The sequence below is a fragment of the Actinomadura pelletieri DSM 43383 genome (genome assembly GCF_003634705.1).
GTDB classification, from domain to species: domain Bacteria; phylum Actinomycetota; class Actinomycetes; order Streptosporangiales; family Streptosporangiaceae; genus Spirillospora; species Spirillospora pelletieri.
Genome location: NZ_RBWU01000005.1, coordinates 283,425 through 398,767 on the forward strand (window position 1 = coordinate 283,425; position 115,343 = coordinate 398,767).

At 70.9% G+C, this 115,343-nt stretch carries 102 protein-coding genes and 1 pseudogene (2 of these 103 cut by a window edge); 48 read left to right on the plus strand and 55 right to left on the minus strand.

The window, feature by feature from the left end; all coding sequences use genetic code 11:
• The 5 genes from BZB76_RS23140 to BZB76_RS23160 all read right to left on the minus strand — a co-directional run.
• On the minus strand, window positions 1-534 hold the beginning of the coding sequence (locus BZB76_RS23140) for an ABC transporter permease (RefSeq protein ID WP_121436509.1). Its footprint begins 1,122 nt before the window's first position; the window shows 534 of its 1,656 coding nt (coding positions 1-534); it begins with the start codon at window positions 532-534; its stop codon lies beyond the left edge, outside the window.
• Window positions 531-1,439 (minus strand): ABC transporter ATP-binding protein, encoded by a 909-nt coding sequence (locus tag BZB76_RS23145; RefSeq protein ID WP_121436510.1) that lies wholly within the window; start codon window positions 1,437-1,439, stop codon window positions 531-533. Before BZB76_RS23145 ends, BZB76_RS23140 begins: the two co-directional genes overlap by 4 nt.
• On the minus strand, window positions 1,436-2,119 hold the full coding sequence (locus tag BZB76_RS23150) for a TetR/AcrR family transcriptional regulator (RefSeq protein ID WP_121436511.1): 684 nt from the start codon (window positions 2,117-2,119) through the stop codon (window positions 1,436-1,438). The genes BZB76_RS23145 and BZB76_RS23150 overlap by 4 nt, the downstream gene beginning before the upstream one ends.
• Window positions 2,120-2,200: 81 nt before the next feature.
• Window positions 2,201-3,295, minus strand: a complete 1,095-nt coding sequence (locus tag BZB76_RS23155) for a S1C family serine protease (protein WP_211343147.1) — start codon at window positions 3,293-3,295, stop codon at window positions 2,201-2,203.
• Window positions 3,296-3,337: 42 nt separating this feature from the next.
• Window positions 3,338-3,928 (minus strand): TetR/AcrR family transcriptional regulator, encoded by a 591-nt coding sequence (locus BZB76_RS23160; RefSeq protein WP_121436512.1) that lies wholly within the window; start codon window positions 3,926-3,928, stop codon window positions 3,338-3,340.
• A 95-nt stretch (window positions 3,929-4,023) separates the two neighbouring features.
• Here BZB76_RS23160 and BZB76_RS23165 point away from each other — a divergent pair, with 95 nt between their 5' ends.
• Window positions 4,024-4,956: an NAD(P)-dependent oxidoreductase gene (locus BZB76_RS23165; RefSeq protein ID WP_121436513.1), complete on the plus strand. Its 933-nt coding sequence runs from the start codon at window positions 4,024-4,026 to the stop codon at window positions 4,954-4,956.
• Window positions 4,957-5,108: 152 nt separating this feature from the next.
• Here BZB76_RS23165 and BZB76_RS23170 read toward each other — a convergent pair whose 3' ends face one another.
• Together BZB76_RS23170 and dapE are read right to left on the minus strand one after the other, a co-directional pair.
• On the minus strand, window positions 5,109-5,909 hold the full coding sequence (locus BZB76_RS23170; RefSeq protein WP_121436514.1) for an LOG family protein: 801 nt from the start codon (window positions 5,907-5,909) through the stop codon (window positions 5,109-5,111).
• Window positions 5,906-6,982 carry a succinyl-diaminopimelate desuccinylase gene (gene dapE / locus BZB76_RS23175; protein WP_121436515.1) on the minus strand — a complete coding sequence of 359 codons (1,077 nt, stop codon included), beginning with the start codon at window positions 6,980-6,982 and terminating at the stop codon, window positions 5,906-5,908. The genes BZB76_RS23170 and dapE overlap by 4 nt, the downstream gene beginning before the upstream one ends.
• Before the next feature lie 23 nt (window positions 6,983-7,005).
• On the opposite strand from dapE, the gene BZB76_RS23180 reads away from it, so the two are divergent.
• The gene (locus BZB76_RS23180) at window positions 7,006-7,689 is read left to right on the plus strand and encodes a 4'-phosphopantetheinyl transferase family protein (RefSeq protein WP_147449502.1); all 684 of its coding nucleotides are present in this window, start codon (window positions 7,006-7,008) and stop codon (window positions 7,687-7,689) included.
• On the opposite strand, the gene BZB76_RS23185 is transcribed toward BZB76_RS23180, so the two are convergent.
• Complete coding sequence (locus BZB76_RS23185; protein WP_121436517.1) at window positions 7,679-8,515, minus strand: 2,3,4,5-tetrahydropyridine-2,6-dicarboxylate N-succinyltransferase; 837 nt, start codon at window positions 8,513-8,515, stop codon at window positions 7,679-7,681. The two genes, BZB76_RS23180 and BZB76_RS23185, sit on opposite strands and share 11 nt — an antisense overlap.
• Window positions 8,516-8,559: 44 nt before the next feature.
• Here BZB76_RS23185 and BZB76_RS23190 point away from each other — a divergent pair, with 44 nt between their 5' ends.
• Both BZB76_RS23190 and BZB76_RS23195 read left to right on the plus strand, forming a co-directional pair.
• The gene (locus BZB76_RS23190) at window positions 8,560-9,474 is read left to right on the plus strand and encodes a hypothetical protein (protein ID WP_246007132.1); all 915 of its coding nucleotides are present in this window, start codon (window positions 8,560-8,562) and stop codon (window positions 9,472-9,474) included.
• A 62-nt stretch (window positions 9,475-9,536) separates the two neighbouring features.
• Window positions 9,537-9,935 carry a hypothetical protein gene (locus BZB76_RS23195; protein ID WP_147449503.1) on the plus strand — a complete coding sequence of 133 codons (399 nt, stop codon included), beginning with the start codon at window positions 9,537-9,539 and terminating at the stop codon, window positions 9,933-9,935.
• Here the strand turns inward: BZB76_RS23195 and BZB76_RS23200 are convergent.
• Window positions 9,885-11,423, minus strand: a complete 1,539-nt coding sequence (locus BZB76_RS23200; protein WP_121436519.1) for an MFS transporter — start codon at window positions 11,421-11,423, stop codon at window positions 9,885-9,887. The two genes, BZB76_RS23195 and BZB76_RS23200, sit on opposite strands and share 51 nt — an antisense overlap.
• A gap of 160 nt (window positions 11,424-11,583) precedes the next feature.
• Between BZB76_RS23200 and sigJ the strand changes: the two genes are divergently transcribed.
• From sigJ to BZB76_RS23220, 4 genes are all read left to right on the plus strand, one after another.
• Window positions 11,584-12,483 carry an RNA polymerase sigma factor SigJ gene (gene sigJ, locus BZB76_RS23205; RefSeq protein ID WP_121436520.1) on the plus strand — a complete coding sequence of 300 codons (900 nt, stop codon included), beginning with the start codon at window positions 11,584-11,586 and terminating at the stop codon, window positions 12,481-12,483.
• Between the two features lie 190 nt (window positions 12,484-12,673).
• Complete coding sequence (locus tag BZB76_RS23210; protein ID WP_246007133.1) at window positions 12,674-13,810, plus strand: glycosyltransferase family 4 protein; 1,137 nt, start codon at window positions 12,674-12,676, stop codon at window positions 13,808-13,810.
• A complete protein-coding gene (locus tag BZB76_RS23215) occupies window positions 13,789-15,084 on the plus strand; it encodes an MFS transporter (RefSeq protein ID WP_170180712.1) in 1,296 nt (431 codons plus the stop codon). The genes BZB76_RS23210 and BZB76_RS23215 overlap by 22 nt, the downstream gene beginning before the upstream one ends.
• A 43-nt stretch (window positions 15,085-15,127) precedes the next feature.
• The gene (locus tag BZB76_RS23220) at window positions 15,128-15,502 is read left to right on the plus strand and encodes a VOC family protein (RefSeq protein WP_121436522.1); all 375 of its coding nucleotides are present in this window, start codon (window positions 15,128-15,130) and stop codon (window positions 15,500-15,502) included.
• A gap of 33 nt (window positions 15,503-15,535) precedes the next feature.
• Here the strand turns inward: BZB76_RS23220 and BZB76_RS23225 are convergent, their stop codons facing one another.
• The 3 genes from BZB76_RS23225 to thyA are packed head-to-tail and all read right to left on the minus strand — an operon-like array spanning window position 15,536 to window position 17,381.
• Window positions 15,536-15,979 (minus strand): HIT family protein, encoded by a 444-nt coding sequence (locus tag BZB76_RS23225; RefSeq protein WP_121436523.1) that lies wholly within the window; start codon window positions 15,977-15,979, stop codon window positions 15,536-15,538.
• Entirely contained in the window at window positions 15,976-16,488 is a 513-nt protein-coding gene (locus BZB76_RS23230) for a dihydrofolate reductase (RefSeq protein WP_121436524.1), read from the minus strand. Before BZB76_RS23230 ends, BZB76_RS23225 begins: the two co-directional genes overlap by 4 nt.
• Window positions 16,485-17,381, minus strand: a complete 897-nt coding sequence (thyA, locus tag BZB76_RS23235; protein ID WP_121436525.1) for a thymidylate synthase — start codon at window positions 17,379-17,381, stop codon at window positions 16,485-16,487. Before thyA ends, BZB76_RS23230 begins: the two co-directional genes overlap by 4 nt.
• A gap of 179 nt (window positions 17,382-17,560) precedes the next feature.
• On the opposite strand from thyA, the gene BZB76_RS23240 reads away from it, so the two are divergent.
• Window positions 17,561-18,970: an adenylyltransferase/cytidyltransferase family protein gene (locus tag BZB76_RS23240; protein WP_121436526.1), complete on the plus strand. Its 1,410-nt coding sequence runs from the start codon at window positions 17,561-17,563 to the stop codon at window positions 18,968-18,970.
• A gap of 13 nt (window positions 18,971-18,983) precedes the next feature.
• Here the strand turns inward: BZB76_RS23240 and BZB76_RS23245 are convergent, their stop codons facing one another.
• The 8 genes from BZB76_RS23245 to fdxA form a co-directional block, all read right to left on the minus strand.
• Window positions 18,984-20,126 carry an acyl-CoA dehydrogenase family protein gene (locus tag BZB76_RS23245; RefSeq protein ID WP_121436527.1) on the minus strand — a complete coding sequence of 381 codons (1,143 nt, stop codon included), beginning with the start codon at window positions 20,124-20,126 and terminating at the stop codon, window positions 18,984-18,986.
• 50 nt (window positions 20,127-20,176) lie between these two features.
• Window positions 20,177-21,688: a polyamine aminopropyltransferase gene (locus tag BZB76_RS23250; RefSeq protein ID WP_246007191.1), complete on the minus strand. Its 1,512-nt coding sequence runs from the start codon at window positions 21,686-21,688 to the stop codon at window positions 20,177-20,179.
• 179 nt (window positions 21,689-21,867) lie between these two features.
• Window positions 21,868-22,305, minus strand: coding sequence for a DUF350 domain-containing protein (locus BZB76_RS23255; RefSeq protein WP_121436528.1), 438 nt, complete (start codon window positions 22,303-22,305; stop codon window positions 21,868-21,870).
• Between the two features lie 10 nt (window positions 22,306-22,315).
• Window positions 22,316-22,753 (minus strand): DUF4247 domain-containing protein, encoded by a 438-nt coding sequence (locus tag BZB76_RS23260; protein ID WP_246007134.1) that lies wholly within the window; start codon window positions 22,751-22,753, stop codon window positions 22,316-22,318.
• Complete coding sequence (locus tag BZB76_RS23265; protein ID WP_121436529.1) at window positions 22,750-23,316, minus strand: DUF2617 family protein; 567 nt, start codon at window positions 23,314-23,316, stop codon at window positions 22,750-22,752. The genes BZB76_RS23260 and BZB76_RS23265 overlap by 4 nt, the downstream gene beginning before the upstream one ends.
• Before the next feature lie 3 nt (window positions 23,317-23,319).
• Window positions 23,320-23,946, minus strand: a complete 627-nt coding sequence (locus BZB76_RS23270; protein ID WP_121436884.1) for a DUF4178 domain-containing protein — start codon at window positions 23,944-23,946, stop codon at window positions 23,320-23,322.
• A gap of 164 nt (window positions 23,947-24,110) precedes the next feature.
• Window positions 24,111-25,196: a succinyldiaminopimelate transaminase gene (gene dapC, locus BZB76_RS23275; protein WP_121436530.1), complete on the minus strand. Its 1,086-nt coding sequence runs from the start codon at window positions 25,194-25,196 to the stop codon at window positions 24,111-24,113.
• Between the two features lie 122 nt (window positions 25,197-25,318).
• Window positions 25,319-25,645, minus strand: coding sequence for a ferredoxin (gene fdxA, locus BZB76_RS23280; protein WP_117400147.1), 327 nt, complete (start codon window positions 25,643-25,645; stop codon window positions 25,319-25,321).
• A gap of 113 nt (window positions 25,646-25,758) precedes the next feature.
• On the opposite strand from fdxA, the gene BZB76_RS23285 reads away from it, so the two are divergent.
• On the plus strand, window positions 25,759-26,016 hold the full coding sequence (locus tag BZB76_RS23285; RefSeq protein WP_121436531.1) for a putative acetyltransferase: 258 nt from the start codon (window positions 25,759-25,761) through the stop codon (window positions 26,014-26,016).
• A gap of 46 nt (window positions 26,017-26,062) precedes the next feature.
• Here BZB76_RS23285 and BZB76_RS23290 read toward each other — a convergent pair whose 3' ends face one another.
• A complete protein-coding gene (locus tag BZB76_RS23290) occupies window positions 26,063-27,631 on the minus strand; it encodes a hypothetical protein (RefSeq protein ID WP_121436532.1) in 1,569 nt (522 codons plus the stop codon).
• A 148-nt stretch (window positions 27,632-27,779) separates the two neighbouring features.
• Here BZB76_RS23290 and BZB76_RS23295 point away from each other — a divergent pair, with 148 nt between their 5' ends.
• Together BZB76_RS23295 and BZB76_RS23300 are read left to right on the plus strand one after the other, a co-directional pair.
• Window positions 27,780-28,586 (plus strand): class I SAM-dependent methyltransferase, encoded by an 807-nt coding sequence (locus BZB76_RS23295; RefSeq protein WP_246007135.1) that lies wholly within the window; start codon window positions 27,780-27,782, stop codon window positions 28,584-28,586.
• Window positions 28,587-28,629: 43 nt separating this feature from the next.
• Complete coding sequence (locus BZB76_RS23300) at window positions 28,630-29,289, plus strand: hypothetical protein (protein ID WP_121436534.1); 660 nt, start codon at window positions 28,630-28,632, stop codon at window positions 29,287-29,289.
• 86 nt (window positions 29,290-29,375) lie between these two features.
• On the opposite strand, the gene BZB76_RS23305 is transcribed toward BZB76_RS23300, so the two are convergent.
• The gene (locus BZB76_RS23305) at window positions 29,376-31,289 is read right to left on the minus strand and encodes a TNT domain-containing protein (RefSeq protein ID WP_246007136.1); all 1,914 of its coding nucleotides are present in this window, start codon (window positions 31,287-31,289) and stop codon (window positions 29,376-29,378) included.
• 119 nt (window positions 31,290-31,408) lie between these two features.
• Between BZB76_RS23305 and BZB76_RS23310 the strand changes: the two genes are divergently transcribed.
• The gene (locus BZB76_RS23310) at window positions 31,409-32,584 is read left to right on the plus strand and encodes an alpha/beta hydrolase family protein (RefSeq protein WP_147449504.1); all 1,176 of its coding nucleotides are present in this window, start codon (window positions 31,409-31,411) and stop codon (window positions 32,582-32,584) included.
• Here BZB76_RS23310 and BZB76_RS23315 read toward each other — a convergent pair.
• Window positions 32,568-33,524, minus strand: a complete 957-nt coding sequence (locus BZB76_RS23315) for a zinc-binding dehydrogenase (protein ID WP_121436536.1) — start codon at window positions 33,522-33,524, stop codon at window positions 32,568-32,570. The two genes, BZB76_RS23310 and BZB76_RS23315, sit on opposite strands and share 17 nt — an antisense overlap.
• Window positions 33,525-33,673: 149 nt before the next feature.
• Between BZB76_RS23315 and BZB76_RS23320 the strand changes: the two genes are divergently transcribed.
• From BZB76_RS23320 to BZB76_RS23340, 5 genes are all read left to right on the plus strand, one after another.
• Window positions 33,674-34,255, plus strand: a complete 582-nt coding sequence (locus tag BZB76_RS23320) for a hypothetical protein (RefSeq protein WP_121436537.1) — start codon at window positions 33,674-33,676, stop codon at window positions 34,253-34,255.
• Window positions 34,256-34,278: 23 nt separating this feature from the next.
• Window positions 34,279-35,019 carry a hypothetical protein gene (locus BZB76_RS23325; protein ID WP_121436538.1) on the plus strand — a complete coding sequence of 247 codons (741 nt, stop codon included), beginning with the start codon at window positions 34,279-34,281 and terminating at the stop codon, window positions 35,017-35,019.
• Window positions 35,016-36,671 (plus strand): serine/threonine-protein kinase, encoded by a 1,656-nt coding sequence (locus BZB76_RS23330; protein WP_121436539.1) that lies wholly within the window; start codon window positions 35,016-35,018, stop codon window positions 36,669-36,671. Before BZB76_RS23325 ends, BZB76_RS23330 begins: the two co-directional genes overlap by 4 nt.
• A gap of 223 nt (window positions 36,672-36,894) precedes the next feature.
• Entirely contained in the window at window positions 36,895-38,343 is a 1,449-nt protein-coding gene (locus BZB76_RS23335; protein WP_121436540.1) for a hypothetical protein, read from the plus strand.
• A gap of 49 nt (window positions 38,344-38,392) precedes the next feature.
• Entirely contained in the window at window positions 38,393-39,133 is a 741-nt protein-coding gene (locus BZB76_RS23340) for a GIY-YIG nuclease family protein (protein WP_121436541.1), read from the plus strand.
• On the opposite strand, the gene BZB76_RS23345 is transcribed toward BZB76_RS23340, so the two are convergent.
• Window positions 39,130-39,471, minus strand: coding sequence for an MmcQ/YjbR family DNA-binding protein (locus BZB76_RS23345; protein ID WP_121436542.1), 342 nt, complete (start codon window positions 39,469-39,471; stop codon window positions 39,130-39,132). The two genes, BZB76_RS23340 and BZB76_RS23345, sit on opposite strands and share 4 nt — an antisense overlap.
• 99 nt (window positions 39,472-39,570) lie before the next feature.
• On the opposite strand from BZB76_RS23345, the gene BZB76_RS23350 reads away from it, so the two are divergent.
• From BZB76_RS23350 to BZB76_RS23370, 5 genes are read left to right on the plus strand one after another with little or no spacing between them, the layout of a single operon-like run.
• Window positions 39,571-39,912 carry a CU044_2847 family protein gene (locus tag BZB76_RS23350; RefSeq protein WP_121436886.1) on the plus strand — a complete coding sequence of 114 codons (342 nt, stop codon included), beginning with the start codon at window positions 39,571-39,573 and terminating at the stop codon, window positions 39,910-39,912.
• Between the two features lie 5 nt (window positions 39,913-39,917).
• Entirely contained in the window at window positions 39,918-41,591 is a 1,674-nt protein-coding gene (locus BZB76_RS23355; protein ID WP_170180713.1) for a VMAP-C domain-containing protein, read from the plus strand.
• On the plus strand, window positions 41,592-42,566 hold the full coding sequence (locus BZB76_RS23360; RefSeq protein ID WP_121436544.1) for an AAA family ATPase: 975 nt from the start codon (window positions 41,592-41,594) through the stop codon (window positions 42,564-42,566).
• Window positions 42,556-45,648 carry an SAV_2336 N-terminal domain-related protein gene (locus tag BZB76_RS23365; RefSeq protein WP_147449506.1) on the plus strand — a complete coding sequence of 1,031 codons (3,093 nt, stop codon included), beginning with the start codon at window positions 42,556-42,558 and terminating at the stop codon, window positions 45,646-45,648. The genes BZB76_RS23360 and BZB76_RS23365 overlap by 11 nt, the downstream gene beginning before the upstream one ends.
• Before the next feature lie 46 nt (window positions 45,649-45,694).
• Window positions 45,695-46,270, plus strand: a complete 576-nt coding sequence (locus BZB76_RS23370; protein WP_121436546.1) for a TetR/AcrR family transcriptional regulator — start codon at window positions 45,695-45,697, stop codon at window positions 46,268-46,270.
• 2 nt (window positions 46,271-46,272) lie between these two features.
• Here the strand turns inward: BZB76_RS23370 and BZB76_RS23375 are convergent, their stop codons facing one another.
• The 3 genes from BZB76_RS23375 to BZB76_RS23385 form a co-directional block, all read right to left on the minus strand.
• On the minus strand, window positions 46,273-47,481 hold the full coding sequence (locus BZB76_RS23375; protein ID WP_121436547.1) for a hypothetical protein: 1,209 nt from the start codon (window positions 47,479-47,481) through the stop codon (window positions 46,273-46,275).
• A 173-nt stretch (window positions 47,482-47,654) separates the two neighbouring features.
• The gene (locus tag BZB76_RS23380; RefSeq protein WP_246007137.1) at window positions 47,655-49,721 is read right to left on the minus strand and encodes a M6 family metalloprotease domain-containing protein; all 2,067 of its coding nucleotides are present in this window, start codon (window positions 49,719-49,721) and stop codon (window positions 47,655-47,657) included.
• 58 nt (window positions 49,722-49,779) lie between these two features.
• Entirely contained in the window at window positions 49,780-50,304 is a 525-nt protein-coding gene (locus BZB76_RS23385; protein ID WP_121436548.1) for an Lrp/AsnC family transcriptional regulator, read from the minus strand.
• Window positions 50,305-50,485: 181 nt separating this feature from the next.
• Here BZB76_RS23385 and rocD point away from each other — a divergent pair, with 181 nt between their 5' ends.
• The 4 genes from rocD to BZB76_RS23405 all read left to right on the plus strand — a co-directional run bounded on the left by rocD (window position 50,486) and on the right by BZB76_RS23405 (window position 55,160).
• Window positions 50,486-51,679 (plus strand): ornithine--oxo-acid transaminase, encoded by a 1,194-nt coding sequence (gene rocD / locus BZB76_RS23390; RefSeq protein ID WP_121436549.1) that lies wholly within the window; start codon window positions 50,486-50,488, stop codon window positions 51,677-51,679.
• A gap of 124 nt (window positions 51,680-51,803) precedes the next feature.
• Complete coding sequence (locus BZB76_RS23395) at window positions 51,804-52,772, plus strand: LCP family protein (protein ID WP_121436550.1); 969 nt, start codon at window positions 51,804-51,806, stop codon at window positions 52,770-52,772.
• Between the two features lie 115 nt (window positions 52,773-52,887).
• Window positions 52,888-53,550 (plus strand): PadR family transcriptional regulator, encoded by a 663-nt coding sequence (locus tag BZB76_RS23400; RefSeq protein WP_121436551.1) that lies wholly within the window; start codon window positions 52,888-52,890, stop codon window positions 53,548-53,550.
• The gene (locus BZB76_RS23405; RefSeq protein WP_121436552.1) at window positions 53,547-55,160 is read left to right on the plus strand and encodes a DHA2 family efflux MFS transporter permease subunit; all 1,614 of its coding nucleotides are present in this window, start codon (window positions 53,547-53,549) and stop codon (window positions 55,158-55,160) included. Before BZB76_RS23400 ends, BZB76_RS23405 begins: the two co-directional genes overlap by 4 nt.
• Before the next feature lie 16 nt (window positions 55,161-55,176).
• On the opposite strand, the gene BZB76_RS23410 is transcribed toward BZB76_RS23405, so the two are convergent.
• From BZB76_RS23410 to BZB76_RS23420, 3 genes are all read right to left on the minus strand, one after another.
• Window positions 55,177-55,698, minus strand: a complete 522-nt coding sequence (locus tag BZB76_RS23410) for a DUF6113 family protein (protein WP_121436553.1) — start codon at window positions 55,696-55,698, stop codon at window positions 55,177-55,179.
• A 10-nt stretch (window positions 55,699-55,708) separates the two neighbouring features.
• The gene (mshB, locus tag BZB76_RS23415) at window positions 55,709-56,638 is read right to left on the minus strand and encodes an N-acetyl-1-D-myo-inositol-2-amino-2-deoxy-alpha-D-glucopyranoside deacetylase (RefSeq protein WP_121436554.1); all 930 of its coding nucleotides are present in this window, start codon (window positions 56,636-56,638) and stop codon (window positions 55,709-55,711) included.
• Between the two features lie 68 nt (window positions 56,639-56,706).
• The gene (locus BZB76_RS23420; protein WP_121436555.1) at window positions 56,707-58,119 is read right to left on the minus strand and encodes a serine/threonine-protein kinase; all 1,413 of its coding nucleotides are present in this window, start codon (window positions 58,117-58,119) and stop codon (window positions 56,707-56,709) included.
• A gap of 193 nt (window positions 58,120-58,312) precedes the next feature.
• On the opposite strand from BZB76_RS23420, the gene BZB76_RS23425 reads away from it, so the two are divergent.
• Window positions 58,313-60,406: a S9 family peptidase gene (locus BZB76_RS23425; RefSeq protein ID WP_121436556.1), complete on the plus strand. Its 2,094-nt coding sequence runs from the start codon at window positions 58,313-58,315 to the stop codon at window positions 60,404-60,406.
• A gap of 30 nt (window positions 60,407-60,436) precedes the next feature.
• Here the strand turns inward: BZB76_RS23425 and BZB76_RS23430 are convergent, their stop codons facing one another.
• The gene (locus BZB76_RS23430) at window positions 60,437-61,312 is read right to left on the minus strand and encodes a TetR family transcriptional regulator (RefSeq protein ID WP_121436888.1); all 876 of its coding nucleotides are present in this window, start codon (window positions 61,310-61,312) and stop codon (window positions 60,437-60,439) included.
• Window positions 61,313-61,452: 140 nt separating this feature from the next.
• On the opposite strand from BZB76_RS23430, the gene BZB76_RS23435 reads away from it, so the two are divergent.
• The 3 genes from BZB76_RS23435 to BZB76_RS23445 are packed head-to-tail and all read left to right on the plus strand — an operon-like array spanning window position 61,453 to window position 64,297.
• Entirely contained in the window at window positions 61,453-62,517 is a 1,065-nt protein-coding gene (locus BZB76_RS23435; protein ID WP_121436557.1) for an ABC transporter permease, read from the plus strand.
• Window positions 62,514-63,374, plus strand: coding sequence for an ABC transporter ATP-binding protein (locus BZB76_RS23440; protein WP_121436558.1), 861 nt, complete (start codon window positions 62,514-62,516; stop codon window positions 63,372-63,374). Before BZB76_RS23435 ends, BZB76_RS23440 begins: the two co-directional genes overlap by 4 nt.
• Window positions 63,371-64,297, plus strand: coding sequence for an ABC transporter ATP-binding protein (locus BZB76_RS23445; RefSeq protein WP_211343148.1), 927 nt, complete (start codon window positions 63,371-63,373; stop codon window positions 64,295-64,297). The genes BZB76_RS23440 and BZB76_RS23445 overlap by 4 nt, the downstream gene beginning before the upstream one ends.
• A gap of 49 nt (window positions 64,298-64,346) precedes the next feature.
• On the opposite strand, the gene BZB76_RS23450 is transcribed toward BZB76_RS23445, so the two are convergent.
• Window positions 64,347-66,089, minus strand: a complete 1,743-nt coding sequence (locus BZB76_RS23450; RefSeq protein ID WP_121436559.1) for an ABC transporter ATP-binding protein — start codon at window positions 66,087-66,089, stop codon at window positions 64,347-64,349.
• Complete coding sequence (locus BZB76_RS23455; protein WP_246007138.1) at window positions 66,086-67,789, minus strand: ABC transporter transmembrane domain-containing protein; 1,704 nt, start codon at window positions 67,787-67,789, stop codon at window positions 66,086-66,088. The genes BZB76_RS23450 and BZB76_RS23455 overlap by 4 nt, the downstream gene beginning before the upstream one ends.
• A gap of 389 nt (window positions 67,790-68,178) precedes the next feature.
• On the opposite strand from BZB76_RS23455, the gene BZB76_RS23460 reads away from it, so the two are divergent.
• The 5 genes from BZB76_RS23460 (at window position 68,179) to BZB76_RS23480 (ending at window position 73,857) form a co-directional block, all read left to right on the plus strand.
• The gene (locus BZB76_RS23460; protein WP_121436561.1) at window positions 68,179-69,444 is read left to right on the plus strand and encodes a PP2C family protein-serine/threonine phosphatase; all 1,266 of its coding nucleotides are present in this window, start codon (window positions 68,179-68,181) and stop codon (window positions 69,442-69,444) included.
• 321 nt (window positions 69,445-69,765) lie between these two features.
• Window positions 69,766-70,401, plus strand: coding sequence for a succinate dehydrogenase cytochrome b subunit (locus BZB76_RS23465; RefSeq protein ID WP_211343177.1), 636 nt, complete (start codon window positions 69,766-69,768; stop codon window positions 70,399-70,401).
• 2 nt (window positions 70,402-70,403) lie between these two features.
• Window positions 70,404-72,338, plus strand: a complete 1,935-nt coding sequence (locus BZB76_RS23470; protein WP_121436563.1) for a fumarate reductase/succinate dehydrogenase flavoprotein subunit — start codon at window positions 70,404-70,406, stop codon at window positions 72,336-72,338.
• Window positions 72,335-73,087: a succinate dehydrogenase/fumarate reductase iron-sulfur subunit gene (locus BZB76_RS23475; RefSeq protein ID WP_121436564.1), complete on the plus strand. Its 753-nt coding sequence runs from the start codon at window positions 72,335-72,337 to the stop codon at window positions 73,085-73,087. Before BZB76_RS23470 ends, BZB76_RS23475 begins: the two co-directional genes overlap by 4 nt.
• Window positions 73,088-73,110: 23 nt before the next feature.
• Complete coding sequence (locus tag BZB76_RS23480; protein WP_121436565.1) at window positions 73,111-73,857, plus strand: arginase family protein; 747 nt, start codon at window positions 73,111-73,113, stop codon at window positions 73,855-73,857.
• Between the two features lie 18 nt (window positions 73,858-73,875).
• Here the strand turns inward: BZB76_RS23480 and BZB76_RS23485 are convergent, their stop codons facing one another.
• The 5 genes from BZB76_RS23485 to BZB76_RS23505 form a co-directional block, all read right to left on the minus strand.
• Window positions 73,876-74,886, minus strand: coding sequence for a LysR family transcriptional regulator (locus BZB76_RS23485; RefSeq protein ID WP_121436566.1), 1,011 nt, complete (start codon window positions 74,884-74,886; stop codon window positions 73,876-73,878).
• Window positions 74,887-74,964: 78 nt separating this feature from the next.
• Entirely contained in the window at window positions 74,965-75,663 is a 699-nt protein-coding gene (locus BZB76_RS23490) for a Crp/Fnr family transcriptional regulator (RefSeq protein WP_121436567.1), read from the minus strand.
• Window positions 75,664-76,036: 373 nt separating this feature from the next.
• A complete protein-coding gene (locus tag BZB76_RS23495) occupies window positions 76,037-76,807 on the minus strand; it encodes a succinate dehydrogenase/fumarate reductase iron-sulfur subunit (protein WP_121436568.1) in 771 nt (256 codons plus the stop codon).
• Window positions 76,804-78,819: a fumarate reductase/succinate dehydrogenase flavoprotein subunit gene (locus tag BZB76_RS23500; protein ID WP_121436569.1), complete on the minus strand. Its 2,016-nt coding sequence runs from the start codon at window positions 78,817-78,819 to the stop codon at window positions 76,804-76,806. The genes BZB76_RS23495 and BZB76_RS23500 overlap by 4 nt, the downstream gene beginning before the upstream one ends.
• 12 nt (window positions 78,820-78,831) lie before the next feature.
• Window positions 78,832-79,662: a hypothetical protein gene (locus BZB76_RS23505; RefSeq protein ID WP_121436570.1), complete on the minus strand. Its 831-nt coding sequence runs from the start codon at window positions 79,660-79,662 to the stop codon at window positions 78,832-78,834.
• 651 nt (window positions 79,663-80,313) lie between these two features.
• Between BZB76_RS23505 and BZB76_RS23510 the strand changes: the two genes are divergently transcribed.
• Window positions 80,314-82,077 carry an LCP family protein gene (locus BZB76_RS23510; protein ID WP_170180714.1) on the plus strand — a complete coding sequence of 588 codons (1,764 nt, stop codon included), beginning with the start codon at window positions 80,314-80,316 and terminating at the stop codon, window positions 82,075-82,077.
• Window positions 82,078-82,079: 2 nt separating this feature from the next.
• Here BZB76_RS23510 and BZB76_RS23515 read toward each other — a convergent pair whose 3' ends face one another.
• Window positions 82,080-82,724 carry a prepilin peptidase gene (locus tag BZB76_RS23515; protein ID WP_246007139.1) on the minus strand — a complete coding sequence of 215 codons (645 nt, stop codon included), beginning with the start codon at window positions 82,722-82,724 and terminating at the stop codon, window positions 82,080-82,082.
• 144 nt (window positions 82,725-82,868) lie between these two features.
• On the opposite strand from BZB76_RS23515, the gene BZB76_RS34285 reads away from it, so the two are divergent.
• From BZB76_RS34285 to BZB76_RS23540, 5 genes are all read left to right on the plus strand, one after another.
• On the plus strand, window positions 82,869-83,402 hold the full coding sequence (locus BZB76_RS34285; protein WP_147449507.1) for a DUF4282 domain-containing protein: 534 nt from the start codon (window positions 82,869-82,871) through the stop codon (window positions 83,400-83,402).
• Window positions 83,403-83,413: 11 nt separating this feature from the next.
• On the plus strand, window positions 83,414-85,786 hold the full coding sequence (locus BZB76_RS23525; RefSeq protein WP_246007140.1) for a serine/threonine-protein kinase: 2,373 nt from the start codon (window positions 83,414-83,416) through the stop codon (window positions 85,784-85,786).
• Window positions 85,783-86,931 carry a response regulator receiver protein gene (locus BZB76_RS23530; protein ID WP_121436574.1) on the plus strand — a complete coding sequence of 383 codons (1,149 nt, stop codon included), beginning with the start codon at window positions 85,783-85,785 and terminating at the stop codon, window positions 86,929-86,931. Before BZB76_RS23525 ends, BZB76_RS23530 begins: the two co-directional genes overlap by 4 nt.
• Window positions 86,932-87,074: 143 nt before the next feature.
• Window positions 87,075-89,003, plus strand: coding sequence for an AAA family ATPase (locus tag BZB76_RS23535; RefSeq protein ID WP_121436575.1), 1,929 nt, complete (start codon window positions 87,075-87,077; stop codon window positions 89,001-89,003).
• Window positions 89,000-89,719 carry a 4Fe-4S single cluster domain-containing protein gene (locus BZB76_RS23540; protein ID WP_121436576.1) on the plus strand — a complete coding sequence of 240 codons (720 nt, stop codon included), beginning with the start codon at window positions 89,000-89,002 and terminating at the stop codon, window positions 89,717-89,719. The genes BZB76_RS23535 and BZB76_RS23540 overlap by 4 nt, the downstream gene beginning before the upstream one ends.
• Here the strand turns inward: BZB76_RS23540 and BZB76_RS34905 are convergent.
• Window positions 89,623-90,603: a hypothetical protein gene (locus BZB76_RS34905; RefSeq protein WP_170180715.1), complete on the minus strand. Its 981-nt coding sequence runs from the start codon at window positions 90,601-90,603 to the stop codon at window positions 89,623-89,625. The two genes, BZB76_RS23540 and BZB76_RS34905, sit on opposite strands and share 97 nt — an antisense overlap.
• Here BZB76_RS34905 and BZB76_RS36415 point away from each other — a divergent pair.
• A complete protein-coding gene (locus BZB76_RS36415) occupies window positions 90,592-91,062 on the plus strand; it encodes an FHA domain-containing protein (protein ID WP_170180716.1) in 471 nt (156 codons plus the stop codon). The two genes, BZB76_RS34905 and BZB76_RS36415, sit on opposite strands and share 12 nt — an antisense overlap.
• Window positions 91,063-91,255: 193 nt before the next feature.
• Here the strand turns inward: BZB76_RS36415 and typA are convergent, their stop codons facing one another.
• The 12 genes and pseudogenes from typA to BZB76_RS23595 form a co-directional block, all read right to left on the minus strand.
• Window positions 91,256-93,109, minus strand: a complete 1,854-nt coding sequence (gene typA / locus BZB76_RS23550; RefSeq protein ID WP_121436578.1) for a translational GTPase TypA — start codon at window positions 93,107-93,109, stop codon at window positions 91,256-91,258.
• Window positions 93,110-93,649: 540 nt separating this feature from the next.
• Window positions 93,650-94,039 carry a (deoxy)nucleoside triphosphate pyrophosphohydrolase gene (locus BZB76_RS23555; RefSeq protein ID WP_420534809.1) on the minus strand — a complete coding sequence of 130 codons (390 nt, stop codon included), beginning with the start codon at window positions 94,037-94,039 and terminating at the stop codon, window positions 93,650-93,652.
• 5 nt (window positions 94,040-94,044) lie between these two features.
• Entirely contained in the window at window positions 94,045-94,782 is a 738-nt protein-coding gene (locus tag BZB76_RS23560; RefSeq protein ID WP_281273899.1) for a Mut7-C RNAse domain-containing protein, read from the minus strand.
• 108 nt (window positions 94,783-94,890) lie between these two features.
• A complete protein-coding gene (locus tag BZB76_RS23565; protein WP_121436580.1) occupies window positions 94,891-95,940 on the minus strand; it encodes a C40 family peptidase in 1,050 nt (349 codons plus the stop codon).
• Window positions 95,937-96,578: a hypothetical protein gene (locus BZB76_RS23570; protein WP_121436581.1), complete on the minus strand. Its 642-nt coding sequence runs from the start codon at window positions 96,576-96,578 to the stop codon at window positions 95,937-95,939. Before BZB76_RS23570 ends, BZB76_RS23565 begins: the two co-directional genes overlap by 4 nt.
• A 9-nt stretch (window positions 96,579-96,587) precedes the next feature.
• Complete coding sequence (locus BZB76_RS36420) at window positions 96,588-99,068, minus strand: type IV secretion system protein (RefSeq protein WP_121436582.1); 2,481 nt, start codon at window positions 99,066-99,068, stop codon at window positions 96,588-96,590.
• Complete coding sequence (locus tag BZB76_RS23580; RefSeq protein WP_420534810.1) at window positions 99,065-101,554, minus strand: ATP-binding protein; 2,490 nt, start codon at window positions 101,552-101,554, stop codon at window positions 99,065-99,067. Before BZB76_RS23580 ends, BZB76_RS36420 begins: the two co-directional genes overlap by 4 nt.
• A gap of 148 nt (window positions 101,555-101,702) precedes the next feature.
• Entirely contained in the window at window positions 101,703-102,818 is a 1,116-nt protein-coding gene (locus BZB76_RS36000) for a MinD/ParA family ATP-binding protein (RefSeq protein ID WP_246007141.1), read from the minus strand.
• A 398-nt stretch (window positions 102,819-103,216) separates the two neighbouring features.
• Entirely contained in the window at window positions 103,217-104,062 is an 846-nt protein-coding gene (locus BZB76_RS36005) for a hypothetical protein (RefSeq protein ID WP_246007142.1), read from the minus strand.
• Between the two features lie 925 nt (window positions 104,063-104,987).
• Window positions 104,988-105,281: pseudogene (locus BZB76_RS36745) on the minus strand (conjugal transfer protein); the annotation flags it as partial.
• A 56-nt stretch (window positions 105,282-105,337) separates the two neighbouring features.
• Window positions 105,338-105,622, minus strand: coding sequence for a hypothetical protein (locus tag BZB76_RS23590; protein ID WP_121436585.1), 285 nt, complete (start codon window positions 105,620-105,622; stop codon window positions 105,338-105,340).
• A gap of 63 nt (window positions 105,623-105,685) precedes the next feature.
• Window positions 105,686-106,723 carry a conjugal transfer protein gene (locus tag BZB76_RS23595; RefSeq protein WP_121436586.1) on the minus strand — a complete coding sequence of 346 codons (1,038 nt, stop codon included), beginning with the start codon at window positions 106,721-106,723 and terminating at the stop codon, window positions 105,686-105,688.
• A gap of 642 nt (window positions 106,724-107,365) precedes the next feature.
• Here BZB76_RS23595 and BZB76_RS23600 point away from each other — a divergent pair.
• A complete protein-coding gene (locus tag BZB76_RS23600; protein ID WP_211343149.1) occupies window positions 107,366-108,565 on the plus strand; it encodes an FAD-dependent oxidoreductase in 1,200 nt (399 codons plus the stop codon).
• 69 nt (window positions 108,566-108,634) lie between these two features.
• Here the strand turns inward: BZB76_RS23600 and BZB76_RS23605 are convergent, their stop codons facing one another.
• The gene (locus BZB76_RS23605) at window positions 108,635-109,153 is read right to left on the minus strand and encodes a TetR/AcrR family transcriptional regulator (RefSeq protein WP_121436587.1); all 519 of its coding nucleotides are present in this window, start codon (window positions 109,151-109,153) and stop codon (window positions 108,635-108,637) included.
• A gap of 231 nt (window positions 109,154-109,384) precedes the next feature.
• Complete coding sequence (ychF, locus tag BZB76_RS23610; protein ID WP_121436588.1) at window positions 109,385-110,476, minus strand: redox-regulated ATPase YchF; 1,092 nt, start codon at window positions 110,474-110,476, stop codon at window positions 109,385-109,387.
• 144 nt (window positions 110,477-110,620) lie between these two features.
• Between ychF and BZB76_RS23615 the strand changes: the two genes are divergently transcribed.
• A complete protein-coding gene (locus BZB76_RS23615) occupies window positions 110,621-111,976 on the plus strand; it encodes a DNA recombination protein RmuC (RefSeq protein ID WP_121436589.1) in 1,356 nt (451 codons plus the stop codon).
• A gap of 80 nt (window positions 111,977-112,056) precedes the next feature.
• On the plus strand, window positions 112,057-112,620 hold the full coding sequence (locus tag BZB76_RS23620) for a DUF6542 domain-containing protein (RefSeq protein ID WP_121436590.1): 564 nt from the start codon (window positions 112,057-112,059) through the stop codon (window positions 112,618-112,620).
• Between the two features lie 4 nt (window positions 112,621-112,624).
• Here the strand turns inward: BZB76_RS23620 and BZB76_RS23625 are convergent, their stop codons facing one another.
• Window positions 112,625-113,590 carry a 4-hydroxy-3-methylbut-2-enyl diphosphate reductase gene (locus BZB76_RS23625; protein WP_121436591.1) on the minus strand — a complete coding sequence of 322 codons (966 nt, stop codon included), beginning with the start codon at window positions 113,588-113,590 and terminating at the stop codon, window positions 112,625-112,627.
• A 251-nt stretch (window positions 113,591-113,841) separates the two neighbouring features.
• Between BZB76_RS23625 and BZB76_RS23630 the strand changes: the two genes are divergently transcribed.
• Both BZB76_RS23630 and xseA read left to right on the plus strand, forming a co-directional pair.
• The gene (locus tag BZB76_RS23630; protein ID WP_121436592.1) at window positions 113,842-114,597 is read left to right on the plus strand and encodes a DUF8129 domain-containing protein; all 756 of its coding nucleotides are present in this window, start codon (window positions 113,842-113,844) and stop codon (window positions 114,595-114,597) included.
• Window positions 114,598-114,983: 386 nt separating this feature from the next.
• Window positions 114,984-115,343 carry the start of an exodeoxyribonuclease VII large subunit gene (gene xseA / locus BZB76_RS23635; RefSeq protein ID WP_121436593.1) on the plus strand. It continues 855 nt past the right edge of the window, so 360 of the gene's 1,215 nt are visible here — the first part of the coding sequence; its start codon is at window positions 114,984-114,986; its stop codon lies beyond the right edge, outside the window.

Sequence of the window (115,343 nt, forward strand, 5' to 3'; positions counted from 1 at the left end):
GGCGACGCCCGCGACCGCCGCGAAGAGGCATCCGGCGGAGGCCAGTTGCAGGCCCAGGGCCAGCGACCCGGCGAGCGGCAGACCCTGAGCGGTCAGCCCGGCGGTGAGCAGCGCGGCGAGCACGAGGTTCGCCGCCGTCGTCACCAGGAGCGCGGCGGCCAGTCCGGCGCCACGGCCCGTCACGGTGGCGCCGAGCAGTTCGCGGCGGCCCGCCTCCTCCTCGGTCCGGGTGTGCCGGACGACCGTCAGCGCGCTGATGATCGCGATCACGACCGGGATGAACCCGGAGCGCTGCGCGATGATGGCGCCGAGGCTCGTGTCGTACAGCGGCCCGTACAGCGCGAGGAACGTCGGGTTCGTCCCGGTCGTCCGCGCGTACTCCAGCCGGTCGGCGGCCTCCGGGTAGAGGCTGTCGGTGGCGCCGACGAACCCCATCGGGACGACCGCGAGCACGATCACCCAGAGAGGCAACAGGTACCGGTCGCGGCGCAGGATCAGGCGGACCAGTCCGCCGGTGCCGACGAGCCCCCTCATCGGGAGGTTTCCTGGAGTTCGTCCTGGTAGTGCCGCAGGAACAGTTCCTCCAGCGTCGGCGGACGGCTCGTCAGGCTCCGCACGCCGACCTCGGTGAGCCGCTTGAGGACCTCGTCGAGCCGGGGCGTGTCCACCTCGAACCTGATGGTGGTGCCGTCGATCCGAACGTCGTGGGCGCCGGGCAGCGGGAGGCCGTCCGGCGGGGCCGCGAGTTCGGCGTGGATGGAGGTCCGGGTCAGGTGCCGCAGCTCGTCCAGGGTGCCGGACTCCACCGCGACGCCGTTCCGGATGATCGTCACCCGGTCGCACAGCGCCTCGACCTCGGACAGGATGTGGCTGGACAGCAGGACCGTCCGCCCGTTCTGCCGTTCCGCACGGATGCAGTCCTGGAAGACCTCCTCCATGAGGGGGTCCAGGCCGGAGGTCGGTTCGTCCAGCAGCAGCAGTTCGGCGTCGGACGCCAGCGCGGCGACGAGCCCGACCTTCTGCCGGTTGCCCTTGGAGTAGGCGCGGCCCTTCTTGCGCGGGTCCAGCTCGAACAGGTCGAGCAGCTCCGCCCTGCGGCGCGGGTTCGTTCCGCCGCGCATCCGGCCGAGCAGGTCGATGACCTCGCCGCCGGTCAGGTTCGGCCACAGCGTGACGTCGCCGGGGACGTAGGCGAGACGGCGGTGCAGGTCCGTCGCGTCCCGCCAGGGGTCGCCGCCGAGCAGCCGGGCCGTGCCCGCGTCCGCGCGCAGCAGGCCGAGCAGGATTCTGATGGTGGTCGACTTTCCCGCGCCGTTCGGGCCCAGGAAGCCGTGCACCTCTCCCTGCCGGACGGTCAGGTCGAGGCCGTCCAGCGCACGGGTCCGGCCGAAGGTCTTGACCAGGCCGGAGATCTCGATGGGGGGCGTGTTCTCGGTCACCGGTTCTCCTCGTTCGGGGGGCGCCCGCCCGCGGCGAGCATCTGCTTCAGACCCGCACGCGCCTGGGCGACCAACTCCGGCTCCAGCAGCCGGTCGTCGTAGACGTCGATCAGCGCAAGCGCCATCCGGGCGTAGCCCTCGCCGGTCAGGATGTCGACGCCCAGTGCCCTGGACATGTGGTGGTGCAGGACGTACAGGCCGAGGCTCATCCCGGTCAGGACGGTCGCGTAGGCGTGCACGTCGTCGGTGTCGGGCCTGCGCACCCCGGGCCTGCCGGTCTCCAGGACCTCTTCGCTGTAGACGACCATCTCGTCGAACAGCACGGCCGCGGCGTCCGAACCGTCGGTCATCGCGCGGGCGAGGTAGCGCTGGACGGGCAGGGCCGTCCGCACGGCGATCGCCATGAAGCCGGGGCTGGCCATTCCACCGCGCAACGCCTCGTCCTTGACCCGGCGGATGGACTCGACGGTGTACCGGTCACACGCCTCTTGGAGCGCCTCCTTGGTGCCGTAGTGGTGCTGCACCAGGGCGGGAGAGACACCGGCGGCCTTCGCGATGCCCCGGATCGTCGCGCCCTTCACCCCGTGTTCGGCGAACTCCAGAAGCGCGGCGTCCCTGATCCGGGCCTTGGCGGTCAGATCCTTCGCGGTCAGATCCTCGGCCCGTTCCCCGCCCGACATGTCGTCACCGCCTGTACATCAGTTCAGCAAGCTGTACAGCGGTACACTATACCGCTGTACAGGCGCCCGAGTACAGACGGGTCAGGGGCCCCCGGGAAGTTCGCTGAGCGTCACCTGGACGCGACGTTTCGTCCCGTCCGGCTTCTGGATCTCGACCTGCGCGGTGTTACCGGGTTTGAGGGTCGCGAGCACCGACGACAACGCCGTCTGGTCGGGCGTGGGCGTCCCGTTGACCGACAGGATCAGGTCGCCCTCCTCGATGCCCGCCTTCGCCGCGCCGCCGTCCCGCTGGACCTCCACGACCGCGACCGCGGACCGCTGCCCGCCCTGCGAGCCGACGATCGTGCGGACCACCACGCCGAGCGCCGCCCGGCCGGAGTCCGACACCCGTCCGGACGCGATGAGTTGCGGCACGATCCGTTTGACGGTGTTGCTCGGCGTCGCGAAGCCGATGCCCGCCGCCGGACCGCCGATCGACGGATCCGAGGCGGCCGCGGTGGGCACGCCGATGACCTGGCCGTTCAGCGTGACCAGGGCGCCGCCGCTGTTGCCCGGATTGATCGCCGCGCTGGTCTGGATGGCGTCGGCGATCGTCGATCCCTGGAAGTCGCCCTCGCCCTGCGACGACACCGTCCGGTGCAGCGCGGAGACGATCCCGTTCGTCACGCTCCCGGCGAGGCCCAGCGGATTGCCCATCGCCAGGACGATCTGCCCCACCTCCGCCTTGCTGGAGTCACCCCACGACGCGGGCTTCAGGGACGCGCCGTCCACCCTGACCACGGCCAGGTCGTCCGCCGCGAACGCGCCCACCAGGTCGGCGTTCAGCGGCGTGCCGCCGCTGGAGGACGCCACCTGGATGCGGTTCGCACCGGCGACCACATGCGCGTTGGTGACCACATGGCCCCGGGCGTCGTAGACGACCCCCGACCCCTCCCCCTGGTCGGTCTGGATCTTCACGACCGAGGGCAGCACGACGTCCACGACCTTCTCGTACTGCTGTTGAAGGTCCGACGCCGGTCCGCTCACCGGGGCGGACGTCCGCGCCTGCGTCGAACCCCCGGCGTCGTCGTCGCCGCCACTGCATCCCGCGAGGGCCAGCGCCCCCGCCGCCACCACCGCGCACGCCCTGACCTTCGCGTCGGCGAGCGTCGGGTTCCTGTTCGCTCTCCCCTTCACGCTCCCACCTCCCCCGACGCTCTCATTCCCGCCTCCCGCGGATCAGACCTCCACGCAGGAGTCGAGGTAGGGGGCGAGTTCTCGCGCGACGGTGCGGAGCGGGCGGACGCTCCGCTCGGCCCGCGCCAGCAGGATCGCGCCCTCCAACGAGCTGATCATCAGCGTGGCGAGCGCGTCGGCCTTCCGGGACGGCACGCCCATCGCGGCCAGCTCACGCGCGACCGGACGGCGCCACGCGGCGAACGCGGCGGCGGACGCGGCCCGCGTCGACTCGACGGTGTCGGCGCAGTCGACCGTCGCCGCCGCGACCGGGCACCCCGTCACGAACCCCTTCGCCTGGAACTCGTCGGTCCACTGGCGCACCATCGCCGCGAACAGCCTGCCCGGCGTCGGGCTGGACATCGCGGACACGAACCGGGCGACGCGCTTGCTCGCGTACCGTCCGGCCCATTCCACGGCCTCGTTCACCAGCTGTTCCTTGCCGCCCGGGAAGTAGTGCTGGAGGGAGCCGCGCGGCGCCCCCGCGTGCTCGGCGACGTCCCGCAGCCCGGTCGCGGTGACCCCGTCGCGGCGGATCAGCTGCGCCGCGCTGAACACCATCCGCTCCCGCGGCCCCCGCTCGGCCGCCGCCATTACCGAACTCCGGCTATTGCATCTCTCACCTGGTTCATTATCATGACCGTTGTCATAACTCGCAAGATCGGACGACGGCTCTGCCGGAGGCGACGATGGGCGCGGACCTCGGCTTTCTCGGCCTCGGTGTGATGGGCGGACCCATGGCGCTCAACCTGGCCCGCGCCGGGTCGGACCTCGTCGTCTGGAACCGCACCACCGCCAAGACCGAGGCGCTGCGGGCCGCCGGGGCGGCGGTCGCGGCGAGTCCCGCCGACGTGTGCCGCCGGACGCGTGTCGTGTTCCTCATGCTGGCCGACGGCCCCGCGATCGACGCGGTCCTGGAGCGCGGCTCACCCGGCTTCGCCGCGAACGTCGCCGGGCGCGTGATCGTCCACATGGGCACGACCTCGCCGGGCTACTCCCGTGGCCTCGAAGCCGACGTGCGCGCCGCCGGCGGCCGGTACGTCGAGGCCCCGGTCTCCGGGTCCCGCGGGCCCGCCGAGGAGGGCCGCCTGGTGGGGCTGCTCGCGGGCGACGCGGCGGCCGTGGACGTCGTCCGGCCCCTGCTGGGCCCGATGTGCGCCGAGTCGTTCGAGTGCGGGCCCGTCCCGAACGCCCTACTGATGAAGCTGGCGGTCAACCTGTACCTGATCACGATGGTGACCGGCCTGGCGGAGGCGTTCCACTTCGCCGCCGAGCACGGTCTGGACGAGCGGCGGCTCCGGGACGTCCTCGACGCGGGCCCGATGGCGAGCACCGTGTCCCGTGCCAAGGGCGCCAAGCTCGTCGCCCGCGACTTCACCGTCCAGGCGTCGATCACGAACGTCCTCGACAACAACCGTCTCGTCGCCGAGGCCGCCCGTGACTCCGGCATCGCGTCCCCGCTCCTGGACGTCTGCCACGCCCTCTACCGCGAGACCCTGGCCCTCGGCCACGGCGAGGCGGACATGGCGGCGGTGGTACACGCGATCGAGACACGAACCGCCGCCCCGGCGACCACTCCCCGACACCCTCCACCCCCGCGACCAACGCACGAGCCCCGCTGATCTCCTGCTCGAACGGCCTCGATTCGGCCTGTACGACTCGGTACAGAGCGCGAATAAATAGTTCTCAACTCAAAAGTCTCGAACCAGCATGTTCTTCTAGGGCCTCTGGCCGAATGGCCACCCCTCCGTGTTCAAGGGGTGGCCAGGGGTATTCAGGTTCCGGCGGCCTCTGCAGTTGACGATTGCGCCTCCTTCTCCACATACTCCCGGGCTGCCGTCTCGTGAGCTTCCAGGATGTGCCGCACGGCATCCCCGGGGTCGTCCGTGAGGTACAGCAGATCCGGGTCCTCCGGCGAGATCATGCCCTTGGCCAGGAGAGTTCCCTTGATCCAGTCGAGAAGACCACCCCAGAACTCGGTGCCCACGAGGACGATCGGGAACTTGGTGATCTTCTTGGTCTGTACCAGGGTGACGGCCTCGAACAGCTCGTCCAGGGTGCCGAACCCACCGGGCAGCCCGATGAAGGCCTGGGAGTACTTGACGAACATCGTCTTCCGGACGAAGAAGTAACGGAACTCGAGCCCGATGTCGAGGTAGTCGTTGAGCTTCTGCTCGAACGGCAGCTCGATACCGAGCCCGACGGAGAGACCGCCGTTCTCGTCGCAGCCCTTGTTGGCGGCCTCCATGATTCCGGGGCCGCCGCCGGTGATGACGGCGTAGCCGGCGTCGTGGAGGCGCGCGCCGATGTCGACGGCGAGTTCGTACTCCTCGGTGCCCGGCTTCGTCCGGGCGCTGCCGAAGACGCTGACGGCCTTCGGCAGCTCGGCCAGCAGGCCGAAGCCCTCGACGAACTCCGCCTGGATGCGCAGCACCCGCCACGGGTCGGCGTGCACCCACTCCGCGGGGCCGCGACTGTCGAGGAGGCGTTGGTCGGTGGTGGTCTGCGGGACGGCCCGCCCCCGCAGCACGGCCGGTCCCTGCCGGCGCGAGCGGGAGTTCACTTCCGATGTCATGGGGCCACGGTAGCCGGAGCCTCCAGCCACGTGCGCAGGCGTTGCTCACACTCGGCTATGAGAGGAATCTCGACGTGTTCGTCCTTCGTGTGCGCGAGGGTGGGTTCGCCGGGGCCGTAGTTGACGGCGGGGACACCGATCTCCGCGAAGCGGGCCACGTCCGTCCAGCCGAGTTTCGCGCGGACGTCGGCGCCGCTCGCCGCGACGAACGCCGCCGCCGCCGGGTGCGTCAGCCCGGGTCGCGCCGCGGCGGCGCGGTCGGTGATCGTCACCTGGAAGTCGGCGAAGATTCCACGAACGTACGCCTCGGCCTCCTCCACGGACTTGTCGGGAGCGAACCGGTAGTTCACGGTCACGACGCATTCGTCGGGGATGACGTTCCCCGCGACGCCGCCGCTGATGAACACGGCGTTCAGGCCCTCGTGGTACTCCAGGCCGTCCACGACCGGACGGGACGGCTCGTACGCGCGCAGCACGTCCAGGATCCGCCCGGCGGTGTGGATCGCGTTGGAGCCCATCCAGGCCCGCGCGCTGTGCGCCCGCTCCCCCGTCGCCGTGACCTCGGCGCGCAACGTGCCCTGGCAGCCGCCCTCGATCAGCCCGCCGGTCGGCTCCATCAGCACCGCGAAGTCGCCCGCGATCAGGTCGGGACGGGACGCCGCGAGCCGCCGCAGCCCGTTCCGCTCGGCCTCGATCTCCTCGCAGTCGTAGAACACGTACGTGAGATCGCGGGTCGGCTCGGGGACGGTGGCGGCCAGGCGCAGCGCGACGGCGACGCCGCTCTTCATGTCCGTCGTCCCGCATCCGTAGAGCCGGTCGCCGACCACCCGCGACGGCAGGTTCCCGTTCAACGGAACCGTGTCGAGATGTCCGGCGAGGACGACCCGTTCGGACCGTCCGAGGTCGGTGCGCGCGACCACGCTGTTCCCGACGCGTTCCACCGTGAGGTGCGGCAACGCGCGCAGGGCCTCCTCGACGGCGTCGGCGAGGGCCTCCTCCGCGCCGCTCACCGACTCCATGTCGACGATGGCCGCCGTGAGGTCCACCACGTCCGAGTTCAGATCCAGGCCCATGCTCAAGTCCTATCATCGCGAGCGTGGACCTGCCTGTGCTGGAGTGCGCCGTCCACTGGGCGCGCCCCACCGACACCCCCGACATGCGCGCCCTGCTGACCACCGAGGAGCGCGACCGCTACGACCGTTTCCTCCGCCCCGCCGACAAGGCCCGTTTCGTCACCGGACGGTTCCTGGCCCGTACCGCCCTCGCCGCGGCCACCGGACTCGACCCGGCGACCATCCGGTTCACCACCGACTGCCCGCACTGCGGCGGCACGCACGGCAAGCCCCGCGTGCCCGGCTCCGGCGTGGACTTCTCGCTCTCCCACTCCGGCGAGCGCGTCGTCGTCGTCCTCGCCGAGGGCGTCGAGGTCGGGGTGGACGTGGAGCAGGAGAACGACCGCGACGTCGACCGGCTCGCCGAGGCGGTCCTCGCCGCGCCGGAACGCGCGGCGCTCGCCGCCATGGCCGACCGCGGCCGCGGTTTCCACTGCTACTGGACCCGCAAGGAGGCCCTGCTGAAGGCGACGGGCCACGGTCTGGCCGCGCCCATGACCGAGATCCACGTGTCGGCGCCCGACGAGCCCGCCGAGGTCGTCGCCTGGGACGGCGAGGCGGCGGTCTCGCCCGTCCGCCTCGCCGATCTGGACCCCGGGCCCGGCTACGCCGCCGCGGTCGCCGCGCTCACCGACCGGCCCCTCAAGATCACCGAACTCAGGTGTTGACGCCGTGGTCCCGCAGGATCTCGTTGAGGGACGCCTTGTCGTGCCGCCGCCCCTCGTCCAGCCGCTTGAGGATCAGCACCGCCGGTAGCCCGAAGGTGCCGCCCGCGAACTCCTTCTGCCGGGTGCCGCCGACCGCAACGCACCAGTCGGGGATGCGGCCCCGGCTGATCTCCTCGCCCGTCTCGACATCGATGACCGGCATGGACGCCGACAGGTTCGTGCCGGACCCGACCACCGCGCCGCGCCCCACCCGGGCGCCCTCCACGATCATCGACCGGCTGCCGATCATCGCCTCGTCCTCGATGATCACCGGCTTGGCGTTGGGCGGCTCCAGCACGCCGCCGATCCCGACACCGCCGGACAGGTGCACGTTCTTGCCGATCTGCGCGCACGACCCCACGGTCGCCCACGTGTCGACCATCGTCCCCGAGTCGACATAGGCGCCGATGTTGGTGAACGACGGCATCAGCACCACGCCGGGCGCGAGATGCGCGCCCCACCGGGCGATCGCGCCGGGGACGACGCGCACGCCGTCCAGCCGCGTCTTCAACGGGATGCGGTCGTGGTACTGGAAGTCGCCGACCTGGGAGCGCACCATGCCGAGCACCTTGAAGCTCAACAGGATCGCCCGCTTGGCCCGCTCGTCGACGACGACCTCGTCGGTGCCGGGGTCGATCTGGGCGACCCGGGCCTCCCCCGAGTCGAGCTGGTCGACGGCGGCGACGATGGCGGCCTTGGCGTCGCCGTCCTCGGGGGTCAGCTCGGCGCGCCGCTCCCACAGCTCGTCGATGACGCCGGAGATCGGGCTGGTGAACGTATCGGTCATGGCCACTGAGCTTACTGGTGGCCCGTTCCCGGTACCGTCTTCGCGTGGCTGTTTGGGCGAGGATGAAGACGCCGCCGCACGAGGGACCGGACGGCGGCGGCCACCGGGGGCGGCGCTGGGCGGCGGGCGTGTCCATCGTGGTGGTGCTGATCGGCGTGGCCGCATACGCGCTGTTCCACAAGGCCCGCCCCTACCTGCACGGCACCGGCTGCGAGGTGACCACCAGCGCCGGCAAGATGCCCCTCGATCTGGAGCAGGCCGCCAACGCCGCCACGATCGCGGCGGTCGCCCTCCGCAAACGGCTTCCCGAGCGGGCCGCGGTGATCGCCTACGCGACCGCGATCCAGGAGTCCCACATCCGCAACCTGCCGGGCGGCGACCGCGACTCGGTCGGCATGTTCCAGCAGCGCCCCTCCCAGGGCTGGGGCGAACCGCATGTGCTCCGCGACCCCGTCGCGTCCACCACCAAGTTCTTCAACGCGCTGGTCAAGGTGAAGGGCTACCTCGACCGTGACCTGCACGACGCGGCGCAGCGCGTGCAGCGCAGCGCCGACGGCCGCGCCTACGCCCGCCACGAGGACGACGGCACGGTCCTCGCCGCCGCGTTCACCGGACGCGAGGCCGCCGCGGCCCGCTGCTGGTACCCGCCCGGCAAGCGGACCGCGTCCCGCCGCCCGGAGGCGCTGCGGGAGATGCGCCGCGCGTTCGGCGACGACCTCCGCGTCGGCGGCCCCGGCCCGATCAAGGCCGGCGCCGCCCCCCGCCCCGAGTCCTGGAACGCGGTGAAGGTCGCCAACCCCCGGGAGGGCTGGACGGTCGCCGCGTGGGCGGTGACGCACGCCCAGCCCTACGGCCTCACCGAGGTCCGCTACGCCGGCCGCCACTGGCGCGCCGACGCCGGCCACGACGGCTGGACCAAGGACCCCGCCGCCCCCACCCACACAGTGATCATCAAGTGACATATTGAGTTTTGCTCTGATTTGGTGAGTTTGTTTACTTTGTCGCCATTAAAGGTGATCATGTGGGCGACCGCACCAACGAAGAGGAGTACATCATGAGGCGACTCTTAGCGCGTGTCTCACTTGTGACGGCGGTGGCGGCGGCTTCGACGATGGGGCCGGTGTCCCTCGCGTCCGCGTCGACCGGCGCCACCTTCCACGGCTGCCCCGAACGCTCGCTGTGCGGCTGGTCGGAGCCCTACTTCCAGGGCGAGATGACGACGTGGGAGGCAGGCCGCGGATGTTTCAACACGCCGTTCCCGATCCGCTCCGCCGCCAACACCTGGAAGGGCGGTATCGACGTCGTCCTGTACCTGCTCCCAGGTAAGGATTGCGAGGGCGAATACGACACGTCGGTGACCCGCAGCGAGTCACGCCCCTTCTTGCCCATCGCGGCTCTCAGCGTCGATTCGGTGTGGTGAAGTTCGGCCCGCTTGTGCCACTCGTGTGACGGGAACCTTCTCGGAGCGGGGTTCGACCTGGACGTCGGTGGCCTCGCCGCGGGTGTTGGCGGAGCGGAGCGCGACGACGGCGGCGGCCGCGAGGAAGATGCTGCACACGAGCAGTGCCCTCGCGAATCCCGAGGTCATGGCCTCCGCCGCGGGCCTGCCGTCCGCGAGCAGGGACTCGGTGTGGGACGTGGCCACCGCGGAGAAGATCGCCAGGCCGAGCGCGCCGCCGATCTGCTGGGACGCGTTGAGCAGCGCGGCGGCGAGACCGGCCTTGTCCGCGGGGACGTTCGCGTTGGCCGCGGTGGTGATGGAGACGAACGCCATGCCGAGGCCGAACGAGGTGACCATGAGGCCCGGCAGCAGGTCGGTCAGGTACGCGCCGTCCACGGGGATGCGCGACAGCCAGTAGATCCCCGCGCCCGTCACGAGCAGGCTCACGACGATCAGCGGGCGGGTACCGGTGCGGGCGACGAGTCGCGGGGTGATTCCTGCGGCGACGCCGACGCCGACGCACAGCGGCAGGTAGGCCGCGCCGGTCCTCATCGGGGAGTAGCCGAGGATGTTCACCATGTAGAGGCTGAGGAAGAAGAACATCGAGATGAGCCCGGCGACCGCGACGAGGCAGGCGACGTTGGTGACGCCGAGCCCGCGCACCCGGAAGATCGACAGCGGGAGCAGCGGGTTGCGGTGGCGTAGCTCGTTGACGACGAACGCGGTCAGCAGCACGACGGTCCCGGCGAGGCCGCCGATGGTGCGGGCCGCGTCCCAGCCGACCTCCGGGGCCTTCACCAGGGTGAAGACGAGCAGCAGCATGCCGGAGGTGACGAGGACCGTCCCGCCGATGTCGAAGCGGGCCAGGTTCGCGGACCGGCGGTCGTCCTCCACCAGCAGGAACAGTCCGATGATCACCAGGACGCAGACGGGCGCGTTGACGAGCATCACCCAGCGCCAGTCGAGCGTCTCGGTGAGCACGCCGCCGAGCAGGACCCCGGCGGCGCTGGCGCCTCCCGCGACGCCTCCCCACGCGCCGAGGGCCTTGGCGCGGTCGCCGCCCTCCTTGAACGTGGTCGTCAGGATCGACAGCGTTCCGGGCAACATCAGTGCCGCCCCGACGCCCTGCGCGAGCCGCGCACCGACCAACATCCCCGAGTTGACTGCCAGCCCGCCGACCAGGGACGACAGGGAAAACAGGACCGTCCCGGCCAGGACGACGCGGCGACGGCCGAGCAGGTCGGCGAGGCGACCGCCGAGGAGCATGAACCCGCCGTAGGTGAGCAGGTAACCGCTCGGGACCCACTGGAGGTCCTGGACGGAGAAGTCCAGGTCCCGCCGGATCGCGGGCAGCGCCACGTTGACGATCGAGGCGTCGATGAAGTCGAGGAACGCGATGGCGCACAGCAGCGTCAGGGTCAGCTTGCCGCGCCCGGTCGCGAGAAAGGACGGGCGAGTGTCCGTCATGGGAACCTCCGTGTTCGTGCTTGTCGCCCTCCTTGAGGGGATTCGGAGCGCCGAATGTGACACGACCGACGGATGATGAGCTTCACATCACATTTCGGCGGGAGATGTCACATTCCGGGTGGCGGGCGGCTCTCGGGGGTGAGCGCACTGGAGGTCAGCCATGCCGGACCGCATCACCGAGGACGTCGCCACCCGCGCGTACGCCGATCATCGGGAGCTGCTGTTCTCGGTCGTCTACAACCTGCTCGGCAGCGTCGCCGACACCGAGGACGTCCTGCAGGACACGTGGCTGTCCTGGACGGCCAGGCACGCCGCGGACGGCGCGGACGGCATCGAGAACCCCCGCGCCTACCTGGTGCGGATCGCGGTGAACACCGCCCTCGCCCGGCAGGCCGACATCAGCCGCCGCCGCGAGACGTACCTCGGGCCGTGGCTGCCCGAACCGCTGGTGAGCCAGCCGGACGCGGGCGTGTCCGCCGAGCGGACCGAGGCGGTCTCGATGGCGCTGCTGGTGGTGCTGGAGACGTTGACGCCGCTGGAACGGGCCGTGTTCGTGCTGCGGGAGGTCTTCGGCTACGCGCACACCGAGATCGCGACGATCCTCGACCGGAGTCCGTCCGCGGTGCGGCAGCTCGCGCATCGGGCGCGCGAGCACGTCCACGCGCGCCGTCCACGCTGCCAGGCGGATCCGAAGGTGCAGCGGCAGGTCACGGAGCGGTTCCTCAAGGCGGCGCTGGGCGGCGACCTCGCCGGGCTGCTGGAGCTGATGGCGCCGGACGTGACGCTGTGGCGGGACGCCGGCGGCGCGCGGGGGCCGCTGCGTCCCGTGCACGGTCGCGACAAGGTGGCGCGTGTCATCAGCGCCACCGCGCGGCAAGAGGACGCCGAGCGGCTCGACGTCCGGTACCGCACGGTCAACGGCGACCCGTCCGCGGTGCTGTTCGACGCGGACGCGCCGTTCGCGGTCATGGTCCTGGACCTCGCTCCGGACGATGAGCGCGTCCGCGGCATCTATGCCGTGGCGAACCCCGACAAGCTCTCCCACATCGACGAGAAATAAGCTACTTTGTTGGTAGGGATAGTTCCCCGGGTGAGGCGACCGGGTCCGGTGTGGGTGGCACCGGACCCGGTACAGCCCCCCTACGCAGGGGATTTCGTGCATGACGGCCCGCTGCGGGGGAAGACGGGTCCCCATGGACATACCCCGGACTCTCGTGATGACCGGGCACTTCCCCCCGGAGCCCGGGGGTGTGCAGACGTTCACGTGGGAGCTGGTGCGGCGGTTGCCCGCAGACCGGCTGCTGGTGGTGGCGCCCGCCTGGCCCGGGGCGGCGCGGTTCGACGCCGGGCTGGACTTCCCGGTCGTCCGGCGGCACTGCTACCTGCTGTTCCGGGGGCTGCGGCGCCTCGCGGCCCGGCATGGCGTCGAGGCGTGCTGGATTCCCGCGGTCGCGCCGTTCGCGATGTACGCGCCGCTGGTGCGGGCGGCGGGCGTGCGGCGGCTGGTCGGCTCCACCCACGGCCAGGAGATCGGCTGGTTCCGGGCCGGGCCCACCCGGGCCGCGCTGCGCGCCGTCGCCCCGGCCTTCGACGCGCTCACCTTCCTCACCGCCCGGACGCGCGGCGAGATGGCGGCGGTCCTCGGCGACCGGACACGGCTGGTGCAGCTCGCCGGGGCCGTCGACCCGCTGCGGTTCCGTCCCGGCCTGGACGGCGGGGCGGTGCGGCGGCGGCACGGTCTCGGCCCGGGGCCGGTGGTCCTCAGCGTCTCCCGGCTCGTCCGCCGCAAGGGCCATGACCGGTTGCTGGACGCCTGGCCCGACGTCGTCCGGCGCCATCCCGGGGCCCGGTTGGTGATCGTCGGGGACGGGCCCACGCGGGCCCCGCTCGCCGACCGGGCGGCGCGGGAGGCACCGGGCTCGGTCACGCTCACCGGGGCCGTCTCCGCCGCCGACCTGCCGCGCTACTACGCCGCCGCGGACGTGTTCGTCCTGCCGTGCCGGGACGAGCGGCGCGGCCTCCAGGTCGAGGGACTCGGCCTGTCGGTGCTGGAGGCGTCGGCGGCGGGGCTGCCGGTCGTGGTCGGACGGTCCGGCGGCAGCCCCGAGTCCGTCCTCGACGGGCGCACCGGCCACCTCGTCGACGCGACACGCGCGGACGGGCTGGCACGCGTCCTGAACGACCTGCTGGCAGACTCGGCCCGTGCCCGCCGCATGGGGGACGAGGGCCGCCGCTGGGTGCGCGAGACATGGTGCTGGGACCGGGCGGCCGCCCGGCTCGCCGCGCTGCTGCGCGGCGCTCCCGTCGAACCCGCGGACCGGTGGGACGCGCGGTCTCAGGACGCGGTACGGGGGGTCGAACCCGCATGGGACTCAAGGAGCAGCTGAACCGCCGTGACTTCCGGCGGCTCATGGTGGGCCAGACGGTCTCCTCTTTAGGAGACTGGATGGGGACGCTCGCCCTCATGTACTTCGTGCTGGAGCTGAGCGGATCCACGACGGCGGTGGGCGGCGTGCTGGTGCTGCGCCTGCTCCCGTCGGCGCTCGGCGCGCCGGTCGCCGCGCGGGTCGTCACCCGGTGGCGGCGCCGCACCGTCCTGCTGAACTCCGACCTGATCCGGGTCGGGATGGCGGTGGCGCTGCCCGTCCTGCCGTGGCTGTGGTGGGTGTACTTCTGGGCGTTCGCCATCGAGGTCGTCGGCCTGTGCTTCCTGCCCGCCCGGGACGCCGCCATCCCGTTCCTGATCGAGGACCGGGACGAGAGCAAGCACGGCGAGGAGCACGACACCGGCACGCTGGAGGTCGCCAACGGCATCACGATGGCGACGTCCTACGGGATGATCCCGGTGGGCGCGGGCGCGTTCGGGTTGCTGCTGTGGGCGTCGAACAACGTCGGGTGGGAGGGCCACTGGCGTTATGTCCTGGTGTTCTGGCTGAACGCGCTCACCTATCTCGTGTCGTACTTCGCGATCCGCTCCATTCCCGATCTCGGCCCCGCGCCGGGCGAGCGGTGGACGGCCGCGGACCGGGACGCCAAGCAGCAGGGCGGGTTCCTGGACGCGCTGCGGCTCCGCGTCGTCCGTGGCGTCCTGCCCGGGGTCGCGGTCGTCTCGCTCGGGCTGGGGGCGTTGTTCTCGCTCGGGGTGGTTTTCGTCCGGAACGTCCTGGACGCGAGCCCGGTCGGGTTCGGGGTGCTGGTGGCGCTGTTCGGCGTGGGCGCGGTGACCGGTCTGATCATCGTCCGGCGTGGCCGGTGGCATCTGGTGACGCAGATCAGGACGGCCGTCGCGTTGCAAGGCGCGACGATCGCCATGATGGGCCTGGTCGCCTCGATCACCTGGTCGTTCGTCGGCGCGGTCGTGTTCGGTGGGGCCGCCACCGCCGCGCTCGTCGGCGGGATCACGTACCTGCAGGAGAGCCTGGAGGGGTATCCCCGGAACCTGGCGTTGACGGCGTTCCACGCCGTCCTGCGGTTCGGGCTGGCGCTCGCGGCGCTGCTGTCGGGCGCCGCGGCCGACCTGCTCGACCGGTGGGACGTGAGCCCGCTCGGGATGGTCCCGGCGCGCCTGGTGCTGGCCCTGTCGGGTCTGGTGGTCATCGCCGGGACGTTCCTGATCCGCGCCCCCGCCCCAGCGTCGGATCGTGACCCGGGGCCGGCCTGAGCTGGAAAAGTGCAATGTCGGTCCCGTGGGATAGAAGGGTTCCATGGACTTCAAACTGGAACTGGTGACCATCCCCGTCTCGGACGTGGATCGATCGATCGCCTTCTACACCGAGACGGTCGGCTTCAACCTCGACCACGATCATCGGGTCAACGAGAATCTTCGCTTCGTGCAGCTGACGCCGCCCGGGTCGGCGTGTTCGATCGCCTTCGGGACCGGGCTGGAGGACGCCATGGTCCCCGGCTCCCACCAGGGGCTGCAACTCGTCGTCGAGGACGCCGACGCCGCCCGCGCCGCACTCGTCGCCCGCGGGGCCGAGGTCAGCGAGGTGCAGGACTTCCCCTGGGGACGCTTCGTCTTCTTCAAGGACCCAGACGGCAACGGGTGGAACGTCCAGGAACTCTCCCACCGCTCCTGACGACGCGCGCTCGGGCCCGCGTCCCGCCCGCCGTCAGAGCGCGGAGCTGAACCTCATGCGAACCGGTGACTCGGCCGCCGTCGCCGGGTCGCCCACCAGCAGATGCACGTGAAGGTGCCGGATCGTGCCGCCGGTGCGCTCGCAGAGACCGTTGCGGACACCGATCCCGTAGCTGTCGAGGCCGTACTTCTCGCGTGCGAAGAGCAGCGCGTCGAAGAAGCCCGTCCGAGCCTCGTCGGAGAGGTCCGCCATGTCCGTGACGTGCTCTGTGGGGATGAGGAGCAGGTGCAGGCTCGTGCTCTTGTAGGGGAAGTCGTTGGGCGCGATCGTCCATGACCCGCCGCTCCAGACGGGCTCCAGCCCGGAGTGCTCGGCGAGCCCGTCCGGGCAGAACAGGCAGACCCCTCGCCGCTCCAGATCCTGCATACGGAGCAGCTGCTCCTGCGTGCGGTGGTTCTCCAGGCAGTAGAGGCTCACGCGCCGGTCCTGCGGTAGGTGATGATCGAGAACGGGATCTCGCTCGTCTCGCCGCTCTCGTCATCGCGTTCGACTTCGGTGAACCCGTCGAGCCACCCCGCGGGCATGCTGACGTCCCCCTCGAACTCCCGATGCACCCGGGTCAACACGATGCGCTCCGCCTGCGGAAGCACCGCTTCGAACACGGCCCGGCCGCCGATGGCGAACACCTCTCCATCGCCGAGCCGCCGCGCCACTTCGAGCGCCTCGTCCATGGACGACGCCCAGTGCAGCTCTCCCTCGGACGTCGCACCGCCCGCCGACCGGCTCACGACCACCGACGTCCGCCCCGGAAGCGGCTTGCCCAACCGCCGCACGATCGAGTCGTGGGTACGCCGCCCCATGAGAACGGTGTGGCCCATCGTCACCCGCTTGAAATGCCGGAGATCCTCGGGGATGTGCCAGGGAAGTTCTCCGCGCGCCCCGATGACGTCGTTCTCCGCCGCGGCGACGACGATCGTGACCGTCATGTCGCCACCGGGATCCGGGAAATCGCCGGATGCGGGTCGTAGTCGGTCACCTCGAAATGTTCCGCCCGGAAGTCGTGGATGTCGCCGACCTTCTTCCCCTCGGCATTCAACGTCACCGTCGGAAGTCGCCGTGGCTCCCGTTCCCTCAGCAGTTCCACGCTCTCCCACTGGTCCTCGTAGATGTGGGCGTCGGAAATGGTGTGGTAGTAGTGCGACGCCTCGACGCCCGTGAGGTGCGCCAGCATCAGCGTCAGCGCCGCGTACTGCACCATGTTCGACGGGACGCCGACGGGGACGTCCCCCGACCGCTGGAACATGTGCAGATGCAGCCCGCCGCCGAGCACGCGCACATGAACCCACCCGTGGCAGGGCGCGATCGTGGAGCCGCTGATCTTCCCTCTCCCCCGGGTCTGGTACTGCGGAATCCACGGTGAGACGAAATGCGTCCGAAGGTCCGGCAGGTCGCTGATCTGCTCGACCAGATGCTTGAACTGGTCGAAACCCTCACCCTCGCCCGCCGGGAAGTCGTGAAAGGCCGCCCCATAAGACCCGGGACCGAGGTCGCCGGGCGGAAGGCCACGCGAGGACGTCTTCTTCTCGGTCGCCCAGGGCCCCCACCAGTCGCAGCCGAACTCGGCGAGCTCGTCCAGGGTCCGCGCACCGTTGATGAAGGCGCACAGCTCACCGATCGGCTTTCGCCAGAAACTCCCCATATTCCGGTCCGGAATGAGCGGGAACCCATTGGACAGATCATAGGAAAGCGTCTGCTGCATCAACGTGAACGCTTTGGGCCCCTGCCGGGTGGGAACCGGAATGCCCTCGTTCGAGATACGCTCCAGCAGATCCCGATACTGCGAATCGGGCGTCCGTTGCTCCACGGGCTTGTACGACATGGGGTTTCACTTCCGCGCGACTACCAGGCTCCGGCGGGCCGGACTGCCGAGGCTACCACCGGCGCGACCACCGCCTGGGCGGCACCCGCCGGGCCGCGCCGCAGGCCGGGCGGCCTCCCCGGCGCACGCCAAGCGCTACGATGACACCGGTAGACGCGCTACCAAGGTAAGGGACGACATTGTTCTACGAGGGACTGTTCGACGACGCGTCCAGCTTCGATCAGCGCTTCGTCACCGACGAGACGCGGCTGCGCGAGATCGTCTCGGCACTTCGCACCCTCGGGCAGAAGATCGTCCTCACCAGCGGCTCGTTCGACATTCTCCACGAAGGCCATTCCCGCTATCTCGAAGCGGCACGCGGATTCGGCAATTTCCTCATCGTCGGTGTCGACAGCGACGCCAAGGTCCAGGCCAGAAAGGGACGCCACCGCCCGGCCGTACCGGAGATGGAACGGCTGCGCATGGTCACCCACCAGCGCGGAGTCGGCCTTGTCACCCTGAAAAGGGAGACCGACCCCAAATGGCATCTCATCAAGCTCGTCCGTCCCGACATCCTCGTCGCGACCGCCGAGACCTACACCCCCGAGGAGATCGCCGAACTGGAGTCGAAGTACTGCGGCCGGGTCGAGGTCCTGGAACGCATGTCGACCGTGAGCACCTCCGCGCGCCTGCGCCGCATCCAACTGGGTGCCATCGACTCCCCTGCCGCGCGCCCCCACACCCCCGACAACCGCGACAAGCAGATCCTTCTGTACCTCCCGGTCCTGACGTCGGCCTTCGAGTCATTCCTCGACCGCCACAACGACGCCTCCGAAATCCTGATCCTCGGCCGCGGTTTCGCGGACGCGTTCCCCGTCATCCGCAAGGACATCCGCGCTCTCGACCCCGACCGCGCCGCCGACTATCTCCGCCATTCCCGCCCGTCGACGGTCGTCACCGTCGTCGAGCCCGCGGACCTGCCGGACGCCGTCCACGCCGACGAACTCACCGTCCCCGACGACGCCCTCATGCGCGATGTGATCGAGGCCCACGACCTCGCCGCCCGCACCAAGGTCACCTTCGACCCGGTGTTCCTCTTCTGGGACCGCGAATGGAGCCGCGCCGGACGCCCCGCCGACCACGACGGCGCGGTCAGCACCGACGAACTCGCCCGCGAGTACACGGCACTGGCCCAGGCCCTGGCGTCCCGCAGCTCCGACTGGTGGCGCCGGGTCGGCGCCGTCATCGTCGGCGAGAACGGCGTGATCGACGAGGCGTGGAACCACCACCTCCCCACCGAGTACGCCCCCTACATCGACGGCGACCCGCGCAACAACTTCCGGCGCGGCGACCGCGCCGACCTCTCCACGGCCATCCACGCCGAGGCGTCCCTCATCGGCCGCGCCGCCCGCAAGGGCGTCTCCCTCGAAGGCACGGACCTCTACGTCACCACGTTCCCGTGCCCGTCCTGCGCCCGCCTCATCGCCGAGTCCGGCATCCGCCGCTGCTTCTTCACCGGCCCCTACTCCGTCCTGGAGGGCGACCACGTCCTCCGCTCCGCCGGAGTGGAACTCATCTGGGTCGACACCACCACCCCGCCCACCCCCTGACCGCGCCGGCCCGTCAGATGCCGAGGGAGCGTCCGATGATTTCCTTCATGATTTCGGTGGTGCCGCCGAAGATGGTGTGGGCACGGACGTCGCGGTAAGACCTGGCGATGGGGTATTCGGTCATGTAGCCGTAGCCGCCGTGGAGTTGGACGCAGCGGTCCACGGTGGTCTTGAGCAGTTCGGTGGTCCAGTACTTGAGCATGGCGGCCTCTTCGGCCGACAGTTCGCCTTTTCCGTCCTTGACGATGCACTGGTCGGTGAAGGCGCGGGCGACGGTGAGTTCGGTCTTCATCTCGGCGAGGGTGAAGCGGTTGTGCTGGAACTTGCCGATGGGACGGCCGAACGCCTCGCGGGTCTTGGCGTAGTCGAGGGTCCGCTCGAACGCGGCCTCGGCGGCGGCCAGGGCGGAGACGCCGATGGAGAGGCGTTCGCGGGCGAGGTTCTGCATCAGGTAGACGAAGCCCATGCCCTCCTCGCCGAGGAGGTTCGCGGTGGGGACGCGGACGTCGTCGAAGAACAGTTCGGCGGTGTCCTGGGCGTGCATGCCGATCTTGTCGAGGTTGCGGCCGCGGGAGAAGCCGTCCATGCCGCGTTCGACGGCGAGGAGGCTGACGCCCTTGGCCCCGGCGGACGGGTCGGTCTTGGCGACGACGATGACCAGGTCGGCGAGGACGCCGTTGGAGATGAACGTCTTCGAGCCGTTGAGGACGTAGTGATCGTTTCGTTTGACGGCGGTGGTCATGATGCCCTGAAGGTCGGAGCCCGCGGCGGGTTCCGTCATTCCGATCGCGGTGATGGTCTCGCCGGAGCAGTAGCCGGGGAGCCAGCGGGCCTTCTGCTCGGGGGTGCACAGGCGGCGCAGGTAGGCGCCGATCATGTCGTTGTGGACGGCGAAGCCGGGGCCGTGGATTCCCGCGCGGGCCATTTCCTCGTTGAGGACGACGTAGTAGCGGTAGTCGGATTCGCCGCCGCCCCCGTACTCCTCCGGCATGTCGATGCCGAGGAGGCCCGCGCGTCCGGCGGCCAGCCACACCTCGCGGGAGACGACGCCGTCCTTCTCCCATTGCTCGTGGAAGGGCGCCGCCTCCTTGGCGATGAAGGCGCGCACCATTTCGCGGAAGGTCTCGTGTTCCTCGGTGAAGATGTCGCGTCCCATCCGGCGGTCCCCTCGGTGAAAGTCAGGCCCGGTACAGGATCAATGTACGTTCAGGCGTTCTTCCATTCGTCGCGCGCGTACTCGACGAGACGGGGATGGACGAGCGTGTTGATCTCCACGGCGCGGACGCGGCGGTCCTTGGGGAACACCGTCGCCGCCTGGAGGAGTGGGGCGTCCAGGAAGCGGAGGGCGGGCGCGTTGGGCGCGAGGGCCGGGGTCGGCTTCTGGGTGGGCGAGGCCAGGACGTAGCCCCAGTCGCCGAAGCTCGGCACGTCCACGTGGTAGGGGGTCGTCGCGAAACCGGCGGCGGCGATGGTCTTCTCGATGCTCCAGAACGACTTCGGCGCGAAGAACGGCGAGCCCGACTGGACGACCATCCGCCCGCCCGGTGCCAGCGCCCGTTTCACCATTCCGTAGAACTCGACGGAGTACAGCTTCGCGGTGGACACGTCGTCGGGGTCGGGCATGTCGACGATCACGGCGTCGAACTGTTGGTTCAGGCCGCGCAGCCACGAGAACGCGTCCGCGGCGACCACGTTCGCGCGGGGGTCGTCGAACGCGTGACGGTTGAGGGACGCGATGGGCCCGTAGGTGCGGGCGAGGCGCAGCATTTCCGGGTCGAGTTCGACGAGCGTCACGGAGTCGACGTCGTCGTAGCGGAGGACTTCGCGCAGGGCCAGGCCGTCACCGCCGCCGAGGATCAGGACCTTGCCGTGCGGGCCCGGCATCACCGGGTGGACGAGCGACTCGTGGTACCGGTACTCGTCCACGGACGAGAACTGGAGATCGCCGTTCAGGAAGAGGCGGACGTCGGGGCGGCCCGAGATGGAGACCGCCCGGGTGATGACGATCTCCTGGTAGCCGGTGCGCTTCGACAGGGCGATCGGATCGGCGTACAGCGCCTGCCGCGCGGACACCTCGAAACCGTCCGCGAGCGAATACGTTCCGCCGAGGACGGCGAGGACCGCGACCATGCCGAGGCCGAGCGCGACCTTCGCGAGGCGGCCGATCTGGTGGCGGAACAGCCAGAGGACGACCGCGATCCCGGCGACCGCGTTGACGACGCCGACCAGCAGCGCGCCCTTGATGTGCCCGAACGCCGGCAGCAGCAGGAACGGGAACGCCAGCCCGCCGATGAGCGCCCCGACGTAGTCGGCGGCGAACAGGTCGGCGACGGCGCTGCCCGCGTCCTGCCTGCGGATCCGCTGGAGCAGCGTCATCAGCAGCGGGATCTCGGCGCCGATCAGCGCGCCGACCGCGAACGCCACCACCACCAGCGCCGGGACGTACAGGTTGAGCCACGCGAACGCCGCGTACAGCGCCAGGACGGACAGGCCCCCGGTGAGGGCGAGGGCGCCCTCCACGACGGCGAACGCCACGACCGGACGGCCCTGCAACGGTTTCGCGGCCAGCGACCCGATGCCCATCGCGAAGACCATGACCGACAGCACGATCGACGCCTGGGTGACGGAGTTCCCGACGAGGTAGCTGCCGAGCGCGACGAGCGCCAGCTCGTACACCAGCCCGCAGGCCGCGCAGGTGAACACGGCCGCCAGGACCAGCGCCCGCGCGACCCGCGCCGGAACGCCCGGCCCGGCGGGCCGCTCGTGTTCGGGCCGGTCGTGTTCAGGCCGGTCGTGTTCGGGCCGGTCGTGTTCGGGCCGGTCGTGTTCGGGCTGTGACCGCTCAGCCGGTGACGGCTCCGCCACCGGCGGAGCCGTCTCGTCCACGTCGCGGGACGTCAGGAGACCGCCCCGGCGACGATCGCGGCGACGCCCAGGTCGGCGGCGGCGACCACCCACCCGGCGGGGTGGATGCCCGATCCGGCACGTTCCGTGTCGACGAGCGTGGCGCCGAGCTTGCCCGGCGTGGTCACGTCGAGGAGCACGAACGCGATGATCATGAGAATGATCCCGATGCCGCCGAACACCGCCGTGTCGACCAGACCGTCGCTCAGGTCGTTGTCACTGGTGATGATCGCGGTGGTGACGATCGCGCCGATGCCGAGGAGTTTCGCCGACAGCAGCAGCGCGGCGCCCCGGTTGCCGTCGGTCCAGATCTGCTTGCCGAGCCGGCCGGGGGTCGTCACCTCCACCACCAGGTAGCCGATCGCCATCAGGGCGATGCCGATCGCGCCGTAGGCGAAGGTGGCGCCGATCTCGTCCAAGAGGTCGTCCATCTGTTGCTCCTTATTTGCCCGACCCTGGCCCGCCGCCGCGGAAGTTCGCGGCGCCGCTGCTGGTCCAGCCGTTGCTGCCGGGCCTGGCCCAGTACCCGCTGACGTGGGAGTAGTAGCGGTCGTAGCCGCGTCTCGGCGTGGAGAGGGTGATCTGGCTGCCCGGACCGTTGGGCAGGACGCCGACGACCAGCTTGGGGTAGCGCAGGAAGATGCCGCCCGCCGCGCCCCTGGTCGCCAGGCTGTCCACCCGGTCGATCGCCCTGAACTTCTTGTTGATCTCCGTGGCGACGGTCTGCGGCGCCTTCGGGGACCGGTAGGTGTCCGTTCCCGCCTTCTTGTACTTGTCGCCGATCCAGGACTCCTGGGAGGTGCCTCCGCAGCCTCCGAGCGCCAGGACCGTCAGGGCGGCGGCGCAGCCGGCGCCGATCATCCGGTGTCTGCTGTTCACGTTGGTCTCACCAGTCGGCTCCGCGTCATCACGATCTCCCGGGTCTGTGGATAGGCGTGCCACGTCCGCCAGCCGATCCCGGTCTCCTCCGGTGCGGGGGTCCGTGCTTCGGGGGTGTGCGGTCGGGGACTCCGTCCGGCGGCACGTTCCAGGACGGTCTGTTCCAGCGCGAGGGCGGTCACGGCGTGCGGGGAGCCGGGGAAGTCCCCGGTGAGTGCGTCGCCGCGGTCGGCGAGCCGCTCGCGGAGGGCCTCGACGGCGCGGCGGAACGCCGAGTCGTCGCTGAGCGCCGCCGTGGTCGCGGCGAACTCGTACGTCCAGCCGGGCAGGTCGGTGCTCGCGTGTCCGGGCAGCGGCTCGGCGTCGCCGGGCAGGCACGCCACCGTCTCGCTGAGCGGACCGGCGATGACCTGGTGGGACGCGCCGAGAAGCCGCATCTCGACGGTCAGCCCGCCGCGTTCGACCGGCAGGACGGCGAGGGCGTCCAGCGGCGGCAGGCCGAGCGCGAACGACAGCGCGTCGGCGCGTGCGTCGGCGTAGGGGGTGTCGAGGGGGGTGTGCACCGGTCAGCCACCGCTGCCCGGATAGATCGTCATCGAACCGGTCGGGACGCGTTCACCGAGCCCCGCCTCCCACCGGCCGCCGCCGTACTGCTCGAACGACAGGTACTTGCCGCGCGGGCCCTCGTAGTCGACGTACTCGACGCGTCCCTGGACGCCGACGCCGGTCGTGCCCTCGCTGGTGTAGTCGGCGGTGCCGTGCTCTTCACGGCGGTACTCGACGCCGTCGACGACGATGGTCCGCTCGGTGGGGGTCAGTTCGCCCGGGTCGTGTTCGGTCCACCAGACGACTTCGAGGTCGGGGTCCTCCTCGACGGAGATCCACACCTTGGTGCCCTCGATCGTGTCGGCGTCCAGGAGGTGCTCGCTCCAGGTGTAGCCGCCCTCCTTGAGGCGCAGCGAGCCGCGCACGAAGTAGCGGGTGCCGAGGTACTCGACCATGTCGCCGGCCTTCAGCGTCCGCGGGTCGCCGGCCACCTGGTCCTCGGCGGCGAACGGGTCGCGCGGCGCGGCGGGCGCGGGCGCCGGGGCGGACGGACCCGTCCCGGAGCGGCGCCGCAACAGCACGATGATCAGCACGATCAAGGCGACCAGGATCAGCGCCAGCAGAATCACTATCACTGGTCCACTCATGTACACCTCCATCGTTTCGTCTACCGCACGGCCTCAGACCAGCGGGATACTACCGACTGTGGCCTCCCAGGCCCATACCGCGTTCAGACGTATCAAACGAGCCATCGGTTGCACGCGAATTAGCCCGAACCGAAACAAAACCGCTTGGAGCGGCGTGACCAGGGTCAGAGGCGGCCGACGGCGGCGGCGACACGGTCGTCGGTGGCGGTGAAGGCGATCCTGATGTGCCGGGCGCCGCCCGGACCGTAGAACTCGCCGGGGCCGACGAGGACGCCGAGGGACGCCAGATGCGCGACGGTGTCCCAGCACGGCTCGTCCCGGGTGGCCCACAGGTAGAGGGACGCCTCGGAGTGGTCGACGCGGAAGCCGTGCTTCTCGAACGCGGCCCGCAGGTCGGCGCGGCGGCGCGCGTACCGCGCCCGCTGCTCGTCGACATGGGCGTCGTCGTCGAACGCCACCGTCATCGCCGCCTGCACCGGAGCCGGGACGATCATGCCCGCGTGCTTGCGGACCTCCAGCAGCCGTTTCACCAGGCCGAGGTCACCGGTGATGAACCCGGCGCGGTAGCCCGCCATGTTGGAGCGCTTGGACAGCGAGTTGATCGCGAGGAGCCCCTCGTGGGACCCGTCGCACACGTCCGGATGAAGGATCGAGACCGGCGGGCGCTCCTCGTCCCAGCCGAACTCCAGGTAGCACTCGTCGCTGACGACGATCGACCCGCGCCCGCGCGCCCACGCCACGACCTTGCGCAGATGCTCGGCGGGCAGCACCTTCCCGGTCGGGTTGGACGGCGAGTTCACCCACACGATCTTGGGCGTGACCGGGCCGAGGGACAGCAGCCCGTCCGTACGGACGGGCACGGCCCCGGCCAGCCGCGTGCCGACGTCATAGGTCGGATAGGCCAGCTCGGGGAAGACGATCTTGTCGCCGGGCCCGGCGCCGAGCAGCGTCGGGAGCAGCGCGACCAGCTCCTTCGTGCCGATCACCGGGAGCACCGCGGCGGGATCGGCGCCGGACACCCCGGCCCGGCGGCGCAGCCATCCCGCGACCGACTCGCGCAGCCGCGGCGTCCCGTAGGTCGCCGGATATCCGGGCGCGTCGGCCGCTCCGGCGAGGGCGGCCCGGACGGGTTCGGGCGTGGGGTCGACGGGTGTGCCGACCGACAGGTCGACGATGCCGTCCGGGTGGCTCAACGCCCGTTCCTTGTAGGGCGCCAGCCGATCCCATGGGAAGTCCGGCAGCGTGAACACGTCCCCACCCCTCATCCGAAACCGTGGAGCCGTGGCCCCCGCACAGGGAGGCCACGGCCCGGAAACCACGCAGACGGCCCTTCGAACGCGCCCTTGCGGACGCGTTCGTAGGGCCTCCCGGCTCAGTCCTCCTGGCTCTGCGGAGGCAGCGCGGCGACGATCGGGTGGTCCTTGTCGATCTTCCCGACCTTGGAGGCGCCACCGGGCGAGCCGAGGTCGTCGAAGAACTCCACGTTGGCCTTGTAGAAGTCCTTCCACTGCTCGGGCGTGTCGTCCTCGTAGTAGATCGCCTCGACCGGGCAGACCGGTTCGCACGCACCGCAGTCGACGCACTCGTCCGGGTGGATGTACAGCATGCGCTTGCCCTCGTAGATGCAGTCGACCGGGCACTCCTCGATGCATGCCTTGTCGAGCAGGTCAACGCAGGGCTGCGCAATGACGTAGGTCACGTCAGTGACTCCTCTCGGATTTCCGGCCCCGCCGCACGTCACGGCTCACCGCAAGCTCGCTGTGAATAGTATGGCCACCACGGCGCCGTCGATTCGACACGGGGGGTGCACACGTGGCCGGCCGATTCGCCGCACGGCTGGTGGTGACCATCAGCGACGCCGACGTGGGCCGGCGAATCTCCCTGCGCCGCCGTCTGCCAACGGGAGAGTACAGCGACGTCGTGGGCGTCCTCGAATCCTGGGCGGACAAGATGTTGTCAGTGCGCCGCCGGACCGGTGAACTGGTCGAGGTGCCGGAGGAGACGATGGTCGCGGCGAAGGTCGTCCCACCGACCCCGCCGCCCCGCCGGCGCCCTCGCGAGGCGCCCTGAGGCGGCCCCTCGGGCACCCCGAGGGGTCGTGGCGAGGCGGCCTCCCTCAGCGGAACTCGATGCGGCTCAGGGCGGTACGGGCGAGCCTCTCGGCGTCGGCGCCCGCCTGTTCCTTCGGGCGCCGGACGGTGTACTGGATGTCGAGCAGCACGTTCCGGTGCCGGACCAGCAACCGGATGTCGGTCACGCCGTCGCTCCGGTGGACGGTGACGCTCCGCCACGCCTGGTCGCCGAGGCCGGGGACGTCGCCCGTGATGAGCGTCCAGTTCTTGCCGGTCGTGATCCGCTGCCGCGCCACGGTTTCGGCGGAGCGCCGGGAGTCGGCGTAGCTGGCGCGGGCCTCCTCGATGGCGCCGGTGAAGCCGCTCCGGCGCTCCAGCTCCACCTCGATCTCCAGGTCACCGTCGTCGCCGTCCGAGTAGCTACAGTCGGACGAGGGGGCCAGGCGACCGTCATAGTGGTTGCCCCTCGCGCCCTGGTGGCCGGGGAGCAGTTGCCTGGCCAGGACGGGGTCGGCGACCGCGCAGGCGCGCGGCAGGGTCTGCGCCTCCTCACGGCCGGGCCACCAGGCGTCGAGCCAGGGGCTCCAGGCGAGCGTCGCCGCTGCTCCGAATATCAGGAGCATGCCCACCTGCACCATGCGGACGGCCGGCGCCGGGGGCTTGTTCACGCTCATGCGTGGGGGCGCCAGGGCCGCCAACGCGTCCACCGTGGCGTCGAAGCCGGGGTCACGGGCGAGGAGGCCGACGCGCGGCGCGGCCAGCTGTTGCGGCTTGCCCTTCTGCCGCTGGACGATCACGATTCGGCCGAACAGGGACGGCGTCACCGACACGCCGGTGACGTCGTGCCACGTGATCTCGGTGGTGCGCCGGATGAGGCGGTTCCGGATGCCTTCCGCGTCGGCCTCGGTCCGTCCGCGCAGCAGCTTGAGGGCCAGCGTGATCCAGTACACCGTGGCCATGGCCGAAAGACCGATCATCGGCGACAGCTGGACGGTGCCGAAGGCGCGCGCCGCGACGGCCACGATCACGATCATCGCCGGCACCACCCACAGCAGCGGGCGCCGTGACGGGCGGAGCGAAAGCGGCCGCGCCGGCGGGCGTGGCGCTTCTCCGGCGCCGTCCTCGTCCAGGGAGGCGCGCTCCCGGATGAGGGCGACGGTGTCGTCGAAGTCCAGACCCTCCGATGTGGTGCCGTTGTCGACGACGGCCGCCAGCGTGAGCTGCCCGCCACCGCGGAGCACCAGAGTGATCGTCCGGGGCGGAGAGTCCAGGCCCACGATGTCCTCGATGTCGTCCCAGGGGACGAAGACCTCCTTGCGGATGGACCGGTTCCTGATGCCGTCCGGGCCCAACTCGGTGCGGGCGCGCACGACGCTCAGCACGATGAACATCGCGCCCGCCACAAGCAGGACGGCCCCACCGCCGGCGGCGATGGCGCCCGTGGTGCCCAGGCCGAGCAGCGCCCAGGCGCCCAGCCCCGCCGCGCCGGCCAGCAGTAAGGCGACGAACGGCGGAGCCTTCTTCCACTCGAGCCGCCGGACGATCGTCGACGCCGTGGGTTCCGTCCTGCCGGGACCCGGCTGTGCGGGGGGCCGTTTGGGGGGCATGGCCATGCGTGTCTCCGGAAGGGTCGGGTTCTTCTTGAACGCGCAAGGTATCGGAGACGCCCGGCCGGGAGCGGGCCGTTCGGGGCGAGCCGCCATGTGGGAGAAACGCCGCCCGGCGGTGATTGTCCGATAAATTGTGACAGTGAATTGGGCCGTGACGACGTACGACTCCGCCTTCGGGTACGTCTCCGCGCACGGCGCGCCCCTGGTCGACCTGCTCGATCCGCAACCCGGTGAACGGATCATCGACCTCGGGTGCGGTGCCGGGGCGTTCAGCGCGGAGATCGCAGAGCGAGGCGCCGAGGTGCTCGGCATCGACGGGAACCCGGACATGGTCGCGCAGGCGACCGCCACGCAGCCGGGGCTGTCCTTCGTCGTCGGCGACGCCCACGACTTCACCGTCGGCGAGTCGTTCGACGCGGTCGCCTCGAACGCGGCCCTGCACTGGATGACCCGCGACCCCGACGCCGTGATCGGACGCGTCCACGCCGCGCTGCGGCCCGGCGGCCGGTTCGTCGGCGAGCTCGGCGGCGCCGGGAACTGCGCCGAGCTGATCGTCGCCATGCAGACCGCCTGGCGGGTGTTCGGTCTCGGCGAGCCGGAACTGCCCTGGTACTTCCCGAGCCCCGCCGAGTACGCGGCGAAGCTGGAGGACGCGGGTTTCACGCTGCGGCTGCTGGAGCACGCCGACCGGCCGACCCGGATGACGGAGGGCCCGAACGGCGCCGCCGACTGGGTCCGCGCCTACGCGAGCCGCGCGCTCGCCGACGTCCCGCCCGAGCTGGTCGATCCGCTGCTCGACCGGGTGAACGACCTGGCCGCGCCCGCACTGCGCCGCGAGTCCGGATGGGTCGCCGACTATGTGCGGCTGCGGTTCGCGGCCGTCCGCAAACCGGACGGCGCCGCGCCGCTGCCGGGCGCGATGCCGTTCGGCCCGACACCGTCCGGCCCGCTGATCTGACCCGCCGATCCGCCCCCGGGGCGGCCCGCCCTAGGGTGGGGGCATGCTGCGGGTGTTCGACCATCGCACCGGGCGGCCGGAGCCGCTGCCCGCCGGGCCGGGGCTGCGCGTCCAGGTCATGGACGCGGCGGGCCGCCGCGTACCGGTGGTCGCCGACCTGCTGCGCCGGGTCGCGCAACGGGCCGGGCGCCGCGTCCGGGTCGCGTGCGTCCCGTCGCTCGCCGGCGAGGGTCTGGCCGAGTACAGCGTCGCGCCGTTCGAGGTGCTCGACGCGCCGATGCCGGACGCCGACCTGTACGTGTCCGAGACACCCTCGGACGGGTGGTGCCTGACCGTGCCACGCGAGACGGGCGACTGGACGTCCGTGGACCCCCTCACGGCTCGGCTGGCGATGCTGGAGGTCCCCTACCGGGAACCGCTGGAGGCGTCCGGGACGCGGCTGTCGCGGGCCGCGCACCGTCTGGACACATGGCGCGGCCAGGTCGCGGAATGGGCGACGGCCGCGGGACGCCCCATGAGCCGCGCGTACGCGACGGAGGCGGAGGCCGCCCTGGCGAACGACCTGGACGCCCCGGCCGCGCTCGCCGTCCTCGACCGTCTCGCGGGCGACCCGGACGTGCCGCCGGGCGCGAAGCTGGAGACGTTCATCCACCTCGACCTGCTGCTGGCGCTCGGTCTCGTCTCGGCGATCGGCAGCGGCTGAGATCAGCGGTGCCTGATCAGCGGTGCCTGATCAGCGGTGCCTGATCAGCGGTGCCTGATCAGCGGTGCCTGATCAGCGGTGCCTGATCAGCGCGGCACCTCGACGAGGGTGCCGTCGGCGAGGAGGTCGGCGACCGACCGGCCGAACACGTACGCCTTGCCGCCGCCCGGCTGACCGAACCACGGCACGGCCGTGCCCGTCAGCGCCTCCACCGGCCGCTGCAACCGGTAGACGTGGTACGGACGGTCCTGCCACTCGCGCGGCAACGACCGGTACGGGTACGGGATGCGCGCCGCGTAGACCATGTTGCCGTCGGAGCCGCCGTACCGGTCGACCTCCGTTCCGGCGGCCAACTCCGTCACGTGCCGGTCGCGTAGGAGGGTGAGCGGCGGTTCGCCCCTGAGCGGCTCGAACCGGTTCTCCCGGACGACGTGCCCCGGGTCGAGGAGAAGTCGTCCGAGCAACTGGGCGGCGGCCTGCTCGGCGTCGTCGAACGTGGCCGTCTTGTACTGATCGCCGTTCCGCATCTGGAACACCGACCAGGTTTCTCCGTCCTGCACAAGGCACCAGACGCCTTCTTCAGTGTCGTCGATGCGGTAGGACGTCCGGGCGACGCGAAGTTGGTCGAGACGATTCTGGAGCGTGTCCTTCCATTCCGGTCGCGGATCGGCCGGGACGGCACGTTCGGGTGGCTCCCGACCGGTCACGACCGCGTTCGCCGCGCTCATGGTGTCGTCGTCCACCGTGGGGACCTGGAAACCGTTGGCGCGTATGTGCGCGACCAGATCGGCTTCTGGGGGGACACCGTGTTCGCTCAGGTAGTAGGGCACCGCTCCCGACCAGACCCACGTCCCATCGGTGTGGAACGTCAGCGGGACGACCGCGCCGCGTGACGGGTCGAGCCGGTCGGGGGCGTTCGACCGGGCCGCCATCACGATCGGACATTTCCGCAGGTAGTCCGTTATGCGTTCCACCTCGTCCGGGGGGACGGGCGGGCGGGACACGGCGGGACGGTCGCCGTCCGGTCCCGCATGGTCGAAGATCCGCGCACGGCGCAGCCCGCCGGGCGGCGGGGGCGGGGGCGGCGCGGGCGGCGCGGCGGGCTGCGGCGGCTGGGGCGGGGTGCCGAGGCGGCGCGCCATCCACTCCGGGACCTCGTCGCGGGGGAACCGCTCAAGCTCCTGACGCACGTCGTCTGTGGACGGCTCCGACGCCCACCGGGGCTCGTCGTCGTAGGTGAAGTTCGCCCGGCAGCGCACGTCGCCGTCCTCGTACACGACCTCGACGTCGATCCGGGACCAGGTGGACCCCTGGAACGCGTGCGTCCCGGCGCGGAGCCTCTCGAAGAGGGCCACGGCCGCCCCGGGCGCCTTCCACGGTTTCACGGCGCCGTCCGCCAGGTGGCACGTCATCGCCGGGAACTCCACATGCCCGCCGACCGCCTGGTAGTGCCCGGAGATCGTCCGCCACAGCGGCGGCGCCTGGTCGGCGATCACGAGCGTGACCCGGTTCGACAGCAACTCCATCTGCTCGACCGGGTTCAGCGGGCCGGGCTCGGTGGGCGCGGGGCCGGGTTCGCGGTCCCGCATCCGGTCGCCCAGCCAGCTCGGGATGTGCTCGCGGTCACGCGGCATCACGACCTGGTCGCGCCGCCAGGCCTCCGGCGGGATCTGCGGATTCCACAGCGGGTCGAAGTCGTGGTTGTACAGCGTTCGCGCCGACTCGGGCTCGATGATGGCGGCCATCGAGAACCACGTTCCCTGATCCACCAGGTACTGCGCGCGGCGCAGTTCCATCAGCAGGCCGGTCAGTTCCTCCGGGACGGTCTGCGCCGTCACCGTCTCGCCGTCACCGGTCAGCACGGTCAGGGTGACGTCGTTGACGGCGACGGTCGCCCGGCAGTGCAGGTCGATCCGCCGCCAGCCCGGGGGCGCCGTCCGCCGCGCGCACTCGATGACCCGGCCCTCGGCCTCCGCGATGCGGTCGCTGTGCCCCGTCACCCCCGCCTCCCTCCCTGCGTCCGATCGATGGCACCTTTCCGGCAGGTTAACCGCACTGATCACTGATTGCGGAGTGGCGTGTCCTCCGTGACGCTTGAGGGGGGTTAACTTCTTATGCCGTGTCGACCGCCACACCAGAGTCGCCCACCCCCGCCGCCCCCGACTCCCCGAGCCGGCGTCGGCGGCGGCGCCGTGCCCGTCCGCTGATGGCGGCCGCCGTCGCGCTCGTCGTGCTGCTGTGCGCGGCCGTCGGCGGGATCGGCTGGTACTTCGCGGGCGTCGCGATCCAGGTCGACCACTCGTCCGAGTATCCGCACACCATCGTGGCCGTCGGAAACGGCACGGTCACCTTGCCGCGTGACGCGGCGACGGAACGTTCCGGAACATGGGCCCTCGCCTGGAAGGGCGGTCGCGCGTTACTGGGTCCCGTCGTCGGCGGCAACGATGGGCAGGTCGTACGCAAGGTCGAGTCGGTCGTCGAGGGCACGCTGGTCAAAGGCGCTCCCGCGACCATCGACCACTGGGTTTACGACGGCGACCCGAAACGGGCCTTGGGGCTCGCCTTCCAGGACGTGAAGTATCCGTCCGAGGCCGGGCTGATGCCCGCCTGGCTGATTCCGGGCACGACACCCAAGAGCACCTGGGTCATCGGTGTCCACGGACGGAACGCGGACAAGGCCGAGACGTTCCGTGCCATGCGCGCCGTCCACGGCACCGGAATGCCGATGCTGGCCATCGCGTACCGGAACGACGTGGGCGCGCCGCCGTCCAGCGACGGAAAGAACCACCTCGGCGACACCGAGTGGCACGACGTCGTCTCCGCCGTGGGTTACGCGCGGGCGCACGGCGCGACGGGCGTCGTCCTGTACGGCTGGTCCATGGGCGGTGCGATGGCCATGACGACGCTCCGCAAAGACCCTTCGTTCGTCCGCGGCGTCGTCCTCGACTCCCCCGCCATGGACTGGAACGCCACCCTCGACATGCAGGGCGACGCCCGCCACCTGCCGGGCTTCCTCGTCGGGGCCGCCAAACGCATCCTGGAATGGCGCATCGACATCGACCTGTCCGACTTCGACCAGCGCCCGTACGCGCCGAAACTGCGCACGCCGGTGCTGCTGTTCACCGCCGACGACGACGCCACCGTCGCCAACGGCCCCGCCTACACCTTCGCCCGGACGGCCCCACCCGGAATGGTCACCCACATCCGCACGGCAGGCGACCACACCGAGTCGTGGAACGTCGACCCCGGCGCCTACGAGACCGCCCTCGCCGCCTTCCTCAAGAGGGTCGCCTGACCTCCAGCAGTGTCTTGCCGACCGTGGAACGCGACTGGATGGCCCGGTGCGCGTCGGCGGCGCCGTCCAAGGGGAAACGCTGCCCGATCACCGGTTGCAGCCTCCCTGCGGCGGCCTCACCGAGGGCACTCATCGTGAACTCCCGCAGTTCGTCCGGCGTCGCCGAGGGCCGGACGAGCGCGACACCTCTCCCGGCCGCATCCTCCTCGGAGACCGCCGCCCACTCGCCGCTCGCCATACCGAACCCGACCATCCGACCGCCCCGCCGAAGCAGTGTGAACGCCTCACGGGCCACGTCACCGCCGACACCGTCGAACACCACGTCGACGTCGCCGACGCCCTTGGCCCACCCGGGTTCGCGGTAGTCGACGACCTCGTCCGCGCCGAGCCGCAACGACACCTCCGACTTCCGCCCGCCCCCGGCCGCCGCGACGACCGTGGCGCCCGCCGCCTTCGCCAACTGGACGAGCAACGTCCCGACCCCACCGGCCGCGGCCTCCACCAGCACCCGCTCTCCCGGCCGAACCCGCGCCGCCCGCAGCATCATCGTCGCGGTCCGCCCGTCCGCGAGCAGGGCCACCGCGTCGTCGAGCGCCAAGCCGTCCGGCACCTCGAACAGTCCCTCCGCGTCCACCGCGGCCAGTTCCGCGTACCCGCCGGTCCCGCCGGTACCGCTCACGACCCGCCGCCCGACCAGCCGCCCGTCGACACCGTCCCCGACCGCCGTCACCACGCCACCGACCCCGTTGCCCGGGATCACCGGCGGCTCCCACCGCACCGGAGCCGGACCGGTCCCCGCCCGCATCTGCGTCTCCACGAACGTGATGTTCGCGAACTCGACCGCGACCAGCGCCCGCCCCTCACCCGGCACCGGATCCGGCGCCTCCCCCGGCACCAGCACCTCCGGCCCACCGAACCCCGTCAACCACACGGCACGCATGACGCCCCCTTCGTTCTCGCTCGTCACCCGCAGCGTGCAACCTCAAGCCCGATCGAGGTCAAGCCGTTCCCAACGAATCGCTTTTCTCGCCCCACGCACCTCTGTAAGCTTTCGCGCGTATCACACCCCGCAGCCGCTCAGGGATGACGATGCGCGACCGGTTGGTCCGTCCCCCCGCACCGGGAGCCGTGCTGACCCTGTGCCTGCTCACCGGGGGTCTGCTCACCGGCTGCGGCTCGTCCGGCTCGTCCTCCGGCGGCCAACTCGCCCCCAACGGCACCCTCAGCGACGCCCCGGCCGCCGCACCCGCCGCCGCCCCGCCCTCCGCCATCCCACCGAAGCAGCTCTATCAGACGGTCCTCAACCGCTACCGCGCCTACCAGGCCGCCTACCAGAAGGCCTACGAGACCAACGACCCCACCGACCTCCCCACCGTCGCGATGGACCCGATTCTCGGCCAAGTCACCAGGGACGTGCAGGCCACCAAGGCCAAGGGCGAGATCTGGCGTTTCACGAACACGCTCAACCCCCGCGTCTACGCCCGCGCCAAGGACAGCACGAAGGTCTACGTCATCGACTGCGTCCGCACTCTCGCCGCCTTCCGTTTCTCCGCGAAAACGGGCAGACGCCTCGACGGCGGCCCTGGCAGTGCCTACGTGTACCGGGCGACGGTCCAGTACGACTCCGGAGTTTGGAAGGTCGCCGCCACCGTCCGGGACAAACCATGCTGACGGTCCGCAGGGAAGGACACGTGATGTCTCCCCACACCCCCAGCCGCCGCGTATCGTCCGTCGCGCTCGGCGCGGCGATCCTGACCGCGTCCTTCCTCACCGCCGTCCCCGCCCAGGCCGCTCCCTGCAAGGCCCTTACCTGCAACTGGTCGGACAAGGGCAGCGGTTCCGGAGGAAACGGCGGAGGCGGCTCCGGTGGGAACTCGGGCCCCGTGGCACCTCCACCGCCCGAGGGCCTGACGGAGAACGAGGCCCAGGGGTTCGTGCCCGCCGACACCGGTGGCCCGCCCCCGGCGGCCGTCCCGACCACCCTCGACTGGGTCGCGGCCGCGCGCAGTTCCGCCGCGCTGCCCATTCCGATCGTGCACACCGCTCCGGACGGCAAGACCTATGTCAGCGTACGGACGGCGCTCTGGGTCGAAGGTTTCGACGTCGTCAGGACGCGCCCGATCGGTGGAGGCGGCCAAATGATCCAGGCCACCGCGCAGCCCAAGTCCGTCACCTGGAACATGGGCGAAGGCAAGAAGACCTGCGACAGCGCGGGAAGCCGCGACGGGAGTACCTGCAACTACACCTACAAACGCGCGTCCGCGGGCCAACCCGGCGGGAAGTACGAGATCACCGCCACCATCACCTGGAATCTCACCTGGAGCTGTGACGGGCCCGCCTGCAACCCCCGGGGAGGCGACCTCGGAACCATGACCATGACTTCGCAGCCGACACCGCTCGTCGTCTCCGAGATACAGACGAACACCGGTCAGTGATCCCGCGCGAGCATCGGTTGCCCGGGTTCGTCGAACTGGCGAAGCTCGGGACGGGGGCACAGGGTGAAGTCGTGCTCGCGCGACACGAGTCGAGCGGGACGCCGGTGGCGATCAAGTACCTCACCGCCGGTCTGCTCGGCGACTCGACCGCGCGGGACACCTTCCGGCAGGAGGTGCAGATCCTTGGACGCGTGGTCGATCCGCACGTGGCGCGGTTACTGGACTACCGCGAGTCCCCCTGGGGAGCGGCGATCATCTTGGAGGCCGTGCGAGGACGCCCGCTCCGCAAGGTCCTGGACGAGCTTGGCGGCCCGCTGACCCCTGAGGCCGCCCTGGCGATATTGAAGGGCTCGCTCCTCGGCCTGGCCGCGGCCCACGCCGTCGGTGTCGTGCACCGCGACTACAAGCCCGCGAACGTACTCGTCCAGGACGACGGTCAGAGCAAGCTCATCGACTTCGGGATCGCGGTCCTCGTCGGACAGGGCGGCCAGGCGGGCACTCCCGCCTACATGTCGCCGGAACAGTGGGAGGGCGAACCCGCCACACCCGCGACCGACCTCTACGCCGCCACCTGCGTCTTCGTCGAGGCCGTCAGCGGAGAGAAACCCTTTCGGGGCACGACGGTCGAGGAGTTGAGGACCGCGCACACCGTCGGCCCGATCCCCTTGAACCGGGTGCCCGATCCGCTGCGCCCGCTGGTCCTCCGCGGACTGGCAAGGCGTCCTTCCGAACGTGTGAACAGCGCCCACCAGTTCGTCAGCGAACTCGAGGCGATCGCCGTTCGCGCCTACGGGGCCGAATGGGAGCGGCGCGGCATGATCGCGCTCGGCACCGTGGCCGCCTCCGTGGGTCTCGCCGTGTTGGCGAGCGCGTTCCCGACCTCCGTCGCGACCTCCGCGGCGACGGGCGTGGCCAACACGGTCGCTCCCGTGTCCAAGGGCTTTCTGGCCAAGATCGGCGGCGCGAAGGCGGCGGCGGGCATCGGGGCCATGGGGGTCGGTACCGTGCTCGCGGTATGGCTTTTCTGGCCCGGCCCCGGGGTAGGCGGGACGAGTCGCGCCGGAGTTCACGCCTACTTCAAGAAGCCCGGCGTCCTCCTTCAACAAGCCCACATGCCCGCCTCCGAGACCCCCTACATAAAACTCGAATACACGCTGACACCCGCCAGGGCGAAGCCCGGGACCGAGGTCCGTCTTGTGGAGCGGTTCCGAGCCCGTACGCCCGAGGGCGTCTACTACCCGCCCGGAGGCGGACGCCAGTGCTTCGGGGTGGGTACGCCTTCGCCCAAGACTCACTTCTACAAGTGGGGCATCGGCCTCGACGACGGATTGAAGAGCCCGGCGGCTTTGGGCTTCTATCGCATGCCTCCGGTCAAGCGGAATGACATACCGCAGAAGACGACGAACGCGATCGTCCTCCCGGCGGACGAAGAGACGACCGGCGAACACCAGCCGTTCGTTCAGTCAGAATGCGCCACCATGAGCAGTTGGACGTCGACTCTCAGGATCGTCCTTCCCGAACACGACCTGCTGCCGCCCGGGAAGTACCTGGTGACGCCACGAGTACCCATGAAGATCACGTCTACGCTCCAGGGCGAGACTCCGATACCGCCGGAGGCGGCGGGGGCACCATTGACGGAAGGCTGCCCGTGATCGAGGTGTTGGACGGCTAGGTCCGCTCCGTCCGCGGGGGCGCTGGTAGGATCTCGGCCGATGTGTGGGCGGAGGGACGTGACGAGCCCAGGATTCCCGCCCCCGGCGTGACGCGGCCGATCCCCGGTCGGCGCAGGATGGAGTCCCGCCCGCCCGTCCCACAGTTAGGGTCCCGGTGTTGCTCTCCCCTCTGAAAGACCGCCGTCGCACGGTTGACGCCGTCATGGGCGCGGTCAGGGGGAACCGGGCGTTCGCGGTCGTGCTCCTCGTCGGCGTGGTGCTTCGGGTGCTCACCATGCTGGGGTTCAAGAGCGTGCTGTGGTTCAACGACAGCTACGACTTCCTGCGGGTCGCCAACGACCCGTTTCCGCATCCGCTCCGGCCGTCCGGCTACGGGGTGTTCCTCTGGGGGTTGAAGCCGTTCCACAGCCTGGTGCTGGTCACGGCGTTGCAGCACGCGGCGATCGTCGGGCTGGCGGTGGTCGGGTACCGGATGCTGGTCCGCGAATTCGACGTGCGGCGGGCGTGGGCGACGGTGGCCGTGACGCCGGTGCTGCTGGACTCCTACCAGATCGAACTCGAACATTTGCTGCTGTCGGACACGCTGTTCACCGTCCTGGCGTTCGGGGCGATGCTGGTGCTGGCGAAGCCGGGGGCGACGGGGTGGCGGCGGGCCGCTCTGGTCGGTGCGATGCTCGGCGTGGCGTCGGTCACGCGGACGGTCGGGATGCCCCTGTTCCTCATCGTGGTGCTGTACCTGTTGGTCCGGCGGACGCGGTGGCCCGCCTACGTGGCGCTGGCGGTGACGTTCGTCGCGCCCGTGGGCGCTTATGCGACGTGGTACCAGCAGGAGCACGGCCGGTTCGCGATGACCGGGGTGGACGGCATCTTCCTGTGGGGTAGAACGGCCGCGTTCGCCGACTGCGCCGAGTTCACCCCGCCCCCGGACCTTGCCCGGCTGTGCCCGCACGGGCCGAAGGACGACCGGCCCGCCTCGTCCCACCAGATCTGGGCGGAGAACTCGCCGACCGGTTATTCCGACGGGGAGGCGTTCGGGGAGAAGACCAACGCGGACGCGCAGCGGTTCGCGTTCTGGGCGATCGGCAACCAGCCGCTCGACTACGCGCGGGTCGTGGCGTACGACTTCTTCGTCCGGACGTTCTCGTGGCAGCGCAGCCGCTATCCAACGATCGGCACCGAGGCCAGGTACCACTTCCCCACGCGGCCCACCGCGCAGAAGCCGGAACTGCCCGTGTACGGAGGCGGTGACCGGCGGACGGTGGTGCGCGAGTACGCGCACGGCACGGGACGCACCCACATCGTGGAGCCGTACGCGGGCGTCATGCGCGGCTACCAGGAGCGTGTGCGGGTGCCCGGCACGGTGTTGGGTCTCGTGCTGCTCGCCGGCGCGGCCGGGATCGTGTTGCGTCGTGCGCGCGCACGGACGGCGCTGTTCTGGGCGTCGAGCGTGACGCTGTTGGCCGTTCCGCCCGTCACGGTCGACTTCGACTACCGCTATCTGCTGCCCGCGTTGCCGTTCGCGTGTTTCGCGGCGGCCATGGCGTGGGGACGTCCGCTCCCGTCCGGCGGCCGGGCCGGGGGCGAACCGGCCGGGAAGACACCGGACGCGGAGGAACCCACCTCGGCCACGCCCGCCGTACCGCGGAACTGAGTACGAACGCGGATATCGGCCCGGGACCGGCGTCTCGATCATGGTTCGTATGCGCGTGATCGTGATCCTCTTGATGGGGCTGCTGGCGACGGGGTGTGGTTCGGCGGGCTCGGGTGAGGCGCGGGCCGTCGAGGACGCGCGGGACAACGCCCGTGAGGTCGCCCAGCGGTTCTACATCTACAACGCCCGCGTCTACCCCGCGGAGTTCGTCGCGCACAATGTCGCGGACCTGAACGGCGTGGAGGTCATGAGTTTCACCGGCCGGACGACCGCAGGGGAGGGGGTACGGGTCGTGGTGCGCGTGTCCGGGGTCGCGTTGAAGGGCGGGTGGGTCCCGGGCGAGCAGGTCACGGTGATGCGCTGCTTCGAGCTGCGGTTCGCGACGAGCGCCGACGTGGGCGACGGCGAGCCGCGTGACGTGACGTGTCCTCCCGGAGGCCCGCGGACGTTCGAACCGTGGCCCAAGACGCCGGAGATTCCGGTCGATCGGCTTGAGGAGGCGCTGCCACGCGTACCGGTCGGGGGCCGCGTGGACGTTGCGGAGGTTCGGAAGGCCGTCGGCTCAGTGCGTCTCGACCCGGCCATCCATCGGGAGTTCAAGGTCAAGGGCGATGTGGTGGGCGGTCTGCTGTGGATCAAGCCGTATCTCGCGGACGCGCTCGACTGCGTCCTGATCCGTGTCGCGCCCGGTAGTACGTCCGTGTGGGTGCCGTCGAGGGCGCAACGCATGATCGGCGAGGCCGGATGCGACGTCGACCACGCCATCGACCCGATGCCGCCGCCGCACTAGGAGCCGAGCCGGGCGGCGGCGACCTTCTTCGGGACGACCATGCGCCACGCGTCCACGACCAGTTCGCGCATCTCGGGTTCGTCGAGCGCGGCGGTCCAGGCGTGCACCCAGTTGAAGCGCAGGTCGGATTCGCCGGGCAGGTGGAACTTCGCGGGTTCCGAGTCGACGAGGGCGGCGCGTTCCTCCTTCGGGAAGGCGAAGCCCATCACGGTCTCGTCCTGGGAGAAGGCGACGTAGACGATCGCCCCGACGCGGAACTTCACCCTGTCCCTGATGAGGTGCTCGGACGTGCGCGGCAGCGTCAGCGCGAGCGCCCGTACCTGGTCAACAGTGATCATCGTGTCCTCCTGTGGCCGTGTCCGGCATGGCCGCTTCCCTCCAGCAAACCATCACGGAACGCATGACCTTGATAGATTTCCGTGGCGAAGGGGCGGTCGATGAACGAACTGGTGCGTTGGCAGACCGAGCACGGGACGGTGGTCGTCGAGACCGACGACACGGAACCGGGCTTCGACTCGGTGTCACGTGGGGCCGGGATCGTCCATGACGCGGCCCGCAGGTTCGAGGACGCGTTCCAGGACGTCCGGGACGCCGCGGAGTCCGCGCTCGCGGCACTGCGCGGCGGCGACCTGAACCCCGACGCGGTCGAGCTGGAGTTCGGCGTCAAGCTCAACGCGGCGGCCGGGGCCGTCATCGCCAAGACGTCCGTCGAGGGGCACCTCAAGGTCAAGCTGGTCTGGGGACGTCCGGGAACCGGAGCGGCCCCGGAGGGGGCGTAGCCGGAGTGGACGGCTGGCAGTGGCGCGCGTGGGTCGGTCGCCCGGCGGGAGGCAAGATCGGCGCCGCGTTCCTCGTCACCGAGACCCGGCTTCTCACCTGCGCGCACACCGTGCAGGGGCTGGACGAGGCGCGTGTCGGCTTCCCGGGGCTTCTGGAGGGTCTGCCCGCCCGGGTGGTGCGGTGCGGCGTCTGGGAGCGGGCGGGCGATCCCGGCGATGTCGCCGTCCTGGAGTTACCCGAGCCGGTGCCGTACACGCCCGCCCGTCTCGCCGCGCCCGACGACCTGCGGGAACGTCCGGTGGACGGCCGGCCGCTCGGCGTGTGCGGCTTCCCCCGGCGGCGCGACCAGAACGAGCGGCACGCGACGGTGACGACGTCGCGGTACCGGGCCATGCGGCAGGAGTGGTGGGAGCTCAAAACCGCGCCGGGCGAGTGGCTGGAGCAGGGCTACAGCGGCTCCGCCGTGTACGACACGGCGACGGGCGAGGTCATCGGCATGGTGACGAACGCCGAACTCCGCGGCGACGACCGCGCCGAACTCGGCTGGATGCTTCCCCTCACCAAGATCCGTGAGTACTGGGAGGCACTGGACGACCTGTTGCCGCTGCGGTGGACGACCGGGGAGGCGCGCCGCGAGCTGCGCGGCCTGCTCGACGGCGTCCGTTTCACCGAACCGCTCGGCTCCGGCCTGGAGCGGGCGGTCGGCCGTCCGGTGTCGGAGGAGTTCCGGTCCGCGTGGGCGTCGGTGCGGTACGTCGCGGAGGGGTGGCCGCAGGAACGCCTCGTCCGATACCTGGCGATGCTCGGGCGGCACCTGCCCGAGGCGACACGGTCGCGGCTCGCGGACTGGTCGGCGCGGCACCTGCCGGGCGCCGGGCCCGCCGACCCGGCGTTCTCCACGCCCGCGTCGGTGATCGTCCGGTTGGAGCGGGCGGTGTTCGACAAGGCCGTCGACGTCACCGTCCACACATGGATCGACGGCGCCGAGGGCCCGTCGCGGCCGACCGTGCGGGTTCCGGAGGGACGGGTGCAGCGGGCGGTCGAGGAGGGCGTCGCCGCGATGGTGCCCACGCTGTACGGGCACGACTGGATGATCGAGTTCGCGGTGCCGGAGAGCTGGCTCGGCAAACCGTTCGAGCGGTGGTACCTCGACGCGCGCAACAGGATCCGGATGCGGCAGCGTCCGGTGGTCGTGCGGGACGTGAACCGGCTGCGCCCCGACTCGATCCGTCGCGACCAGGCCCACCACCGGTGGAAGCTGCTCACCGCGCGGGGCCGCAGCGACCCGCACCCGATCCGCTGCGACGAACCCCGCCGGGGCCCGGACTTCCAGGACTGGCTGGAGGCCAACGTCGACTTCTGCGTGCTCGTGTACGGGTCGCGTCCGGTGAAGAGCCGGTTGACGGCGGCGCTCAACAACGGCATCCCGGTCATGCTGTGGACGCGGACGCCGTGCGACGCGACGACCCACGGCGACTGCCGCGGGCGCCGCGTCCTCGACGCGCTCACCGCCGCCGTGGGCGACCAGCACCCCGGCGACCTGCCCAAGGTCGCGTTCGCCCTCCGCAAGGACGCGCTGATCGCACCCCAGGACGTCCCGCACTGCGGGCGCGACCTGACCCTGCTCTGGGACGACCCGTCCCGACTCCCCGATCCCCCGCTCGCCATGGAGGTCTAGATGCCCGACTGGCTGCTCTATACAGGGAGCCGTCCTCCGCACGACGGCATCACGCGGCTTCCTCCGCCGCCGCCTTGGCGGGTGTTCGACGGCGGGCCCCTCCTGCCGTCCCCTTCCGGCGGTTCGGGCAACGCGCACCAGGCGACGACGTACCGACCCTCGGACGACGCCGTCCAGCAGGTCAACGCCGCGTTGTATCTGCGGCGTCCGCTGCTGGTGACCGGGCCGCCCGGCACCGGGAAATCGACGCTCGCGTATGCGGTGGCCCACGAACTGGGGCTCGGGCCCGTCCTGCACTGGCCCATCACCAGCCGGACGACCTTGCGCGACGGTCTCTACCAGTACGACCCGTTGACCCGCCTGTACGCGGCCGGACGCGACGAAACGCCCGCCGACGAGGACATCGGCCGCTACATCCGGCTCGGCGCCCTGGGCACCGCGCTTCTCCCCTACGAACGGCCGCGCGTCCTGCTCGTCGATGAGATCGACAAGAGCGACATCGACCTGCCCAACGACCTGCTCACCATCTTCGAGAAGGGCGAGTACGAGATACCGGAACTGGCCCGGCGCGCCGACCCGATGGCCGACGTGATGACCGCCGACGGTCCTGGTGCCGCTCGTGTCACGGTCACCGCGGGGACGGTCCGCTGCCACGCGTTCCCCCTGGTGGTGATGACCAGCAACGGTGAACGCGAGTTCCCGCCCGCGTTCCTGCGCCGCTGTGTCACGGTCGAGCTTCGGCAGCCGTCGGACGAGGCGGAGCTGGCGGCGATCGTTCGGGAGCATCTGGGGCCGCTCGCCGATCACAGCGACGACCTCGTCCGCCGGTTCTTCGAGCGCGCCTCGTCCGGCACCCTCGCGACCGACCAGCTCCTCAACGCCGTCTACCTGTGCCGCCACGCCGCCACCGAGGACCGCCGGGCCCTGGCCGACCGCATCATGCCGTACCTGTCGGAGCCCATCGATGACGATTGACCGCCTCCGGAAGGCCCTGTCGGCCATCGGCCCGCCCCCGGACGCCCGCGAACTCAGCGAGATGCTGTGGCTCGCCTGCCATCTCTCCCCGCAGGAGAAGAGACCTCCGATCGCCCCTTCGGAGGTGAGGGAGCCGTTCGGGGGTGACGCCGGTCGGCCTCCCGCTCCCTGGGACGCTCGCTCGGCTCCCGAAGGTGCTCCCGCCGCGCCTGATCTCGCGCCCCTGCCCCTGGTCCCGCTGCTCCCCCCGCCTTCTCCGCCTCGTATGCCCGATGTCGAACCCGTGGGTGAGGCCGTCGAGGTGCTCGTGCCGACCGCGCCGATGCTGGCGAACCCGCTCGGCGTGCAGCGGGCGTTACGTCCGCTCAAGCGCCGCGTTCCGTCCAGGCACCGTTTCGAGCTGGACGAGGACGCGACCGCCGCCCGCGTCGCCGACACCGGTCTGTGGACGCCCGTTCTCGTCTCGGCGCCGGAACGCTGGCTGACGCTGAGCCTCGTCGTCGACACCGGCCCGACGATGCGGCTCTGGCGTCCCCTCGCCCGCGAACTGACCGAGGTCCTGCTCCGGCAGGGCGCGTTCCAGGACGTTCACCTCAGCCACCTCGACACCACGGGCCGCATCACCTCGGCCCCCGGTTCGCCGCCCCGGGACCCGGCGACGCTCCTCGGCGGATCCGGCCGGCACGCCGTGCTGGTCCTGTCCGACTGCTCCGGCCCGCACTGGTGGGACGGACGCGCCGCCCGCGCCGTCCGCCGCTGGGCACGGATCGGACCCACCGCGATCCTCCAGCCCCTCGCCGAACGTCTCTGGCGACGCACCGCCGCGCCCGCCGTCCCCGGCGTCGCCGCCCTCCCCCGCCCGGCCGCGCCGAACACCGACCTGAGCTTCACCCCGTACGACGGCCCGTCGGCGACCGGTGTCCCCGTGCCCGTTCTGGAGGTCGCGCCCCGCTGGTTCGGCGCGTGGGCCCGGCTCATCTCCGGCTCCGGCCCGCAGCCCGCCGCCGTCGCGTCGTTCCCGGCCCGCCCGTCCGGGGCCGCTCCGCTGCGGCGGGAACGCGAACTGCCGATCGCCGAGCGCGTCCGTCGTTTCCTCGCCTCCGCCTCCCCGGCCGCCGCCGAACTCGCGGCCCACGTCGCCGTCTCCGTCCCGTCCCTGCCGGTGATGCGCCTCATCCAGCACCGCGTCCTCGGCGGCTCGGGCCCGGGTCAGCTCGCGGAGGTCCTGCTGAGCGGACTTCTGCGGCCCGTCGGCGGCGTCCGGTACGAGTTCGTCCCTGGCGCCCGCGAAGCCCTCCTGGACACTCTTCCGCGTCCCGAGGCCCTGCACACGCGCCACGTCCTGGAAGCCGTCTCCACCGAGATCGAACGCCGCGCGGGCACGTCCACCGACCTGTTCCGCGCCCTCATCCCCGCCGACGGCGGCCCCGTCACCCTCACCGCGGACACCGACCACTTCGCCCTCGTCACCCCCGAGACCCGCGCCCACCTCGCACCTCCCCCGCTCTCCGCCATTCCCGACCTGCCCACCGGCATGGACGACCGGCTGATGCTCGCCGACGCGGGCCCACCCCCGTCGGGGCGTCCGTCAGCAACGAACGTCGACGTGCTCGGGCTGAACGGCGTCGGTCCCGGCCAGACCTTCAGTGACGCGTGGTCCCTGCCGCCGTCCATGCCTCGTGACCCCGCCATCGGCCACGACCCGGAGGGGAACGTCGTTTCCCTTTACCCGCTCGACCTGTCATCGGGTATTCCTCATGGCCTGATCGTGGGCGAAACCGAGGCTCGACAACGTGCCGTACGCGCCATCGTCCTCGCGCTCGCCGGGGGCCATGCCCCGTGGGACCTCACCTTCGCCTTCGCGGGCCTGGGGGAACACCCTCTCGGCGAACCCCTCGCTCTGCCACACGTCCGTTACTCCGAAGATGAACTGCTCGGACATCCGGACAGCCTCCGGCAGTTCATCGAATATCTCTCGGACACGGTCGCCTCCCGCTCAACGTCGGAGACACAGCCGCGCCTCCTCCTCGTGGTCGACCTGTCGCTCACCTTCCCGTCCAGCCGACGAGAGATCGGTGAAGCGCTCCTCACACTCGCTCAGCGAGGACGGTCGCTCGGCGTCCAACTCCTGCTCAGCTCGGCGACCGTCGAGGACACCACGATGTGGAACCGCTTCCTGCCGTTGCTCGGCTGGCGCATCACGGCGAGTCGCCTTCCTCCCGCAGAACTGCGACGTGTGCTCGGACAGGCTGCCCTGCCGTTCCCCGACGAGCGAACGGCCTACCTGCTGGCGGGCGGTGGCGCTCCACGGCGTTTCCGAGTCGCGCTCGAGCCGCCACGAGAGGTCGTCGACGACTTCGTCACCTGGGTCCGGAGGTTCGGTCTTCCCGGAAAGCCTTCGTTGCCTCTCCGCCTGCATGCCGACGCCCTCCCCGCTGCCAGCGGAGGACGCATACCGATCGGGTTCGAGGTCGACACGCTGAAGCCGGTTTTCGTGGACTTCGACTGGGATCCGCATCTCCTGGTCACGGGGCGGAACGGATCCGGCCGCGCGAACCTGCTACGCCTGCTGATCGAAGGGATCACTGCGGGGTCCGACCGCTCCTTCGTCTATGTCCTCGACTCTTTCGGGATTATTTGGACTCTCGCCGAAGAGTTCGGTTTCCCCGAGCCGGTAGGACCCCGGGTCACCTATACGGACTCACCCTCGGATTTCGTCGGGATTCTTGGGAGCCTGGTGGCCATAAGCCCCTCTTCGAACACCGATGTCTATCTGTTCGTCATCGACCGCGACGTCGGGCTTGAGTCCCTGTCGCTGGCCCTGCGGTCCATGTTGGGCAGGGGGGCGCATCTGATTTTGGCAGGGCATCTCACCTTCCCCGACCAGCGCATGGATCCGCTGGTTCCCATCCTTCACCAGCGCGGAAGTTCGGCGGTTCTGCTGGGCTCCATCGAGAGCGAGGAGGCAAGGCTGTACCAGGCGGCCCCTGCCCCCTCGCCTGCGCCTGTCGGACGGGGCGTGCTGGTGCAGGGTGGGCGGCGGCGGGTCATCCAGGTCGCGCACACGGCGCCGAGAGCGTGAACATCCGTATTGGATCGTGCTGTCCAGAACGGGTACGGTGAGGCTTATGGCGCGGCCGAGGATGTTCGAGGAGGGGCGGGCGGTGGAGGCCGCCATGCGGGCGTTCTGGGCGGACGGCTACGAGGCGACCTCGACACAGACCTTGTGCGAGGTGACGGGCCTCGGGCGCAGCAGCATCTACAACACGTTCCGCAGCAAGCACGACCTGTTCGAGAAGGCGCTGACCCGCTACATGGACGGCAGGACGGCCAACATCATCGAGGTTCTGGAGGACGGCGCCCGCCCGGTGCGGGAGCGGCTGCGGACGATCCTGGACTGGGCCGTCCGTCCCGACGCCGACGACCCGGCCGGGTGCCTGGTGGTCAACACGATGGTGGAGATGGCGCCGCGCGACGAGGCGACGGCCGAGCGGCTGCAGCGGGATCTACGGCGGCGGCTGGACGCGCTGACCGCCGCCATCGAGGAAGGGATGCGGGCCGGTGAGATCGACGCCGGCAAGGACGCGCGGACGCTGGCGCACTTCGTCGTCACGACGGTCAGCGGGATGCAGGTCGCGGCGCGCGGCGGTGCCGACGAGCGGACCCTGGCCGCGATCGCCGACACCGCCATGAACGCCATCTGACATCAGGCGCAGGAGTCGTCGTGGAACGCCCACAGGGCGCGTTTGCGGGCGTACTCGGCGACCGTCCAGATGAGGTGTTGGCCGCGGTAACAGGACAGGTCCTCGGGGCCGTGGGAAATGGTGCGGTGGGTGACACGGCCCCAGTCGCGTCGGTCGCGGATGGTGCTGAGGAGTCTGCCGCGCTTCGTGCCGTGGCCCTGGGTGAACCACCAGTGTCCGCGCGTCCTGACTCCGCCCTGGATCCTGTCGCCGGGGAGGGTGTCGGACCAGTCGGCGTGGACGACACCGGGCCCCGACAGCGCCCCGAGGGGCCAGGTGACGACGCGTCCGCGCGAATCCTTCGGGAGACACCACTCGCCCGCGATGAGGGTGTGGCGAAGGAGGGTGCGGTCGACCCCGAGCCAGGACATGCGCAGCGGGCCGGAGCCCGCGCATCTGGGGCCCGGCCAGCCGTGGGCGAAGATCCAGCCGCCCGTCTGCGGCATGACGAAGCGGTGGCCGTGGGCGTAGTACTTGTCGCCGTGGAGGCCGACCCGGTCGGGGTGGCCGGTCGAGCCCGCCCTGCTGCCGTTCAGGTCGTAGATCTGCCGCGTGTCGAATTCGCGGATGCCGTGGTGGGTGTCGGCGATGTACAGCTTGTCGCCGTACCAGACGATGCCCCCGGCGTGGATGTCGATGTCGGAGTAGGTCGGCCGTCCGCGCCTCATCGTCGGCTGGACGAGCAGGACATGCCGGTACGCGCCCCGGTCGGGGGCGACGAACGTGAGCTTGATGCGGCCGCTGTCGTGCCAGGACACCAGGAGGGGCCGTCCGCCGCCGCTCAACCGTTCGGTCGCCGTCGCGTCCGAGACGCTCGTGACGCCCTGTGGCAGCCAGGTCCTGGTCTCGGTGTCGGCCTTGTTGAAGCAGAGCACGCGGGCGCCCGGGGGTACGGCGGCCGGTTCGCCGCAGCCGCGGCCGAGCCCGCGGTGCCCGGACGAGCCGAGCAGCGCGTTGACGTCGATCCGGCGGAGTCTGCCGTCGAGGGCACGCAAGGGGACGCTTCGGTCGGGGCCGCGGTGCAGGTCGAACTGGCGGAGGCCCGGTGCCGGTGGGGGCGTGGGCGCCGCGTGGGCGACGTCCGGCGTGAGCACTGCCAGCTGGACGGTCACGGCGAGCGCCGCGACGTCCCTGCGGCGAACCCCCGTCGCCGTACGCTGCGAGATGATCACATTCCGCAACGTAACCCGGCCGGACGTCGCCGTCGGCAACGACATGACCTCGGAAAAGGCAACTTAGTTTTCGGTGATCATGGCGCCGGAGCGGGGAACGGGGAACCGTCGTTCTCGTACGCGGGTCATGGGCGGGGCGGCCCTGGGATGCCCGCCCCGCCCATGAGATCAGATCAGCGCAGCTCGCAGGAACCGGTGTCGGACTTCGACCGGTCGCTCTCCGAGGTGGCCGTCAGTTGGAGGGTCGCGAGGCGGTTGGCGCCCGGGTCGGGCTTCGCCCACACCTCGACCTTCGTCGCGGCCCCCGCCTGGGCGGTGGCCAGTTCGTTCGGCAGCCAGGTCTTCCAGCCGCCGCCCGCGACGGCGGCCTTGAGCCGGAACACGTCGGAGCCGTAGTGGCCGGTGCCGCCCTTGCCCGTGTTCTGGAGCGTCAGCGTGCACTTCTTCCAACCCGCGGGGGTCTGCTCGGCCTTGCCGTCGTCGAGCTGCACGCCGCGCTGCTGCGACCCGGCGCCGTCCAGGGACCGGACGCCGACCGTGTAGGAGAGGATGCCCTTCGCGTCACGCTGGACGTCGAGGACGTAGAAGTGCAGCCGGTTGGCCTGGTCGACGTACTCGTACTCGCTGCCCGAGCCGGTTCCCGCGTGGTACAGGGAGTCCGACAGTTGGCGGTAGTCGCCGATCGTCATCTTCACCGGGGTGCCGTCCGGCAGGACGAAGTCGACCTTGTCGATGTCCTGCGGGTTGGCGTCCTTGACCCAGATGAACGGGGCGTCGTCCTGGTTCTTGGTCTTCGCCAGCAGGACACCGGAGTCCGGAGTGAAGGAGTCGGTGCCCATCCGGTCCACGACTTCGAGGGTGTAATTCTCGTAGCCGCCGCCGTCGCACAGCGGGTCGGTGCGGGCGTCGCACCTCGGGCTCTTGTCGCCGCCGGAGCCGAGTTTCAGGTTGATGCCCGAGAGACCGCCCTGACCGGGCTGGACGGCGCGGGCCGTGACCTTCGCGACCGCCATGCCGGACGAGGCGAGCCCGTCGCGGGTGAGCTGGAGCACGTGGTTCGGGTCGACGATGTTCAGCTTCAACTTGTTGCGCAGCATGTGCTGGGCGCCCATGGACGCGCCGCCGGTCGCCGGGATCGTCCAGCGGCTGTGCGGTCCGCCGGGCCCGTTGAAGGTGCCACGGCTCAGCATCTCCCACGGCCCGCTGTAGGCGCGGCGCGGCGGGTCGCCGTACGGGTTGTTGTAGTTGTCGCCGATGCCGAGAATGTGGCTGAACTCATGGGCGAACACCGACATGCCGGAGCTTTCGGCCTGGGTGGACGACTCGCCGGGGACGGCGTTCGGCCAGATCGTGGAACCGGCCTGCCAGGACGTCCAGGGGACGTACCGGGTCCGCACCCAGTTGGTGAGCCTGGAGTCGCCCGGCCCCCACTCCCTCGGCACCTTCTCCTTCGTGCCGAACTTCATCTCGCCGAACTCCTGCCAGGTGGACGACTCGTCCTGCCCGGCGCTGAGGTAGAAGACGAAGTCGAACCTGTTCGCCGTCTCCGAACCGACGTCGGCGACCCACGCCGCCCGCGCGTCCTTGCGCAGGTCCCGGTTGCACGTGTCGCCCGCGGGACAGCCCGTCCCGCCCTGCATGCTGTCCACGCCGTACTCGTGGTCCTTGGCGGGCATCTTGTACGCGCCGAACGCCGTAAGGTTCACGCCGTACCGGCCGCCCGAGTCCTCCATCCAGTACTCGTGGAGGGTGTGGCCGTGGTTGAGGGCCTGCGGCTTGTTGAGGAAGTCCTGGTAGAACTTCGCGACCTGGGAGCGCGGCACGTCCCCGACCTGGACGGGGTTACCGAAGATCGTGGAGTTCTTCGGCTGGGTCACGGCGAACGGCTGGTTGGAGTAGTCGACGAGCACCACCGCGCCGTTGAAGTTGCGCACCGACCCCTTCCGGGCCGGGTCGGCCCAGGTCGTGCCCGGGATCTGCGTGTAGTCGTCCCACGTCATCGTGTCGGGGAGCTCGTAGTTCTGCGGGTCGATGGGTTTCGGCTCACCGGGCGCGAAGCGGCGGGGGGAGGCCTGAGTCTCCTGCCACGGCTGTGTCTGCGGCCAGTGCCGCATCTGCCACGGGTTGGCGGTCGGTTTCGGGATCGGGGGCGTCGGCTGAGCGACGGCCGGGAGGGCCGCGAGTCCCACGACCAGCGCCACCGCCGCCGCGGGCACCAACAGCATCTTCTTGGCGGGCATGTCTCCCCTACCTCTGGTGGGTTGCGGGAGAAAAGTAGAGAAAGGGGGATACGTCCGGCTACGGCCGACTTAGCCGATCTATCACTGTTTGCCCTGGCATGTCGGACACTGAACCCAGGTCAGGCCGGTCGGCGGACGGGGCGTCGAGCGGCCGACCGATCAGCCGGGACAGCACGATCGCCGTCTTCGTCGCCGTGATGTTGTCCTCGCGGCGCAGCCGTTCGAGGGTCTGCTCCAAATGCTGGATGTCGCGGGCCCGCACATGCACCAGGGCGCTGGCGTCACCGCTGATCGTGTACGCCGCGACGACCTCCGGATGGCCCCGGACGCTTGAGTGGATCTCCTCGGGGGACGTCGCACCCGTGCAGAAGATCTCGATGAAGGCCTCGGTCGTCCAGCCGAGCGCGGCGGGGTCGACGACGGCGGCGAAGCCGTTGATGACGCCGTCCGCGCGGAGCCGGTCGACGCGCCGCTTCACCGCCGGGGCCGACAGCCCGACCTCGGCGCCGATCTGCGCGTACGAGGCACGACCGTCTTCCAGGAGGCATGCAACGATCCGCCGGTCCAGCTCATCAAGACGCAACAAACAACACCCCCTAAGTCGGTTTTTGTCATTGGTCGACGGTCGATCCCGAACATACGCTGGATATGGACCGGCGGCCACCTGCCCCGCCCGGCCCCTTCCCTCCGACACCGGATCGCCGTCCGGTGTCCCCGCCATGCCCGGACCCGTCCGGCCCCGGGCCGAGCCGTGAAGGAGCGTCGTGACGCCGACCCAAAGACTGCGAGCCCTGTCAGACGAGCACAGCGCGCACAACTACCACCCGCTCCCGATCGTGGTCGCCGAGGCGGAGGGCGTGTGGATCACCGATGTCGAGGGGCGCCGGTACCTCGACATGCTCGCCGCGTACTCGGCCGTCAACTTCGGGCACCGCAACCCGCGCCTCACCGCGGCCGCCAAACGGCAGATGGACCGCGTGACGCTGGTGAGCCGCGCGTTCGACCACGACAACTTCGGGCCGTTCGTCACCGAACTGGCCGAACTGTGCCGCAAGGACATGGTCCTGCCGATGAACAGCGGCGCCGAGGGCGTCGAGACCGCGCTGAAGACGGCGCGCAAGTGGGGGTACGAGGTCAAGGGCGTCCCGGCGAACCAGGCGAACATCGTCACCTTCGAGGGCAACTTCCACGGCCGTACCACCACGATCGTCAGCTTCTCCACCGACGCCGATGCCAAGGACGACTACGGTCCCTACACGCCTGGGTTCCGCACCGTTCCGTACGGGGACGTCGAGGCGCTCAAGGCCGCGATGGACGGCTCCACCGTCGGCGTGCTGATCGAACCGATCCAGGGCGAGGCCGGAGTGAACGTCCCGCCGAGCGGGTTCCTGCGCGCGGTCCGGGACCTGTGCACCGCGAACGACACTTTGATGATCGCGGACGAGATCCAGTCGGGTCTCGGCCGCACCGGCGCCACGTTCGCCTGCGAGCACGAGGACGTCGTCCCCGACATCTACATCCTCGGCAAGGCGCTCGGCGGCGGGATCGTCCCGGTGTCCGCCGTCGTCGCGGACGCGGACGTTCTCGGCGTCTTCCGGCCGGGCCAGCACGGCTCCACGTTCGGCGGCAACCCGCTCGCCTGCGCCATCGGCCGTGAGGTCGTCGCGATGCTGAAGACCGGGGAATACCAGGAACGTTCCAGGACACTCGGCGCGCACATGCACGAACGGCTCGCCCGGCTGCCCGCCGGCACGGCGCGCGAGATCCGCGGTCGCGGCCTGTGGGCGGGCGTGGAACTCCACGGGAAGGCGCGTCCGGTCAGCGAACGCCTGATGGACCTCGGTGTCCTCGTCAAGGAGACCCACGAGACCACGCTGCGCCTCGCCCCGCCCCTGATCATCGAGCGCGACGACCTCGACTGGGCCCTCGACCAACTCGAAACGGCCCTCAAGGGCTGAGCCCCCTCCGCGGCGCTCTGGTCAGGGCCGTTTCGGTCAGGGCAAACCCGAGTCTCACCCAAGGAGTGGTCTGCGGCCCGCGCGGCGCGGCCCGCGGGGTCCGCGGCGGCGGCACGGTGGGCGCATGCTGCGGATCAGGAATAGGCGCCGGGTGTTCGTCGGATGCGGAGCGTTGGCGTTGGGCGCCCTGCTGCTGCTCGGGGGCGGCCTGTACCTGTTGCAGCGCGCGTACGACGGGGACGTGAAGCGCCTCGCGGGGGCGCTGCCGACCGGGGCCGGACGACCCTCGTCCAGCGGACGCGGCGAGAACTGGCTGCTGATCGGGTCCGACCGGCGGGAGGACCAGCCGTCGATGGGCGCCCGCGCCGACGCGATCATGCTGGTGCACCTGTCCGGGCGCGGCGATCGGGTGTCGGTCATCGGCATTCCCCGCGACGGCTGGGTGCCCGTCCCCGGACACGGCACCACGAAGATCAACGCGGCGTTCGCGTACGGCGGGCCGCCGCTGCTGATCCGGACCGTGGAGCAGCTCACGCGGGTGCGCGTCGACCACTACGCCGCGCTCGACTTCAACGGGTTCGTGGAGATGACGGACGCGCTCGGCGGGGTCGACGTGACGATCATCGAGCGGACCCACGACCCGAAGCACAACCGCACCTGGCAGCCGGGACGCCAGCATCTGGACGGCGTCGAGGCGCTGGACTTCGTCCGGCAGCGCTGGAACCTCCCGAACGGCGACCTCGACCGGATCAAGCGGCAGCAGGCGTTCCTGCACGCCCTCGCCGACAAAGCGCTCGACACCCGCAATCCCATCAAGATCGACCGGTTCGTGCGGGCGGCGTCGCGTTCGGTGACCGTGGACGAGACGGTGTCGTCCGGCACACTGCGCGGGCTGGCGACCCGGCTGCTGCGGACATCGATGATGGAGTACCTCACCGCGCCCGTGGCGGGCGTGGCCAAGCGGGGCGACCAGAGCGTCGTCCTCTTGGCCGACAACGGGGTGAAGGAGCTGTTCACGGCCGTGCGCGATGACCGTGTCGGCGAGTACATGACGCGCAAGGGCAAGGCCAACTCGGTCGATGCCGTCCACTGAGCCGGAATATTCAGGGCCACCTGGGTGACATGTCCAACAACAGAATGATGTGACGGATCCGTCCGGACGGATTAGTCTAAGTGGACTAATCGCTCCCGAGCCGGAAGCCGCCCCGATGTCCCGACCGCTCACCCCGCTCGCGCTGACCGTGCTGCGCATGCTGTGCGACGGGCCCATGCACCCGTACGAGATGCGCCAGCGCATCCGCGACCACGCCTACGACCAAGCCGTGAAGATCACCCACGGCGCGCTCTACCACTCGGTGGAGCGGCTCGCCGCGGCGGGCCTGATCGAGCCGCTGGAGACCAGCCGCGAGGGGCGGCGGCCCGAGCGCACCGTCTACACGATCACCGCCGCCGGACGGGACGCCGCCAACTTCCGGCTCGGTGAGCTGCTGGCCCGGCCCACCGCGGAGTTCCCGCTGTTCGGCACGGCCCTGGCGTTCCTCAACCTGTTGCCGGAGCAGGAGGTGGCGCGGCAGCTCCGGCACCGCGCCGTCGTCCTGGAGGCGAAGCTCGCCGGGCATCAGACGGCGAACGAGGCGCTGCTGAAGTCCGGGTTGGAACGCTACAAGCTCCTCGACCACGAATGGTCGATCGCGCGGGTCCGCGCCGAGCTCGACTTCGTCCGCGCGCTGGCCGACGACCTGGAGTCCGGCCGCGTCACCTGGAACGACGACGGGGAGTCGGCTCGGCGTCCCGCGATGCCCGCCCCTTACCGCACCGGCCACGACACCACCGAAGACGACCCGACCGAGACGGCCCGGGAGGCCACATGAGCAGATGGCGCGGCAATCCCTGGGCGATCCTGCTGACGCTGTCGCTCGGTTTCTTCATGACACTGCTCGACCTGACGATCGTCAACATCGCGATCCCCAGCATGATCGACAAGCTGGACGCGTCGCTGGACCAGGCGCTGTGGGTCGTCAACGCCTATGTCCTGGTGCTGGCCGTCCTGCTGATCACCGCGGGCCGACTCGGTGACCTGTGGGGCAAGAAGAACCTGTTCATCGCCGGTGTCGTGGTGTTCACGCTGTCCAGCCTGGCGTGCGGCCTCGCGCAGGACCCGTCCCAGCTGATCGCCGCCCGTGCCGTGCAGGGGTTCGGCGCCGCGCTGCTGATGCCGCAGACCTTGTCGATCATCATCGGGGTGTTCCCGCCGGAGCGGCGCGGCACCGCCCTCGGCGTCTGGGGCGCGGTCGCCGGGGTGTCCACCATCACCGGGCCGACGCTCGGCGGGCTGCTGGTCACCCATCTCGACTGGCGGTGGATCTTCTTCGTGAACCTGCCGATCGGCCTGCTCGTGCTGGTCATGGCAGTGCCGATCCTGCCGGGCGAACGGTCCGGCGTCCGGCACCGGTTCGACCTGCTCGGCGTGCTGCTGGCCTCCGCCGCCCTGTTCTGTCTGACGTTCGCGCTCACCGAGGGCCAGAAGCACCAGTGGAACGCGACGATCTGGGGACTGATCGCCGCGGGCGTCGCGCTGCTCCTGGTGTTCGTGGCGTACCAGCGCACCCGGCAGGACGCGGAGCCGCTCGTGCCGTTCTCGCTGTTCCGGGACCGCAACTTCACGATCCTCAGCCTCGTCGGCGCCGCCGTGTCGGTCGGCATGGTCGGCATGATCCTGCCGTTGACGATCTACCTCCAGTCGGTGCTGGCCTTCAGCGCGCTGAAGGCGGGACTCGTGCTCGCGCCGTCCTCGGTCATGTCGATGTTCCTCGCGCCCGTCGCCGGGCGCCTGTCCGACCGTTTCGGCGGCAAGTACATTCTGATGACGGGGCTCACCCTCTACGCCGCCGGGATGCTGTGGGTCGCGACCGTCGCCGAGGTCGGCACGAACTGGACCGCGTTCGTCGTCCCGCTCGCCATCGCGGGCGTCGGCATCGGCTGCGTGTTCGCGCCGATGGCGACCGAGGCCACCCGGCACGTCCCGCCCCGGCTCGCGGGCGCCGCGTCCGGCGTCAACAACACCGTCCGGCAGGTCGGCTCCGTGCTCGGCGCCGCCGCGGTCGGCGCCGTCCTGCAGAACCGGCTGGCGTCGTCGCTGCGGGACGAGGCGACCACGCGCGCGTCGGCCCTTCCGGAGGACGTGCGCACCGGCTTCGTGCGGGGCTTCGCGGACGCGGGGAAGGGCGGTCTGGAGGTCGGCGCCGGGCAGACCGGCACGAAGGAACAGCTCCCTGCCGGCATCCCGCCGGACGTGGCGCAGCGCGTCCACGAACTGGCCGCACAGGTGTTCTCGCACGGCTTCGTGCACGCCATGAAGCCGGCGATGCTGCTCCCGATCGGCGTCATGTTCCTCAGCGCCCTGGCCTGCCTGACCCTGCGGGGCCGCCGGGCCGGGCCGCCCGCGGGCGTCGACGCGGAACCGGAGCACATCACGACCTGAGGGGACGCGCGGGCCGCTACCGTTCGATGCGGCCCGCGCGGCCGAGGAGCCACTGCCCCGAAGGCCCGGACGGGCGGACGCACAGCACCCCGAGCACGGCCGCGGTCAGACCGCCGATGATGTAGACGTACCCGGCGTAGTTGGTCCTGTCGCTGAGTTCCGCGGGCATGGCCAGGTCGCCGCCGGGGCCCCCGCTCGACAGGACGAAGACGACGATCACCCACGCGACCGTGATGACGACGGGACCGGTGCGGCCGCCCATCCCCCACCCGGCCAGCCACACCGCCGCGAACAGCACCAGAACGAGCACGATCGACGCGACCGGGACCCGCTCCACGCTCCACATTTGGACGAACGAGCCGACCACGCCGTACAGGGCGCCGAACAGCCCGAGGACCGCGTAGGCGGCCCCGGTCACCACCGCGTCGGACGCGGCGGCGTTCCCCGGACCGCTCGGCGGCCCGCCCGGCGAGGGCTCGCCGTCCGCGGAGAGCCGCTGTTTGGCGAGGCTCACCCGGGTTTCGTCGTTGTCGTCCACAAACCTCAGGCTACCGGGACCCGTCCCCGGCGCCCGCCGGTCGACCGAGTTCCACCGGCAGGCCCGCGAACAGGTCCTGCTCGCGGCGACCGGGCCCGACCGGGCCGCGCTCACCGACCTGCAGGATGAAGTACTCCGTACCGAACGCCTGCTGGCCCAGGTTGTTCGACAGCGCGAAGAACGGCCCGATCTGCTCGGGCGCCACGACGATCTGCGTGCGGTGGGCGCGCAGCGCGGCGAGCTTGGCGGGCAGGTGGGCACGGGCGTCCACGACCGTGGTGACCTGACCGTCCGGCACACCGGAGCCGAGCTCGTCGAGCCCGGCGACGCGCGCGAACGGCAGCTTCGCCTCCCGCATCACCGCGATCGCGCGGGCGAGGACGGTCCGGGGCGTGGCGTAGGCGTAGAACTTGGCGACCCGCCACGGCTCGGCCCCGTCCTCGTAGGACGGGTCGGCCGCCAGCTCGAACGCCCGCCGGGTCACGCGGTGCGCCTGGATGTGGTCGGGGTGACCGTAGTTGCCGCGCTCGTCATAGGTGACGATCACCTGCGGGCGGACCTCGCGGATGACGGCGGCGAGGTGCGGCGCCGCCGCGCCGACGTCCGCGCGCCAGAAGCAGCGCGGATCGTCGTTCGTGGGCGCGCCCATCATTCCCGAGTCGCGCCAGCGTCCCGGGCCGCCGAGGAAGCGGTGGTCGCCGACGCCGAGCGCGTCGCACGCCGCGGCGAGTTCGCCGATGCGGTGTTCGCCGAGGCGGTCCTCCTTGTCCGAGGCCAGGTGGCGCAGGTCCTCGGGGATGACCTCACCCTCCTCGCCGAGCGTGCAGGTGACCAGACAGACGTGGGCTCCCTCGGCGGCGTACTTGGCCATGGTCGCCCCGGTCCCGATTGACTCGTCGTCCGGATGGGCGTGGACGAACAGGATCCGCGGCTCCTTCATAGGAAACGAGCCTACTCAGAGCGCGGGGCGGCGTGGATGACCGCCCTGCCCGGCGGCGAACTCCCCGGTCAGGGAACGCTGCCCGGAGGCGGGTCCTCGCCGCCTCCACCCTCACCGCCGCCGTCGGGCGGCGACTGGGTGGGTGTGGTCGGCGTGGTCGGCGGGGTCGGGGTGTCGGTGTCCGGCGGCGGTGTCTCGTCCTGGGTCGGCGGGGTCGGGGTGTCGGTGTCCGGCGGCGGTGTGTTCTGCCGCGTCCGCGTGGGGGTCGGCGTCGGCTCCTCTTCCTCCTCGGTCGTCGGCGACTCGGAGACCGTTTCAGAGTCGGTGACCGACGGCGAGACGGGCGTGGTCGGCGAGTTGTCGCCGCGGTTGGCCATGGCCACGCCCACGACCACCGCCAGCACGACGATGGCGGCGATGGCCACGAAGATCGGCAGTTTGGACTTGCGCTCCGGCTCCCAGTCGTCGTAGCGGGCGCGTCCCGCACCGTGCGGGGGGCCGGCCGGCGGCACCTGTCCGGTGTACTCGGCGGGCGACACACGGCGGGTCGCGCCGCCGGGCGGCGACGCGGCCGCCATCATCCCGGCGCCGGCGACACCGCCCGCCGCGATCGTGGAGCCCTCCGCGAGCATCGTGGTGGCCTGCGCGGGGTCGTCCATGCGGGTCTGCCCGGCGCCGCCCGGACCGCTCCCGATCAACGCCATCATGATCTGCTGGGCGGTCGGCCGCCGCTCCGGCTCCTTGACCAGGCACGCCGCGATCAACCGGTGCAGATCGGCCGGCAGGCCCTCCAGCACCGGCGGCTCGTGCATCACCCGGTTGATCACCGCGACGACGGTGTCGTCGCCGAAGGGCGGGCGCCCGGTCGCGGCGAACACCATCGTGGTGGCCCACGCCCACACGTCCACCGCCTCGGTGAGCGTGGCGCCCGCCACCTGCTCGGGCGCCATGTAGGACGGGGTGCCGATCGCCTTGGTCGCGTTGGTCTGGCCCGCGTCGAAGGCCCGCGCGATGCCGAAGTCGATGACCCGTGGCCCGTCCGGCGCCATGATCACGTTGTGCGGTTTGAAGTCGCGGTGCACGATGCCGGCCTGGTGGATCGCGACCAGCGCCGTCGCGGTGCCGATCGCGAGCCGCTCCAGCGCCGCGCCCGCGATCGGCCCGCTGTCGGTGACCTGCTTGTACAGCGAGGGTCCCGGCACGTACTCACTGGCGATGTAGGGCTGGTCGCCCGCGACGTCGGCCTCCAGGACCTGCGCGGTGCAGAACCGCGCCACCTGCTTGGCGGCCTGCGCCTCCCGGACGAACCGGTTGCGCGCCATCGCGTCGGCGGCCAGGTCGGCGCGCAGCAGCTTGATGGCGGCCTTGTTCCCGGAGGCGTCGATTCCGGCGTAGACGACGCCCTGGCCGCCCTCGCCGAGCCGTTCGACGATCTCGTACGAGCCAAGCCGCCGGGGATCTCCCGGCTGCAGCTCCGGCATTGACCACTCCTCAACCCGCGATGACCGATGTGCTTGGGGAAGCCTTGAGCTTACGCGAGCCCGGACTCGGGCACGTGACATTCCCGGCCCACCCGGGCGACGACCCGTGATCACAGGGGGAGGTGGCGTCCGTGCGCCGCAGCCGCGCACCGTCCTGCCGCCGGGAAAGCCGCGGCTGGCAGACTCGGATGCCATGAGCATCAGCTATCCGCGGCAGAGCGCCCGCACGCGACGGTTCAGTCTCGGCGTCCCGCGCGCCTTCCAGATCGCGCCGGACGAGTCCCGGGTCGCGTTCCTGCGGACCAGGGCGGGCGACGACCCGGTCACCTGCCTGTGGACGCTGGACACCGCCACCGGGGAGGAGCGGTGCGTCGCCGACCCGGCGGCGCTGGACGTCCCCGGCGAGGAGAACCTGCCCGCGGAGGAGCGGGCCCGCCGCGAACGCGCCCGGGAGCAGGCGGGCGGCATCGTCGGCTACGCCACCGACCGGGCCGTGCGGCAGGCCGCGTTCACCCTCGGCGGGCGCCTCTACGTCGCCGACCTCGACACCGGGCTGGTCCGCGAACTGCCGGCGCAGGCGCCGGTGTTCGACGCGCGCCCCGACCCGGCGGGCCGCCGGATCGCCTACGTGTCGGGCCGGACGCTGCGGCTCATCGAGATGGACGGCACCGGCGACCGGGCCCTCGTCCAGCCCGAGTCCGAGCAGGTCTCCTATGGTCTCGCCGAGTTCGTCGCGGCGGAGGAGATGAACCGCATGCGCGGCTACTGGTGGTCGCCGGACGGCGGCACGCTGCTGGCCGCCCGTGTGGACGAGACGCCCGTGCTGCGCTGGCACATCGCCGACCCTGCCAACCCGCAGTCGCCGCCCACCGAGATCGCCTACCCTGCGGCGGGCACCCCGAACGCGCTGGTGTCGCTGGTGCTGTTCAAGGTCGACGACGAGCGGCCGGACGCCCGCAAGGCCGTGGCGTGGGACCGCGGCGAGTTCCCCTACGTCGTCACGGCGGGCTGGGACCGGCACGGGCTGCTGATCGTCGTCCAGCCGCGCGACCAGCGGTCCCAGCGGGTGCTGAGCGTCGATCCGGCGAGTGGCGAGACGACCCTCCTGTACACCGACCACGATCCGGTGTGGACCGACATCGTGCCCGGACTGCCCGCCAGGACGAACGCCGGCGACCTCGTCTGGGTCACCGAGGACCGGGAGACCGGCACGCGGCGGCTCACCGTCGCCGGGGTGCCCGTCACGCCCGGTGGCCTCCAGGTCAGGTCGGTCCTCGGCGTGAACGGCGCGTCGATCCTGTTCACCGCGTCCGAGGAGCCCACCGAGATCCACCTGTACTCCTGGGCCGGTGGGCAGGTCGCCCGACACACCGAGGGGCAGGGCGTCTTCGGCGGCACCGCCTGCGGCGAGACCACGGTGGTGACGGGCGCGCGGCTGGACCGTCCCGGCACGGAGATCGAGGTGCGGACGCCGTCCGGCACCCATCCGGTCGTGTCGCTCGCCGAGACACCGGTGATCACCCCGCGGGTGGAGCTGCTGCGGTCCGGGGACCGGGAGATCCGCACGGCGGTGCTGCTGCCCACGCAGTGGCGGAGCGGCGACGGTCGGCTGCCCGTCCTCATGGACCCCTACGGCGGGCCGCACGCGCAGCGCGTCCTCGCCGTGCAGCGCGCCTACTACGAGGCGCAGTGGCTCGCCGACCAGGGCTTCGCCGTCGTGATCGCCGACGGTCGCGGCACCCCCGGACGGGGCCCGGACTGGGACCGCGCCGTCCACGGCGACTTCGTCGAACCCGTCCTGGAAGACCAGATCACCGCGCTGATCGAGGCGGCGCGGCGGCATCCCGACGCGTTCGACCTCGACCGTGTCGGCATCCGCGGCTGGTCGTTCGGCGGCTGGCTCGCGGCCCTCGCGGTGCTGCGCCGCCCGGACGTGTTCCACGCGGGCGTCGCCGGCGCCCCGGTCACGGACTGGCGCCTGTACGACACCCACTACACCGAGCGCTACCTGGGGCATCCCGACGAGGAGCCGGAGAACTACGCCGCCAACTCCCTCATCGAGATGGCGGGCGAGCTGAAACGCCCGTTGATGCTCATTCACGGGCTGGCGGACGACAACGTGGTGGCGGCGCACACGCTCCGCCTGTCGTCGGCGCTGCTGGCGGCGGGACGGCCGCACACCGTCCTGCCCCTGTCGGGCGTCACCCACATGACCCCGCAGGAGATCGTCGCGGAGAACCTGATGCACCTCCAGGTCGACTTCCTCAAGACGTCCCTGGCCCGCTGAGCGGAGACGGGCCGCCGGCGCGGCGGCCCGTCAGTTCTCCCGGTCCAGCTCCCGACCCGACTTCTCCGGGCCCGGCCTCTCCGGGGCGACGGCCGCGAGGAACGCGTCGGCGAACAGGTCGACGGTCGCGTCCACGGTGGGCATCTCCGGCCCGAACAGGGGCTCCAGCGTCGGGCGGAGCAGCATGTGCATCGCGAGCGGCCCGACCAGCAGTTGCGCGAGGATCGGCACGGGAAGCGGCTTGAACCGCCCGGTCCGGGCCTGCTCGGAGAGCCAGACGCCGAGGCTGCCGAGCACTCTCGGCAGTACCGCGCGGCTCCACACCTGACGTCCGGGCCCGGCGGGGCGGGCCAGGACGTCGGCCATCACGGCGGGGAACACGCTCCGTTCCCGGACGAACCCGCGCGCGAAGGTGCGCAGTACCGCCCGTACCGTTTCCTCGGGGGTGGCCGGAGGGTCCGCCATCAGGGCCTCCAGATCGTTCAGCGGCAGGTACCGCTCGAACACCGCGGCCAGCAGGCCGTCCCGGCCCTGGAAGACGGCGTGCAGGCTGGGCAGCGAGCACCCGGCCTCGGCGGCGACGGCCTCCAGCGTCACGGTGGCGAGCCCGTGCCGGCCGATGATCGACGCGGCGGCGGCGACGGCACGGTCGCGGACCGGCAGGCCACCGGGGTCGACCCCCGCGGCGCGGACCGCCTCGTCCAGGGTCCGTCTGGTCCCCTTGAGCCGCCGGACGAGGGTGCTGCGTGACACGCCCGCGGCCTCGGCGAGCACGGACAGCGGCACGTCGGCGACGTTCACGCCACGCTCCCCCGCCACCCGGATCGCGGTCTTCACCAGGTCGTCCGGCACGTCCGTGTCCGGCTGCCCGTCCCGCTGCCCGTCTTTGGCCCTGTCCTTGTCCATGGCCCCCTCCACCAGCACGGCTGTACTCCACTATAGGTTTGGTCTATCGTGATTCCATCACGTGGCCAATTCTCGGGGAACGCCCCGGCCGGCTCCCCTGGAGCCGTTCGGGCGCGCCACCGCGGAACGGAGGCTCACCCATGTGGGCGATGATCGTCAAGGAGTTCCTGGAACTGCGCAGGGACCGGCGCACGATGGCAATGATCATCGTGTTGCCGCTGGTACTGCTGGTGGTGTTCGGATACGCGGCCAGCTTCAACGTGAACGACATGTCCACCCGGGTCGTCGGGCCGCGGGCGGACCAGGTCGCCGCGGAGCTGCGCGGGCCCTTCGACGTCGAGGGAGTTGATCCCGCGGCGGACGAGGCCGCCGCCCGCGACATGCTCAGAGACGGCGACGCCGACGTCGTCGTGGTGACCGGGGCGGGTCCCAGCACCGCCCTGGTGGACGGGTCCCGACTGTTCTCCGCCAAGGCCGCGGTGGCCGCGGCGGCGGAGAGCGACGGGCGGCTCCGGCCGCACGTCCTCTTCAACCCCGACCTGAAGACGTCCTGGGTGATGGTCCCGGCGCTGATCGGCATGATCCTCACCTTCATCGGCACGATCATCACCAGCATCGGGCTGGTGCGCGAGCGGCAGGCGGGGACGCTGGAACAGCTCGCGGTCATGCCGTTCCGCCCGTCCGACGTGATCGTCGGGAAGATCGCGCCGTACTTCGTGCTGGCGGCCGTGGACATGGTCATCGTCGCGGTGGTCGGCTCTCTGCTGTTCGGGGTGCCCTTCAACGGGTCGCCGCTCGTCTTCGTCGTGGGCGGCGCGCTGTTCCTGTTCACCGTCCTCGGCATCGGGGTGCTGATCTCGACGGTGTCACAGAACCAGGGGCAGGCCACCCAACTCGCGCTGATGACGATGCTCCCGCAGCTCCTCCTCTCCGGAATGATCTTCCCGCTGGAGTCGATGGCCGCGGGCGTGCGCTGGATCGGCTACCTGCTCCCGCTGACCTACTTCATCCAGATCGCCAACGGCACCATGTTGCGCGCCGCGCCGATCTCCGCGCAGTGGGTGCCGCTGGTCGTGCTGGCGGGCATGGCGACGCTCGTGTTCACCGCCGCCGTCCTGCGCTTCCGCCGCGATCTGGCGCCACGGCAGCGGGCGACGCCGCCGTCCGGTCCGGAGCGCTCCGCGCCGCTGGCGGGCGCGCGATGAGCCGCGGCGGGAAGTGGGGAGCGTGGGACCTGACCGTCGCCCATACCGCCGGACGCCGTCGCCACCTGGCGCTGGACGAGGTGACCCTGGAGGTCCCGGCGGGGCAGGTCGCCGCCGTCGTCGGCGGTGACGGCGCGGGCAAGACCACGCTGCTGCGCTGCCTCACCGGCGCGGTCCGGCCGCGTTCGGGCCGGGTCGCCGCACCGTCGCGGCGCGAGATCGGGTACATGCCGGCCGCGACCGGCGTGTGGCGCGACCTGACCGTCGCGGAGAACATGGAGTTCGTGGGTTCCGCCCACGGCATCCGCGGCAAGGAGCTCCGGCGGCGCCGCGACGCGCTCCTGGAGCCCGCCGGGCTCGCGCACGTCCTGGGCAGGCGGGCGGGGAACCTGTCCGGCGGGATGCTGCACAAGCTGGCGTTCTCGGCGGCGATGCTGCACCGGCCGCGGCTGCTCCTGCTGGACGAGCCGAGCACCGGGATCGACCCGGTCAGCCGAATCGACCTGTGGCGGCTGATCAGCCAGACCGCCGTCGAGGGCACCGCGGTCGCGCTCGCCACCACCTACCTGGACGAGGCCGAGCGCTGCGCCACCGTGCTGGTGCTGGACGCGGGACGCGCCCTGCGGTCCGGCACGCCCGACGAGGTCATCGCCGGCGTTCCCGGCACGATCACCGCCGTCCGTACGCCACCCGACCCTGAGCTGGCCTGGCGGCGCGGACGGATCTTCCACGCCTGGCATCCCGGACCGCCGGGGCCGGACGAACGGCCGATCGCCCCCGACATGGAGGACGCCGTGGTCGCCGCCGCGCTGCACGCCCGGCACGCGGCCCATGACAACGAGAGGGGGCACCGGTGAGCGGACCGCTCGCCCACGCCGACGGGGTCACCCGCCGCTTCGGCGACTTCACCGCCGTCGACGACGTGACGATGACCGTCGAGGCCGGTGAGATCGTCGGGCTGCTGGGCGCCAACGGCGCCGGCAAGACCACCCTGATCAGGATGCTGCTGGGGCTCGTGCTCCCGTCCGAGGGGACGATCCGGCTGTTCGGGCGCCCGCCGTCCCGCGAGACCCGCGTCCGGCTGGGCTACGTCCCGCAGGGCCTCGGCCTGTACACCGACCTGACCGCCGTGGAGAACCTCGACTTCGTCGCGCACGCCTTCGACCGCGAGAACCGGCCCGAGACGTCGGAAAAGGCGTCGAAGGTGGCGTCGGAGGCGGACGGACGGCTCGTCGCCGACATCGGGCTCGGTCTCCAGCGCCGGTTGGCGTTCGAGGCGGCCCTCGGCCACGAGCCCGGCCTGCTGATCCTCGACGAGCCGACGTCGGGTGTGGACCCGCTGTCGCGGACCCGGCTGTGGGACACCGTCCACGTCCAGGCCGAGCGGGGCGTCGGCGTGCTCGTCACCACGCACTACATGCAGGAGGCGCAGCAGTGCGACCGGCTGGTACTGATGTCGCGCGGACGGCAGGTCGCGGCCGGAACCGACGCCGACATCATCGGCTCCACCACCGCCGCCGAGGTCGATCCGGCCGCCGACTGGTCGCGCGCCTTCGCCGTGCTCGACGCGGCCGGGCTGCCCGTCACCCTCGCGGGCCGGCGCGTCCGCGTCGCGGACACGCCGCCGGAGCGGGTGCGGGCCGTGCTGGCCGCCGCGGGCGTCGCGGCCGGGGTCCGCTCGGTGCCCGCCACCCTGGAGGAGAAAATGATCATCATCGAGCGGGCGGCGGCGTCCGGGCCGTCCGCGCCGGTCGCCCCCGCGCGCACCGCCTCCACATGACGCGGTGACCCGCGCCCCCGACCGGAACCGCGCGGCACGGCGGACGCGGTCAGCCGCCGTGCCACGACCTCCAGAGCGCCGCGTACGAGCCGTTCGCGGCGATGAGCTCGTCGTGGGTGCCGAGTTCGGTGACGCGGCCGTCCTCCACCACGGCGACGCGGTCGGCGTCGTGCGCGGTGTGGAGGCGGTGGGCGATCGCGACGACGGTCCGGCCGTCGAGGACGGCGGCGAGCGACCGTTCCAGACGCCGGGCCGCACGCGGGTCGAGCAGCGACGTCGCCTCGTCCAGGACCAGCGTGTGCGGGTCGGCGAGGACGAGCCGCGCCAGCGCGAGCTGTTGCGCCTGCGCGGGCGACAGCGTCTCGCCGCCGGAGCCGACGACGGTGGACAGCCCCGGGCCGTCCCAGTCGACCGCCGCGAGGACCCGTTCGATGTCGGCGTCGGACGCTCCCGGCCGCGCCATCACGAGGTTCTCGCGGAGCGTGCCGCGGAACACGTGATGCTCCTGCGTGACCAGGGCGACATGGCCGCGCAGCTCGTCCAGCGGCAGTTCGACCAGCGGCACCCCGCCGCCGTCCCCGCCCTCGGTGCCGCCGAGGGTCACGGTGCCGGCGCGCGGGCCGTCCACGCCCGCGAGCAGGCGGCCGAGCGTCGACTTGCCCGCGCCGCTCGGCCCCACCATCGCGAGCCGTTCACCCGGGCGCAGGTCGAGGTCGACGCCGTGCAGGACGTCCCGGCCCGGACGGTACGCGTAGCGGACGTCCCGCGCCGCCAGCCGCTCCCCCTCCGGCCGCCGCCCGTTCGGCGTACGGTCCGGCGGAACGTTGCCGACCCCGAGAAGGCGGGCGAGGGACGCGCCGCCGAGCTGGAGTTCGTCCAGCCAGGACAGCAGCGTGTTCATCGGCTCGATGAGCAGCTGCGCGTACAGGGTCGCGGCGGTCACCTGCGCGAGCGACGCCATCCCGTTGATGTAAAGGAGGCCGCCGACCACCAGGGTCGCCACGACCGGCAGCACGAACCCCAGCTCGGCGATGGGGAACAGCACCGTGCGCAGCCGCAGCGTGTACCGCTCCGCCTTGTAGGAGTTCGCGATGTCGGCGTCGCCGCGGGCGTGGCGCCGCTCGGCGAGGCCGAGCGCCTCGACGGTCCTGGCGCCCTGGACGGTCTCGGTCAGCCCGTCCGCGATCCGCGACCACGACTCGTTCTCCCGCAGGTAGCCGCCCCGCGCGCGGGGCAGGTACCAGCGCATCACCGCCCACAGGACCGGGATCGAGATCAGCGCGGGCAGCGCGACGAGCGGGCCGGTCAGCAGCAGCGCGCCGACCGTGCACCCGGCGACGACGAACGCGACCAGGGTCTCCGGCATCGCGTACCGGACGGACGTGCCGAGCGTGTCCACGTCCCGGGACGCGCGGGTCACCAGGTCACCGGTGCCCGCCCGTTCGACCCGCGACAGCGGCAGCGCCAGGACGCGGTCGACGAACTCCTCCCGCAACTCCGCCAGGACCTTCTCGCCCAGCCGCGCGGACGCGAAGTAGGCGTACCTGGTCAGGACCCCCTGAACGATGACGAACGCGGCGATGGCGAGGCCGATGGTGTCGACATCGGCGCGGCCGTCGCGGACGTCCTCGACGAGCGCGCCGAGCAGCCGCGGCGTCACCAGGCCCGTCACGGCGGCCAGGGCGTGCAGGGCCAGCACCCCGGCGAGGTCGCGCGGATGCCGGACGGCGAGCCGCCGCGCGTACGCGCGCACCTGCGCGGTCGTCGCGACCGGAAGTGCCTCGGCGCTCACGTTCCCGCCCTCTCCGCGGCGTCCGCCGCCTCTCCCCTGGTCACGGTGGCCGCGTAGCGCGGCTCGGTCGTCAGCAGGTCGCGGTGCGCGCCCTCCGCCACGACCCGGCCGTCCTGGACGAAGGCGACATGGTCGGCGCGGTCCAGGATCAGCGGGCTGGTCGTGCACACCACGGTGGTGCGTCCCGCGCGCGCCGGGCCGAGGCGGTAGGCGATGCGCGCCTCGGTGTGTGCGTCCACGGCGCTGGTGGGCTCCACGAGGACGAGGACGTCCGGGTCGGCGGCGAGGGCACGGGCGAGGCGGAGCCGCTGCTGCTGCCCGCCGGAGAACTCCCGTCCGGCCTCGGCGACATGCGCGTCCAGCCCGGAGGACGCGACGACGTCCTCGGCGCACGCGGCGTGGATCGCCGCCTCCAGCACGGCCCGGTCCGCGTCCGGGTCACCGTCCGGTGCCAGGGACTCGGCCAGCGACCCGGAGAACAGCCGGTCCTCGTTCACGGCCACGAGGATCCGCTTCCGGACGTCCGCGACATCCTGCAGCGCGGCGCCGCCGAAGTCGACCTCGCCGGGCGTCCACCGGCCGAGCCGGTCGGCGATCGCCTGCGCGTCGCGCGGCTCGGCCGCCGCCACCGCCGTGATCCGTCCGGACCGTACGACCAGCCCGGACTCCAGGTCGACCAGGTCGGTGTCGGCGTCCGGACGGGCCGTCCCGGTGTCCCGCAGTTCGGGGTCGAGGTCCAGCAGCGTGGTGATCCGGCCCGCCGCCACCAACCCCTTGGTGATCTTGCCCGCGGCCTCGCCGAGGGTCTTCAGCGGGACGATCAAAAACACCGCGTAGCCGTAGAAGGCGACCAGCTCGCCCACGCCGATCGTGCCGTTCACGGCGAACCTGGCGCCGACCCAGGTCACCAGCGCGATGAGCAGCCCGGGGAGCAGCACCTCGGCGCCGCTCAGCCGCGTCTCGGCCCGCGCCGCCGCCGTGCCCGCCGCGCGCACCCGTTGCGACTCGGCGCGGTACCGGCCGGAGAACAGCGCCTCGCCGCCGATGCCGCGCAGCACCCGCAGACCCGCGACCACGTCGGTGGCGTGGGTGCTCAGCTCGCCGACCAGCTCGCGGTGTTCGAGTTCCCGGTCCCGGTAGGGGCGCAGCAGCGGCGCCGCGAGGGCGAGGATCAGCGGGACGCCGACCAGCACGATCAGGCCGAGCGGCGGTGAGGTCGACAGCAGGATGCCCGCGACGACGACGATCGCGACGACGGCGCCCGACCCCCGGGCGACGATGTCGAGGGTGTCGCCGATGTGGGCGACGTCCGTCAGGCCGACACTGACCACCTCGCCCGCGCTCAGCCGTTTCGGCAGCGTGCCGCCGAGCCGGGTGGCCTGCCGGGTGACGAGCTGGAGCGTCCGGTACGCGGAGGCCAGCCAGTTGTACACGGCGCACCGATGCCGGAGGACGCCCGTCACGGCCTGCACGACACCGAGGACGAGCAGCACGCCGCCCCAGGCGAGCAGCGCGCGCTCGTCCTTCGCCACGATGCCGTCGCCGATGGCCCGGCCGATCGCGGCGGGCATCAGCGCCTGACTGAGCATCCAGAGCACGCCGAGCAGCGCACCCGCGGCGCTGCTGCGCCACTGGACGCGCAGCAGCCACAGCAGGTAGCGCGCTGGAGATCGATGGTCGGCGCCGTCAGGATCTTTCACGGGCAACGACTTCACTGGCGAAGGTTATGCGGCTGATCGTCCGGACTTCGACTGGTTTTTCGGCGTGGAACCTCGGTTACGGACAGTCCGCAACCACTACTCTGGATGCGCGCTGGGGGTGCGCGGTGCGGTGGGGACACGCTAAGGTCGGATCGACGGAGCGTCGCTCCACCGCTCCATGAGCCGGGACCTCGGCGGCTAGGCCGAACGCCGCTTCCCCGGCGCGGCCCACCGCTCCCTGCGGCCGCAGGAACACGGCGGAACATCCAGGCCGTTGCCAAAGTGAATGTTCTCGTCTTCGGGAGGTAGGAACGCCCAGGTCCCTGGAACGGGTTGGTCGAACCGGACGAGAGCCTTCAGCCGTCGCAAGCCCGACTTCGGAAGCCGTTGTGAGCACCATCAGTCATCAGACGCACCCGTACACGCCCGGGGCCGAGGACAGGATCGACCTGCTCCTCATCGACGACGACCCCTCCGACGTCCTCAAGGTCGAGAAGATGCTCGCCGAGAGCGGTATGGACGTCGGTATCACGGTCGCCGCCGACCTCGCCGCCGCCAGGCGGGCGGCGACACGACGCACCCACTGCATCCTCGTCGACCTGTCCACCCCCGGCATCGACCGCCTCGACGGGCTGCGGCAGGTGCTGGCCCTGTCCGGGTCGGCCGCGGTCGTCGTTCTCACCGGGCTGGACGACGCGTATCTCGGCGTCCGGGCCGTCGCCGCGGGCGCCGAGGACTACCTGGTGAAACAGGAGGTCGACGCGCCGCTTCTGGCACGCGCCATCCGCTACGCGATCGAGCGCAAGCGCTCGGAGGAGACCGAGCGGCGGCTCGTCGAGGCCCGGATCCTCGGCCGCGAGAACGCCCGGCTCGAGCGCGGGCTGCTGCCCGTCCCGCTGATCGACGACCCGTCGCTGCGGCACCACACCCGTTACCGGCCGGGACGCCGCCGGGCGCTGCTCGGCGGCGACTTCTACGACACGGTGCAGACCGAGGGCGGCGCCGTCCATCTGATGATCGGGGACGTCGCCGGGCACGGCCCGGACGAGGCGGCCCTCGGTGTCCAGCTCCGGATGGCGTGGCGGACGCTCGTGCTCGCCGGACACACCGGCGAGCAGCTCCTCGGCACCCTCGACACCGTCCTCGGCCACGAGCGGCGCAGCGAGGAGATCTTCACCACACTCTGCATGATCACCATCGCGCCGTCACGGCGGACCGCGCGGATGCATCTGGCCGGCCATCCCGCGCCGCTGCTCTTCCGTGAGACGCCGGGCGACGGGCTGTCGGCCACGGACATGTTCGAGGTGTCGGCGCTGCCGGAGTACGCGCACGGCCCCGCGCTCGGTCTGGTGCCCGGCGCGGAGTGGCCGACCACCGAGATCGACCTCGGCGAGTCGTGGAGCCTGATGCTCTACACCGACGGTCTGATCGAAGGACGGGTCGGCGCGGGCGCGGAGCGGCTCGGCACCGACGGCCTCGTCGAACTGGCCCGGACCGCGCGCGGCAAGGGCGCCACCGGCCGGTCCCTCATCGACGAGCTCGTCGGCGACGTCGAACGCCTCAACGGCGACGCGCTGACCGACGACCTGGCCATCCTGCTGCTGTCCCGGACACCGGGCGCGCGCCCCGGCCCACCCCCGCCCGAACGTCCCTGACCTGGCGCTGGACCCGGCCCTGGCCCCGGCCCCGAACCCGGCCCTGACCTGGTGCTCGGCCGGTCCGTCCGGGGTCGTGCCGCGCCGTCAAGGTCGTTCGGATCACTCTCCGGGTGAGTTCCCGGACGTTCTGTGACGTCACTCACCTACCCGTTCGTCCGGGAACGCCCTTAACGCCCGTTCTCCTTGCTTCATAGCCTATGGCTATCGAATCGAGTGCTCTGATGACTTGGAACTCTTTCCCCAGGCAGACATAGCGTTCGCGATGTGGCTGTAGCGATACCCGCGATCTACCGATCGACCGTCGGCAAGAAGGCCGTCATGGCCGTGACCGGCGGCATCCTCGTGCTGTACCTGATCGCGCACATGGTCGGGAATCTGAAGATCTTCCTCGGGGCGGAGGACTTCAACCACTACGCGCACTGGCTGCGCACGATCGGCGAGCCCGCGGTGCCGCGCCGCACCGTCCTCACGCTCATCGAGGTCGTACTCGGGGTCTCGGTCGTCCTGCACATGTGGTCGGCGGTGTCGCTCGCCCGGCGCGCGTCCGCCGCGCGACCCGTCAAGTACCAGTCGAAGAAGAAGTCGCACGCGCAGGGCTACGCGGTCCGCACGATGCGGTACGGCGGCGTCATCATCGCCGTGTACGTCGTCTGGCATCTGCTCGATCTGACGTTCTTCGTCGTGAACCCCAAGGGCTCCGACGCCACCCCGTACGAGCGGATGGTCGCCGACTTCGATCCGTCCCGCTGGTACATCACCGTCTGGTACGTCCTCGCGATCGCGCTCGTCGGCCTGCACCTCCACCACGGCATCTGGAGCGCGTTCCAGACCCTCGGCCTGCGCACCCCGCGCCGCGACCGCGCCCTGCGGGGCATCGCCGCCATCGTCGCCGCGCTCGTGACGCTCGGCTTCGTCTCCGTCCCCCTGTCCATCACATTCGGGTGGGTGAGCTGACCATGGACGACTTCTACACGACCGGCGAGCCGATCGCCGACACCAAGGCGCCGGCCGGTCCCATCGAGGAGCGCTGGACGACCCGCAGGTTCGAGGCCAAGCAGGTCAACCCGGCCAACAAGCGCAAGAAGAAGATCATCATCATCGGCACGGGGCTGGCGGGCGGGTCCGCCGGCGCGACCCTCGCCGAGGCCGGCTACCAGGTCGTCCAGTTCTGCTTCCAGGACTCCCCGCGCCGCGCCCACTCGATCGCCGCGCAGGGCGGCATCAACGCCGCCAAGAACTACCGCAACGACGGCGACAGCGTGTACCGGCTGTTCTACGAGACGGTCAAGGGCGGCGACTTCCGATCCCGCGAGTCGAACGTGTACCGGCTGGCCGACATCTCCCGGAACATCATCGACCAGTGCGTCGCGCAGGGCGTCCCGTTCGCCCGCGAGTACGGCGGCCTGCTCGACAACCGCTCGTTCGGCGGGACGCAGGTCTCCCGCACCTTCTACGCCCGCGGGCAGACCGGCCAGCAGCTCCTCCTCGGCGCCTACCAGGCCCTGATGCGGCAGGTCGAGGCCGGGAACGTGGAGCTGCACCCGCGGCACGAGATGCTCGACCTCATCATGGAGGACGGGCGGGCCCGCGGCGTCGTCGTCCGCAACCTCATCACCGGCGAGATCGGGCACCACACCGCCGACGCGGTGGTACTGGCGTCCGGCGGCTACGGCAACGTGTACTTCCTGTCCACGAACGCGATGGGCTCGAACGTCACCGCGTCGTGGCGCGCCCACCGGCACGGCGCCCTGTTCGCCAACCCGTGCTACACGCAGATCCACCCGACGTGCATCCCGGTCAGCGGCGACCACCAGTCCAAGCTGACCCTCATGTCGGAGTCGCTGCGCAACGACGGCCGTGTGTGGGTGCCGAAGGAGCGCGGCGACACCCGCGCGCCCGGCGACATCCCCGAGGACGAGCGCGACTACTACCTGGAGCGCATCTACCCGTCGTTCGGCAACCTCGTCCCGCGTGACATCGCGTCCCGCGCCGCGAAGAACGTGTGCGACGAGGGACGCGGCGTCGGCCCCGGCGGTCTCGGCGTCTACCTCGACTTCGCCGACGCGATCGAGCGGCTCGGCCGCGACAAGGTCGAGGCCAAGTACGGCAACCTCTTCGAGATGTACGAGCGCATCACCGGCGAGAACCCGTACGAGACGCCGATGCGCATCTACCCGGCCGTCCACTACACGATGGGCGGGCTGTGGGTGGACTACGACCTGGAGTCCACCATCCCGGGGCTGTTCGTCATCGGCGAGGCGAACTTCTCCGACCACGGCGCGAACCGGCTCGGCGCGTCCGCGCTGATGCAGGGCCTCGCGGACGGCTACTTCGTCCTGCCGAACACCATCAACGACTACATCGCCCGCAACAACTTCCCCCCGGTCGCCGACAAGGCCGTCACCGAGGCGGAGGAGAGGGTCCGGACGCGCATCGACAAGCTCCTGTCGGTGGACGGCGACCGTTCCGTCGACTCGTTCCACCGCGAACTCGGCCACATCATGTGGGAGTACTGCGGCATGGAGCGCACCGAGGAGGGCCTGCGCAAGGCGCTCGACCTCATCCCGGCCCTGCGCGCCGAGTTCTGGGAACGCGTCAAGGTCACCGGCAAGGGCGAGGAGCTGAACCAGCAACTGGAGAAGGCCGGCCGCGTCGCCGACTTCTTCGAGCTGGCCGAGCTGATGGTCGTCGACGCGCTGCACCGCACCGAGTCCTGCGGCGGCCACTTCCGCGCCGAGAGCCAGGACGAGGACGGCGAGGCCAAGCGCGACGACGACGCCTTCTCCTACGTCGCCGCCTGGGAGTGGGCCGGGGAAGGCGCGCGGCCCGTCCTCCACAAAGAGGCCCTCAACTTCGAATACGTCAAGCCGACTCAGAGGTCGTACAAGTGAAGCTCACCCTGCGCGTCTGGCGCCAGAGCAACCCGGCGGACAAGGGCCGGATGGTCGAGTACGAACTCGACGACGTCTCCCCCGACGCCTCCTTCCTGGAGATGCTGGACGTCCTCAACGAGAAGCTCATCGCGTCCGGTGAGGAGCCGGTGGCGTTCGACCACGACTGCCGCGAGGGCATCTGCGGCATGTGCTCCCTGGTCATCAACGGCACCCCGCACGGCCCCGAACGCAACACCACCACCTGCCAGCTGCACATGCGCAAGTTCAAGGACGGCGAGGTCATCGACGTCGAACCGTGGCGCGCGTCGGCGTTCCCGGTGGTGAAGGACCTCGTCGTCGACCGTTCGGCGTTCGACCGGATCATCCAGTCGGGCGGCTTCATCACCGCCCCGACCGGCACCGCGCCCGAGGCGCACGCGACACCGGTCCCGAAGCCGGACGCCGACCAGGCGTTCGAGGCCGCCGAGTGCATCGGCTGCGGCGCCTGCGTCGCGGCCTGCCCGAACGGCTCCGCCGCCCTGTTCCTCGGCGCCAAGATCACCCACCTCGGGCTGATGCCGCAGGGTCAGCCGGAACGCTGGGACCGCGTCGTGTCCATGCTGGACACCCATGACGAGGAGGGCTTCGGCGGCTGCACCAACACCGGCGAGTGCACCGTCGCCTGCCCCAAGGGCATCCCCCTCGACGTCATCGGGCGGCTCAACCACGACTACCTGAAGGCCACCGCGGGCGGCCGCAACCGCTGACCGCGATCTTCTACTGTGGTCGTATGACGATCACGTTGGTTCCGTACCACCAGGACGAAAGGCTGCCCGACTCGTCCTTCCCCCTGCCCGGCGACGACATCGTCACGATCACCCGGGACCTGCCGGACGGCGACGTGTGGACGCGTCTCGCCGCGCTGTACGAGCCGGTCGCCGCCGAGGTCGCGGACCAGCTCGGCGGCGGGACCGTCCCGTCGGTCGTGTCCGGTGACTGTCTCATCGCCGAGGCGGTCCTCGCGGGGATGCAGCGGGCCGGGCTCGAACCGTCCATCATCTGGTACGACGCCCACGGGGACGTCCACTCGGTGGCGAGTTCCACCTCCGGCTACATCGGCGGGATGCCGCTCCGGCAGATCCTCGGCACCGACACCGAACTGCTCGTGGACCGGCTGGGGCTGCGCCCGCTCCCCGAGGAACGCGCCGTCCTCGTCGACGCCCGCGACCTCGACCCGGGCGAGACCGAGTACCTCGCGACGTCGAAGATCAGGCGCTGCGGCGTGGACGACGTCGTCCTGCCCGAAGGACCGCTCCTCCTGCACATCGACCTGGACGTCATCGACGACGGCGACCTGCCCGGCATGAAGTTCCCCGTCGGCGACGGCCCCTCCGCCGAGTCGGTGCTCGCGTCCGCGCGCCGCATCATGGACACCGGACGCGTCGCCGCCCTGGACCTCGCCTGCCCCTGGCACCCGCCCGAAGGCGACGACAACGCCATTCGGGGCCGCATCCTCAAGGATCTCCTGCCCGCCTGACGAGGGGGCCGATCCCCGTCAGCCGTGGACGAGGGTCTCGACGCCGGCGGGGAGGCTGCCCGCCAGACCGGCCTCCACGAGGAACGTCTGCAGGGTGTCCTGGAAGGCGCGGGCCGCGTGGGTGAGCTCGACGTCCTTGCGGTGGGCGAGCGCGACCGTCCGGAGCAGTCCCGGGCCGTGGCGACCGCGCCGCGCCTCCTCGTCCGGCAGGACGAGCGGCGTCCCGCGCAGGCCGGGCCGTCCGGCGAGGACCATGCTCGGCACGACCGCGACACCGAGCCCGACCTCGACGAACCGCAGCACGGCGTCCATCTCGCCGCCCTCCACCGCGAACCTGGGCTCGAACCCGGCCGCCCGGCACGCGCCGATCGTCGCCTCCCGCAGGTCGTATCCGGGACGGAACATCACCAGCGGACGGTTCCGGAGATCCTCGATGCGCAGGTACGGGCGTCGCGGAAGCTGCGCCGCCTTCGCGGCCTGAAGGGACCGCTCCGGCGCGCCCTGCTCCGGGCCCGCCGGCGAGGCCACCACCAGGTTCTCGCGGAGGATCGGAATCGTGTCCAGGGGCGGGTCGCCGTGCAGCGGGAGGATGACCAGCGCCATGTCGAGGGAGCCCCGGGTCAGCTCGCGGACGAGGTCACGCGACCCGCCCTCCTCGACGATGAGCTGGATTCCCGGGTAGGCGTCGTGGAAGCGGCGCAGCACGTCCGCCAGCAGGCCCGCGCACAGGGACGGTGTGGCGCCGAGCCGCACCCGCCCCCGCTTCAACCCGACCAGTTCCTGCACTTCCAGGCGGGCGGTGTCGACATCGGCCAGGATGCGTTTCGCCAGCGGCAGCAGCGCCTCACCGGCGGGCGTCAGGGTGATGTTGCCGCGGGCGCGGCTGAACAGCGAGACGTTCAGCTCGGTCTCCAGCGCGCGGATCTGCTTGGACAGCGACGGCTGCGCCACCCGCAGAAGCTCGGCGGCCTGCGTGAAGTGGCGCACCTCCGCGACCGCGACGAAGTAGGCGAGCTGCTGCAACTGCATCCAGCACAGAGTACGGGGCCTTCGGGCCGGGCCGAGCACTCGCCCGCCGGTTGAGCAGGCCGTTCGGGCGGGACCGGGTCAGCGGGCGTGGCGGCGGAGGGCCTGCAGGTCGTGCACGATCAGGCGCCGCCGGCCCGTCTCGATCCAGCCGTGCGCCCGCAGCGTGCGCAGCGCCTTGCTGACCGCCTCCCGGGACGCCCCGACCCAGCCCGCCAGCTCGTCCTGCGACAGGTTCAACGTGATGCGGACGCTCTGGCCGCCCGCCCCCGGACCCGACCGCCGCTCGTACGGAACACCGAACCGTTCCGCCAGCTCGACGAGGCGCTGCGCGACACGTCCGGTCGCGTCGAACATGCCGAACTCGGCGCGTTTGCGGTCGGCGTCGCGCCAGCGCTGGCACAGCATCCGCATGATGACGATGGAGACGCGGCCGTGGGCCTGGAGGAACGCCATGAACTCGTCGGCGGTGACGGCGAGCGCCCGCACCGGTTCCAGCGCGGCCACCGACGCCGACCGCGGCAGCCCGTCGATCGCGGCCACCTCGCCGAGCAACGCGCCCGGCCCGCGGACCGCGAGCAGCGCCTCGCCGCCCTGCTCACGGTAGGAGAACGCCTTCACCCTGCCCTTTAACAGGACGGCGACCCAACCCGGGTCCTCCCCCTCGACGAAGAGCGTGGCCCCCCGGTCGAAGGCGCGGACACGGCCGCGTGACTCCAGATCCTCGCGTTCCGCCCGGGTGAGATCGGCGAGAAACGAGCCCGGTTCGAGGGCGCTCATGCCCACCACGCTAAAGGGACCTGCCCGTCCCGTGGTCCCGGAAAACAATCACGGTTGAGTCACGCGTTGTGTGCACTAATCCCTAGTGGGACGGACGGGGGTGCGCAAGAGTGACTCACGGCGTGCACGGCCGGGAGGCCACCCGGCGTCCCGTCCGGCGTCACGGCGTTCCTGCGGCGTTCATGGGGAACGGCGGACCGGTGGGCGGCGGCCCGGGGGCGCGCCGCCCGCCGCGGTACGGGAGCGCCGCAAGCCAGAGCGTTCGTTCCCAAGGCGGAAACGCGGTCGTCCCCCGCCGTGCGGGGCGGTGGGGGACGCTCGCGAGAGGCATCGGCCAGAACCGGCCGACCAGAACCGCACCGGCCGGACCCGGTCACGCGGACGGGGTGTCCTGGCCCTTCTTGACGATGCCGAGCTTGCTGCCGAGCCACACCACCGGGTCGTACTTGCGGCCGACGACCCGCTCCTTCATCGGGATCAGCGCATTGTCGGTGATCTTGATGTGCTCGGGGCAGACCTCGGTGCAGCACTTGGTGATGTTGCAGAACCCGAGCCCGTGGTCCTTCGCGGCGATCTCGCGCCGGTCCGCCACATCGGCCGGGTGCATCTCCAACTCACCGATCCGCATCAGGAAACGCGGGCCGGAGAACTCCGGCTTGTTCTCCTCGTGGTCACGAATGACATGGCAGACGTTTTGGCACAGGAAGCACTCGATGCACTTGCGGAACTCCTGCGAGCGCTCCACGTCCACCTGCTGCATGCGCAGGTCACCGGGCTTGACGTCCCCCGGGTCGAACGACGGGATCTGCCGCGCCTTCTCGTAGTTGTACGACACGTCCGTCACGAGGTCGCGGATGACCGGGAACGTGCGGACCGGCGTGACCGTGACCGTCTCGTCCGGCGCGAACGTCGACATCCGGGTCATGCACAGCAGCCGCGGCATGCCGTTGATCTCCGCGGAACACGAGCCGCACTTGCCCGCCTTACAGTTCCACCGGACGGCGAGGTCGGGCGCCTGTGTCGCCTGCAACCGGTGGATGATGTCGAGGACGACCTCGCCCTCGTTCACCTCGACGGTGTAGTCGACGAGTTCACCGTCGCCGTCGTCGCCGCGCCAGACCTTGAACTTGGCCTTGTAGCTCATCGGCCGTCCTCCTCGCTCTCGTCGGCGGCATCCCCGGCCTCGCCCGCGGCCTTGTCGTCGGCCTTGTCGTCGGCCTTGACGTCGGCCTTGACGTCCTCGGCCAGCCCGGCGGGCAGTTCCTCGGCGGTTAGGTACTTCTTCAGCTCGTCGTTCTCGAACAGTTCGAGCAGGTCGTCGCGCATCGGCGTCATCGGCTGCCGCTTCAGCTCGACGTGCGGGGACGACGGGTCGCCCGCCAGCGAGCACACCAGGTTGACCTTGCGCCACTCCGCGGACATCTGCGGGTAGTCGTCGCGGGTGTGGCCACCGCGGCTCTCCTGGCGCTCCAGCGCCGCCTTCGCGACCGCCTCCGACACCAGCAGCATGTTGCGCAGGTCGAGCGCGAGATGCCAGCCCGGGTGGTAGCCGCGTCCGTCGCCGACCGCGACCGGCTCGACGCTCACCTTCGCGACCCGCTCGCGGAGCTTGCCGAGCGCCGCCAGCGCCCGCTCCAGCTCCTCTTCCTTGCGGATGATGCCGACCAGGTCGTTCATGGTCTGCTGCAGTTCGGCGTGGACGGTGTAGGGGTTCTCGCCGTCCTTGCGCTCGAACGGCGCCATCGCCTCGGCCGTCGCCGCCTCGATCTCCGTGTCCGGGACGGTGGGACGCGCGGTCAGGCCGTCCACGTACTGCGACGCGCCGAGCCCGGCCCGCCGTCCGAACACCAGCAGGTCCGACAGGGAGTTGCCGCCGAGCCGGTTCGACCCGTGCATGCCGCCGGACACCTCGCCCGCCGCGAACAGGCCCGGCACGCGGGCCGCGGCGGTGTCGGGGTCGACCTCCACGCCGCCCATGACGTAGTGGCAGGTCGGGCCGACCTCCATGGCCTCCTTGGTGATGTCGACGTCCGCCAGCTCCTTGAACTGGTGGTACATCGACGGCAGCCGCCGGACGATCTCGGCGGCGCCGCCCGGCATCCGGTCGACGACGGTGAGGAACACCCCGCCGTGCGGCGATCCGCGTCCCGCCTTCACCTCGGCGTTGATCGCCCGCGCCACCTCGTCACGGGGCAGCAGTTCGGGGGGACGCCGGTTGTTGTCGGGGTCGTCGTACCAGCGGTCGCCCTCCTCCTCGGTGGTCGCGTACTGGTCCTTGAAGACCTCCGGGATGTAGTCGAACATGAACCGCTTGCCCTCGGAGTTCCGCAGGACGCCGCGGTCACCGCGCACCGACTCGGTGACGAGGATGCCCTTGACGGACGGCGGCCAGACCATGCCCGTCGGGTGGAACTGCACGAACTCCATGTTCAGCAGCGTCCCGCCCGCCAGCAGCGCCAGCGCGTGCCCGTCCCCGGTGTACTCCCAGGAGTTGGACGTGACCTTGAACGCCTTGCCGATGCCGCCGGTGGCGAGCACGACGGCGGGCGCCTCGAACACGACGAACTTCCCGGTCTCGCGGACATAGCCGAACGCGCCGCAGATCTTTCCGTCGGAATCCTTCAGCAGCCGCGTCACGGTCGTCTCGGCCCACACCTTCAGCCGGGCCTCGTAGTCGCCGTGCTTGGCGTGGTCCTCCTGCTGGAGCGCGACGACCTTCTGCTGCGCGGTGCGGATCAGCTCCAGGCCCGTCCGGTCGCCGACATGGGCGAGCCGGGGATACTCGTGCCCGCCGAAGTTGCGCTGGCTGATCTTGCCGTCCTTGGTGCGGTCGAACAGCGCGCCCCAGTGCTCCAGCTCCCAGATCCGCTCCGGGGACTCCTTGGCGTGCAGCTCCGCCATCCGCCAACTGTTCATGAACTTGCCGCCGCGCATGGTGTCGCGGAAGTGCACTTTCCAGTTGTCGTTGGCGTTGACGTTGCCCATCGCGGCGGCGGCGCCGCCCTCGGCCATCACCGTGTGGGCCTTGCCGAACAGCGACTTGGAGATGATCGCGGTCTTCTTGCCCTGGAGGCGAGCCTCGATCGCCGCGCGCAGCCCGGCGCCACCGGCGCCGATCACCACGACGTCGTACGAGTGCCTCTCGATCTCAGTCATGATTCCTTGGCCTCAGTTGAAGATACGCAGGTCGGAGATGGTCTCGCTGGCGACGAGCGCGACGTACAGGTCGGCGACCACCAGCGAGCCGAGGGTGATCAGCGCATAGGTGCCATGCCGCTCGTTGATCTTGGAGACCCAGCCCCACATCCGGTACCGCAGCGGGTGCTTGGAGAAGTTCTTCAACCGTCCGCCGACGATGTGCCGGCACGAGTGGCACGACAGGGTGTACAGCCAGAGCAGCACCACGTTCGCGACCAGGATGAGCGTGCCGAGCCCGATGCCGAACCCGCCGTCCTTCCCGTGGAAGGCGAGGATCGCGTCGTAGGTGTTGACCAGGGAGATCAGGACCGCCGCCAGCCAGAAGTAGCGGTGCAGGTTCTGCGCGATCAGCGGGAAGCGCCGCTCGCCGGTGTACTTGCCGTGCGGCTCCCGGACGGCGCACGCGGACGGCGACGCCCAGAACGACCTGTAGTACGCCTTCCGGTAGTAGTAGCAGGTCAGCCGGAACAGCAGCAGGAACGGCAGCGAGAGCGCCGCGAAGGGGATCCATCCCCGGGTGCTCTCCGGCAGGAACGTCCCGAACTCGGCGGCGCTGCCGGTGTGCCCGTTGACCGTCACGTCGTTGCAGATCTCGTTCAGACACGGCGAGTAGAACGGCGTCAGGTAGTGGAACTCCGGGACGTAGAAGGCCGAGCCCCAGAAGGCCCGGACGGTCGCGTACACCACCCATGCCGTGAAGATCACGAAGGTCGTGATCGGATACAGGCGCCAGTTGTCCTTCCGGAGCGTGCGTTCCTTGATCTGGGCGCGCGACCTGGCCGGCGCCTCCACAGTGCTCATCGATCGCTCTCCTGAGCTCGGGTCGTCGTGTCCCCGTACCACGCGGTGTGCGCACCATGCGACGCCGTGTCCCCCGCGCCTGGGCCGTTGGCCCCGCGCCCCCGGCCGGGTTCGCACACGGCGGTCGGAGACCGGGCCGCATGCGGGCGGTGACGCCTCGTGTGCGCTTCTAGCGAAGCGACCTTACGCCACCCGAAGGCGGCTGTGACATACATAACAGCGAGACCCGCATGTGAGTCTGACCACAGACTTTAGCGCCCGAACAGGCCGTCGACACCGACCGCCATCCATAACCAGTTGTTATTGCCCAGCGGAATGGAGACGAGCGCGCTACGGCATGGCCCTCCCCGTCCCGACCGGTCCCGGCCGGGAACGGTCCTGCCGAGGGGGCGTCGACCGCGACCCGCCTCGACTTCGCTTCCCGGCCGGGGACGCCCCCCATGTGCGCATCGATGTCAACAAAACGGGCGGCTCGCGCATCCAACAAGTGAGCATCTTTCATCTCGGCTGTCCGCGACACGACCCGCGCGACCGCCTTGGACGGAAGGCGTTCGGTGGAGGTACCGCTCCCCCGGAAATCCCGCCGCCTCTCTAGACTCACGACACGCCGAACCACGCGCCCTGATCAGGGCCCGCGCCGAGACGGGACCGATGAGCGACAAAGACGCCGGCCGCGATGATCTCGCGGCGGACGACGACCTCGCGGCGGACAAGGCCGCCCCGAGCCCCCCTTCCACCCCTCCGGAACGCACCGCGGACTCCGCCTCCGCGCCGCAACAGGACACCCCTGGTTCTTCACCGGAATCCTCCTCCGCTCCCGAAGAGGAGGAGACCGAAGAAGAGGCGCCTTCGCACCCCGCGAATTCGCAGCCGTCCGACACCGAAAACGGCGACGACAGCGAAAACGGCGACGACACCGCCGCGTCCGCCCAGGTGGACGACGCGCACGCCTCTTCGGAGAAGCCGGCGGAACGTTCCGAGAGCGGCGAGAACACGAGCGGCCACGACGCGCCCGAGGCAGAAGACGAGGCTCCGCCGGACGGGACCGGCGGACCGAACAGGCGGCGACGCAAGGTGTTGCGGCGCCTCGGGTTCGGCATGGTCGTGGTGATGCTGCTCGGGGGCGCCGGAGCGGCGTGGCTGTACCACGACCTGGTCGGCGGCATCGAGCAGAAGCACGTCTCCGACCAGCTCGGCGCCGACCGGCCGAGAAAGCTGAACAAATCGCTGAACATCCTGCTGATCGGTTCCGACACCCGCGCGGGCGACAACGCCAAGTACGGCGGGACCGAGATTTCGGGGGCACGGTCGGACACCGCGATCCTGTTGCACCTGTCGCCCAACCGGGACCAGGCGGTCGGAATCAGTTTTCCGCGCGACTCGATGGTGAAGATTCCCGCCTGCAGGAAGGAGAAGGGTGGGACCGTTCCAGCGCAGTTCGGGATGCTGAACGCGGCGTTCGCCTACGCGGGTCCGACCTGCACATGGAAGACACTGGAGTCGCTCACCGGCATCCACATCGACCATTTCGTGCAGGTGGACTTCTCGGGATTCAAGCGGATGGTGGACGCCCTCGGCGGGGTCGAGATCTGCGTCGACAAACCCGTGCACGATCCGCGGGCGGAGCTGTACCTGAAGGCCGGGAAGCAGACCGTGAAGGGCGACCAGGCCCTCGGTTACGTCCGGGCCCGCTATTCGCTCGGAAACGGGTCCGACCTGGAGCGGATCGAGCGCCAGCAGAAGTTCATGGCCGCCGTCGTCGACAAGGCGACCAGCGGGAAGGTCCTCACCGACCCGCCGAAGACGTACAAGTTCCTCAAGGCCGCGACCAGGTCGGTGACGACCGACGACGACCTCGACCTGTCGGCGATGCGGAAGCTGGCCGAGGGGCTCAGGGGCATGAGCGCGGGGCAGGTGCGGTTCGTGACGGTCCCCGTCGAGCGGTACGCGCCGGACCCGAATCGCGTCCAGTGGAACCAGGAGCTGGCCAGGCCGCTGTTCGAGGCGATCCGCAACGACAGCGAGCTGCCCGCGGAACCGGTCGAGCCCGTCCGGGCCGGGCAGGCGCCGCCGCCTCCCGCCAAGGTGAAGGTCACCGTCGTCGCGGCGGGCGGACGGGACGCCCTGGTGGAACGCGTCGTCCGGCAGCTCCGCCGGCGCGGTTACGAGGTCGCGAAGAAGGTCGAGAAGGGCGCGGCGGTGCCCGAGAGCCGTATCGTCTTCGCGCCGGCCACGGAGGCGCAGGCGTCGGCGCTGGCCCGGGACGTGCCCGACGCGCTGCTCACCGCCAGGCCCGACGCCCCGGCGGGCGGGGTCAGGCTCGTCATCGGCCGCAACGGCGTCAGGCTCGCCCCACCCGCGATCAACAGGATCAACGGCGGCGTCAAGGGCGGCCAGAACCCCTGCAAGAAGTGAGGTCAGCCGGTGGCGAAGGCGAGGACTCCGATGGCCGTTCCCGCGAGCATGCAGGGGCCGAAGGGGAACTCGGCCTTCCGATCCCGCCGGACGATCAGGACGGCGACCGCGGTCAGGCCGCCGAGCAGGTAGGTCGCGAGCAGTCCGAGCACCCAGGCGTCCAGCCCGAACCACCCTAGGTAGAGGCCGAGCACGCCGGACAGCTTGACGTCCCCCAGGCCGATCCCGGACGGCACGAGCAACGCCTGCGCGAAGTACAGGGCGAGCAGCACCGCCATGCCGAGCAGGGCGTGCCGGAACCGCGCGAACCCGTCGTCCTCGAACGGCGCCGCGGCGGCCAGCAGCGCAGCCGCGACGCCGTAGGACGGCAGCGTGAACCGGTCGGGCAACCGCCTGACCTGGACGTCGACGAATCCGAGGAGGGTGCCGACGACGCCGAGATAGAGGAGCGCGGGCAGCACGGGCTCCAACCCGACCCGCCATCCGAGCAGCGTGCACACACCGGCGGTGACCAGCCCCATCGCGGCACGGCGCCGCCGTGGAACCTCGTCCACGAACGGCCTCGCCAGAGGCGCCGACAGCAGACCGACGACGAAGCCCACGGGCACCAGCAGCAGCGCGACCATCGACCCCGACGATAACCGCACGGACGCCTCCTCCGCCTGAGGAATTCCGGGCGTCCGGTGACCACCGTGATACCGCGCGATCGAGCGGCCTCTCCTTCCGGCGCGGGGCCGGGTACAGGCCTTAGAGTCTCTCTGTAGGCGGCCCCACTCTGGAGACGGACGGCGATGACGCATCCATCGGACCCCGGTCACCCACCGCGCCCGCAGGTTCCCGGTCAGCCGGAGTCCGGCAGGACCGACTCCTACGGGCCACCACCACCGCCGCCACAGCCGCACCAGCAGCCACACCAGCAGCCACAGCAGCAGGGCCCGGTTCCGGGGCCTCGCCCGCCGGGCCCGCCGGGCCCGGCGTACGGGCCGCCGGAGCAGCAGCAGGGGTGGGCGCCTCCGCAGCCCCACCCCGCGACGAAGGGCATGCTCGGCACGCTCTTCGACATGAACTTCGACTACATGATCACCGCGAAGCTGGTGAAGATCGTGTACCTGCTTGCGCTGGTTCCGATCACGCTGTTCGCCCTGGTCATGGCGTGGTACGGGCTGGCCTATCTCGAAGAGGGCTCGTCGTTCGGCCTCATCACCCTTCTCGCTGCCCCCTTCGTGTGGCTCCTCCAGGTGCTCTTCACGCGGCTGGTCCTGGAGTTCGTGATCAACCAGTTCAAGATCAGTGAGTATCTGCGGGTCATCAAGGACAAGGACTAGGCGGGCATCCGGTGGGTGAGCTCGACGGGACCGGCGGCGGGGTCCCACCGCGGGACACGCGACGGGACACGCGGCAGGACGCGCGGCAGGACGAGGGCATGACCCGGCGCGACACACGGGTGCCCGACCAGCGTTCGCCGGCGCGGACGCGGCGGGACGGGCCGGCGTCCGGCGACCCGCTGGTACGGCTGCCGGGCGCGCTCGCCGAGCGGTACCGGGCGGTCGCGGAACTTCCGGTACAGGGTGCCGAGTCCGATCTGCTGCTCGTCCAGGACGAGCACGGCGACGAGTACGTCGCGAAGATCTTCCGCCGTGGCTACAGCGCGGACCGGGACGTCTGGGCGAAGCTGCCCGCGCTGGACTCGCCGCATGTGCTGCGGATCCTGGAGACCGGCCACGCGGACGGGCGCGACTACGAGATCGCCGCGTACGCGCCCGACGGCAACCTGCGGGCGCTGCTGCGGGAGGGGCCGCTGCCCGCCGAGACCGCCGGTGAGATCGCGGCGCAACTCGCGGACGGGCTGATCGCCCTGCACGGCGCGGGCATCGTCCACCGCGACCTCAAACCGGAGAACATCCTGGTGGTGGGCACCGACCCGGTACGGCTGGTGATCGCCGACTTCGGGTTGAGCCGGGTGCTCGACCAGAGCGTGGTGTTCGCCTCGTCGTCGCGGACGCTGGCGTACGCGGCGCCGGAGTCGCTGTCGGGTCAGGTGTCGCCCGCCCGTGACTGGTGGTCGCTCGGCATGATCGTCCGGGAGATGGCGACGGGCCGCGCCCCGTTCCAGGGGCTGAGCGAGACGGTCGTGGTCGACCATCTCGCGACGCGTCCGGTGAGCGCGGACGACGTCCCCGATCCGCGGCTGCGGCTGCTGTGCCAGGGGCTGCTGACCCGCGACCCGCGCAGAAGGTGGACGGGCCGGGAGGTCCGGGAGTGGCTGGACGGCGGTTCGCCGCCGGTGGCCCAGGAGTCCGCCGGGCCGGAGACTGGCACCGGGCTCCTGTTCCAGGGACGACGGTTCACCCGCCGCGACGAACTGGCGCGCGCCCTCGTCGACGACTGGGATCACGCCGCGCAGTACTTCTTCGAACGCGGCGAGTCGGGGCAGGCGTGGCGGAGCCTGCGCGACTGGCTCGCGGAGGTGCCGGGCGAGGGCCGCGACGACCTGGTGGACGGCCGACTCGCCACCCGCCTCCCGCCCGACGTGAAGCTGCTGCACCTGGTTCGGTGGCTCGACCCGGACCTTCCCCCGCACTATCTGGGCCGCCGGATGACGGCCGACGATCTGCCGAACCTCGCCGTCCTCGCCGGGGACCGCCGCCATCCCGACCACCATCTCGCCTGCCGGATCGGGCGCGACCTCTGGGACCGCGACCTGCTGCGCGTGCTGGCCGGGTTCGACGGCGGCCGTGAGCTCGCCCGCGTCGACGATCAGTGGCGGGCCTACGCGACGGCGTGGAACGACCTGGCCCGCTGGCTGCGGGCGCAGGAGGCGACGCCGCCCGCGCTGGACGCGCGGCTCCCGGACGCCGAGACCGGTGATCCGCCCGTCGTCCTGCTGACGCTCCTGGCGCTCGCGGCACGTCCCGCGCAGACCGGACGGCTGCTTGCCGACGGCGCGGCACGGGCGCGGGAGTCCGTCGCCGAGCCCGCGCCCTGGTTCACCTGGATGGCGGACGGCGCGGGCGACGATCCGCTGCGGCTGCTCGCGCTGTCGCTGGCGGCGCCCGAGGCCGTCCTGGAGGCGGAGGCGCGGGCGCGGGACCGGCTGACCGCCGAGCGGCAGAACGAGGCGTTGCGCGCCCGGTGGGCCGACCGCGAACGGCAACGCCTCGCGGGACGGAGCGCCGCCACGACCCGCGCCGTGCTGTGGACGCTGCCGCTGCTGGGCTTCTGGCTGCTCGGCAGTTGGATCGTGGACGGCCTGTTCGGCGTGGACGACACGGGCGCCAGCTCGGTCGGCGGGTTCCAACGATCGTCCGGCGCGTCCCTCGGGCTGTTGGTCGCGGCGTCGGTGCTCGCGTGGGGCGTCCAGATCGGCAGCGAGGTCATGCTGGCGCGCACGCAGGGCGGCGACTACCTGCCCGGCGGGCCGTGGTCGTTGTTCTCGAAGGTGCTCGCGACGGGCGGCCGGATCCTGTCCGGCGCGTCGGGGGCGATGACGGGCGCCGCGCGGCGCACCGGACGCGGCGGCTGCGGGCTGCTGTTCCTCGCCGGAACGCTGCCGCTGCTGATCGTCCTGTTCCTGTTGGGCGCGGTGATGCCGCTCGGGACGCTGCTGTGGCTGCTGGTGATGGCCGCGGCCGCGTTCGCGCACGCCGTCATGGCGGGCATGCGGCTGCACCGGTGGCGTGAGTCTCGAAGCGGCGGAGGAAAAGCGTGAGCAGTGGTGTCGAGGCCGAGATCGTCCTGGACATGGCGGTGGTCCTCACTCTCGGCATGAACCGTGTCCTCGGACACGGCGCCGGGGTGGCGGGCCGGGGCGCGGAGGCGTTGGCCGCGCTCGCCGAGGGACGTGCCGAGGCGCGGGCGGCGGCGCTCGCGGAGGTGGAGACGCAGGAGCGCGCGCTGCGCGAGGTGGTGCGCCGCAACGCCCGCATCGCGGCGCTCGCCGAGACGCGCGACGGGCTCGGCGCCGACGTGGCGCTCCCTGCGGCGCTGGAGCCGGACGAGCGCCCCGCCGCGGAGCTGACCGCATGGTGCGAGGCGACGGACCGGCTCCTGGACGAGGCGGAACGGCAACTCTCGGAGCATCTGGCCGCCCAGGTCACCGCGCAGGTCTTCGCCCTCCCCGCCGAGGCGCTCCAGGCCGACACGGCACAGCCCCCGCAGGCCCCGGCGACTCCCGAGGACGACGAGAGCGCCGCGGAGGACGCCCGGCGCACCCTGGCCCGCATCATGGCGCGGCTGCTGCCGGACGCGTCCGACGAGGAACGGCACGCGGTCGTGGAGGCGGCGCGCCTGCTGGCGGGCGTCGGCACGGCGGAGGAGGCCGAGGGCGTCCTGCAGGAGGTGCGGCTGCGGATCGGGGACGCGAACCGCCGCACCGCGGAACGCCGGGAGGAGGAGCGGCGCCGCGCGGCGGAACGGGACGCCGCCGAGCAGGCCGAGGCCGAACGTCGCTACGTCCTCGACTCGATCACCGCCGCGTTCGAGGACCTCGGATACGAGGTCCAGCCGGGCTTCGAGACGCTGACGGCCGACGACGGGACCATGACGTTGACCAAGGGCGCCTGGCCCGACCACAGCGTGCGGATGCGGGTGGACGACGCGGCGCACGTACGGGCGTCGATGGTGCGGGAGCGACCTGCGGAGAGCGAGGACGACCGGCGCGTCGACGTCGAACGGGAACGCGAGTGGTGCGAGGCGTTCGAGGCCGCGCGGACCCGGCTGGAGCGGGCCGGGATCCGCTCCGACGTGTCGTGGCGACTCGACCCGGGAGTCCGTGAGCTGCCGGTCTCCACCGAGTCACGGCAGACTAGGCCACGCGCGGGGCAACGCGAGCGCCGCCGTGAGCGTCACAAGTGACGTGCCTGGTGGATGGGCGACCGATCGGACGGATGGAGCGGAGTGGAGCCGACGCATGAACGGGAACGAACCGGAGAGGGCGGGGAATCGTCCCCGCACCGCCGGTCGCCTTCCCACCCTCGGCCCCTCCGCGAGGAGCAGGTATGAGCATTGAATCGCCGACTCTCGGTGGACGGCTGTTGGGTTGGCCGCCGTTCATCCGTGAACTGGACGCGACCCTCTCCGTGCACTCCCAGTACGTCCTGTCGGGCAACCTGTACGACAGTTTCCTCGCGCCCCCGTCGGACGCCACCGGCCCCGCGCGGCTGCTGCCGCTGCGGGAGCTGCTGTGGGAGACGCTGCGGTCCAGCGGCGCCTCCTTCATGGTCGTGTACGACCCGGTGGACGGTCTCCAGGTGTACCCGGAGGCCGGGACCGAGGACGGGGACGAGGCGGCCCGGTCGGCGGAGCGGCTGCTCGGCAAGATCAAGGCCGACGAGAAGCCGTCGCTGGAGGCGCTGACCCGGCATCTGTCGGCGGTGGCGCGCCCGGAGGAGAACATCCGCGCCGCGTTCGTGATCGACTCGGCGTCGCGGATCGCCCGCACCCCCACCGACCTGGAGCCCGGCGAACGCGACTTCTTCCGGTTCTGCGCGAAGCTGTCGCGCAGCGCCCGTCCCGTCCGGGTGACGGGTCCGCGGCCGAAGCCGCTGTACAACCCGGTGGTGTGGCTGGTGGAACGGCCGGGCGACCTGCCGCCGTGGCTGACCGCCGACAACGAGAACGTCCGGGAGATCACGATCCCGCGCCCGCATCTCGGCGACCGGCAGGAGACGGCGCGGCTGCTGGCCCGCGCGTTCGGCGTCACCGACGTGGGGGCGGACGAGGTCGCCGCGGCGGCGTGCGACGCGTTCGCCGAGCAGGCCGACGGGCTGACCCTCCAGTCGATGATCGAGGTGACACGGCTGGCGAAGGAACGCAGCGTCGACCTGGCCGACCTGCCGGACGCCGTCCGCACCTACAAGCTCGGCGTGCTCGACAACCCGTGGAGCCGCGGCCATCTGCGGCGGCGGGTGCTGGAGGGCGAGAAACGCGTCCCGGAACGGGTGATCGGGCAGCCGCAGGCCGTGACGAAGACGCTCGACATTCTCAAACGGGCGGTGCTCGGGCTGTCGGGGGCGCAGGCGACCCGGTCGGGGAGCCGCCCGCGCGGCGTGCTGTTCTTCGCCGGGCCGACCGGCACCGGCAAGACGGAGCTGGCGAAGGCGATCACCGAGCTGGTGTTCGGTGACGAGTCGGCCTACCTGCGGTTCGACATGAGCGAGTTCTCCGGGGAGGGCTCCGGGGACCGGCTGATCGGGTCGCCGCCCGGATACGTGGGCCACGAGGCGGGCGGGGAGCTGACCAACGCCGTCCGGGAGGACCCGTTCCGGGTGATGCTGTTCGACGAGATCGAGAAGGCGCACCCGCGGATCCTGGACAAGTTCCTGCAGATCCTGGAGGACGGGCGCCTCACCGACGGGCGCGGCAACACCGTCCACTTCTCCGAGTCGATCCTGATCTTCACCTCGAACCTCGGGATGTACGTTCCGGGCCGTGACCTCACGACCCGGGACGCGCACACGGGCGGGTCGCCGTTCGCGTCGCCGGACCGTGTGCAGAACATCACACCCGGGATGCCGTACGACGAGGTGGAGCAGCGCATCAAGAGCGCCGTCGCCGACCACTTCACCGAAGTCCTGAACCGGCCCGAGCTGCTCAACCGGTTCGGCGACAACATCGTCGTGTTCGACTTCATCTCCGCCGAAGCCGCCCAGAAGATCTTCGACCTGCAGCTCGCGAACATCTGCCGGCGCGTCACCGAGGAGCACCGGCTCGTCCTCACGGTGAAGAGCGAGGCGCTGGCGACGCTGCGCGGATGGTGCACGGAGGAGCTGGACAAGGGCGGACGCGGCATCGGCATGGCGTTGGAGTCCTACTTCGTGAACCCGCTGGCGCGTGCGCTGTTCGACCGTGATCTCGTGCCCAACGAGAAGATCACCGTCTCGGGTCTGCGACGCGAGGGCAGCATCGTCCATCTGGATCTTCAGTGACGTCCGCGACACTGCTGCTCGCCAAGGCGCACTATCCGGTGACCACACTCGGCCCCGGAACCCGCGCGGGCATCTGGACGCAGGGCTGCACGCTGCACTGCCCCGGCTGCCTGTCCCGGGACACCTGGGAGGCCGATCCGGGCAAGGCCGTCCCGGTGGAGGCGATTCTCGGCTGGCTGGCGTCACTGCCGGGACCGGTCGACGGCGTCACCATCTCCGGCGGCGAACCGTTCCAGCAGCCGGCCGCGCTGGCCGCCCTGGTGCGGGGTATCCGCGCGTGGCAGGAGGGCCGCGCCCGTGAGACGATTGCATTGGACATATTGGTCTACAGCGGATATGTCTACTCTCGGCTCGTCCGCACCGGTGCGACTCGCGAGATCCTGGACATGTGCGACGCCGTGGTAGCAGGCCCGTACGTTGATCGGCTCAACCCGGAGGGGCGACACTCCCAGAGTGGATCTCTACTCTGGAGGGGGTCGGCCAACCAGCGTGTCGTGCCGCTGTCCCCGCTCGGGGTCGAGCGGTACGGGGCACTGGCCGATATCGGGGAGACTGGAGAAGGAACAGGGCCCCGAGTACAGGTGTCCGTGGACGAAGGGCCGGAGGGAAGGCGGGTGTACTACATCGGGATCCCGCGAAGGGGTGACATGGAGCACCTGACGTCGAGGCTCGACCGCGCCGGGGTGCGCTCGGGGGATGTGTCATGGCGACCTTGAACTGTCCTGTCTGTGACGAACCGTTCCAGCAGGGCGATCTGCTCTGCATGAGCTGCGGGGCCAACCTCGCCCGTGCGGGCGGCGCCCAGCGGCCGGGCCCGGGCGGGTACGACGACCAGCACCGGGGCTTTCCGCCACCGGGCCAGCCGCAGGGCGGCCAGCCGCAGTACGGCGCCCCGCCGGGGCAGCCGGGCGGCCAGCCGTACCAGCAGGCGCCCGACCCCTACCAGCAGCAGGGCCCGCAGCACCAGGGGCCGCCCCAGCAGCAGGGCCCGCCCGGGCAGGCGCCCGACCCATGGGGCCAGCCGCCGCAGCAGCAACAGCAGCCGGACGGCTGGGGGTCGCCCATGCCCCAGCAGCAGGCCCCCGACCAGTACGGGCAGGGCCAGCCGCAGCACGGGCAAGGTCAGCACGGGCAGGCACCGTACGGGCAGCCGCAGCAGCAGGGCGGCGGCCAGGCTCCGATGCAGCAGTCGCCGGACCCCTGGGGCATGCCCCAGCAGCAGCAACCGCAGCAGGACCAGTGGGGCGCACCGCAGCAACAGCAGCAGCAGTATTCGCCGCCCGACCAGCAGTTCCCGCCACAGGACCAGCAGTTCCCTCCGCAAGACCAGCAGTTCCCTCCGCAGCAGGACCAGTACTCCCCGCAGCAGGACCAGCAGTACTCGCCGCCGCAGGACCAGTGGGGCGCACCGCAGCAGCAACAGCAGCAGCAACAACAGCAGGACCAGTGGGGCGCACCGCAGCAGGGCCCGCCCGGCGGTGACCAGTTCGGCCAGCCGCCGCAGCACGGCGGCCCGCCCCAGCCGCACGGCGGTCCCCAGCACGGCGGCCAGCAGCACGGTGGTCCCCAGCACAGCGGGCAGCCGCCGGTGCCGCCGCACGGCCGGGAGGCGACGCTGCTGCCGCCCGACCAGAACCAGGGCCGCCAGCCCGACAGCACGGCGTTCATGTGCCCGTACTGCGAGGCGGTGCTGTCCCACCCGGGTGCCGCGCAGTGCGACTCGTGCCTGCGTCCGCTGCCGCAGAAGGGCACGCCCGTCCTGCGGGTGATGTTCCCCACCGGCGAACTGAAGGTCTCCGTCGGGCAGCATCTGGTGATCGGACGGGACGCGGGCCAGTCCCCGGTCGCGTCCACGTTCACGCAGTACGACAACGTGTCACGGCGCCACTCGACGGTGTGGCTCGACCCGTCCGGGACGGCGTGGGTGCGTGACGAGGGTTCCACGAATGGAACGTTCGTCAACGGCGAGCGCCTCCCCCGCGGCGTCGAGGCGCCGCTGCGCGACGGCGACCAGCTCCGCCTGGCCGCCGACGTGACGGGCACGGTCCAACTGACCTGACATTCGCGTCAGCACGGCGGTGGCCCCGAGGGACTTCCCTCGGGGCCACCGCCGTTCTCGTGCTCCGGACAAGCGAACGGGGGCCGCCTGGTACCGGGCGGCCCCCGTCCCTACAGCGCTCGGTCGGCCGGAAGGTTCGGTCCGCCGCGGTCGGCCGTAACGTCGGTCCGCCGTAACGCCTGGTCTTGAAGATTCAGCCTGCTCGCTTGGAGCGGGCGCGCATGCGTTCGCGTTCCTTGGCGTCCAGGACCACCTTGCGGATGCGGACGGCGCTCGGCGTGACCTCGACGCACTCGTCCTCGCGGCAGAACTCCAACGCCTCCTCCAGGGACAGCTGCCGGGGCGGGGTCAGCCGCTCCAACTCGTCACCCGTGGACGAACGCATGTTCGTGAGCTTCTTTTCTTTGGTGATGTTGACGTCCATGTCGTCGGAACGCGAGTTCTCCCCGACGATCATGCCCTCGTACACCTCGGTGGTCGGCCCGACGAAGAACGTGCCACGCTCCTGCAGGTTCATGATCGCGTAGGCGGTGGCGGCGCCCTGCCGGTCGGCGACCAGCGACCCGGTCGGACGCGTCCGCAGGTCACCGAACCACGGCTCGTAACCCTCGAACACATGGTGCGCCATGCCGGTGCCGCGGGTCTCCGTCATGAACTCGGTGCGGAACCCGATGAGGCCGCGCGCCGGGACCAGGAACTCCATCCGGACCCAACCCGTCCCGTGGTTGATCATCTGTTCCATCCGGCCCTTGCGGACCGCCATCAGCTGCGTGACCGCGCCGAGATGCTCCTCGGGGATGTCGACGGTGAGCCGCTCGACCGGCTCGTGCTTCTTCCCGTCGATGGTCCTGACGACGACCTGCGGCTTCCCGACGGTCAGCTCGTAACCCTCGCGGCGCATGTTCTCCACCAGGATCGCCAGGGCCAGCTCACCGCGGCCCTGCACCTCCCACGCGTCCGGCCGCTCCGTCGGCAGCACCTTGATCGACACATTGCCGACCAGTTCCCGGTCGAGCCGGTCCTTCACCATCCGGGCCGTGACCTTCGTGCCCTTCTCCCGGCCCGCCATCGGCCCGGTGTTGGTGCCGACCGTCATCGAGATCGCGGGCTCGTCCACGGTGATCAACGGCAGCGGACGCGGATCCTCCGGATCGGCGATCGTGTCACCGATCATGATGTCGGGGATACCGGCGATCGCGATGATGTCGCCCGGCCCCGCCGCCTCCGCCGGCTTGCGGGTCAGCGCCTCCGTCATCAACAGCTCGGTGATCTTCACCCGTTCGACGCTGCCGTCATGGCGACACCAGGCGACCGGCTGCCCCTTTTTGATCGTTCCGGCATGGACGCGGCACAGCGCGATCCGGCCGAGATAGCTGGAGGCGTCCAGGTTCGTCACATGCGCCTGAAGCGGCGCGTCCGGGTCGAAGGACGGCGCCGGAATCGTCTCGGTGATCACCGTGAACAGCGGCTCCAGATCGGGGCTGCCCGGCATCTCACCGTCCGCGGGCTTGTCCAGCGAGGCACGCCCCGCCCGCCCCGACGCGTACACGATCGGGAAGTCGATCTGGTCCTCGTCGGCGTCCAGGTCCATGAACAGCTCGTACGTCTCGTCCACGACCTCGTCGATACGGGCGTCGGGACGGTCGGTCTTGTTCACCACCAGGATCACCGGCAACCGCGCGGCGAGCGCCTTGCGCAACACGAACCGGGTCTGCGGGAGCGGGCCCTCGCTCGCGTCCACCAGCAGCACGACACCGTCCACCATGGACAGCCCGCGCTCGACCTCACCACCGAAGTCCGCGTGCCCCGGCGTGTCGATGATGTTGATCGTCATCCCGCCGTGCCGGACCGCGGTGTTCTTCGCGAGAATGGTGATCCCCTTCTCGCGTTCCAGATCGTTGGAGTCGAGGACCCGGTCGTCGACGTCCTGGTTCTCGCGGAAGGCCCCGGACTGCCAGAGCATGGCGTCGACCAACGTCGTCTTCCCGTGATCGACGTGAGCGACGATCGCGACGTTCCGGAGGTCGTCGCGCGTGGAGATGGGCATGCGGGTTCGCCTTGCGTGAGAGTTCAGGAATCAAGCTCAGTTTATTTGTATTTCTCTCCTCCTTCGGCCCTGGCGGGCCTCCATCGTCGAGAAACACGATGCGATCGCTGGCATCGCTCCGGCTCGCCCAGGGGCTCGCTGCGCGATCAGGTTCTTGCTTCGCTCGAACCTGCCTTCGGACGCGATCGCAAACCTGGAGGTCGTTGGGGGGTTGCGGTGCGGGCTCGGGGTGGTCTCGTGCGGGGGGTGACGGTGGCGGTTTGAGACGTTCGTCACTGAGAAGTACGCGCGATCGCTCCTGTGTTTATTGCAGTGCACTCCTCCTTCGGGCCTGGCGGCCCTCCATCGTCGTGCACCGCGGGCGATCGCTGGCATCGCTCCGGCTCGCCCAGGGGCTCGCTGCGCGATCAGGTTCTTGCTTCGCTCGAACCTGCCTTCGGACGCGATCGCAAACCTGGAGGTTGTTGGGGGGTTGCGGTGCGGGCCGGGGTGGGGTGGTCCGGGGTGGCGGAGTTTCGGGGCTTGTGAGAGAGAGGTTCGTCACTCTGTAAGAAGATTTTGGGCGGTGATGGCGTCGATCACAGGGCGGTCACCGGGGAGCCAGTCGACGTCGTAGAGGTTTTCCCTGGTGAGCCAGCGGAGGGCCAGGTGTTCCAGGGCCTGGGGCTCGCCCTCGATGATGTGGGCCGTCCATACGCGGAGGAGGGCTCGTTCGCTCAGGTGCCAGTCGCCGCCGATCCTGGGGCCCAGACCTATCTTGATGGCCAGTTCCTCATGGCATTCGCGGACCAGGGCGTCCTCGTCGGACTCGCCCGGGTCGACCTTTCCGCCTGGTAGTTCCCAGCCGCCGGCCATGTGCGGCGGCTCGGCACGTTGGGCGCTCAGCAGTCGTCCGTTCGAGAAGATCGCCGCGGCCACGACTGTGATCAAGGCTTTCAGCTCCTGGCGTCGCTGTGGGCTCGGGCTTCCTGGACGATCCGTTCCAGGTGGTCGCTGTGGGCGCCACGCCAGTAGATCCTTCCACAGTCCGCGCAGCGGCCGTAGACGTCGTAGCTACGGCGCGTCCCCGCCTCGAGGTCGCGTTCGATCTCCTCTTTGTCGACCGGGGCGAGTTCGCCGTTGCAGGCGGTGCAGCGCGTCCACGGGGTCAGGACGGGCGCGAAGCGGTCGAGGACGTCGCGGAGCTGGTCGTCAGGGCGGGAACCGCGGACGTAGGCGCCGAACCACAGCGCGCGGCGGCGAAGCAGGCCGCGGTCCTGGGTGAGCAGGACGCGGCGTTCCCGGTTGGCCTGGACGACCAGCTCCGGATCGTCCATGTCGTTGTGGTAGGCGGTGTCGAGGCCGAGGAGGCGCATCCGGCGGGCGAGGGTGCCGAGATGGACGTCGAGGAGGAACCGGGGCGCGACCTGGTCCGGCTCCAGCGGGACCGGCTGGGGGCGGAGCACGGCCGACACGTCCACCTCGTCGCCCACGTCCGGTCGGGTCGACGGGCCGACCGGCGTCCCGTGGACGACCATCGTCCCGACCTCGGGCAGCGGGACGCCCAGCGACTCCACGAGGTGCCCGAGCGTGGAGGTGCCGTCCCAGGGGACGCTGGTCACCGGCTCCCGCCGCGACGCGGGCAGGAACATCATCAGCTCGTCGGCGACGCGGATGGCTATCTCATGCTCCACGTGATCAGCATGCCATGCCGTCGCTCCGGTTCTCCTGAGGTTTTCGGTCGTCAGGACGCGCTGCGCGAGATCCTGCTGGTCGTCGGCAGGCGCCGGGTGCGGTGAGCGTCACCCGGCGGCCAGCTCACCGGCCTTCTTGCGCAGGTCGGGACGCGCGAGCGGACGCGTCACCCCCACCCAGTCGGACCGCTTGTACGGTTTCACGCCGATCGCGGGAACGCAGGTCGAGCAGCTCGCCACGATCATCTTCCCGTCGGAGATCACCATTCCGACATGCCCGGGATTGTTTGCCGAGGTTCCCGGGCCCGAGTCGAAGAACACCAGGTCACCGGGCTGTTCCTCCCCCTTCTTGATCTTCTTGCCGAACGGCCACTGCTGGAAGGTCGTGCGGGGGATGTTCAGGCCGACCGTCCGGTACGCGGCCTGGATGAGGCTGGAGCAGTCCCAGGCGTCCGGCCCGTTGGCGCCGAACACGTACGGCTTGCCGCGCTGCGCCATCGCGAACGCGATGATCCGCTGGACGAGGGCGGAGGCGTTCACCGGCAGGTCGCTGTCCTCGCACTCGACCCCGTTCGACTGGACGACCTCGAAGTCACCGCCGACATAGCGTTTCGCCCAGTCCAGGACGAGGTTCACGTAGTCCCACGAGTGGTTGTACTGGAAGATCGCGGTACGCATACGGCGGGGGGCGCCGTTGTGCTTGAGGTACGCGGCGGCGGACGGGATCGCGTCCACCGGGTCGTAGCGGTCCTTGCGGCCGTCCTTGTTCCCGTCGACCGCGAACGCCTTCCACGTCGCGGCCAGGAACTGCATCGGGCCGCCCGCGCCCGCGTAGTTCTCCCCGCTCCGGACGCCGGGCAGGGTCGACGTGCCGTGGTTCGTCTCCACCTTGCCGATCCCGGCCAGGACGTTCCACGGGATGCCGAACTTCTCGCCCGCGTCCTTGTACAGGTCCAGGTAGTTCGCGGGAATGGCCCTCGCGTCCGTCGCCGCCGCGGGCTGCGCGCCCGCCTGGGCGACGTTCACGCAGTTGCCGCCCGCGACGCCGCCGCCGAACATGAACCGGCTGGCCCCGAACATGACCGGGACGATCAGCAGCCCGGCGAACAGCGTCACACCGACGCCGAGCGCCCCGAAGAGCAGCACACGACGATTCATCCCGTGTCACCCGCCTGTCCCGCGTCCGCCGGTTCGAACGAGTAGATCCGCAGTGAACCGCCCTCCCTCACCACGGTCACCGCGTACCGCTGCCGATCGTTGCTGTCGGTGTCGCCCGACGAGACCTGCTGGATGCCGGTGACCAGGAAGATGATCGAGTTGTTCTCGATGGTGCGGACCTGGTCGAGCGTCGCCGAGCCCTGCGCGACGACCTGGCTCTTGCGCCGCTCCTCCAGCAGGCCCGGGGTGGTCGCGGCCCGCGCCAGCTCCGTCCGCAACTCGTCGGTGACGAGCCCCGACAGCCGCTGCGCGTACACCTCCGGCGGCTCGTCGAAACGGTACGTCCCGTAGGCGGCGACGAACCGTTGCGCCAGATCCGCCGCGTTGGCGAACTCCGCCCGCGTGAACGGCAACAGGCGGTAGATGTCGAAGTCGTTCGGGTTGACCGGGGTCCGGATTCCCGGCGGCGGGGACGCCGGACCGGTCGGGCCCGGCGGGGCCGACGTGCTCGGCCGGGCCGCCGGACGGTCCGGTTCCTCGTCGCCGGGTGAGGCCAGGCTCAGATACAGGCCCGCGGCGGCGAGGAACACCACGAGCCCCGCGAACAGGAGCCTGCGCTGCCGGTCGTTCAGGTTCATCTCGTCGGCTCAGTCGTCTCGTCCCGACTCACCCGACGGGCGGTCGCGCTCGACGGGACGCAGCCAGAACGGCAGCGGCGGGCTCTCCTGCGAGCCGGATTTGCCCCACAGCGGCGGGGGCTTCTGCCCACCTCCCGGCTGGGACCGGGACGGCGCCGCGCCCGAGGTGTTGCGCGGCCTGGGCACGTCCGACCTGGGTTCGGCGGCACGGCCACCGCCCGAGACCCCGCCCGAACGCCCACCGGACCCACCGGATCCGCCCGAGCCGCCACCGGTTCCGCCGCCCGAGCCGGCGCCGCGACCACGGCCGCGATCCGCCGCGCCCGGTGGACGACCGCCGCCGAACCAGCCGCCGCCACCGCGGACGTTCCCGCCGGACACGCCGCCGTTACCGCCACCCGAGCCGCCCGACGCTCCGCCCGCGCCGCCCGAGGCGCCGTTGCCGCCGCCTCCGCCCGGCCGGCCGCCGCCGGAACCGCCGTTGCCGCCTCCGCCTCCGCCGCCGCGTCCCGTCCAGGACGGCGGGCGGGTGGCCCCCTTGCCCGAACCGGCACCGGAGGACTTGCCCCCGGCGACCACGACGCCGCCGACGGGCTCGGCGGGTTCGCCGTCCGCGCGGCGGTCGCCGAGCGCGCCCGCGCGGGACGGCAGGTTCAGCGGTGGAGCACTCCGGCGGGAACGCGACTGCTGCGCGGCACCGGCCGCGCGGGGCCGCGCCGCCAGCACCGGGGCGTCCTCCGGCGACGGGCCCTCGCCCACCCCGGCACCACGACGGTCGCCCGCCGCGGCGGCGGCCGAGGTGTCGCGCTGCCCGCCCGTGGTGACGGCCTCGGACGTCGCGTCCCGCTTGGCCAGGCGCGCGAGCCCCGCGCCCGCCCCGAACGGCGCGACGGCCGCTATTGAACTGCGGCGCGCCTCGGAGACGGACCGGTTGAGCTGCGCCTCGCTCTTCTCCTTCGCTCCGACCACGCCGTAGCCGACCGCGGAGAACAGATGCTGGAACGGCCTGCGGTACACGAACGCCGCGCCGGTCACCAGCGCGATGAGCAGGATCTGCAAACCCCACGGCAGCGTCTCGCCGAGGATCAGCCCGTACGCCCACAGCAGCAGCGACAGCACACCGATCAGCGCGGCCTGTTTGAGCAGCATGGACAGCAGCAGTTCCAGCCAGCGCATGGCGATCACCCGCCCGATGCCCGGATGGATGCCGATGCCCAGGAAGATCGGCCCCGCCACCAGCAGCAACAGGAACGCGATCTTCACCACGATCAGCGCGATCGCGATCACCATGATCAACACGCCCGCGACGACCGCCGCGAGCAGGCCGCCGAACGCTACCCCGAGGCGGTTCTCCCAGTTCTTGCCCTGGAAGAGCGGATATGTCCCGGGATGTTGGTCCTGGATGTTCTTGGCGACGTCCTTGTAGGCGTCGGCCTTCTTGCCGAGGTCGGCCTTGTTGTCGTCCCCGTACGTCTCGGGCAGGTCGACCGCCTGCGCCCACAGCAGCTTGTCGGCGTTGTCCTTGACGATCTTGGCGTTGGGGTCGGTGGTGCCGAACACCCCCTGCAACCACGGCTTGCAGACCAGCGCCACCCACAGCCGGTTCGCGTTACGGGTCGTCTCGTCCAGGTTCTGCGCCGACGCCGGATCTGCCCTGCCGCCGGGCGCCGGTATGCACACCCCACCCCTGGTGTCGCTCTGCGGCAACGCCGCGTTGAACGCCGCGCTCGTCGCCTCCGACGTCTTCGTGCCGAGCGCCGTGAAGTCGGAGGGCCGCGCGATCAGCCAGACCAGCGCGACCATCGCGACGACCATCCACAGCACGCCCTCGGTGACCTTGCTGGCCCGTTTGCGGACGAGCCCCCACCAGGCCAGCCACATCGCGCCGAGAATGACCACCCACGACCAGTAACGCGCGTTGAACGTCTTGCCGATGTCGGTGATCACACCGTCGACGGTGTCCTTCAGCCAGCCGAGCAGCGACTCCGACGCCGCCGCCTGGTAGACGCTGATCGTGGTCCGGTCGATGGCCCGGACGAACGTGAACACCGTGTTGGCGAGCCCGTTGCCCATCAGCGCCATCGCGTCCGAGCAGCCCATGTCGACCGCGTACCAGTACTGCCCGGCCGTGCCGAACCGGTCGTAGTAGGTCAGGTTCTCGACCGGCGTGTCCTTGAGCTTCTCGCTCGGATAGTCCGGCGGCTTGATCATGCCGTCCGTTCCGGACCCGTACTGCTCCGGTGCCGGATTCTCCGCCGGGGAGCACGCGTCGTTCGGGGTCGGCGGCTTGGGAATCGCCGCGGACGCGGGCGCCAGCGGCCCGACCATGAACAGGGCCAGGACGACCAGCAGCAGCACCGAGCGGCGGGTGCGCGGGTGCCTGCGGCGCCGTCCACGACGCAGCCGGCCGGGACGTTCGAGCGCGGCGCGGTCGATTCCGGCGCCGGGCGCGCGCTGCAGGCGCGCCATCGGGTCGCGGGGACCCCTCATCGATGAACCTCCTCGACCTCGGCCCCCGCGGTGGTGAGTTCGGATGCGCCCGGCCGTGACCGGGTCGGGTTGGTGTCCAGCCAACGCTGCAGTTCCTCGGAGATCAGGTCGACGCCGATACGTCCCGCACGGCCGTCGAGGTCACGGAAGATGCATTCGCCGTTGCCGAGGTTGCGGAGCACGGCCTTGTGCTCCTCGGACGCCTCCACCCCGAGAAGCGCCATGACGTTGCCGACCTCGTTCCGTTCGGTGGAACGGAACGAGAACACCGACGACAGGCAGTTGGTGACCTGCTCGTTCAGCAGGTCACCGGCGTTCTGCGACACCAGGATCAACGCGGTGTTGCGCGAGCGGCCCATCCGCGACACCTCCGGCACGAGCTTCGCGCCCTCGGGAGTCGACGTGATGGCCCATGCCTCGTCCAGGAAGATGGCCTTCGGCATCCGCCGGTCGAGGCCGTGCATCAGCCGCCGCGCGAACTGCGACACCAGATACATCAGCGCCACCGACAGCCGCTGCTCGTAGGAGTAGTCGTCCCGCGGGATCGCGACGTCCGGCAGGGTGAGGCCGCCGAGCGTGAACACCGTCGTCCAGCCCGCGGTGTCGATGCGGTCGCCGCCGGACGGGTCGAAGCACAGCCGCGCGAGCCGCATCTCCGACATCGACCGCAGCACCGCGCCGAGGTTCTTGGACGCCGGGTCGTCCGCGCCCTCGAGATAGTCGACGACCCGGCCGAGCGACGGCCGCTCCGCGTTGGCGACCGCGCCGACCGCCTGGATCATCGCGGACTCGCGTTCCTCCGACATCCTCGGCAGCAGCAGCCGCAGCGTCTCCGTCGCCATCGTCTTCATCGTGGCGAGGTCGTCGCCGAACGAGAACGGGTCGAGCAGCCCCGGCGCCGCCGACCCGAGCGGCAGGATCCGCGCCTTCCTGCCCCGCGCCTTCAGCAGCTCCACCAGCGACTCGGCGTCGCCCTTCGGGTCGATCGCGGCGATGGTCACGCCGCGCAGCGCCATCTGGTAGATCAGCAGCAGCGCCAGCGTCGTCTTGCCGCCCCCGGGCTCACCGGTGATCGCCACGGCGGTCGGACGGTTCCGCGCCGCCGCGACCAGCGGGTCGAAGTGCACGATCGACCGGGCCCGGCCGAGGGTCTCCCCGATGTAGGGGCCGATCCAGCCCTCATCGTGCTCGTCGGTCCGGTCGCCGAGGTCGACCGTCGCGACCGGCATACCGCCCGCGATCGTCCGCAGCGGCTGGCGCTGCGCGTACGCGTTCAACCTGATCTGGTCGCCGGGCAGCGACTCCAGGAACAGGGAGAACTGGTCGCCGGTCGAGTTGACGACGTCGATGCCGATGTCGCGGTAGTGCTCGACGACCGCGTCCACCCGCTGCGCGAGGAGTTCCTCCGTCGTCGCGGACACGATCAGCCGATGCCACCCGTACACGAACGGGAGCCGTTCCTTGGTGATGCCGTGCTCCAGCATCCGCGCCGCGTCGATCTGCTCCGCGAGCGCGATCGGCGCCTCCGCGCCCGCCTCCCGGATGTGCTGGTCCATGTCACGGGCGTGCGCGAGCTTCCGGGAGACGTCCTTGGACGCCTTCGCGGGCGGGATCAACTTCATCCGCGCGCTGATCTCCACCGGGAACGGGAGCGCGTCGGCGTAGTGGAACCACGGTTCGCCGTCCGGGAACGGCATCAGGTCGGGGAACCGCGCGAACGACAGGTAAGCGACATGGGACTCGGCGGTCGCGCCGCCGCCCGCGCCCGTGAAGTTCGGCTGCTCGATGCGCAGATACGACCGGCCGTTGTGGATGGCGCCCTCCACGAGCGACTCGATCTCGCCCTTGCCCCACGTCCTGCGCGACACGGCGGACGGCGGCGGATCGGCCAGCGCCCCCGACACCGCGTGCTGGAACAGCCACGCGACCTCCGTCGACGTGGCGTGCCTGGCGTACAGGGCCGAGCCGCCGAGCGCGCGGCCGATGCGTTCGGCCTGCTCCGTCCAGCGCGCGATCTCCTTCTTGTCGATCGCGTCGTCGTCGACGCCGAGGACCTTCTCGCTTCGCTTGTACAACCCCAGGAGCTGCGACAGCACACCACCGGACAGGTGCGCGCCCATCCCGCGCGGGCCGAGCCGGACACCGAGGTAGACCTCTTTCGTCCAGAAGTCCTTGGCCCACACGTGCGCGTAGGTCTCCTCCAGGTACTGCCGCCACCCGGCCCCGTCGTCGGACGTGCGGTCGAGCGCCAGCGCCCACTCCGCGGCCGGGTAGGTGCGGTGCGCGATCCGCAGGTGCACCTCGGCGTCCTGCATGCGGATGCCCGCGAGCGCGATGGTGATGTTGGTGGCGAGCGCCTCGCGCTCCTCGTCGGTCGTGAACTCGTACGAGACCGTGGGCAGCCGGAAGTACGCCCACGCGGCGGAGTCGGTGAGGAGGACGCGGTCGTCGAAGTACCGCACGGCCAGCCGGCTCGACTTGGTCATGCGCGCCTCCTCGCCCCGGTCCATTGTCCCGGTGCGGCGGCGTCCGCCAAGCGCCGTGCGGGCAAGTGTTCTCCGTCCGGACGGTCATCAACGTCAGGCGTTCCCGCAAGGCTGATGACGGTGTCCGCTCGATGCCCGCGAGGGGCGCTCATCGGGTGGCCTCCTGCTCGTGCTGGAACTCCTGGTAACGCTCGGGCATGACGGTGAAGCCGCCGGCGACCACGCCGGCGAGGGCAAGATAGGCACGCCGCGTCGGCGTGCGCAACGACTTCAGCTCGTTGCGCGGCGCGCGGTCCATGCTCAGGTGATCATCCCACGGAATGCGCACCAGGGCCCGGCAACGCCCCCGCGCCACGGCCTCGGCCTGCTCCACGTCGTCCATACTGCGGCGACTCACCCCATTGATGACCGTGACCGCCCGGGACCGCAGCTCCTCGTACCCGTGACCGTCGAGCCACTCGAACGTCATCGCCACCGCGCGCGGCGCGTCGGCGCTGGCCGGCGCGACGAGCACGAGCTGGTCGGCGTACGGCAGCACCCGCGCCACGACCGCCGCCGCGGCGTCCAGCAACGTCACCGAGTAGAACCGGTCAATGGTGCGGATCGCCAGCGCGTAGTCACGGTCGTCCAACGCCTGCAACGGGTTCTTCCCCGCCGCGACCACGTCCAGCCCGGACTTGGCCTGCGAGGTGTACCGGCGCATCGCGGTGAGGCTGTTCACCTGGTCGGCCCGCGTGATGAGCCCGGTCAGCGTCTCGTTGGTGTCGCTACGCGTCCGCCGCGCCAGCGCCCCCGGCCCCGGGTTCACATCGACGGCGACGATCGGCTCCCCGTTGTGCTGCGCGAACGTGTGCCCCAGCATCAACGCGGTCACCGTCTGCCCCGCCCCACCGGTGCACCCGAGCACCACCACATGACGCGTCCCGTGGAACGGCTGCTGGAGCCGCATCTCGTACTCGGCGTCGACATCGCCGTGCCCACCGCCGACGGCATGGAACAGGCGCCGCAACCCTCCACCGGTGACCTCATGCTCGGGATCGGGCGGCGTGATCGCGGGCCCGGACGGCGGCGGCGCCGGCGGCGGCGGCAACGGCCGCGGCCGCACGGGCGACGTCGGCTGCGACCGAACCTCACGCGGCGGAGCCTGCTCCGGCACCGAAGGCACCTGCGGCTCGGGCGAGGGCACCGCCTCCGGCACGACCGGACGCGACGGCTGGGACAGCCCCTCCGTCCACGGTCGAGGCGCCTCCATCCGAGCCGGCACGTCCGCGGCACCTTCCCGCGCCCCGAACGCCCCGGGCACCCGCCCAGACGCCCCACTCTGCCCAGACGCCCCTTGCGCCCCCACAGCCCGAGCCCAAGCGGAGGCCCCCCGCCCATCCGCGACCGGGGCCTCCGCAGCAGAGCCCTGCGCGTCCGAACCCTCGGCACCCGCGGAAGCAGCCTGCGCAGGCACACCCCGCCCATCCGTAGAACGATCCCGCGCGTCCGCCCCCTGCGCATCCGCAGGGCGAGTCTCAACGCTCCGCCCCCGCGCGGGCGGACGCTGCGCATCCCTAGAGCGGCCCTGCGGGGAAGCACCTTGCGCCTCCGCCGCACGCCCCTCAGCGGACGCACCCCGAGCATCCGCAGACCGAGCCTGCGGAGAGGCACCCCGCGCGTCTACGGCCCGAGCCTCAGGAGGCAGACCTTGCGCTTCCGCGGAACGAGCCTCCGAGGCACCGGCCTGCGCCTCCGCGCGACGAGCCTGCGCAGACGAACCCTGCCCGTCCGTGGGACGAGCCTCTGCGGGCCGACCTTGCGGAACCGCAGGACGAGCCCCGGACGAACCTTGCCCGTCGGAGCGAGCCTCGCCGAATGCACTTCGAGCATCCGCAGAACCAGCCCGCGCAGACGAACCCTGCCCATCCGCCGGGCGAACCTCTGCGGGCCGACCTTGCGGAACCGCAGGACGAGCCCCGGACGAACCTTGCCCGTCGGAGCGAGCCTCGCCGGACGCACCTCGAGCATCCGTAGACCGAGCCTGCGCAGAGGAATCCTGCGCACCCGCAGAACCAGCCCGCGCAGACGAACCCTGCCCATCCGCAGGGCGAGCCTCTGCGGGCCGACCTTGCGGAACCGCAGGACGAGCCCCGGACGAACCTTGCGCCTCGGAGCGAGCCTCGCCGGACGCACCTCGAGCATCCGTAGACCGAGCCTGCGCAGAGGAATCCTGCGCACCCGCAGAACCAGCCCGCGCAGACGAACCCTGCCCATCCGCAGGGCGAGCCTCTGCGGGCCGACCTTGCGGAACCGCAGGACGAGCCCCGGACGAACCTTGCGCCTCGGAGCGAGCCTCGCCGGACGCACCTCGAGCATCCGCAGAGCGAGCCTGCGCAGCCAGATTCCGTCCATCTTCAGGGCGGGACCCTGCGGCCCGAGCCTCAGGAGGCAGACCTTGAGCTTCAGCGGAAGGAGCCTCCGAGGCAGCGGCCTGCGCCTGTGCGCGGCGAGGCTCGGTGGAGGCACCCTGCTCGTCCGTGGGACGAGCCTGCGCGGGTGAACCCGGTGCGCCCGTAGAACCAGCCTGCGTGGGCGAACCCCGCCCGTACGCAGGGCGAGCCTCAGCGGGTCGACCTTGCGGAACCGCAGGACGAGCCCACCCGGGTGAACGTTGCGCGTCCGCGGAGCGAGCCTCGGCGGCTGAGCCCTGCGCGCTCGCAGGGTGAGCCTGTGCGGGCAGGCCCTGTGCGCCTGCGGGCGCCTGCGGGGTGGGCGGAGGGGTGCGGTGTCCGGCGACCTTCTTGTCGCCGGCCTCGCCGTTGAAAGCCTGCGGGGAGGGTTGGGCAGCCAGTGGGGCGCGCCGGCCCTGCGGCGTGGCGGGGTGTTGCGGTCGGGGTTGGCCGGGCGACCAGCGCTGCTCGTTCCGGGCGGCGGGGCGGGGGCGGGTCGTGGGGGGTGGCGTGGTGCCGGTCGGGGGCTGTTGGGGGATGTCGGGGCGGGTGGTCGGGGCGGCCTCCCAGACCTCGGGCTGGGAACCGGGGCGGCGGACGCCGGACGCGAGGGCGCGCTTGCCCGAGGGCGGAGCGGGTGAGGGGGTGTCCAGGTGGGGTGCCGGGGGCGGGCCGAGCGCGGCGGCGGGCTGGACGTCGTCCTCGTGGGAGATGTCGCGGTGGGTGCGGCGCCACGGTTTGCGGGGGGCGGCCTCCTGCTGCGCCGCGTACTCGGGGAGGGGTGGTGGGGCGGTGGTGGCGGACGGGCGGGGCAGGAGGACGGGGACGGCCGTCTGCGGGGCCGCCTCCTGCTGGGCGGGGGGCCGCTCGCGCCTGCGGTGGGACTTGATCGCGGCGCGTTCCGGTGCGGCGACGGGGGCGGGGGCCTCGGCACGGCGCCAGACGCGGGCCACGATGATGACCTCGCGGGGTTCGCGAATCGGGGTGAGGCGGCACCAGGTGCGGGGCTCGGCCAGGTAGCGGGTCTGCGAGATCAGCAGTTCGGTGAGGCGCTTGCCCTCGATGACCGGACGGGTCGCCAGCCACGTCAGGACACCGGGCGGGACGATGTACAGCACGTGCCACGGCGACTCGAAAGGGACGCCGACGAACTGGAGCATGACGATCCAGGGCACGAACACGCCGAGGAACACACCGATCTGCACCAGCGGCAGCGGCATGGGCAGCCGCAGGTCGTACAGCTTGTACAGGCGTTTTTCGATGCGCCAGATATTCGTGTACGTGGGTAGATCCACGCCCCTACTCCCCTAACTGCGCGAGCACGGGTCCGTCTGCCGATCCTCCGTTCGGGTCAGGAGACGTCCACGCCGAGGGCTTTGGCTATCGCCTTGGCCGTGGTCTCGATGATGTTGGGCACGTAGAAGACCACCCCGATCCCGATCGCCAGCACGATGAACTGGACGAAACGCGTGATCTCCCGGGTGAACAGGAAGAAGATCGCCACAATGGAGACGATCACGAGGAAGAGCGGGCCGAATATCTGTCGCAACCAGTCGGCGAGCTGGTCGGTCTGAAGTTCGTCATCGGGCGCCGCCAGGAGTTCGTGTGGAATCGACGCCATGATCTGGTGCAGCATCGACTGACTACCTTCCTTGGTCGGCTGATCGGCTGGGGACTGGTCTCGTCAATTCGTGGCCTCTCATGATGCGCCCGGTCTCGTGGTGCCACGAATGTCGCGCACCAGCCATGTCGCGCCCTTCTTCACCATGGCGATCTGGTAGGTCTGCTCCAGTTCGGCGGCGCCGCCCTGGGGAACCTGCCACACGACCGTGGCGGTGACGGTGCGCTCGCCGGGAGGTCCCTTCGGTGCCACGACCTCCTTGACCTGGACGAAGGTCACGGTGTTGGCGAGGCCCGCGATGGCCGTTCCGGTGGAGAACCGGGACAGGGCCGCCTGGTTGCCGGTCGCGTACTCCTGGAAGAAGGTGCCGAGGAACGGCTGCAGTTCGCTCTCGAGCCCGCCGTCACGGGCCGGGGGGCCGCTCTGGGGAAGCTGGGCCTTGGTCGGCGGGGGCAGAAGGGCCGGTCGGGCGGACACGACCAGCGAGCCGTTCTTGTCCGCGTAGACGGGAACGGCGAGGCGGAGCCACCTGTCGGCGGTGCGGGCGAGCAGCGTCACGGTCGCGTTGTTGGCGTCGCGGGCGTCCACTCCGGCGACCTGGACGGACTGCACCTGCATCTGTCCCGCACCGTTCCAGCCGAACTGGGCGTCGGCGCCCTCGGGCAGGAAGGTCCGCAACTGGGTCTCGCGGGACGGTGCGTTCCGTTGGTCGTAGTTGAGATAGACGTTGGCGAACTGGAGCGCGAAGGCGCCCGCGGCGCTGCTGGGGAAGCCGGTGCCGCGCGCGGGTTTGGCGCCGGTGGACGTGTCGGCCGGTTCTTCCTCGGCGGTGAAGCGTTCGAACGGTGCCCGGATGCCGTTGACAAGGATGACGATGATCAGGGCCCAGAGGACGGCGCGTCCGGCCCAGACCCACCAGCGCCCGCCGGAACCGCCCCAGCGACCGCCGCGCGGGCCGTCGCCGCCGCCCGCGCGCTCGCCGCCGCGGCGCCCCTGCGCGCCACCCGCGGGCAGGCCCCACGGATCGGCGGCCGGTGCGAACGCACGGCCGGGCTGTGCCGTGTCGTCGACGACGGCGGTGTCACGGCCGCGTCCCACGGCCGACCTGCGAGCCATCCTGCCTCCGCTCGCGCCTCGCCCCCGGTCGGCGCGGTCCTGTGTGCCTGGTCTTGTGGGCTGGTCCCGTGTGGCTGGGCGTGTTGCCCGAGTGGCCTTTCTGAACCCACCCCGGGCCAAGGGTAACCACGGGCGTCAATTGTTCCAGCGCATCCCGGCGAAGCACAGCCCCGGCACGCGGTTGTGGATAATGCAATCCACCTCAGCAGGAACAGGGAAGATTGCCAAACGGTGACGTTCCCCTATCTAAGGCTCCGAACAGCGCGCGGAGCCCGGTTCCGGACAAGCGCCGCGACCTGGGAGGTGCTTGGTGACGAAGTGACGTCATCGGCCGCAATCTGTTCCCGAAAGAATCCGGCAAAGTATCGGATTTGAGACATCTGCTGACAGAACTCCCAGCTCAGGGGCATCGCAGGCCCCTTCGACCCCTCTGTTGCCAATCTCACACGGGTCATGTCCCTGTTCACAAGCAGCCCGCCGGACGACCGGACCATGGGACCGGCGGCGAGGTCGTCGAACGAGGCGCATGGGAAGCCGAGCCACAGGCCACCATGGACACCTGACGACACCACCTCTCCCCCTTCCGCGATACGATACGCTCCTCGTAGCGTATTGCTAAGGCCGTCCAGTCGGGGAGTTCACGTGAAAACACAGACCACCCGCTGCGTCGTCGTCGGGGGCGGTCCCGCCGGGATGGTGGCGGGTCTGCTGCTCGCCCGGCAGGGTGTGGACGTCGTCGTCCTCGAGAAGCATCCGGACTTCCTGCGCGACTTCCGGGGGGACACCGTGCATCCCTCGACCCTCCAGATCATCGACGAACTCGGCTGGCTCGATGAGTTCCTGCGCATCCGACACACCAAGGTCAGCGCCATTACGCTGCAGACGCCCGCCGGGCCCACCACGTTCGCCGACTTCTCGAAATTGCGTGGTCGTCATCCCTACATCGCCTTCATGCCTCAGTGGGACGTCCTCGACTTCCTGGCGTCGAAGGCGCGGCGGTGGCCCTCATTCCACCTGGTCAGGAACGCCGAGGCCATCGACGTCATTCGGGAGGGCGACCAGGTCCGCGGTGTGCGCGCCGAGACCCCCGACGGCCCTCTGGAGGTGCGTGGCGAACTGGTCATCGCCGCCGACGGACGGCACTCGGCGATGCGGCAAGCCGTCTCGCTGCCCGTGTCCGTGAGCGCCGCGCCCATGGACGTGCTGTGGTTCCGGCTGGACCGCGAGCCCGGCGAGACCTTGAACTTCCTGAACACCGGCTCCGGCTTCATCCTCATCACGATCGACCGCGGCGACTACTGGCAGATGGCCTATGTCATTCCGCAGGGCGGGTTCGACGCAGTGCGCGCCGAGGGCATCGGCAGGCTCAAGGAGGACGTCAGGTCGGTGCACGAGGCCTTCGGGGAACGACTGGACAGGGCGATCACCGGCTGGGACGACGTCAGCCCGCTGACCGTGCGGGTCGACCGGCTGCGGACCTGGCACCGGCCTGGGCTGCTGTGCATCGGGGACGCCGCGCACGCCATGTCCCCGGCCGGTGGTGTTGGTATCAACCTGGCGGTGCAGGACGCGGTCGCGGCCGCTCGCATGCTCGGACCCGTACTGCGCAGCGGACGGACTCCGTCTCCACGCGAGTTGTCGCGTGTGCAGCGCCGACGTGAGTTGCCGGTACGCGCCGTACAGGCGGCACAGGTGCACATCCTGGCCGATCTGTACCCGAAGGACCGCCGGTCGACGGTGGAATGCCCGCTCGCCACGCGGCTGGTGCGCCGTTTCCCCTTCCTGAACCGTTGGACCGCCCAGTTCATCGGCGTGGGACTGCGTCCGGAACAAGTGCGCTGAAGCGAAGACCAAGGCTCCCGCTCCCGCTTACGGCACGAAGCCGACGTCGAGCGCGTCCGCCGATCGCGTTCAGGTTCGGATCGCGGGCCAGATCGTGTCGAGGACGGCGTCCGCCCAGTCCGCGGGGGCGCTGCCGTACAGGGCGGACCGAGCGATGAACGAACCCGCCATCATGCTCACCACCGTCTCGTAGTCGGCGTCGGAGCGCAGCTCACCGTTCGCGACGCCGTCCCGCAACGTCTCCATGACGACATCGAGGCGCGGGCGCAGAATACTTTCGCGGAAGGCACGGGTGAATTCCGGGTCCTCGTCGCCGGACAGCATCGCGGCCAGGGAACGCAGGCCCACGACCTCTTCAAGGTTATGCCTGAACTGTTCCAGCAAATAGGAGAGACGCTCACGTATCGGCAGCCCGGCCGGTGGCTCAGGAATGTCCTCAACGAATGACAGGGAGGCCCGCAGCAACTCGTAGCGATCCTTGTATCGCCGGTAGACGGTGGTCTTGGCGGACCCAGAATGCTGGGAGACCGCCTCCACCGTCACGCCCTGCGGCCCCCGATCCCGCAGCAAAGTGAGAGCAGATCGCATGATTTCCCGGGAAACCTCTGCGCTGCGCGGTCGGCCCGGCGTCGACCGGACGATTGCGTTCTGAGCCATTGCGGCTCAGTGTATCGCCATTCGCACGGCGGACCACGCTTTCGGTTAGCGCCCGCACCAGTTCACGGAAGCACCCACCGCAAATAGAACCCACGACACCTCAGCATGACCGCGTTCCCGTCGGGCGCGGTGGATCAAGAGAGGTGGCGCCGCGGTCATCCGTCACACGTTGAAGCGGAACTCCACGACGTCGCCGTCCTGCATGACGTACTCCTTGCCCTCCATGCGGACCTTGCCCGCGGTGCGCGCGGCGGCCATGGAGCCCGCGGCGGTGAGGTCGTCGAACGAGACGACCTCGGCCTTGATGAAGCCGCGCTGGAAGTCGGTGTGGATGACCCCGGCGGCCTCCGGCGCGGTGGCGCCCTTGCGGATCGTCCAGGCCCGCGCCTCCTTGGGGCCCGCCGTCAGGTACGTCTGGAGGCCGAGGGTGGCGAACCCGACCCGGACGAGCTGCGACAGGCCGGACTCCTCCTGCCCCATGCCCTGCAGCAGTTCGAGCGCCTCGTCGTCCGGCAGCTCGATCAGCTCCGCCTCGATCTTGGCGTCAAGGAAGATCGCCTCCGCGGGGGCCACCAGGTCGCGCAGCCGCGCCCGCAGGTCCTCGTCGGTCAGCTCGCTCTCGTCCAGGTTGAAGACGTAGAGGAACGGCTTGGCGGTGAGCAGGTGCAGTTCGCGCAGGAGCGTCAGGTCGATTCCGGCGGCGGACGCGCCCGCGAACAGCGTGACGCCGTCGTCCAGGAGCTTCTGCGCGGCGTTGACCGCGTCGACGACCGCGAGCTTGTCCTTGTCCTTCTTGGTGCGCGCCTCCTTGTCGAGACGCGGCAGCGCCTTCTCGATCGTCTGGAGGTCGGCGAGGATCAGCTCGGTGTTGATCGTCTCGATATCGCGGGACGGGACGACGTCACCGTCCACATGGGTGACGTCCGGGTCGTCGAACACGCGGATGACCTGGCAGATCGCGTTGGTCTCCCGGATGTTGGCGAGGAACTTGTTGCCCAGGCCCTGCCCCTCGGAGGCACCCTTGACGATGCCCGCGATGTCCACGAACTCCATCGTCGCCGGGATGATCTTCTGCGAGCCGAACAGCTCCGCCAGCACGCCCAGGCGCGGATCGGGCACCCCGACCACGCCGACGTTGGGCTCGATGGTCGCGAACGGGTAGTTGGCCGCCAGCGCCTCGTTCTTGGTCAGCGCGTTGAACAGGGTGGACTTGCCGACGTTGGGCAGCCCGACGATTCCGATGGAGAGGCTCACGGGCGTCAAGTTTATGGGCGACGCAGGACCCGTTGGGCTGTCCGGATCTCCCGGTGAGTCATGGGCCGGGCCGAATGTCCGGGGACGCAGGGCCTCCCGGCGCGTCGCGGTCGTCGTTCGCGGCCGCGCTGTCACGATGAAGGGATGGACCTCGCGCTGTTCACCGGCCTCGTCGTCGGCGCCGTGTTCGGCGTCGTCGCCGGGTACGCGCTCGCGACCGGTCGGCAGGGCACCCTGATCGCGCGGGCGAGGGCGGCCGAGGAGAAGCTCGCCTACGCCGAGGAGCGGATGGCCGAGCATTTCGAGAACCTGTCGGCGAAGGCGCTGGACGCCAGCAACCAGCGGTTCCTGGAACTGGCGGACGCGCGGCTGAAGGCCGCGGGCGTCGAGGCGGCCGGTGAGCTGCGGCGGCGGGAGCAGGCCGTGGAGCATCTCGTCGCGCCGTTGAAGGAGACCCTCGCCAAGGTGGAGGAGCAGCTCCGCGAGGTCGAGACGGGACGCCGCGAATCACACGCGATGCTGGCCAAACAGGTCGATTTCGTCCGGCAGAGTTCCGACCAGCTGCGCCGCGAGACACAGTCGCTCGTCCGGGCCCTGCAACGGCCGGAGGCCCGCGGACGCTGGGGCGAACTGCAACTCCGCCGCGTCGTGGAACTCGCCGGGATGACGCACCACTGCGACTTCGACGAGCAGGCCGACTCCGTCACCGTCGACGGGAGGGTGCGGCCCGACATGGTGGTACGGCTGGTGGGCGGCAAGAGCATCGTCGTCGACTCCAAGGTCTCGCTGGCCGCGTACCTGCAGGCCGCCGAGAGCGGCGATCCGGTGCGACTGGACGCGCACGCCCGGCATCTGCGCGACCATGTCGACCGGCTGGCGGCGAAGTCGTACTGGCAGGCGTTCAGCCCCGCTCCGGAGTTCGTCGTCCTGTTCATCCCGGGTGAGGCGTTCCTCGCGCCCGCGCTCGACCGCGACCCGGGCCTGCTGGAGTACGCGATGCGCCGCCGCGTGCACATCGCCACACCGACGACGCTCATCTCGATGCTGCGGACGGCGTCCTACGCCTGGCAGCAGGCCGCGCTGTCACGGAACGCGCGCGCGGTCTTCGATCTCGGCAAGGAACTGTACGAGCGCCTGGGAACGATGGGCCGCCATGTGGACGATCTGGGCCGTGCGCTGACCGGCGCCATCAAGTCCTACAACCGGACGGTCGGCACGCTCGAAACCCGCGTGCTGGTCAGCGCGCGCAAGTTGAACGAACTCGGCGTGGTCGACGAAGGCCTGGACGGGCCGGGCCCCGTGGAGGAGAGCCCCCGCGCGCTCTCCGCCGCCGAACTGACCGCCCACGACGAACCGTTCTCCGCCCCTCCGGACGACCGACTCCCCGACGACGTCTCCGGCGGCGAGGAACGTCCTCGGCCGCGCTCGGGAGCCGAGGCGATAGGTTTCGGCGGACGGCCCATCCCTGAGCAGAACGACCGGCGGAAGGGGTGGCGATGAGTTCCACGACGAGTTCTTCGAAGAGTCCTTCGACGGTACGCGACACGCCGGGCGGCGCGTCGTCGGCGCCAGGGGGTCAGGTGGCACGTGAACGCGGCGCCTCCGCGCGGGCGCGGGCGGCGGCCTCCACGAGCGGCGCGACCAGCCTCACCGGGCGCGGCGGCATCGTCGTCATGTTCGGCGCCGGGGTGGTGTGCGGGCTGCTGTCGCGCTGGTTCGGGGTGCCGCTGCTCGCCGGTGCGGGCTTCGCGATCGGCTGCGCGCTCGCCGCGTTCGCGACGCGTCCCGCCGACCTGCTCACGCTCGTCGTGAGCCCGCCCGTGGTGTTCTTCGGCGCCACGTTCACGGTCGTCCTCGTCACGACGCTCGGCCACGGTTCGCTGCTGCGCGGCCTCACCGTGGGCGTGCTCACCGCGTTGGCGTCCGCCGCGCCGTGGCTGTTCTTCGGCACGGCGCTGGTCGTGGCCATCTGCCTGGCCCGCGGGCTGAGGACGAACATCCGGGAACTACGGGACAAGCTCGCCGGGGTTCGCCTCTTCGAGAAGGAGGAGAACGAGAACCCCGTCCGGTGGGACGAGGCGCCCGCCAAGTCGGCCACCGGATCCCACGCCCGGACGCGGCGCCGCTCCCACCAGAACGACTGAGGGATCAGACGGGCGTGATGCGCAGGTCCTTGCGGAGTTCCTTCGGGAGCGAGAAGCGCATGTGCTCCGAGACGGACTCGATCTCCTCCGCCTGACCGAAGCCGCGCTCGTACAGCCACGCCAGCACGTCCTGGACCAGTCCGTCCGGGACGGACGCGCCGCTGGTGACGCCGACGGTGGTGACGCCCTCCAGCCAGGCGGGGTCGATGTGCTCGGCGTAGTCGACGAGGTGGGCGTCGTCCGCGCCATGCTCCTTGGCGACCTCGACGAGCCGCACGGAGTTGGACGAGTTCGTCGAGCCGACCACGATGACGAGGTCGGACAGGGCCGCCATCTCCTTAACCGCGACCTGCCGGTTCTGCGTGGCGTAGCAGATGTCGTCGGACGGCGGGTCGGTCAGCTTGGGGAACCGTTCGCGCAGCTTCTCGACGGTGGCGACGGTCTCGTCGACCGACAGTGTCGTCTGCGACAGCCACGCGACCTTCTCCGGGTCGCGGACGGTGACGTTGACGACGTCGTCCGGGCCGTCCACCAGATGGATGTGGTCGGGCGCCTCACCGGTGGTGCCGATGACCTCCTCGTGACCCTCGTGCCCGATCAGCAGGATGTCGTAGCCCTGCGCGGCGAACCGCACGGCCTCCTTGTGGACCTTGGTGACCAGCGGGCAGGTCGCGTCGATGGTGCGCAGACCCAGGTTCTGCGCCTCCTCGTGCACGACGGGCGCGACACCGTGCGCGGAGAACACCACGATGGCGCCCTCGGGGACCTCCTCGGTCTCGTCCACGAAGATCGCGCCGCGTTCCTCCAGCGTCTTGACGACATGGACGTTGTGGACGATCTGTTTCCGGACATAGATCGGCGCCCCGTACTTCTCCAGGGCGATCTCGACCGTCTGCACCGCACGGTCGACGCCCGCGCAGTAACCACGCGGCTTTGCGAGCAGGACACGGCGCTCGGTGTTGGCGGTCATGCGTCTATCGTACGAGTTGACGGCACGGGGGCCGCACAGCGGCGGGAGACGCCCGCCTGACGGGGTGAGAGCCCGTCCCCGGTGGGGACGAACCCCAGGTGGAACGCGCTGTGATCCTTCGCACGCCGATTTTGGACAGATTTCCATTAACTCGGGGTGACCATGATCGCACCCGTGGGGCAGAGTGACCAACGACGAGCGATGCCGCGTGACCGATCCGGTGTTCGATGCGGCAAGGAAGAGGAAAGACGATGACGAAATCGCCGCGCCGCCTCAAACAACAGGTACAGGACACGGTGGGCGAACAGGTCCGTGACCTTCCGTTGCACGCCGTCCGGCTGGCCATGTTCGGCGTCGGCCGGGCGTTGCTGCTCGGCGACCGGGTGACCCGCGACTTCAAGGAGATCACCGAGGGCGGCGGCGTGAAGCCGGTCCTCGGACGCCTACGCGACGACGTCCAGGGCACGGCCGAGAAGGTCGTGGGACGGGTCCTGGAACGCGTCCACGGCGAGGAGCCCGAACCCGCGCCCGAGCCGAAGTCCGCCCCCGAGCCGGGGCCCACGCAGCCGAAGCACGCGGGACGGCCGACCGGTGAGGAGATCTCCATCGGCAAGCCGGGCGGCGGGACGCGGCACACGCCGAAGCACGCCCGTCCCGGACCGCCGCCGAAGCCCGCGAAGCCCGGCGCACTCGGCAGGCGCCACGCCGAATCGACGGGCAAGACCGGGGACCGGCCGAAGGACGAGGCCCGCTCGAACGGCAAGGCGGAGTTCGAGCCGAGGCCGGAGAGCAAGCCCGCCGCGCCCGCCGAGGCCGAGCGCCTAGCGGAGAGCCTTCCGGTGCCCGACTACGACAACGCCACGCTGCCGCAACTGCGCGCGCGCCTGCGCGGCCTGTCCGTCGACCAGGTGAAGCTGCTGCGCGAGTACGAGCGCAAGCACGCCGCCCGCGAGGACGTCATCCGCATGTACGAGCGCCGCATCGCAAAGCTGAACGGCACTAGCTGACCACGCAAAGCCCAACGAAACGCGCCCCAGAACCTGTCACGACGCGACCTCAGCCCACGCGAACGCGTGACCCGCCCGGCGCAACACCGCCAAAGGCAAGCGACCCGGGCGGATCGCAAAGCGAAGCACGTTCACCCAGGCCCGGTCACACAACGAGCCGCCAGGCGAACGAAGTGCGCCGGTCCTACAACCAACACAACGACCTCAGCCCGCACCCGAACGCGTTACCCGCCCGGCGCAGCGACGCCGGAGGCGAGCGCAGCCGGGCGGATCGCGAAGCGATGTCGCGTTCGCCCAGGAACGGTCACGCAGCGAGCCGCCAGGCGAGCGAAGTGGGCCGTGCCTGCAATAAACACAGCCGGGCCTGTAGTAAATAGGCTTTCTGCATGGCGATGGAGACCACGGCGGAGTCCCCTGTCCCGGTGCGGACGGTTCTGCAGGCGGTGAGTGGCTGGATCGGTCGGCTCGGCCGTATCTGGGTCGAGGGGCAGATCACCGACCTGAACGCCCGCGGCGGGACGGTTTACATGACGCTTCGCGACCCGGTGGCGAACATGTCGGTGCGGGTCGTCGGGCCGCGTGCCGTGTTCGAGGCGGCCGGGCCGGCGGTGACGGACGGCGCCCGCGTGGTCGTCCATGCCAAGCCCGACTTCTGGATCAACCGGGGGACGTTCTCGCTCAGCGTTCTGGAGGTCCGGCCGGTCGGCGTCGGGGAGCTGCTGGCCCGGTTGGAACGGCTCAAGCGG

Coding starts and splice junctions, on each gene's coding strand:
- BZB76_RS23150 (WP_121436511.1), bottom strand. CDS start 2,119: ATGTCGGGCGGGGAACGGGCCGAGGATCTGACCGCGAAGGATCTGACC.
- BZB76_RS23160 (WP_121436512.1), bottom strand. CDS start 3,928: ATGGCGGCGGCCGAGCGGGGGCCGCGGGAGCGGATGGTGTTCAGCGCG.
- BZB76_RS23165 (WP_121436513.1), top strand. CDS start 4,024: ATGGGCGCGGACCTCGGCTTTCTCGGCCTCGGTGTGATGGGCGGACCC.
- BZB76_RS23170 (WP_121436514.1), bottom strand. CDS start 5,909: ATGACATCGGAAGTGAACTCCCGCTCGCGCCGGCAGGGACCGGCCGTG.
- dapE (WP_121436515.1), bottom strand. CDS start 6,982: ATGGGCCTGGATCTGAACTCGGACGTGGTGGACCTCACGGCGGCCATC.
- BZB76_RS23185 (WP_121436517.1), bottom strand. CDS start 8,515: ATGACCGATACGTTCACCAGCCCGATCTCCGGCGTCATCGACGAGCTG.
- BZB76_RS23200 (WP_121436519.1), bottom strand. CDS start 11,423: ATGACGGACACTCGCCCGTCCTTTCTCGCGACCGGGCGCGGCAAGCTG.
- sigJ (WP_121436520.1), top strand. CDS start 11,584: ATGCCGGACCGCATCACCGAGGACGTCGCCACCCGCGCGTACGCCGAT.
- BZB76_RS23215 (WP_170180712.1), top strand. CDS start 13,789: ATGGGACTCAAGGAGCAGCTGAACCGCCGTGACTTCCGGCGGCTCATG.
- BZB76_RS23220 (WP_121436522.1), top strand. CDS start 15,128: ATGGACTTCAAACTGGAACTGGTGACCATCCCCGTCTCGGACGTGGAT.
- BZB76_RS23230 (WP_121436524.1), bottom strand. CDS start 16,488: ATGACGGTCACGATCGTCGTCGCCGCGGCGGAGAACGACGTCATCGGG.
- thyA (WP_121436525.1), bottom strand. CDS start 17,381: ATGTCGTACAAGCCCGTGGAGCAACGGACGCCCGATTCGCAGTATCGG.
- BZB76_RS23245 (WP_121436527.1), bottom strand. CDS start 20,126: ATGGGACGCGACATCTTCACCGAGGAACACGAGACCTTCCGCGAAATG.
- BZB76_RS23255 (WP_121436528.1), bottom strand. CDS start 22,305: ATGGACGACCTCTTGGACGAGATCGGCGCCACCTTCGCCTACGGCGCG.
- BZB76_RS23270 (WP_121436884.1), bottom strand. CDS start 23,946: ATGAGTGGACCAGTGATAGTGATTCTGCTGGCGCTGATCCTGGTCGCC.
- BZB76_RS23290 (WP_121436532.1), bottom strand. CDS start 27,631: ATGGCCATGCCCCCCAAACGGCCCCCCGCACAGCCGGGTCCCGGCAGG.
- BZB76_RS23300 (WP_121436534.1), top strand. CDS start 28,630: ATGCTGCGGGTGTTCGACCATCGCACCGGGCGGCCGGAGCCGCTGCCC.
- BZB76_RS23315 (WP_121436536.1), bottom strand. CDS start 33,524: ATGCGTGCCGTGTGGTTGACGGGGTTCGGTGGGCCGGAGGTGCTGGTG.
- BZB76_RS23320 (WP_121436537.1), top strand. CDS start 33,674: ATGCGCGACCGGTTGGTCCGTCCCCCCGCACCGGGAGCCGTGCTGACC.
- BZB76_RS23325 (WP_121436538.1), top strand. CDS start 34,279: ATGTCTCCCCACACCCCCAGCCGCCGCGTATCGTCCGTCGCGCTCGGC.
- BZB76_RS23335 (WP_121436540.1), top strand. CDS start 36,895: ATGGGCGCGGTCAGGGGGAACCGGGCGTTCGCGGTCGTGCTCCTCGTC.
- BZB76_RS23340 (WP_121436541.1), top strand. CDS start 38,393: ATGCGCGTGATCGTGATCCTCTTGATGGGGCTGCTGGCGACGGGGTGT.
- BZB76_RS23345 (WP_121436542.1), bottom strand. CDS start 39,471: ATGATCACTGTTGACCAGGTACGGGCGCTCGCGCTGACGCTGCCGCGC.
- BZB76_RS23350 (WP_121436886.1), top strand. CDS start 39,571: ATGAACGAACTGGTGCGTTGGCAGACCGAGCACGGGACGGTGGTCGTC.
- BZB76_RS23360 (WP_121436544.1), top strand. CDS start 41,592: ATGCCCGACTGGCTGCTCTATACAGGGAGCCGTCCTCCGCACGACGGC.
- BZB76_RS23365 (WP_147449506.1), top strand. CDS start 42,556: ATGACGATTGACCGCCTCCGGAAGGCCCTGTCGGCCATCGGCCCGCCC.
- BZB76_RS23370 (WP_121436546.1), top strand. CDS start 45,695: ATGGCGCGGCCGAGGATGTTCGAGGAGGGGCGGGCGGTGGAGGCCGCC.
- BZB76_RS23380 (WP_246007137.1), bottom strand. CDS start 49,721: ATGCCCGCCAAGAAGATGCTGTTGGTGCCCGCGGCGGCGGTGGCGCTG.
- BZB76_RS23395 (WP_121436550.1), top strand. CDS start 51,804: ATGCTGCGGATCAGGAATAGGCGCCGGGTGTTCGTCGGATGCGGAGCG.
- BZB76_RS23400 (WP_121436551.1), top strand. CDS start 52,888: ATGTCCCGACCGCTCACCCCGCTCGCGCTGACCGTGCTGCGCATGCTG.
- BZB76_RS23405 (WP_121436552.1), top strand. CDS start 53,547: ATGAGCAGATGGCGCGGCAATCCCTGGGCGATCCTGCTGACGCTGTCG.
- mshB (WP_121436554.1), bottom strand. CDS start 56,638: ATGAAGGAGCCGCGGATCCTGTTCGTCCACGCCCATCCGGACGACGAG.
- BZB76_RS23420 (WP_121436555.1), bottom strand. CDS start 58,119: ATGCCGGAGCTGCAGCCGGGAGATCCCCGGCGGCTTGGCTCGTACGAG.
- BZB76_RS23425 (WP_121436556.1), top strand. CDS start 58,313: ATGAGCATCAGCTATCCGCGGCAGAGCGCCCGCACGCGACGGTTCAGT.
- BZB76_RS23430 (WP_121436888.1), bottom strand. CDS start 61,312: ATGGACAAGGACAGGGCCAAAGACGGGCAGCGGGACGGGCAGCCGGAC.
- BZB76_RS23435 (WP_121436557.1), top strand. CDS start 61,453: ATGTGGGCGATGATCGTCAAGGAGTTCCTGGAACTGCGCAGGGACCGG.
- BZB76_RS23440 (WP_121436558.1), top strand. CDS start 62,514: ATGAGCCGCGGCGGGAAGTGGGGAGCGTGGGACCTGACCGTCGCCCAT.
- BZB76_RS23465 (WP_211343177.1), top strand. CDS start 69,766: ATGGCCGTGACCGGCGGCATCCTCGTGCTGTACCTGATCGCGCACATG.
- BZB76_RS23470 (WP_121436563.1), top strand. CDS start 70,404: ATGGACGACTTCTACACGACCGGCGAGCCGATCGCCGACACCAAGGCG.
- BZB76_RS23480 (WP_121436565.1), top strand. CDS start 73,111: ATGACGATCACGTTGGTTCCGTACCACCAGGACGAAAGGCTGCCCGAC.
- BZB76_RS23485 (WP_121436566.1), bottom strand. CDS start 74,886: ATGCAGTTGCAGCAGCTCGCCTACTTCGTCGCGGTCGCGGAGGTGCGC.
- BZB76_RS23490 (WP_121436567.1), bottom strand. CDS start 75,663: ATGAGCGCCCTCGAACCGGGCTCGTTTCTCGCCGATCTCACCCGGGCG.
- BZB76_RS23495 (WP_121436568.1), bottom strand. CDS start 76,807: ATGAGCTACAAGGCCAAGTTCAAGGTCTGGCGCGGCGACGACGGCGAC.
- BZB76_RS23500 (WP_121436569.1), bottom strand. CDS start 78,819: ATGACTGAGATCGAGAGGCACTCGTACGACGTCGTGGTGATCGGCGCC.
- BZB76_RS23505 (WP_121436570.1), bottom strand. CDS start 79,662: ATGAGCACTGTGGAGGCGCCGGCCAGGTCGCGCGCCCAGATCAAGGAA.
- BZB76_RS23510 (WP_170180714.1), top strand. CDS start 80,314: ATGAGCGACAAAGACGCCGGCCGCGATGATCTCGCGGCGGACGACGAC.
- BZB76_RS34285 (WP_147449507.1), top strand. CDS start 82,869: ATGACGCATCCATCGGACCCCGGTCACCCACCGCGCCCGCAGGTTCCC.
- BZB76_RS23535 (WP_121436575.1), top strand. CDS start 87,075: ATGAGCATTGAATCGCCGACTCTCGGTGGACGGCTGTTGGGTTGGCCG.
- typA (WP_121436578.1), bottom strand. CDS start 93,109: ATGCCCATCTCCACGCGCGACGACCTCCGGAACGTCGCGATCGTCGCT.
- BZB76_RS23565 (WP_121436580.1), bottom strand. CDS start 95,940: ATGAATCGTCGTGTGCTGCTCTTCGGGGCGCTCGGCGTCGGTGTGACG.
- BZB76_RS23570 (WP_121436581.1), bottom strand. CDS start 96,578: ATGAACCTGAACGACCGGCAGCGCAGGCTCCTGTTCGCGGGGCTCGTG.
- BZB76_RS36420 (WP_121436582.1), bottom strand. CDS start 99,068: ATGAGGGGTCCCCGCGACCCGATGGCGCGCCTGCAGCGCGCGCCCGGC.
- BZB76_RS23580 (WP_420534810.1), bottom strand. CDS start 101,554: ATGACCAAGTCGAGCCGGCTGGCCGTGCGGTACTTCGACGACCGCGTC.
- BZB76_RS23590 (WP_121436585.1), bottom strand. CDS start 105,622: ATGCTGCACCAGATCATGGCGTCGATTCCACACGAACTCCTGGCGGCG.
- BZB76_RS23595 (WP_121436586.1), bottom strand. CDS start 106,723: ATGGCTCGCAGGTCGGCCGTGGGACGCGGCCGTGACACCGCCGTCGTC.
- BZB76_RS23605 (WP_121436587.1), bottom strand. CDS start 109,153: ATGCGATCTGCTCTCACTTTGCTGCGGGATCGGGGGCCGCAGGGCGTG.
- BZB76_RS23615 (WP_121436589.1), top strand. CDS start 110,621: ATGGACCTCGCGCTGTTCACCGGCCTCGTCGTCGGCGCCGTGTTCGGC.
- BZB76_RS23625 (WP_121436591.1), bottom strand. CDS start 113,590: ATGACCGCCAACACCGAGCGCCGTGTCCTGCTCGCAAAGCCGCGTGGT.
- BZB76_RS23630 (WP_121436592.1), top strand. CDS start 113,842: ATGACGAAATCGCCGCGCCGCCTCAAACAACAGGTACAGGACACGGTG.